Origin of the sequence: Bradyrhizobium sp. 521_C7_N1_3, assembly GCF_052075975.1 — a bacterium.
GTDB lineage: Bacteria > Pseudomonadota > Alphaproteobacteria > Rhizobiales > Xanthobacteraceae > Bradyrhizobium > Bradyrhizobium japonicum.
Genome location: NZ_CP197232.1, coordinates 850,019 through 965,361, shown reverse-complemented (window position 1 = coordinate 965,361; position 115,343 = coordinate 850,019). Strand labels below are relative to the sequence as shown.

Here is a 115,343-nt window from a genome sequence, read left to right as displayed (position 1 = left end):
GCCACGACCAGCACTCGGACAATCTCGACAATTCCGGCCGCGCGTATCTCAAACACGCAAAGCGCGTGCTGACGACCGAGGCCGGCGCAAAACGACTGGGCGGCCATGTCGAGGGCCTCGCGCCCTGGGCGACCTCGCATCTGAAGGACCGTGATGGCAACACGCTGACGATCACCGCGACGCCCGCGCGCCACGGCCCGGCCGGCATCGAGCCGCTGTCGGGCGACGTGATCGGCTTCGTGGTGTCGTCGAGCCGGACGGACACGAGCGACGTCTACGTCAGCGGCGACACCACCTGGTTCGACGGCGTCGCCGAGGTCGCGCGCCGTTTCAAATGCGGCGTGGTGCTGCCGTTCGCGGGCGCGGCGCAAACGCGCGGGCCGTTCCACCTCACCATGGATACCAACGACACCATCGAGACGGCGCGCGCCTTTCCACATGCGATGATCGTGCCGGTGCATACCGAGGGCTGGGCGCATTTCCGCCAGAATAGCGAGGATCTGCGCAAGACCTTTGATGTGCTCGGCTTCGGGACCCGGTTGCGATTGCTGGTGCCGGGCGTGCCGACGGTGGTTGAGGCGCCGTGAGATAAGCCGTCGCGCACTCCATTCTCCTCGTCATGGCCGGGCTTGTCCCGGCCATGACGGTGGGGTGGCAATTTGCCCGCCTCAATCCTTCCGAAACACGATCGACGCCATCCACCCCGTCATCAGCGCCATCGCGGCCGTAGCGAGACCGTAGATCAGCCCGTGCTGCCGCGCGCTGGTGGCGACGAACTGCTCGAAACCCACCTTGACGATCTCGAACGCGGTCTCGGTCTTGGTGACCAACGCGCCGTTGGCGAACAGCTTGATTTCCACCTCATAGGTGCCGATCGGCACCTCCTCCGGCAGTGGAATGCCGGTACGGAATAGCGTCGGTGTCAGGAACGTCACCGCGCTCGGGTCCTCGCGATAGAGACCTTTCTGGGTTCGCAGGCGGATGAAGGCCGAGCGGAACGCATCGTTCGGCACCACGTCGGCATAGTCGCCGCTGACCCGTTGGGTCAGCAGCACGTTGTTGAGCCCGATCTGCTGCCGCCGCGCGATCTCGGGCGAGGTGATGATATCGAAGGGGCGGTTGGCGAACAGCGCGAGATAGCTCGGCACCGCCAGGAACTGCCGGTAGTCAGTGTTGATCCAGATGCCGAAGGTGCGCTCCTTGCGCCGCGTCACCATGTCGGCGCGCGGGCCCATCACGGTGACGACGAGGTCGTAGCTCTTGCGGTCCGCGGGCGTTGAGGCGTCCTTCTCGACCGAGCCGAACAGCACCAGTTCCTCGCCGGAATAGTTCGGCGTCACCGTGACGCGATGGTTGGAGACCGACACGATCAGTCGCTCGGCACGCGCGGCTGAGCCGAGCAGCAGGACGAGAAGGACTGCGAGAGCTGCGCGCATCATCCGCTCACTCCCAATTCGCGGATGGTAAAGAGATCCTCGGGCCGGATCACCAGCTCGATGGCGAAGCGGACGCCGACCGAAAGGATCAGCAGGCCCAGCAACAGCCGCAGCTGTTCACCGCGGATCTTCTGGCCGGCGCGGGCGCCAAACTGCGCGCCGGTGACGCCGCCGACCATCAGGATCAGCGCCAGCACCGCGTCGACGAGGTGATTGGTCACCGCGTGCAGCAGGGTCGCGATCAGCATCGTGACCAGCGTCAGAACCATCGAGGTCCCGATCACCGTCGAGGTCGGCACCCGCAGCAGGTAGATCATGATCGGCACCAGGATGAAGCCGCCGCCGATGCCCATGATGGCGCCGATGAAGCCGATCACGATGCCGACGATCACGACCGGAATGACCGAGAGGTAGATCTTCGAGCGCTTGAACCGCATTTTCAGCGGCAGGCCGTGGATCCAGCTGTGCGTGCGCCGTGGCGGCACCGCGCCGCGACGGGTCCGCATCAGGGCGCGCAGGCCCTCGGAGAACATCAGGCTGCCGACCGTGGTGAGCAGCACCACGTAGGACAACGCGATCATCAGATCGAGCTGGCCGAGCGCGCGAAGCTGCGTGAAGGTCCACACCCCGAGCGCCGTGCCGGTGACGCCGCCGCATAACAGCACACTCGCCAGTGCCGGGTCGATCGCACGCCGCCGCCAATAAGAGAGCGCGCCGGAAAAGGAGGAAGCCGCGATGTGGCTCGCAACAGAGGCGACCGCGACCGCCGGCGTGATTCCGATGAAGATCAGAAGCGGCGTCATGAGGAAGCCGCCGCCGATCCCGAACATGCCGGAGACGAAGCCGACCGCCGCACCCATCGCCAGCACCAGGAAGATGTTGACCGGCAGATCGGCGATCGGGAGATAGAGCTGCATCGAAGGACCACACTCCGGCGAAATGGATCGATTGCGCGGGAATGCTCGCCGGACGGTCGGAACGATTGCCGCGCCCCTCAATAGCGGAATTCGCGGGGGCGCGGATCAGGAATTTTGATGCGTGGTGAACGAGCTAAGCAGGATCAGATGGTTGTTTCACTGCGAGCCTGGGATTTCGCCACTTGCTCCGCTGTCATGCCCCGGCTTGACCGGGGCATCCAGTACGCCGCAGCCGCTCCGCATCAAACCGGCGTCTCTGGAACACCGGGTCGCCCGGTCCCGGCTCCGCCAAGGCTACGCCGAGGCCCACACGAGCGCTCGGCACGCCGAAGCTTCAGCGAAGGCGGCAAGCCGGGCGACGACAAGAGGAAGGCGCGTACTAAAATTGTTTAATGCGCGGCCGAGGCCGAGCGCTTGGTCGCGACCGGCTTCGGCGCGGGCTTTGCGTTTGCCTGCGGCGCGCTGTCCCAGCCGCCGTTCGGGGCGGGAACGTTGACGGCGTCGTCGGGCTGCGGCTCGGCGCTGAACGTCTGGATCGCGAGCTTGGCGGCGGCGAGCGACTGCGGATCGAGCCGCTTGGCGACGTCGTCGCGCTTGCCCGCAGCGTCAGCATCGCCCTGCCCGGCCGCAAGCGTGAACCATTTGTAGGACTCGGCGAGGTTCTGCTCGACGCCGATGCCGCGGGCATAGAGGATGCCGAGATTGAACTGGCTGTCGGCGACACCGCGATCAGCGGCCTTCCTGAACCACTGCGCCGCGCTCTTGTAATTCGCGCCGCGTCCGCCGCCGTCGGCGTCGAGCACCGCGAGATTGTGCATCGCCTTGGCGTTGCCGCGCTCGGCGGCCTGCGTGTAGTAGCGGCGGGCGATGTCGGCGTCCTTCTTCACGCCGAGGCCCTTCTCATAGAGCGTGCCGAGCCGGAAGGTCGCGGGCACCACACCGGCCTGCGCCGCGCGGTCGTACCATTTGGCGGCTTCATCGTAGTTCGCAGCGACGCCCTTGCCCTCGGCAAAGCGCACGCCGATCTCGTAGGCCGCGGTCGCATCGCCCTTCATCGCGGCGGTGCGCAGCACCGGACCGCCGATGCCGTCAGGGAGCTTCTCGCTCGGCGGCACCTGGATCATGCCAAGCTTCGCGCGACTCGCGCCCGACAGCGCGCCGGTGACGTCGTTGCTCGCCGCAGGCGGCGGTGGCGTCGCGGGGACCGGCGGGATTTCGACCGAAGCCGAACTGCCCGCCCCTGCCACAGGAGCCGGCGCGGGATTATTCAGCGACTGCTTCCCGATCGGCGTCGGCGAGGTCATCGAAGGCGTGACCTGCTCGGGCGTGGCGGGCTTGGTCTCGACCGGCGGCGGAGGAGCCTGCGGCGCGGGCGCGCTCGACGAATTCTCCATCGCCTGCGGTGACGGCGGCGCGCTGCCGCCATCGAGCAGGTTCATCGCCATCTTGAAGGTGCCGAGCACGATCACGACCACGCTGGCGCCGACCAGCAGCGAGCGGATCTTCGAGGTGATGGTCGAGCCGCCTTCCTGGCCCTTGTCCTTGGTGCGGCCTGCGATGGCCGCCTTGGCGGCTGCCTTTGCACTTGCCTTGGCACCGCGAGCCGGCTTTTCCGGCTGCGCGGCGGCGGCCTGCGCGGCGCGGCGTGCGGCCGCAATGAAGCTCGACGACGACACCGGCTCTTTCGGCGCGGCGGGGATTTCGCTGATCGCGCTTTCGGACGCGGCAATGCGCTCCGACGGCGTGGCGACGCGGCCGCCCGGCCGTGTGCCCGGCTCGAGCGGATGGTCCGGCGGCAATTCCGGTGCGAGCGCGGCGCGCGTGGGCACCGTGTGCGGCTCGAGGATCTCGCTGATCGCACGCGGCGGAACGGGCGGTGCAATTGGCACCGGCGGCGGCGCGGCCGGTGCGGCGGCATGGAATTCGCGCGGCGCGGCGACGAAGGCGCCCTGTGGCAGTTGTTGCGCGGCGGCCGGGTTCTGCAGCTCCGGCTTCGGATCGTATTTCGGCTGCTGCGGCTCGCGCGCGACAGGCGCGGGCTCCGTGGGCGCGGCCATCGGCATCGACATGGACGTCGAACTGGGCATCGGCTGCGGAGCGGGAGCCGGCGGCGCCGTGCGCACCGCGCGCAGATCACCCTCGATCATCGAGAGGCGATCGACGACATGGCCGAGCGCGCTGTGCACGGCCTCGAGCGAATCCTGGGTGCTGCGGTTGGTCTCGGCCTGGCTGAAGCGGAGGTCGGAGAGCTCGCGCTTGACCAGATCGACCATGCCGGAATCGGCAGACGGTGCCGAATTGCGGCTTTCGGCGAGGGCGGAATAGGTCGCCTGCTGCCGCTCCAGATGCCGCAGGATGTCGTGCAGCCCGTCCTCGACGCGGCTTAAATTGCCGTTGCGCGGATCGGAGGCGGCTTCGATCCGCTCCAGCAGATACGAGACCCGCTGTTCGAGATGCGCAAAGGTCGACGCGGAATCGTTGCCGACCTGCATGCGGTCGAAACGATCCGACAGCGCGCGGATCGCAGCTTCCAGATGCTCGCTGCTCTCGGAAGGCTGCGGCCGCTCGCGCGTTTCCAGCGCGGCGGTGAGCGCCGCGATGCGCTGCTCCAGCACGGCAAAGCTGTCGCTGGGACCGGACGAGCGGGTGACCTGGTCGACCTTGGACGACAGCAGCTGCACGTCTTCGGAAAGACGCGCCAGGGCTTCGTTGGAGGCGACGTTGGAGACGATGCCGCGCAGCGCCGAGATCGCGCCTTCGAGCTGGCGGACCGTCGACGGGTCGTCATTGGCGCGCAGGATCAGATCGAGCTTGGCGCCGAGATTGCGGATTGCCTCGTCATAGCCGGTGAGTTGCTCGGCCGGCGTCAGCGTGCGCAGCACCTGCTTGATCTCGGACAGCGCGTGCTCGATGCCCGACAGGACCTGGCCATCCGTCCCCGACGAGCGGGTCTCGTCGATGCGACGGTGCAGCGAGCGAATCTCGTTCTCGATCGATTCGATCGCGCGGCGCGGCATCGCCTCGGTGATGGCGTGGCGGATCTCGGTAAGCTCGCTGCGGAAAGCGTTGATCGCCTGCTCGGTGTTGTCAGGGCGCTGGAGCGACTCGATCTGGCTCGTGATCTTGAGCAAATGGCGCTCGAGCGACGAGAAATCAGGCCCCGGCTGCGGGGGCGGCGGTGCATAGGCAGGCGCGGGCGGCGCCACCGGGGGCGCGAAAGGCGCTGCCGTCGGTGCAATCGACGGCGCGGCGCGCGGCGGCATCTGCCGCGGCGCAAAGCCGTCGAGCTCGCTCTGCCGTGCCGTGATCTCGGCGACGGCAACGTCGAACGACGCGGGGCTCAAGGGCGGTGAGTTGCGATAGACCTGGGCTGCGGCACGCTCGACCGCATCGGCCTGGCGCTGGCGCGTTTCGACGGGTGCCGGCCGCGGCGGCTGAGGCTGCTGCGGCTTTGAGATTTGCGACAGCCGCGCATCAAGCCGCGAGATCGCGTCGTTGAGCTGGCGCGCGACGCCCTGCTCGCGCGAGACGTCCGGCCGCGGCGCGGGCTTTGAAATCCGTTCGATCTGCTGGGTGATCGCGTCGAGCCGCTGGTGGATGTCGGCGACGTCGCGGCTCTCCTGGCTCGGCATCTGCGGCGGGCGCTGATCGTGACGCTGCTCTTGACGCTGCTCTTGGCGTTGATCTTGGCGTTGATCTTGGCGTTGATCGTAAGGTCCGCGAAAGTTCGGCGGGGCCGTCTCGCCGAGCGTGGAGTTCAGCCAATCGTTGAGTGACATGCCGGCGCGACGCGCAGCAGCTTCGGCCCGCTCCCTGACGGATGGATCGATGCCGTCAACACTCCACGATACGCGCGAATTCATGACTCTGTCCGGTTCCGACTCCGGCGCCCCACCCGGCGCCTCCAGCCTCCCCACGCGTGCCGGTTGCAAAGACAATCGGATTTGGCGCGGGTCGTCTGCCTCGAAAACCGACTTTTTCCTGTTACGGTAAATAACGGGTTAAGGAACGCGTTGCCGGTGTCTTAAAGTTGGGCGTCGAGAACCAACTTGCCTCCGTTGGCCCCGCCCCGAAGCCGCGCCCCGACAAAGATTTCGCCGCGCGCCCGATCCGCACGTCTCAAGGGATAGAGAGCGGCCCGATCCACGGGCAGGCTCTTGCCTGACTGGATTGTTGGCTGACATGAAAAGGTTGCTCGTGGCCGCGATGGCGGCCGGACTGGCATCGCATGCCGTTGCCGCCGATGCCCCGGCGGCAGCGCCTGCGGTGAAGGCACCGGCGCCCGCGGGATACAATTGGACCAGCTGCTATGTCGGCATTCAGGGCGGCGGAAACTGGGGCAAGAGCGAGCATGTCCGGCGCGCCGGCGACGTCTCCGGGCCGACGATCACAGGGACTTTCAATCTCAGCGGCGCGGCCGTCGCGGGCGGAGTCTTCGGCTGCGATTTCCAGATCGAAAAGACCGTGCTCGGCTTCGAGAACGACGCGTCATGGACCAACCAGCACGGCAAGGTGCAGGATCTGCCGCCCTTCAACGTCGGGGTGACGAGCGGCACGCGGGAAAAATGGATCGATATGTTCCGCGGCCGTGTCGGTTACGCGCTCGATCAGTTCCTGATCTACGGCACGGCCGGTATCGCCTTCGCCGGCACCGAGGTCACCGTGTCCAACCAGGCGGTGCAGGTCACCAGCTCCCAGACCCGCACCGGCCTGGCGGCCGGGCTCGGTGGCGAATGGGCGGCCTATGTCGATACCTGGGGCGCCGTGACCCTCAAGCTCGAATATGTGCACGTCGATTTTGGCAGCAAACGATATGTCGATCCGCCGATCAGCGGCGCCGTCACGCGCGACGTCAGGCTGACGGACGACATCGTCCGCGCCGGCGTCAATGTCCGGCTCAACTGGGATAGGCCGGTCGTCACGAAGTACTAGGGCTGCGCAGGCTCAGCCCTTCCCCTCCCGCTTGCCGTCCTCCAGCGGCACGACCGTGCCCTTGCCGCTCATCGCCGATAGCGCCTGGAGTGCCTCCTCGCAGAAATCGGCCACCATCTGCTCGTGGCGGGCACCGAGCTGAAGCAGCAGCAGATTGCCGAGGTCGAGCACGCCCGACGCCGAGCCCTCCGGAAATCGCTTCTTGAGGATCCGCTCGTAATTCTCGTGCCGGTCGCGGTGGTGCTCCAGCCGGGCCATCAGATCGGTGCGCATGGGCTCGATGTCGATGCTGTCGAGCGCGTGCAGCCGCACCAGCAGGTCGTCCTTGATCGAGGGCGGCGTGCTCGGCCGCGCGGCCCAGTGCCGCAGCGCTGTTCGGCCCTCGGGAGTCAGCGTATAAATCAGTTTGTTGGGCTTGCCCGATTGAACGACCTCGCGGCCCTGGATGAAGCCGCGGTCGCGCAGCTTGGAGAGCTCGCGGTAGATCTGCTGGTGGTCGGCTTTCCAGAAGAAGCCGATCGAGGAATCGAATGTCTTGGCGAGCTCGTAGCCCGTCATCGGACGTTCCGTCAGGCATGCGAGGATTGCGTCGCCCAGCGCCATGGCACCAGCTCCCTTTCGAGGTCTCGACCAATTGACTTGACTTTATGCGCATCGGTGCATATGCGTCAATGTGCATATGAGGCAAGCTTCAGACCCGCCCTTATCGGCCATCGCGCTACTGTGCATGGGGTTGTTTTCGCGTTTTTGCCAAGGCCTTTGACCAAGAAGGCCTTTGATCAAGGGAGGCACCTGAGAATGACCGGCCTCGATTCCTGGTACGCCTTTATGAAGTCCCACGACCGCGCCGCGCTCTGGGACCTGCTCCACCCCGACGCCGTGTTCGAAAGCCCCGTGGTGCATTCGCCCCAGCGCGGACGCGACATCACCTTCAAATATCTCGCCAGTGCCGAGAAGGTGCTCGGCGGTCCCGGCTTCTCCTATGTCGGCGAGTGGAAAAGCGCCAACGGCGCCGTGCTCGAATTCAAGAATGTCATCGACGGCATCGAGATCAACGGTGTCGACATCATCACCTTCGATGCCGAGGGACGCATCACCCATTTCAAGGTGATGGTGCGTCCGCTCAAGGCGATCAACATGCTGCACCGCCTGATGGCGGAGCAGTTGGCCGCCGTTCAATCATAAGCCAACATCATCACTTCAGACCGCCTGCCGGGAGACCACCATGCCGATCTATAAAGCCCCCGTCGAAGACGTGAACTTCCTGCTCAACGACGTCTTCCAGATCGATCGCTACGACAACCTCGCCGGCTTCTCCGATGCGTCGAGCGACGTGCGCGAAGCCATTCTCGGCGAAGCCGCGAAGCTCGCGGAAGAAGTGCTGCAGCCGCTCAACCGCGTCGGCGATCTCGAAGGCTGCAAGCGCGCCGATGACGGCAGCGTCACCACGCCGAAGGGCTTCAAGGACGCTTTCAAGCAAGTGGCGGAGGGCGGCTGGCTTGGCCTGTCGGCGCCGACCGAGTTCGGCGGCCAGGGCCTGCCGGTGACGCTGAGCCAGGCGGTCAACGAATTCCAGATCTCCGCCAACATGGCGTTCTCGATGTATGGCGGCCTGACCATGGGCGCGACCGCGGCGCTGATCGTGCACGGCTCGCCCGAGCAGAAGCAGACCTACGTGCCGAAGATGGTGGCGGGTGAGTGGACCGGCACCATGAACCTGACCGAGCCGCATTGCGGCACCGATCTCGGCATGCTCCGCACCAAGGCGGTCCGCCAGCCCGACGGCAGCTTCAAGATCACCGGCACGAAGATCTTCATCTCGGCCGGTGAGCATGACCTCGCCCCCAACATCATCCATCTCGTGCTCGCCCGCATCGAGGGTGCACCGGCCGGCATCAAGGGCGTGTCGCTGTTCGTGGTGCCGAAATTCCTGGTCAATGCCGATGGTTCGGTCGGCGCACGCAACGGCGTGGTGTGCGGCTCGATCGAGCACAAGATGGGCATTCACGGCAATTCCACTTGCGTGATGAACTACGACGGCGCCACCGGCTGGCTGATCGGCGAAGAGAACAAGGGCATGCAGGGCATGTTCGTGATGATGAACGAGGCCCGCCTCGGCGTCGCCGTTCAAGGTCTCGCGCAGTCCGAGGTCGCCTATCAGAACGCGGTCGCCTATGCCCGCGAGCGCATCCAGGGCCGCTCGCTGACCGGCGCCAAGGCGCCGGACAAGCAGGCCGACCCGATCATCGTGCATCCCGACGTGCGCCGCACGCTGCTCTCGATCCGCGCCTTCAACGAGGCCGCGCGCGCCTTCGTGATGTGGACCGCGCTGAAGAGCGACGTCGCCCATCGCTCTGAAGATCCCAAGGACCGTCAGGCCGCCGACGACCACATGGGCCTGATGACGCCCGTGCTGAAGGGCTTCCTCACCGATTACGGCTTTGCCAACGCGGTGCAGGCGCAGCAGATGTATGGCGGCCACGGCTATATCGCGGAGCAGGGCATGGAGCAGTTCGTCCGCGATGCCCGCATCGCCATGATCTATGAAGGCGCCAACGGCATCCAGGCGCTCGACCTCGTCGGCCGCAAGCTGCCGCGCGACGGCGGCCGCGCCATCATGGCCTTCTTCGGTGAGGTCATGGCCTTCGCCAAGGAGAACGGCGGCGACGAGGCGCTAAAACCCTTCATCGCGCCGCTCTCGGCCTCGCTCGGCCATCTCCAGCAGGCCACGACCTGGCTGATGCAGAACGCCATGGCGAAGCCGGACAATGCGGGTGCTGCTGCAACCGATTACCTGCATCTCTTCGGCTTCGTCGCGCTCGGCTACATGTGGGCGAAGATGGCCAAGGTGACGCAGGCGAAGATTGCCGCGAGCGGAGCGACGCCCTATCTCTCGACCAAGCTCGTCACCGGCCGCTTCTTCATGGAGCGCATGCTGCCGGAGACCGCCGCCAATCTCGCGCGCATCCAGGCCGGCTGCGCCACCATCATGGAACTGCCGGCGGAAGCTTTCTGAGGCTTCCCGCTTCGCCAATGATCCGACCGCGCCGCGGTCGTAACCAATAACTGCAATCAGGAGGCTCCCATGGCAGATGCCTATATCTACGACCACGTCCGAACCCCGCGCGGCCGCGGCAAGGCTGACGGCGCGCTGCACGAGGTGACGGCGCTCGCGCTCGCCACCGTGCCGCTGAAGGCGCTGAAGGACCGCAACAACCTGCCCGAAGATTCGGTCGACGACGTCGTGCTCGGCGTGGTCGACCCCGTCGGCGAAGCCGGCTCCGACATCGCGCGCTTCGCCGCGCTCAAGGCCGGCCTCGGTGAAGCCGTGCCCGGCGTGCAGATCAGCCGCTTCTGTGCTTCCGGCCTCGACGCCGTGAATTTTGCCGCAGCCCAGGTGATGAGCGGCCAGCATGGGCTGGTGATCGGCGGCGGCGCCGAATCCATGAGCCGCGTCGGCATCGGCGCCTCCGGTGGCGCCTGGCCGATGGACCCCTCGATGGCGGTGCCGGCCTACTTCATGCCGCAGGGCGTCTCGGCCGATCTGATCGCCACGAAGTACGGCTTCTCGCGCGACGACGTCGACGCCTATGCGGTGCAGAGCCAGCAGCGCGCCGGCAAGGCCTGGGATGAGGGCCGGTTCAACAAGTCCATCGTGCCCGTGAAGGACATCAACGGCCTCACCATCCTCGCCAAGGACGAGCACATGCGTCCCTCGACGACGATGCAGTCGCTGGCACAGCTCCAGCCGTCGTTCACGATGATGGCGCAGATGGGCGGCTTTGACGGCGTCGCGGTGCAGTCGCATCCGGAAATCGAGCGCGTCAACTACGTGCACCACGCCGGCAACTCGTCGGGCATCGTCGACGGCGCCGGCGCCGTGCTGCTCGGCAGCAAGGAAGCAGGCAGCAAGTACGGCCTGAAGCCGCGCGCCAAGATCCGCGCCTTCGCGAACGTCGGCTCTGAGCCCGCGATGATGCTGACCGGTCCGGTCGACGTCACCGAGAAGCTGTTCGCGCGTTCGGGCATGAAGAAGTCGGACATCGACCTGTTCGAGCTCAACGAAGCGTTTGCCTCGGTCGTGCTGCGCTACATCCAGGCCTTCGACATCGACAACGCCAAGATCAACGTCAATGGCGGCGCGATCGCGCTCGGCCATCCGCTTGGCGCGACCGGCGCGATGATCCTCGGCACCGTGCTCGACGAGCTCGAGCGCACCAACAAGTCCACCGCCCTTGTGACGCTGTGCATCGGCGGCGGCATGGGCACCGCGACCATCATCGAGCGGGTGTAACGAGCTGCCGTAGGGTGGGCAAAGCGAAGCGTGCCCACCATTGCTGTCTCCGCGAAGAATGGTGGGCACGGCGCAAGAGCGCCTTTGCCCACCCTACGAGATCACAGTCAACCGCCGCGCCTGAGATCGGCTGCGGCACCGAGGAGCAACCAACATGGCTTACAAGAATTTCAAGGTTGAGACCGATTCCGACGGCATCGCGCTCGTCACCTGGGACATCCCTGGCCGTTCGATGAACGTGCTCGACGAGACCTCGACCAGCGAGCTCGATGCGATCGTCAAGGAAACCACGGCCGACGCCGCGGTGAAGGGCGTCGTCATCACCTCCGCCAAGGAGGCGTTCTGCGCCGGTGCCGACCTGTCGATGCTCGAGGGCATGAACCAGGCCTACGCCAAGGTCTTGAAGGAGCAGGACGAGACCGCCGCGAACCAGATGCTGTTCGACCAGAGCCGGCGCTTCTCGCAGGTGCTGCGCTCGATCGAGACCTCCGGCAAGCCGTGGGCGGCCGCGATCAACGGCCTCGCGCTCGGCGGCGGGTTCGAGATCACGCTGTGCTGCCACTATCGCGTGGCGGCGGAAAATCCCAAGACGCGCCTCGGCCTGCCCGAGGTCAAGGTCGGCCTGTTCCCCGGCGCCGGCGGCACGCAGCGCGTGCCACGCCTGGTGCCGCCGCAGGACGCGATGACGATCCTGCTCAAGGGCGATCCGGTCACGGTCGAGAAGGCCAAGGCGCTGAACCTCATTCACGCCATCGTCCCTGCGGCAGATCTCGTCAAGGCAGCGAAGGACTGGATCAAGGGCGGCGGCAAGGCCGTCGCGCCCTGGGACGAGAAGGGCTTCAAGCTGCCGGGCGGTCCGGTGTTCTCCAAGGCCGGCATGATGATGTTCCCGGCCGGCAACGCGATCTATCGCCGCGAGACCTACGACAATTATCCGGCCGCGCGCGCGATCATGAGCTGCGTCTATGAAGGCCTGCAGCTGCCGATCGACGCGGCGCTGCGCGTCGAGTCGCGCTACTTCACCTCGGTGCTGCGTTCGAAGGAAGCAGCCGCGATGATCCGCAGCCTGTTCCTGTCGATGCAGGAGCTCAACAAGGGTGCGCGCCGTCCGAAGGACGTAGCCCCGACCAAGGTGAAGAAGATCGCCGTGATCGGCGCCGGCTTCATGGGTGCGAGCGTCGGCTACGTCTCGGCCCGTGCCGGCCTCGACGTCGTTCTGATCGACCGCGACCAGGAGAGCGCCGACAAGGGCAAGGCGCATGCGCAGAAAGTGATCGAGGAGCAGATCAAGAAGGGCCGTGCCAAGCCCGGTGACGCCGATGCGCTGCTCGCGCGCATCACGCCGACCGCGGACTATGCCGCATTGAAGGACGTCGACCTCGTCATCGAGGCCGTGTTCGAGGATCGCAAGGTCAAGGCTGAGACGTTTGCCAAGGCGCAGGAATATCTGAAGCCGGACGTGATCTTCGCGTCGAACACCTCGACGCTGCCGATCACCTCGCTGGCCGAGGGCTTCAAGGACCAAGGCAAGTTCGTCGGCATCCACTTCTTCTCGCCGGTCGAGAAGATGATGCTTGTCGAGATCATCAAAGGCAAAAACACCGGCGACGTCGCGCTCGCGACCGCGCTCGACTACGTCCGGCAGATCGGCAAGACGCCAATCGTCGTCAACGACAGCCGCGGCTTCTTCGCCAATCGCTGCGTTGGCCGTTACGTCGCCGAAGGCAACGAGATGTTCCTGGAGGGCGTGCCGCCGGCGATGATCGAGAACTGCGCCAAGATGGCCGGCATGCCGGTCGGTCCGCTCTCGCTCTCGGACGAAGTCGCACTCGACCTCGGCCTCAAGATCATGAAGGCGACGGAAGCCGATCTTGGCCCGAACGCCATCAACCCCGACCAGAAGAAGCTGATGGTGGAGATGGTCGAGAACCAGGGCCGTCTCGGCCGCAAGAACAGCAAGGGCTTCTACGACTATCCCGAGAAGGGCAAGGGCCAGAAGAGCCTGTGGCCGGGGCTGTCAGCGCTGCAGCCGAAGCAGCTCGACCCCGACACGCTCGACATCGAGGAGCTGAAGCAGCGCTTCCTGGTGGTGCAGGCGGTGGAAGCCGCGCGCACGGTCGAAGACCACGTCATCACCGACCCGCGCGAGGCGGATGTCGGCTCGATCCTCGGCTTCGGCTTCGCGCCGTTCACCGGCGGCACGCTGTCCTACATCGACTTCATGGGCACGAAGAAATTCGTCGAGCTCTGCCACAAGCTGGAGGCGAAGTACGGCTCGCGCTTCACCCCGCCGAAGCTTCTCGAGGAGATGGCCGCGAAGGGAGAAACTTTCTACGGCCGATTCGCGCCGAAGAAGGCGGCGGCCTGACCGCTTTCTTCGTAGCCCGGATGGAGCGCAGCGAAATCCGGGACGATCTCACCAGATGCAAAGACCCCGGATTGCGCTTCGCTCCATCCGGGCTACGCACCCAGGAACCGAAAGGCCGGATCGTCGATCCGGCCTTTTTGTTTGGGAGACGTCATCACGGTTGCGTCAGATTTGTTCCCGGCTTGTGGAACCAGTCACAGAATTCGCGTAGGAACCGTGTCAGAGTCCCCGCTGCCGCGGTGTCGCGCTATTGTCATAGGCACGTCAAAGCGGCGCCGTTCTTTTGCTCGGCCCTGGCACTAGTCTTGCTCAGGGTCAGGGCCACGAACCCGGTCGGGACACTTGCCGAGCCATCGGCAAGTTGAAGACGAAATAAGAAAGTATCCTTGATGAACTCTTTGGTGCTGCGGAAGACCGCGCTCGGTCGCGATCTCACCGCGAAATATGCTGTTGGACCCGCCGCTCGCCGCCTCTCGCCGCAACAGAAGCCGGCGCGCCTGCGCCGCAAGGGGCCGATGCTTTGGGGCGCTTTGGCGTTACTTGTGCTGGCGGCGGATCTTATGCTGGCTTCCCTCGCCTGGCTCGCCGTCGACTTCGTCATGGGCTGAGACCGCCCGCGCGTGCAGCAGGTAGGCCGCCGCGAAGTAGGCGAGTTGGCAGACGGCAAGACAGATGGCGATGACGGTCACACCGGCCATCATGCCGAATTCGTAAGCGCGAAGAATGATCGCCGAGAAAACTGCGATTGCCGGCGCAATCAATACCAGCGCCCAGATCCTGAAAACATAACCGGTCGCTATTCCCACCAATGCACTTGCGACGATCAGGACCAAGGCAATCGTCAAGTTCAACTCCGATGAACGCACAAATAATCCTCTAGCAATTCCGCCAAGCTCGCGCGCTTTACGGGTGCTGACAAGACAGCACTACTTACATTCGGCGAACAGTAGTTCATAAGTCTAATGATAGGTACGATGATCCGGTGAGATGGGTTCGCCCCCACCCTGCCCAGGACAGAATAAGAAGGGGCCGGATCGACGATCCGGCCCGTTTTATTTGCGGTCCCCGAACGGCGAGAACGCCCGGCCCGAGATCGCATCGTCGGCAAGACTCGCTCTCCAGCTGCCTTCATCGCCGCGGCCGATGCAAACCTCGAAACGCCAACCATTCTGGTTGGTGAAGGCGATGTCCGCTCTGCCCTTCTTCCTGGCGTAGCTGCACGGATATTCGGTCGGACGATCGGGAAAGACGATTCTTCCTTCCTTGCTCTCGAACACCGCCGAGGTGACCTGCGGATGGATCATGAAGATGCAATTGCGCTGCGGCAGGTCCGGCGTCGACAAGCCAAGCATCGCGAGCGGCGCGCCCGCGGCAGTCATAAGGACGATCATGTTCATGGCGGCGGCTGTCTCGTGGAGGTGCTCCGCGATTTCGACGTGGCCGCCGATCGAATGGTTCACAATGAAAAAGGCCGGATCGTCGATCCGGCCTTTCGCGTGTTGCGATGCGCTTACTTCGCCTGCGCAAGGCCTTCCTTCTTCAGCGCCTCCTGCACCTGCGGCCGCGCTGCGACGCGAGCCTTGTAGGCGGTCAGGTTCGGCATGGCCGAGAGGTCGAACTTCATCCGGTCGCCCCAGGTCAGCATCGTGAAGAGATAGCCGTCGGCAACCGTGAACTGCTTTCCCATGAGGTAGTCGCGGCCGGCGAGCTGGCTGTCGATGTATGCCAGCTTGCCCATGACGCGGTCCTTGAAGAAGGCCTTGGCCTCGTCGTTCAGCGCCGGCGCGAAGAGGGGTCCGAAGCTCTTGTGCACCTCCGAGGTGAGGAAGTTCAGCCATTCGAGCAGCTTGTAGCGCTCGGAGCTGCCGTGAGCCGGCGCCAGCGCCTTGGCCGAAGCCTGGTCGGCGATCATCTGGACAATGACCGGGCCTTCGGTCACGATCTCGCCGCTGTCGAGGCCCAGCGCAGGGACCTGGCCCTTCGGGTTCAGCTTCAGATAATCCTCACCATTTTCGAGCTTCTTGGCCCGGATATCGACCTTGACCAGCTCATAGGGCAGGCCGGCTTCCAGGAGCGCGATGTGGGGGGACAGGGAGCAGGCGCCGGGCGAGTAATAGAGTTTCATGGAATTTCCTTCTCTTGACGCTTGGTTGGGCCGAAGGAACGCCTACATGCATCTGCATCCAATAGTCAAGATTGATGCAGGTGCATCGAGTGGGGTAAGAGACGGGACGACGAGCTTGAGCGGGACCATGAAACGCAAACCATCGACCGAGGCAACTTCGGCCTGGATCCGCCTGATGCGGGTGCAGAGCCGCGTGCTCGGTTGCGTCGAGCAGGACTTGAAGAAGGCGGGGTTCCCGCCGCTGGCCTGGTACGACGCGCTGCTCGAATTGTCGCGGGCGCCCTCGGGTGAGCTGCGCCCGGTGGAACTCGAGCGGCAGATGCTGATCCCGCAATACTCCACCTCGCGCCTGATCGACCGCCTCGTCGACGAGGGGCTCGCCTCCCGGCGCGAATGCAAGATCGACAAGCGCGGCCAGTTCGTGGAGATCACGGAAGCCGGCCGCGAGTTGCAGAAGCGGATGTGGGGCGCCTATTCGGCCGCAATCGAAAAGTATGTCGGCTCGAAACTGTCCGATGCGGATGCCGTCAAGCTCAGCGGTCTGCTCGACCGTCTCGGCTGCTCGTGCGGCGAGATGAAACTGCCGCCCGTCCACGTCAACGAAACCACGCCGTCGCGATGATCGTGCGGCAAACCAGCTCGTCCGTGCACCCCCTGGGCTCACGGACCACCCCGTCACCCGCGCGCCTTCGATCGAAGCGCCCTTTTTGATTAGAGTTTGATATGGCGCGAGACCAGATCGATATGACGCCGCTGCAGTCGCGCGACGAGCTCGTCGCGTGGTTCGAGGCCGGCTGCAAGGACCCGTCCGAATTCCGCATGGGCACCGAGCACGAGAAGACGCCGTTCACGCTCGAAGGCCACCGTCCGGTGCCTTACGAGGGCGCGCGGGGCATCGGCGCGCTGCTCGAAGGCATGAAGCTCCTGCTCGGCTGGGAGCCGATCATGGAGAAGGGCAACATCATCGGCCTCTACGACGTCACCGGCGGCGGCGCGATCTCGCTCGAGCCCGGCGGACAGTTCGAGCTCTCCGGCGCGCCGGTCGAGAACGTGCATCAGACCCAGAGCGAGCTGATGGCGCATCTGGCGCAGGTGCGCGAGATCGCGACCCCGCTCGGCATCGGCTTCCTCGGGCTCGGCATGACGCCGTCCTGGTCGCGCGCCGACATCCCGGTGATGCCCAAGGGCCGCTACAAGATCATGACCAATTACATGCCGAAGGTCGGTCAATACGGCCTCGACATGATGTACCGGACCTGCACGGTGCAGACCAATCTCGACTTCTCCTCCGAAGCCGACATGGTCAAGAAGCTGCGCGTCTCGCTCGCGCTCCAGCCGGTCGCGACCGCGCTGTTTGCCAATTCGCCGTTCACCGAGGGCAAGCCGAACGGCTTCCTGTCGTTCCGCTCCGAGATCTGGCGCGACACCGACAATGCGCGCTCGGGCATGATGCCGTGGGCATTCGAGGACGGCATGGGTTTCGAGCGCTATGTCGACTACGCGCTCGACGTGCCCATGTACTTCGTCAAGCGCGACGAGGATTACATCGACGTCTCGGGCTCCTCGTTCCGCGCCTTCTTCGACGGCCGCAACAACAATCTGCCCGGCGAACGTCCGACGCTGTCGGACTGGGCCAATCATCTTTCGACGATCTTCCCGGAGGTGCGCCTCAAGCGCTATCTCGAGATGCGCGGCTCCGATGGCGGCCCGTGGGGCCGCCTGCCGGCGCTATCGGCGTTCTGGGCCGGGCTGCTCTACGACGATGTGTCGCTCGATGCCGCCTGGGATCTCGTGAAGCACTGGACCGCGCATGAGCGCCAGGCCCTGCGCGACGACGTGCCGCGGTTCGGCTTCAAGGCGCGGATCAAGGACCGCTATCTGTTCGAGATCGCCAAGGAATGCCTCGTTCTGGCCCATGCCGGCCTGCGCCGGCGCGGCCGGATCGACCAGCTCGGCCGCGACGAAACCCGGCATCTGGAGCCGCTCGATCGCATCATCGATTCCGGCCGGACCCCGGCCGAGGAGATGCTGGAGAAGTTCAACGGCGCCTGGAACGGCTCCGTGGAACCGGCCTACGCGGAATACGCGTTCTAGGCCAGAGGCCGACGACCAGGACCTGAGCCGTTCATCGCCCGTACAGGTTTGCGGCGATCAAATGACCGGCTGAAAAAACCTGAGCGCCGTCAATAACTCGAAAGCTGTTCCGATGGGGAAGGGCCGCCTGCGCGGGGCCGTCATGGCAAATGTCGTGGCCTGCGCCACGTTGCTTTTGCTCGTGTTTGCGAGCGTGCCTGCGCGCGCCCAGACCGCGTTCGACCGGCCCGGCGGCGACTATTTCAGCTCGCCGGTGACGTCAGGCGACCCTGAGGATTGTGCGCTGCTCTGCGAGCGCGATCGCCGCTGCCGCTCCTGGAGCTTCAGCTATCCCGACGTCGAAGGCGGCTCGGCAGTGTGCTGGCTCAAGAACACGGTGCCGCCGCGCGTCCCGGGCAGCTGCTGCATCTCCGGCGTGCGTGGCGCCGGCGTGATCGAGCCGCGGATCGAAGGCGTTGAAACATCGATCGACCGCCCCGGCGGCGACTTGCGCAATTTCGAGATCAAGGACGGCGAAGGCGAAGAGGCCTGCAAGGCCGCCTGCATCGCCGACAACAAGTGCCGCGCCTTCACCTACTCCCGTCCCGGCTACACCGGGCGTGAAGCGCGCTGCTTCCTGAAAAAGGAAATCAAGCCGCCGCGCCGCAAGGCGGGCTTCACGTCGGGCGTGGTGCGATAGCGTGCGGTGAATCCAGCAACCCGCTCCTCAATTCGCTGCCGACACCAGCCTGTCCCCGCACACATTCGCGTAGAACTTGCCGCCGCATTGGCGCTTGATGGCAGCGCAGCGCACTGCGGGAGACGCATTTTCCGGAACGCTGAAGCCGCAGCTCAGGCCGTCGGCACCGCGGCCCGTCTTGCCGGCGGCAAAGGCGGCGCTGGAGGCGGTGATGCAGACGACGAGGAAGGCCGCGGCGGCGATTTCGATCAGCAATCTCATGGGCGTTTCCTCCACACTGATGGCCGAATCTGCCCTCAATCTAGCACCGAATCCGCAGCTCTCCGTACGCTTCCGGGTTCCCAAATCGGCCCGTTCCTTGCATAAATTTACGCCAGCGCAGTGCACGGCCGCGCCAGCGATGGTTCCGGTGCAGGGGCAAGACGCGTAGAGTTAGTGGTGTTCTCGCGACCAGGAAGTGACGGCCTTGCAAGATCAATCGTTCCAGCCAAGTTTGCCGGCCTCCGGCCAGCCCATCGACGAACTCGCGCTGGCTGACGTCAAGGGCGCGATCCTGGCGAAGCTGCGCCTTGCCATCGGCAAGGATGCGGGCATGGCGACCAAGCACGACTGGTACCAGGCCGCAGCGCTCGCGCTGCGCGACCGCATTGTGCATCGCTGGCTCACGGCCGAGAAGCACAGCTACGATGCGGGACGCAAGCGCGTCTATTATCTCTCGCTCGAATTCCTGATCGGCCGTCTCTTCACCGACGCGCTGAACAACATGGGGCTGCTCAAGATCTTCGAGGTCGCGCTCGGCGATCTCGGCGTATCGCTGCCTGAGCTCCGCAAATGCGAGCCGGATGCCGCGCTCGGCAATGGCGGCCTGGGGCGGCTCGCCGCCTGCTTCATGGAGAGCATGGCCACGCTCTCGATCCCCGCGATCGGCTACGGCATCCGCTACGATTACGGCCTGTTCCGCCAGATCATCAATCAGGGCTGGCAGCAGGAATATCCGGACGAATGGCTGAGCTTCGGCAATCCCTGGGAATTGCAGCGGCCCGAGGTGATCTATCACGTCCATTTCGGCGGTGGCATCGAGCATGTCGACGACAAGGGCCGGGACCGCGCGATCTGGCATCCGGCCGAGACCGTGCAGGCGATCGCCTATGACACGCCGATCGTCGGCTGGCGCGGCCAGCACGTCAACGCGCTCCGCCTGTGGTCGGCACGCTCGCCCGATCCGTTGAAGCTCGACGCCTTCAACAAGGGCGACTACGTCAGCGCCAGCGCCGAACAGTCGCGCGCGGAAGCGATCTGCAAATTCCTCTATCCGAACGACGAGAGCCCGGCGGGCCGCGAGCTGCGGCTGCGCCAGGAGTATTTCTTTGTCTCCGCCTCGCTGCAGGACCTGGTCAATCGTCACCTGACCTCCGACGGCCAGCTTCGCAGCCTCGCGATGAAGGTCGCGGTCCAGCTCAACGACACGCATCCGAGCCTCGCCGTCACCGAGCTGATGCGCATCCTGGTCGACCTGCACAATTTCCGCTGGGACGAGGCCTGGAAGATCACGGTCGCGACGCTGTCCTACACCAACCACACGCTGTTGCCCGAGGCGCTGGAGACCTGGCCGGTCGAACTGTTCGAGCGGCTGTTGCCGCGCCATCTCGAGATCATCTACCGCATCAACGTGCAGCATCTCGCGCTGGCCGAAGCGCGCGCCCCCGGCGACATCGATTTCCGTGCCTCGGTTTCGCTGATCGACGAGAGGAGCGGACGCCGTGTGCGCATGGGCCAGCTCGCCTTCGTCGGCTCGCACCGCATCAACGGCGTCTCGGCGATGCATTCGGACCTGATGCGCGAGACCGTGTTCCACGATCTCAACCATCTCTATCCCGGCCGTATCACCAACAAGACCAACGGCATCACCTTCCGCCGCTGGCTGATGCTGGCGAATCCGAAGCTGACCGACCTCTTGCGCGAGACCTGCGGCGAAGCCGTGCTCGACGATCCGACCCAGCTCTCGCTGATCGAAGCCCGCGCCAGCGACGTCGAATTCCAGAAGAAGTTCCGCAGCGTCAAGCTGCACAACAAGACCGCGCTGGCGCGCCTGATCGGCGAGCGGCTCGGCATCAAGGTCGATCCGACCGCGCTGTTCGACGTGCAGATCAAGCGCATTCACGAATACAAGCGCCAGCTCCTCAACATCATCGAGACGGTGGCGCTGTACCAGGCGATGAAGGACGATCCCAACGGCAACTGGGTGCCGCGGGTGAAGATCTTCGCCGGCAAGGCGGCGGCGAGCTACCGCTACGCAAAACTGATCATCAAGCTGGTCAACGACGTCGCGGAGGTCGTCAACAACGATCCCGCGATCGGCGGCAAGCTCAAGGTCGTCTTCTTGCCCGACTACAATGTCAGCCTTGCGGAGGTGATCATTCCCGCCGCCGACCTGTCCGAGCAGATCTCGACCGCCGGCATGGAGGCCTCCGGCACCGGCAACATGAAGCTGTCACTGAACGGTGCCCTCACCATCGGCACGCTCGACGGCGCCAACATCGAGATCCGCGACCATGTCGGCGCGGAGAACATCGCGATCTTCGGCATGGAAGCCGGCGACGTGATGATCCGCCGCAAGCAGGGGCTGGATGCCTCCGACGTGATCCGCAATTCGCCAAAGCTCCAGCGCGCCATCAATGCGATCGGCACCGGCGAGTTCTCGCCCGGCGATCCGGGCCGCTTCGAATCCATCGCGCACGCGCTGCGCTATCTCGACCACTACATGGTCAGCGCCGATTTCGATTCCTATTACGAAGCGCAGCGCAGCGTCGACGCACGCTGGCAGGTGGCGCCGGCCTGGACGCGCGCCTCCATCCTCAACGTCGCGCGCATGGCCTGGTTCTCCTCGGACCGCACCATCCGCGAATATGCCGAGGAGATCTGGAACGTGCCGGTCAATCCGACCACGCCGCTGCTGCCGGATCTGCGCGACGTTGCAGGTTGATTTTCCACGACGCGAAATCGACTATCCCAGAGGTAATTGCACAAGCCGGCGGCGGACGTGGTATGACGTCCGTCATTGAAAGCCGGATTAGACAATGCACGCCAAGCTCCCGCATCCCTTCGACGACGCCACACGCATCAGCGCCGGCGACTCCAGCTGGCAGGGACACACCAGCGACGATTACTGGGCCTTTGTCGGCCCGTTCGGCGGCGCCACGGCCGCGACCATCCTGCGTGCGCTGATCGACCATCCGCAGCGCGCCGGCGATCCTCTGGCGCTGACCGTCAATTACTGCGCGCCGATCGCGAAGGGGCCGTTCGATCTCGACGTGCGGCTGGTGAAGGCCAATCGCTCCAGCCAACATTGGAGCGTCGAACTGTCGCAGGGCGGCGGCGAGGTCGCGACGCTCGCCACCGCCGTGTTCGCCGAGCGCCGGCCGTCCTGGGAGCACAGGGTGGCGCAATATCCGGACGCAAAGCCGTTCGAGCAGACGCTGCCCTTCCCGAAAATCGCGGCGTCCTGGGCCAACCAGTATGAATTCCGCTTCGTCGAGGGCGAGATGCGGATCGGCCCACCGCAGACCGAGCTCGCTGGCACCTATTCCAAGCTCTGGATCGGCGACCGCACGCCGCGCAAACTCGACATGCTGTCGCTGATGTCGATGTCGGACGCCTTCTTCGGCCGCATCTTCCACGCGCGGCGCGAGCTGGTGCCGTTCGGGACGGTGTCGTTGACGACCTACTTCCACACCGACGCGGAAGAGCTCGCGGCCGAAGACATCACCCGCGTGCTCGCAACCGCCGATTCGAAGATCATGCACAAGAGCTACGCCGATCAGAACGCGGAGCTGTGGTCTCCGAACGGCAGGCTGCTCGCGACCACCACGCAGATCGCGTATTTCAAGGCCTGAGGCGCTCTTCCCCTCTCCCCTTGTGGGAGAGGGTGGCTCGTCGCGAAGCGACGAGCCGGGTGAGGGGTCTCTCGCCGCGAGCGCGTCTCTTCCAGCTGAACGCGCGGATACAACCCCTCATCCGGCGCTTCGCGCCACCTTCTCCCACAAGGGGAGAAGGAAAAAACAAAAAGGGCGGCCTCGCGGCCGCCCTTTTGCGTTTCAAACGATACGACGTTACTCCGCCGCAAGCTTCACGTCCGGCGCGGCCGCGCGCACTTCGGCGTCGACCTGGGCTTCGAACTTGGCAAAGTTCTTCTGGAACATGCCGACCAACGCGCGGGCGGTCTTGTCGAACTCGTCCTTGTCCTTCCAGGTGTTTACCGGGTTCAGGATCTCGGCCGGCACGCCCGGCAGCGCGGTCGGGACCGCAAAGCCGAAATATTTGTCAGTGCGGAATTCGACGTTGCGAAGCGAGCCGTCGAGCGCAGCGGTGAGCAGCGCGCGCGTCACCTTGATCGGCATGCGCGAGCCGGTGCCATACTTGCCGCCGGTCCAGCCGGTGTTGACCAGCCAGCAATCGACATTGTGCTGGGCGATGAGGTCGCGCAGCATGTTGCCATAGACGCTGGGGTCGAGCGGCAGGAAGGGCGAACCGAAGCAGGTGGAGAATTCCGGCTGCGGCTCGTTGCCGAGACCGCGCTCGGTGCCGGCGACCTTGGCGGTGTAGCCGGACAGGAAGTGATACATCGCCTGCGCCGGCGAGAGCTTTGCGATCGGCGGCAGCACGCCGAAGGCGTCGGCGGCGAGCATCACCACGTTCTTCGGCTGCGGCGCGCGGCCGGTGCGCGAAGCGTTCGGGATGAAGTCGAGCGGGTACGCGGAGCGCGTGTTCTCGGTCTTGGAGCCGTCGTCGAAATCGACGACGCGGGTGTCCTCGTCGAGCACGCAGTTCTCGAGCACCGCGCCGAAGCGCGTCGACGCCGCGTAGATCTCGGGCTCGGCTTCCTGCGAGAGCTTGATGCACTTGGCGTAGCAGCCGCCCTCGAAGTTGAAGACGCCGTTCGGACCCCAGCCATGCTCGTCGTCGCCGATCAGCGTGCGGTTCGGATCGGCCGACAGCGTGGTCTTGCCGGTGCCTGACAGCCCGAAGAAGATCGCGGTGTCGCCATTGGCGCCGACATTGGCCGAGCAGTGCATCGGCATCACGCCGCGCTCGGGCAGATAGTAGTTCAGCGTGGTGAAGACGGACTTCTTCATCTCACCGGCATAATAAGACCCGCCGATCAGGACGATCTTGCGGGCGAAATCGATCGCGACGACGTTCTCCGACTTGCAGCCGTGGCGCTTGGGATCGGCGCGGAAGCTCGGCATGTCGATGATGGTGAGCTCCGGCGTGAAGCTCGACAGCTCGACCGCCTCGGGGCGGATCAGCAGCGTGCGGATGAACAGCGAGTGCCAGGCGAGCTCGGTGAACACGCGGGTCTTGATCCGGTAGGCCGGATCGGCGCCGCCATAGAGGTCCTGCGCGAACAGGCTCTTGCCTTCAGCGTGCTTGAGGAAGTCCTGGTAGAGCGTCTCGAACTGTTCGGCGGTGATCGACTGATTGCCCGCCCACCACATCTTCTTGTCGGTGGTGGCGTCACGCACCGTGAACTTGTCCTTCGGGCTGCGGCCGGTGAACTCACCGGTGTCGGCGCAAAGCGAACCGTCAGCCGACAGCACCGCCTCGCCCGCGGAAAGCGAGTACTGGTAGAGTTGTGGCGCGCCGAGGTTCCAGTGAACCCGTTTGAGATTCTTTAAGCCGAATTTGTCGGCACCGAAGGCACCGTTGCGCACGCCCGTCTCTTGCACGAAAAATCCTCCTAGAACCCGCGACACTCAGCGCGACCAAGCTTTGGCGCCATCGCGGTCACCGTGAATTACAGGCCGTCCGGCCTCGGTTGAACGACGTAATAATGGTGAACGCTGGCGTTGCCAAGCCGATCCCGCAGGATTTGGTTTATTCAAGGACCGCGCCAAACGTCGCGCATGTCAGCCCTGTGCGGGTGCATCAAAAAATCACGAATGATCGCGCAACCAAATGCGCAATTCCGCGTTTCCTGTGGTTATTGCGACGCACAATCGCAGGACCGTCCTATCGTACCTCGCCTTCGCCGATGAGCGCGAACGGGCCCCACATCGCGGGATAGGCGTTGCGCGGTGACGAGGTGTCATCGACGTACGTTAACATCGCGCGGCGCAAGGCTTCGGCGCGGCCGATTTTTGGTTCGTTCTTGAGCAGTTCGAAAGTCGACGTGGTCAAGCGGGTGGCAGCTTCCGAATCCACGGCCCAATGCGAGACCAGCAGCGCGCGTGCACCCGCGTAGAAGAACGAGCGCGCCAGTCCCGACAGCGCCTCGGCGCCGGGCTTGTCGCCGGCGATGGTGTTGCAGGCCGACAGCACGACCCAATCCGCGTTGAGCTTGAGCTGAGCGACTTCACTTGCCGTGAGCAAGCCGTCATCCAGCTCCGTCGGCCGATCGGGAATGGAGAGCGCAAGCGAGGGCTCGCCCAATCCCTTGATATCGCCGGCGACGAGACCGTGGGTGGCAAAGTAGATGATGCTGTATTGAGCAAGCGCTGCACGCTTCAGCGTCGTTTCGCTGGCATCGCGGCCGAGATGGATGTCGGTCTCGGCCGCGCCGACATCCTTTGCCACCGCGTTCAACTCGTCCGCGGTATCCGGCAGTTGCGGCAGCGCCTGCGCAAGCCGCGCGCGATCGACGCCGGCACCGCGCCAAAAATCGCTATAGGCAATTGTTGCAATGTTGCGTGCAGCGACCTTGCCGCTTGCGGCGCGACGATCGGCCGGCCCTTCCAGCGCAGGATTGAACACGGGATCGCCAAAGCCAGTCATCGGCTTCACGCCCTGCTCCCGACGCGCGACGGCACGCAACGATTTGAGGCTGACCACCGAGGGCAGCACCGACACCGCCTGACGCCGCAACAGCCAGGCGGCGCTGCGATAGCCTTCGAGCGTGTCCGGGATCGCAGCTTGCGGCGTCTCTGTGACGAGCAGATGAAACGGCAACGCCGTCAGCGCAGCCGACGGCACCACCAGCAGGTTGCGCTTGTCCTTCGTCAGCGCTTCGACCGGGCCGAGCAACGCGACATAGAGCTCGTTGGCGAGCCCGAGATCGAACAAGCCTGATTTACCGGAGGCGTCGCGCGCCTTGCCGACATCGAGCCCCTTGCGGAAGGCAGTCACCTTCCGCGTCAGCGCGTCCGCGCCGAGCGGAATCTCCTTCCAGTCGACGCCTTCGCGCGTGATCGCGACGACATAGCTTTGCCTGTCGACGACGGAGTACAGCACCATCGCTTCGTCGGGTGACAGCAAGGGCTGGATATCCTTGACCGCCAGCGGCAGGGGATTGGAGAGCGACGCGTAGTCGGGGAACTCGACCGCGAGCGTCTTCTGCAAGCCCGTGCGCTCGTTCGCTATCGCCGCGATCCGCACCCGGCTGCGCTGCTCGGCCGCGACGTCGCGCTGGGCGGATTGCTTCGACACTGCGGCGATGATCGCCTTGTCGAGCGCCTCGGACTCAGCTGCAAGATCCTGGTCCCGGCGCACGAGTTCGGCCAGCCGGTCGCTGCCGGCAGCAAGGCGCACGGCCAGCTTGTTCACGGCGGATGCGGCGGAGGATTGCGTGCCGCGCTGGATCGCGGCGAGCGCCTCGTCCAGCGCCTTGTCGTCAGCCAGCAGATGCTGCTGTCGCGCGGCGAACAGAACCGGCAGCACGACGCACAGCTGCGCTCGATTGGTCGCAAGCGTCTTTTCCGCGAGCGGCAGCGCGTCGGCGTTCCGCCCGGAGACGTAGAGGAAATAGGCCAGATTGCTGGTCGAGGTCGCAACGTCCGGATGATCGGGACCGAGCGCACGTTCGCGGATCGACAGCGCACGGCGATAGAGCGGCTCCGCATCGGCATAGCGCCGCTGGTGCTCGTAGAGACCGGCGAGATTGTTCAGCGAGCGCGCGACGTCAGGATGGTCCGGTCCCAGCACCTTTTCGCGGATCGTGAGCGAACGCCTGATCGGCGCCTCGGCATCCGCATCCCGGTTGAGGTCGCGGTCGAGCTGGCCGAGATTGTTCAGGAGCGTCGCGACCGCCGGATGCTCGGGACCACCGGCCTTCTGGTAGATCGCGAGCGCGCGTTGAAACAACGGCTCGGCTTCGGCCTGACGCTGCTGCTTGACATAGTATGTGGCGAGATTGTTGAGGGACTGACCGACGTCGGGATGCTCGCGCGACAGCGCCTTCTCACGAACGGCGAGCGCACGCTTGAACAGCGGCTCGGCCTCTGCAAAGCGGCTCTGCCTCTGATAGAGCGCGGCGAGGTTGTTCAGCACCGGTGCGATCTCGACGCTGTCGAGACCGGTCCCCTTCTCCATCAGTGCGATGGCGCGCTTGTAGAGCGGCTCGGCCTGGTCGTCGTGGCCCTGGTCGGCGTAGATCTGCGCGAGGTTGTTGAGCGCGCCCGCGAGATCACGATTGTTGGTGGTCTTCTCGAGAGACGCCACCATGGCCTGCGCCAGCGGCAGCGCCTCCGAATATTTGCCGGCGCTTCGGAGTGCGTTGATCCGCGCGCTCTCCGCGGCGAGACCTTTCTGGGCAAAACAGGGCGTGGCAAGCGATGCGGTGATCGCGAGCGCCAAACCCGCAACCAGCGTCAAACGACGGCGTATCATGAACCCTCTCGCTGCCGACTTCGAACCATTACGGTCTTGGGTCGCAGCGATGGGGGGCAGCGTTCAAATCGTTGCGCGCTAGTCCACCTTCGCGCGCGCTTCGCCAGCAAGGCGGACCAGCATCTTGCGCAGCGCCGTGCCGTCAGTCACCCGCTCCGGGAAGTCCAGCCGCAGCGCAGTCTGGCCATCCTGCATGTCGAGGCCCTCGGGGTCGCAGCCGGTGCAGCGCCAGTCGCCCTCCGCCGCGCCGAGGAGTTTTGTTGCATAGAGGCCCATGGCGTCGCGGTGGTCGGCATTCATGTGCGCGACCGCCCCCTCCTCCGCCGCCAGCAGATCCTCGGCACCGGCAAGGCCCGTCAGGAACTGCTCGGGCTTGAGATCGACGATGCGGCCGAAGCCGGCGACCAGATGGGTTCCCGTGGGCCGGATTCTGAAGAACGAGAAATCCTTAAACGAAACAAACGCTTCGGCGGATGGATGGGCATTGAGATACCGCCGCTGGAGCAGATCCTTGTCGGCATCGGCCTGTTCCGCCCGGCCGGACAGCATGATTCGGGCGCCCTCCAGCGGATCGCCGGCCGCGCGCTCGTCCAGCATCAGGGAGACCCGGTGATCCGCCAGGATGTTCCTGGTGTGCACGGCCAGGCCCGAGATCAGCAGGATCGGCGAGCCGTCGGGGTGGCTCGCCAGATTGACCAGGGAGCAATAGGGATCTCCGCTGCCGGCCATCAGCGTTGCCAGCGCCCCCTGGCGCGAGCGCCTGAGCAGGGATTTGGCGAGCTTTCCGGGGTCGAAATCAGGGGTCGGGTGCATCGGCTTTCTCGGGTCAGGTGGTTGCAAGAGAGGTCTTTTTTCGGGTAAACGGGGGTCAGGTTATGGGTCGAAACGCGGCGAATCTGCCGCGCTTCGTGGAACTTGGTCACACTTCAGCCCAGCTTGCATTGCTCGGTGACAAGGTTCGACCGCCGACTTCGGCACCCATGTATGCGGCGCATCAGTGGATTGCTCGCCGTTTTAAGCCACGACCCAAACGGAAAGCAGAAAGCAGAGGCTCATGCCCACAATCGCTTTGGTCGACGATGACCGCAACATTCTCACATCCGTCTCGATCGCGCTGGAGGCCGAAGGCTACCGCATCATGACGTACACCGACGGCGCCTCCGCGCTCGACGGTTTCCGCACCACCCAGCCCGATCTTGCCATCCTCGACATCAAGATGCCGCGCATGGACGGCATGGAGACGCTGCGCCGCCTCAGGCAGAAATCCGACCTGCCGGTGATCTTCCTGACCTCCAAGGACGAAGAGATCGACGAACTGTTCGGCCTCAAGATGGGCGCCGACGACTTCATCCGCAAACCGTTCTCGCAGCGCCTGCTGGTCGAGCGCGTCAAGGCCGTGCTGCGCCGCTCGGCGCCGAAGGACCCGACCGTCGCGCCGAAGGAGAACGATGCCAAGGCGCTCGACCGCGGCCTGCTGCGCATGGATCCCGAACGGCACACCTGCACCTGGAAGAACGAGCCGGTGACGCTGACCGTCACCGAATTCCTGATCCTCCAGGCGCTGGCGACCCGGCCCGGCGTGGTGAAGAGCCGCAACGCGCTGATGGACGCCGCCTATGACGACCAGGTCTATGTCGACGACCGCACCATCGACAGCCACATCAAGCGGCTGCGCAAGAAGTTCAAGGTGGTCGACAACGAGTTCGAGATGATCGAGACGCTCTACGGCGTCGGCTACCGCTTCAAGGAAGCCTGAGGGTCGCGCGCCTTCACGAAAGACTGAGAGCATCGCCTGTTCTCGTTCCATCGGGACCGGGATGGCTCTAGGATGCGGGGACCCTTCGCACGAGATGTCCTAACGCGGGCGTAAGCATTGCTTGACCGAACGCAGCCTGACGAGAACCAGAACGCCGGGGATGTCGCGCCCGACGGCGTTCTTGAGCACGTCGCCGACGACAAGCCGGCCGCGCAAGGCTGGCGTCCGCTGTCCTGGCTGACCCGCGCCGGTCAGTATTTCTTCGCGCTCTCCTTCTCGAGCCTGACCCGCCGCATCGTCTCGCTCAACCTCGCCGGCCTCGTCGCGCTGGTCGCGAGCATTCTCTATCTCTCGCAGTTCCGCGCCGGCCTGATCGACGCGCGTGCGCAGAGCCTGCTGGTGCAGGCCGAGATCATCGCCGGTGCCATCGGAGCGTCGGCGACCGTGCAGACCAACGCGATCACGGTCGATCCTGACCGCCTGCTCGATCTGAAGCTCGGCGACAGCTATGGCGAGTCCGACGATTATTCGGCGCTGAATTTCCCGATCAGCCCGGAGCGCGTCGCACCCGTGCTGCGCACGCTGATCTCGCCGACCAAGACCAGGGCGCGGATATTCGATCCCAACGGGACGGTGCTGCTGGACAGCCGCGACCTCGAGAACGTGCTGATCTTCCCGTTGCCGCCGCCATCGCAGAAGCCCGGCGTGATCGAGCGCGGCCTGACCTCGATACGGCTCTGGATCAACCGCGGTGACCTGCCGCTGTATCGCGAGCTCGGGCGCGAGAACGGCAATGGCTACTCGGAAGTGAGCGATGCGCTCCAGGGCCAGAAGCGTTCGATGGTGCGGGTCAATTCGCGCGGCGAGGTGATCGTCTCGGTCGCAGTCCCCGTGCTGCGCTCGCGCGCCATCCACGGCGCCCTGATGCTGTCGACGCAGGGTGACGACATCGACCAGATGGTCACCGCCGAGCGCCTGGCGATCCTGAAGGTCGGCGGCGTCGCTGCCGCGGTCATGATCATGCTGTCGCTGCTGCTCGCCAGCACGATCGCAGGCCCGGTGCGCCGGCTCGCCGACAGCGCCGAGCGCGTCCGCCGCCGCATCAAGGCCCGCATCGAGATTCCCGACTTCACCCGGCGTCGCGACGAAATCGGTCACCTGTCCGGCGCGCTGCGCGACATGACCAGCGCGCTCTACAGCCGCATCGAGGCGATCGAGATGTTCGCCGCCGATGTCGCGCATGAACTGAAGAACCCGCTGACCTCGCTGCGCTCCGCGGTCGAGACGCTGCCGCTGGCCCGCAACGAGACCAGCCGCGCGCGCCTGCTCGAGGTGATCGAGCATGACGTCAAGCGGCTCGACCGCCTCATCTCCGACATCTCCGACGCCAGCCGCCTCGACGCCGAATTGCAGCGCCAGGATGCGGTCCGGGTCGATCTCCGCCGCCTGCTGACGACGCTGGTATCCGTCGCCAATGAGACCAAGCTCGGCCATGACGTCGCGGTCGAAACGCGCTTCGAGGGCCGCGGCGCGAACGACACGTTCTCCGTGACCGGCCACGACTCACGGCTCGGGCAGGTGGTCTCCAACCTGCTCTCCAACGCGCAATCGTTCTCCGAGCCCGGCAGCAAGGTGCGCCTCACCTGCCGCCGCGTTCGCTCCGAGATCGAGATCGTGGTCGACGACGACGGGCCCGGCATCCGCGACGACGCGCTGGAGCGCATCTTCGAGCGCTTCTACACCGACCGTCCGCACCAGGGCTTTGGCCAGAACTCCGGCCTCGGCCTGTCGATCTCCAAGCAGATCGTCGATGCCCATGGCGGACGCATCTGGGCCGAGAACCGCCCGGGCCCTGTGGACGAGGACGGAGCGCCTACGGTTGCGGGCGCGCGTTTCGTGGTGAGGCTGCCGGCGCTATGAGCGACGGCGGCCCCAGTGTTCACGCCTCCGCAGTCAAGGTCGGGACTCTGGCGGTGCTGATCCGTGGCCCCTCAGGCTCCGGCAAGTCGCGCCTTGCCTTCGATTTGATCATGGCGGGACGCGCCGGCGTGGTCGAAAGGGCCATTCTGGTCGGCGATGACCGTGTCCATCTGGCGACAGTCGGCGAGGAAATTGAAGTCCGCCCCGCCCCGCTGCTGGCCGGCCTGATCGAGATCCGGGGACTGGGAATCCGCCGCTGCGACTTCGTGGAGCATGCGACCGTCGGCCTCGTGGTCGATCTAGACGCTGCCGACGCGGAACGCTTGCCAGCGGCGGAATCGCTGAAAACAAGCATTTTCGGTGTCGAAATACCGCGAATCCCCGTCGGGCGCGACTATTCGCCCCTCCCTTTGGTTGTTGCGGCCTTGACCACTACCAAGAGTTCATCTTCCGTTAACCCTTCAGGCGATTGTTTGAAGGGAAATGGTAACCATATGAACCCCACTATCGCGACCGAATAGACCGGCGCACCTCCCCTCATCCATCCGTCTAGATTCAGGGAGATACGCAACATCCCCTCTTGCGCGGGGGCTCTGGATGGTCAAAGTGGCGCGTTCGTGCGGTGCACCAAAAGCGCCCGCGAGGAGTTTTCCGATGATTGGTCTAGTACTTGTGACCCACGGGCGCCTTGCCGACGAATTCAAGGCAGCGCTTGAGCATGTCATGGGCCCACAAAAGCAAATCGAAGCGATCACGATCGGTGCAGAAGATGATTCCGATCTCTGCCGAAGCGACATCATCGAGGCGGTCAACCGCGTCGATTCCGGCGACGGCGTCGCGATCCTCACCGACATGTTCGGCGGCACGCCGTCCAACCTTGCAATATCCTGCATGAGCCGGCCGAAGGTCGAAGTGCTCGCTGGCATCAATCTTCCCATGCTGGTGAAGCTTGCCAAGGTGCGCGAGGAGCGTCCGCTGCCCGACGCGATCGCGATGGCCCAGGAAGCGGGCCGCAAATACGTCACCATTGCCAGCCGCGTGCTCGCCGGCAAATGAGTGACGACGCGCCGCAAGCCGGGACCGGCGTGCCCGCGGGCGCGATCTCCAAGGAGCTCCTGATCATCAACAAGCGCGGCCTGCATGCGCGGGCCTCCGCGAAGTTCGTCCAGGCGGTCGAGCGCTTCGACGCGCAGGTGTGGGTGACGCGCGGCGGCGAGACCGTCGGCGGCACCTCGATCATGGGCCTGATGATGCTGGCCGCAGGACCAGGCACGACGATCACGGTCGCCGCCGCCGGCACCGAAGCGGAAGCCGCGCTCGCGGCGATCACCGAGCTCGTTGAAAGCAAGTTCAACGAGGAAGGGATTTAATCCTCGGTCACTTCGCCGGCGGGGCGATGTAGATATTCCAGCTCATCGCCGGGCCGGCCTTGCCGTGGGTGAAGCGGCGCGTCGTCATCACGATGCGCTCGGCGTTGGGCGCGATCTCCGAGACCCATTTCTCGAACGCCGGCAGGCGGCCATCGGTCGGATCGAATACGCCGATGAAGCCATACTTCCTGGCATCCTCGCGCGACGTCAGCCCGGAATCCCAGGCCTCTAACGGCAGCAGCGCGGACGGATGATCCGGGCTGTAGAACACCAGCGGCTGGATCTGTTCCATCGTGCCGGCAACAACGGCCCAGCGCGAGCCGAAGCGGGTGTGCCAGGCCTGGGTCAATTCGCGCGCGAGCTCCGAGCGCGCGCCGTAGATCTGTGCGTTGCCGGCATTGGCCGCCATCTCGCGCGCGGCGATCCAGGGCGAGGCGGCGAGCGTCGCGACGCTGAGCACGAGCCAGATCGCGGCGATGTTGAACAGGGCCGCGCTCTGCACCCGCAGCGCCGGGATCGCGACCAGCGCCAAGGGCACCAGGAAGAACAGCGAGATGCCCCAATCGGTCTTCATGTAGATGCTGAAGGCCAGCGCGCCGAGCGGCGGGCCGACCGCGACGATGATCTGGATGATCCAGACATTCAGCGCCTGCGCAACATTGACGCCGGGATTGGCGCCGCGCCCCCAGGCGCGCGTGACGATGCGTAACGGTGCGCGCAGCAGCAGCGTGAACCAATGCGGCACCAGCGCCATTGCGAGCGCGGCCAGCGCCACCGGCAGCGCCAGCAGCGCCAAATTATGCAGGGCGTAGCCCGCCACGAGCTGATGGACCTGGCGGCTGTCATCGAGGCTGTAGGTATCGCCGGCATAGGTCAGCGGCACGAAATGCACGCCCGCAAGCCAGACGAAATGCGGGATCATCGCCACGACCATCGTCGCGATCGCCACCCACGGCGCCGGCGACAGCAGGAATCGCAGCCGGTCGGGATGGATCAGCGCGGCAAGGCCGATGGCGCCGATCATGGTCAGCACCCAGTATTTGGTCATCAGCGCCAGCGCGCCGGCGAGCCCGAACCAGATGCCGGACTGCCAGGTCCGCTTCTCGAAGGCGTTGAGATAGGCGAGCACGAGCAGCGGCAGCGTGACGAGCTGGAGCAGGTCGGCGTTGTACTTGAAGCCCTTGAAATTGAAGATCGGGTAGAGCGCGACCATCACCACGACCAGGAACGCACGCCGTGCATCCACGACGCGCAAGGCGACCAGCCAGCAGATCACCATGCCGATGCCGACCGTCGCCATCGCCAGTGCATAGGTCGCCCAGTCCGCCGCCGGGAACACCCTGAACCAGAGGCCCGCGACCCAGCCCGACAGCGGCGGGTGCTTGCCATAGCCCCAGAGGAATTTCTGGCCCCAGCCCCAGGCTTCTGCGACGTCCATGTGAACGTCCTGCGCTGCCTTGAGATTGATCAGGATGAAGGTCCAGAGCACCGCATGCAGGATGGCGAGCTGGATCACCAGCCAGAGCCGCGCTTCGGGCCGGATCGCGCAGGCGACCAGCCAGGCCCGGAAGCGGTTGAAGCTCACCCGGGCTTTTGCGCGTGTTCGGGCGGAGGGGATCGAGGTCGTGGACATGAGCCTGGACATGGGCCGTTGCGTAGCGCGTTTTGGGGCCTCGTGGAATCAGCTTGGCGTGAAGAAAGGCCCTGAAAATACAGCAATATGGTTGCCGCACGGGGATGTGAGTGGTATCCCGCGCCCATGACGACCGTCCCCATTTCCAACATCCGCAATTTCTCCATCGTCGCCCATATCGACCATGGCAAGTCGACGCTGGCCGACCGCCTGATCCAGATGACCGGCGGCCTCACCGACCGCGAAATGGCGGGCAAGGAGCAGGTGCTCGATTCCATGGACATCGAGCGCGAGCGCGGCATCACCATCAAGGCGCAGACGGTGCGCCTCGCCTACCGCGCCAAGGACGGCAAGGACTACATCTTCAACCTGATGGACACGCCCGGCCATGTCGACTTCGCCTACGAAGTCTCGCGGTCGCTGGCGGCCTGCGAGGGTTCCCTGCTGGTGGTCGACGCCAGCCAGGGCGTCGAAGCGCAGACGCTCGCCAACGTCTACCAGGCGCTCGACAACAATCACGAGATCGTCCCGGTCCTGAACAAGGTCGACCTTCCCGCGGCCGAACCCGAGAAGATCAAGCAGCAGATCGAGGACGTCATCGGCATCGATGCCTCCGACGCCGTGATGATCTCGGCCAAGACCGGCCTCGGCGTCCCTGACGTGCTGGAGGCCATCGTCACCCGCCTGCCGCCGCCGAAGGGCGACCGCGACGCGACCTTGAAGGCGCTGCTGGTCGACAGCTGGTACGACGTCTATCTCGGCGTGGTCGTGCTGATCCGCGTGGTCGACGGCGTCATGAAGAAGAACCAGCGCATCCGCATGATGGGCACAGGCGCGGCGTATGACGTCGAGCGCGTCGGCTTCTTCACCCCGAAGATGGAGCAGGTCGACGAGCTCGGCCCCGGCGAGATCGGCTTCATCACCGCGGCGATCAAGGAAGTCGCCGATACCCGCGTCGGCGACACCATCACCGACGACAGGAAGCCGGTCACCGAAATGCTGCCGGGCTTCAAGCCGGCGATCCCGGTGGTGTTCTGCGGCCTGTTCCCGGCCGACGCCAATGACTTCGAAACACTGCGCGGGGCGATGGGCAAGTTGCGCCTCAACGACGCGAGCTTCTCCTACGAGATGGAAACCTCGGCTGCGCTGGGCTTCGGCTTCCGCTGCGGCTTCCTCGGGCTGCTGCACCTCGAGATCATCCAGGAGCGGCTGTCGCGCGAGTTCGACCTCAACCTGATCGCGACCGCGCCAAGCGTGATCTACAAGATGCACCTGACCGACGGCCAGGAGATCTCGATCCACAATCCCGTCGACATGCCCGACGTGGTCAAGATCGCCGATATCGAGGAGCCCTGGATCGAGGCCACCATCCTCACGCCCGACGAATATCTCGGCAGCGTGTTGAAGCTGTGCCAGGACCGCCGCGGCGCGCAGAAGGAGCTGACCTATGTCGGCTCCCGCGCCATGGTGAAGTACGACCTCCCGCTCAACGAAGTCGTGTTCGACTTCTACGACCGCCTGAAATCGGTCTCGAAAGGCTACGCCTCGTTCGACTATCACCTGACCGACTACAAGGTGGCCGATCTCGTCAAGATGCAGATCCTGGTCAACAACGAGCCGGTCGACGCGCTGTCGATGCTGGTGCATCGCACCCGCGCGGAGGGGCGCGGCCGCGCCATGGTCGAGAAGATGAAGGAGCTGATCCCGCCGCACATGTTCCAGATCCCGATCCAGGCGGCGATCGGCGGCAAGGTGATCGCGCGTGAGACGGTGCGCGCCCTGCGCAAGGACGTCACCGCCAAGTGCTACGGCGGCGACATCACGCGCAAGCGGAAACTTCTGGAGAAGCAGAAGGAAGGCAAGAAGAAGATGCGGCAGTTCGGCAAGGTCGACATCCCGCAGGAAGCCTTCATTGCCGCGTTGAAGGTCGACAGCTGAGGCGAATGCTCAGGCCGCTCCGGGCCTGACGGGATCGGGGCCCGGCCCGACATATCGGAGGCCGGCAAAACAAAATTCGCGAAAACAACCCCATGCACGGTAGCCGGGCCCTTGTCGGCATTGGGATTTTTCGATTTTACGAAATCGATTTGACCCGTCGGGCAAAACACCGGCAGAATGTCATCATGGCAGCGGGTGTAAGGCAGACGAGCATCAGCACGCACCATCTCGACCGCTGGTCGATCGGCGGCCTCTGATTTCGATATCCAGGCGCCACATCGGTGACGGCGCGCGTCGGACCCGTAAACCGACCAAGCGCTTCTCGTCGAAGACCGCTTCTAACCCAAGTCGGACATCAGCCCTCGGGCACCCCTGCCAACCGCATGCCCTCATAGACGCGCTCACGCCTGGCGAGGTAACTCGGATTGTCGCTGTATAGGTTAGCGCGGAAGCGACGAATGGTGAAATTTGGTTGGAGCGTCAATCCGGCCTGCGCAACAGCGCGCGCCTCATCCAGCTGCCCGACAAGCGCCAGTGCCGCAGCGAGAAAAAAATGCGTGAAGGGAAAATTCCGGTTGGCCTGAATGCTGCGCCGCAGCCATGCGACTGCATCGGCATCGGCACCGAGCCAGAACTTGGCGAGGCCCATGACCATCATCCACCGGTAGGCAAAGGTGTCGCGAGGTGAGAGGCGGAGCGCGTTATGGATGTGGGCCTCGGTTTCCTCAGCGCGACCAAGATGAAACTTGCCACGACCGATCCAGCCATGAGCGTTAGCCAAATTTCGATCCAACGCCAACGCCCGCTCGCATTCGGCAATCCCTTGGACTGCGCGGAATGTGAAAATATACACCACGCCCAGATACATGTGAGCCTGCGCGTGCTGTGGAGCCATTGACAGAGCCTTGTTTAGCGCCGTCTCGGCCGCCGCGAGGGACGCGGCTCGGTCTTCGGTAAAGAAGTTAACGCCCATAGAGTAGTCAACTATGGCCGTTCCAACCAGTGCTTCGATACTGCCAGGATCAAGCGCCAAGACGCGTTCGAAAAAGCCACGCGCTTGCGTCAGGTGCTCGAGGGTCACTCCCTTGTTTAAGTGAGCGATGCCCTGGAAATACAAATCCATCGCGTCGGGACGTACAGAGTGTTCTGCCCGTCGGGCCTCAATTTCAACAAGCTGGGCATCCAGCGTGTTGGCTAACCGCGACACGATTTCGTCCTGCATGTCGAACAGATCAGCGATGGGGTTGTCGAAACGCTCGGCCCATAGGTGGTTGCCACTTTCGGCATCGACAAGCTGCACGTTCACCCGAAGCCAGTTCCCACTGCGCTGCACGGAGCCTTCGAGCACGTACCGGACGTTCAACTCGCGCCCGATCTTCCTGAGGTCGACTGCTTTATCCTTGTACGTGAAGGCGGTGTGTCGGCCGATCACGAATGAACCGGAGATGCGCGACAAATCCGTGGTCAAACTCTCGGTGACGCCGTCGACGAAATAGCCTTGCTCGGGATCTCCGCTGAGATTAGCAAACGGCAGCACAACAATGGAAAGGCGATGTGCTGAAGATGACGTCTCTGCAGTCACGCCACCACACGTCGCCGAACCAGTCTGCTCGGCCGGGCTCCCCTGTGTTTCTTCCTGCACGGCTCCAACGAAACGGAAACCTTTGCGCGGCAGCGTCTTGATCAGAAGCTGCTTCTCACCGGTGTCGCCGATCGCGCCTCGGACTGCATTGAGACGCGTCGTCAATGCAGCATCAGAGACGGAGCGGTTGTCCCAGATGGCGCGGATCAGATCGTCCTTGCTGACGACGCGCTCCCTGTTGCGGATCAGGTAGTCGAGCAGATCGAAGACCTGTGGCGCGAGAGGGATCATCTCGGCGCCGCGACACAGCTCACGCCGGTCTGTGTCAAATGTGTAGTTCTCGAAGAGATAGCGCACAGCCATTCCCCTCGTGGCGTTGCTCGCTGAGGGACGTCAACCACGCATAAGCTATGCCGCCGACAGGCAAAATGTAAGCCGCTCAAGGTGGTGATTGTCTGCTTCTGGCCCGTCAGCGAAGTGGCGACACCTTTCATTGAGGTCCGCTTGGTGGGGTAGAGCGGACTGATTTTGCTCACGCTGGGTTCTTCGCATTTTGCCCCATCGCCGACATCACTCCTCCGGTACTCCGGCGATGTACAATCCTTTGACCATTCGTTTGGCTCCTGCAACGAAATTGGCACCGCAGCCGCGCACTGGAACGTTTCTGAGGCGACGGATCGTAAATGTTGGATCAAGGGCAAGTCCAGTTTGGCGGCCACGTGCGCCGCGCGTAAGGGTGCGAAGCGGCACTTCCGACCCGCCAGCGACGTGGCGCGATTGCCCCAAAGGAAACTCCTCAACTGGCCGCGAACCCGCAAAGAGAGCTATGGGCGATTTCGTCGTCGCCTCGGATGAAAGCGTCTTACGTAACAGGTTCGATACTGTTGGTCGCCGGCCAGTTCACGAGGTGAGACCATGGCCGCCGCGTCAAAGCTAGCACTTGATTTCCTGCTGCGACGGGCGACAATGACGTCGCGCCAGCTTCCGGTACCGAACTCCATATAAGACGGGGAAAACCCGCACGGCTGCGGCTATACCGTTGCTGCGCGGGAGGGATCGTTATGACGGTAGGGTTCAAGCGCTGGCTGCGGCGCCGACATGATCCAGGCCGCCGGTCGTATCGCCGTTACGATTGGGAGCGGTGCAATCGTGCCGCTGCACCGCGAAGAACCCACCCTGGTTGGCGGCGAACTCGCCACCCCGGCGCTGCAAGTGGAACACCACCAAATGATCATCGAGCCAATGCATTGAGCAGGCATCAACGCGCGCAAGCGTTGAAGCACGGAGGCGCAATAGACTGAAAGGGACTCCAAGCCGGCGCAAGACTGGCCGTAGGGCATCAACTCGGACACATCGAGGGAGGGATGCATGACGACAGTAACCCGACGTAACGTCCTCAAGGGCGGTACCGCGCTTGCAGGCGGCATGGCCGGCATCCTGGCGGTTGGTAGGGCACCCGCCTATGCGCAAGCCGCCACGGTGCACTGGCTGCGCTGGACCGACTTCGTCCCGGCGTCAGATCAGCTGCTGCGCAACGAAATCGCCAAGGAGTGCGAGAAAGCGCTCGGCATAAAGCTCAATATCGAGACCATCAACGCCAACGACATCCAGGCCCGCGTCACCTCGGCGATCCAGTCCGGGTCCGGCCCCGACATCGTCTGCGTCCTCAATAATTGGGGGCAACTTTACGGCGAAAGCGTCGTAGACGTCAGCGACATCGCGGAAGCACTCGGCAAGAGCCAGGGCGGCTTCTACGAAACATCCCGCGCTGTCGCCAATGACGGCAAGAAGTGGATCGCAGTGCCGTGGTCGATCGTCGGCTTGCAGATCGCGTACCGAAAGTCCTGGTTTGCCGAGATCGGATACACGGACGGAAAATTCCCCCAGACGTGGGAGGAGTATCGCGAGGCCGGCAAGAAGCTGAAGGCAAAGGGACGGCCAATCGGCCAAACGCTGGGTCACACCTTCGGCGATGCGCCCGCCTTCGCCTACCCCTACCTGTGGTCCTGGGGCGGCAAGGAGGTCGAGGCAGACGGCAAGACGATTGCGCTGAATAGCCCGGCTACCGTCGAGTCGGTTAAATTCATGGTGGCCTTCTGGAAGGACGCCCACGATGAAGGCGGGCTCGCCTGGGACGATTCCAACAACAACCGCGCTTTTCTGTCCGGGACATGCAGCGCCACGCTCAATGGCGCCTCGATCTACATCGAGACCCTGCGCAAGCCGGATACCTACAAGACGGAGGCCGGCGAGCCGCTGAAGGACGACATCCTGCATGCCGCGCTGCCCAAGGGCCCCGGCGGGCAATTCAGCTATCACGTCCCGTTCTCGAACCTCCTGATGGGTTATTCGAAGAACCAGGATGCGGCGAAGAAATTCCTTGGCTGGATTCACTCCAAGGACGTCTACGACAAATGGTTCGTCTCCCAGAAGGGCTTCTCGGTCGGCCCGACCACGGATTGGGAAAAGCACAAGCTGTGGGGCGACGACCCGATCATGCTGCCCTACAAGCAAGCCGCGCGCACAGGGCGCTTCGCCGGCTACGAGGGACCCTCTACGCGCAGGGCAGCCGAAGTCGTGACCAAGTACGTCATCGTCGATATGTACGCAAAGGCTGTCCAAGGCATGCCCCCCGAGGATGCCGTGAAATGGGCAGAGGCTGAGCTCAGGAAGGTCTACGTCTGAGGATAAGCCGCCCCCCTCCCATGTTTCGAGGGGCGGCGGAATCTTCCGGCCGACGAGGATCGAACATGGCGATAAGCGCGGTTTCCGACACCACGCTCCGCGAGGCGCCCCCTCCCCGGCGGCACCGTTTGCTTGAGGACGAGCGCTGGCTGGCGTTCGTGCTGCTGGTGCCGACCATCGTGCTGCTCGGCCTGTTCATCGCCTATCCCTTCATGCGAGGGATATTGCTGTCGGTCACCAGCTCGCGCGTCGGTATTCCCGGCGACTTCGTCGGCCTCGCCAATTTCTACAAGATCTTCAACGACGGGATCTTTCGCACCGCCGTCTACAATACCTTCCTCTATACGGGCGTGACCACCGTCTTCAAGCTGGCGCTAGGGCTGTGGCTGGCGATGCTGCTCAACCGTAATTTCCGCGGCAAGGCTTTTACCCGTGCTTTCATCCTGCTGCCGTTCATTATTCCGACCGTACTCTCGACTTTCGCCTGGAAGTGGATGTTCGACCCGACGTTCAGCGTTCTCAATTGGCTCCTCTACCATCTCGGCTTGATCACCGGTCGGATCAATTGGCTGGGCGATCCCGACCTCGCCATGATCTCGATTATCATCGTCAACATCTGGCGCGGGGTGCCGTTCTTCGCCATCAGCCTGCTCGCCGGCCTGCAGACCATCAGTCCCGAACTCAACGAGGCCGCCGCCATCGACGGCGCCAAGCCGTGGCAGCGGTTCTGGCACATCACCTGGCCGCTGCTGTTGCCCGTGACCATGGTCGTGATGCTGTTCTCTGTGATCCAGACGTTCGCCGACTTCCAGATTGTCTATGTGATGACGGGCGGCGGGCCGGCCAACGCAACGCACCTGTTCGCCACCTACGCCTATCAGATCGGCGTCGGCACAGGCCTCCTGAGCGAGGGCGCCGCCATCTCGCTCGCAATGTTTCCGGTCCTGTTTCTGATCGTCGTCCTCCAGCTTCTCTACATCCGCCGCGTGGAGGTCCGCTGAGCCATGATCGAAGGCGCAAGGTGGCGAAAGTGGGTGTTCTTCTACGTCCCTATGACGTTGTTCCTGCTTTTCCTGCTGTTCCCGTTTTACTGGATGGTGATCACTTCGGTGCGGCCGGACGGCGAGCTTTACCGCCCCTGGAATTCGAGCAACTACAATCCGTTTTGGACCTGGAAACCGACCTGGGACCATGTCAGGTACCTGTTCGAGGAGACGCTGTTCGCATCGTGGCTGTGGAACACGACGTTCATCGCGCTCGCATCAACCGCCATCTCGCTCGTCTGCGGCGTGTTCGCCGGCTATGCTCTGTCGCGGCTGAACTTTCCATTTGCCGGCAGCCTGGGCACCGCCATCTTCATTACCTATCTGGTGCCTCAGACGCTGCTGTTCATTCCGCTGGCAGAGATCATACGGAACTATCGGCTGGGCGACACGCCTTGGTCACTGATCCTGACCTATCCGACCTTTCTGATTCCATTCTGCACCTGGATCATGATGGGCTACTTCAAGGCGGTACCGAAGGAGCTCGAGGAATGCGCACGCATTGACGGCGCCTCGCGCTGGCAAGCGATGCTCTACATCGTCATCCCAGTGGCGATCCCGGGCATCCTCTCGGCCGGCATCTTCGCTTTCACGCTGTCGTGGAATGAGTTCATCTACGCGCTCGTCTTCCTGTCCTCGCCTGAGCAGAAGACCGTGCCGGTCGGCGTCACGTCGGAGCTGATCCGCGGCGATGTATTCTACTGGGGGCCGCTGATGGCTGGGGCCCTGCTTGGATCGATACCGGTTGCTATCGCCTATTCGTTCTTCGTCGAGCACTACGTCGCGGGATTGACCGGATCAGTGAAGGGCTGACAGCACCGCGGATCGCAGGGATTCGAAAGCGCGCATAGCGACAGCGCATAATCCGCTGGAGGCAGGTGGAAGCGAATGGGCCAGGTCGTCCTCAAGGGGATCAACAAGTTCTTTGACAACGTGCACGCTGTCAAAGACGTCAATCTGCAGATCCGCGACAAGGAATTCATGGTGTTCGTCGGCCCCTCCGGCTGTGGCAAGACGACGACGCTCAGGATGATCGCCGGGCTCGAAGCGATCAGTTCCGGCGATATCTCCATCGACGGCAACGTGGTCAATGAATTGGCACCGATGGACCGTGACATCGCCATGGTGTTCCAGAATTACGCGCTGTACCCGCACATGACCGTGTACGACAACATGGCGTTCGGCCTGAAGATGCGCAAATTCGAGAAACCCGAGATTGACAAGCGCGTACTGGAGGCGGCCGACATCCTCGGCATCGGCGAATTGCTCACGCGCAGGCCACGCCAGCTCTCAGGCGGCCAGCGCCAGCGCGTGGCGTTAGGCCGTGCTATCGTGCGCCACCCCCGCGTGTTCCTGTTCGACGAGCCGCTGTCGAATCTCGATGCCAAGCTGCGGGTGCAGATGCGCGTTGAGCTGAAGAAGCTGCATCTGCGTCTCGGGACCACAGCCATTTACGTTACTCACGATCAGGTCGAGGCTATGACGCTGGGCGACCGGGTCGTCGTCATGAAAGACGGCGTGGTGCAGCAAGTGGGGGAGCCGCTCGAACTCTACAATCATCCCTCCAACAAGTTCGTCGCCGGCTTCATCGGCTCCCCAGCCATGAATTTCGCGGCCGTTACGGTGACCGAGGCGAACGGATCGCTGATTGCCGAGAACTCCGGCCTCCGCATCAAGCTGCCGGACGAGACCGCGCAGCGGCTGCGCGGTTGTGCCGGACGCAAGGTCATGCTCGGCGTGCGGCCGGAGGACCTCACCGTGGCGGGTAGCTTTGATCTCGGCCACCCATGCTTTGACGCTGTGATTGAGGTGGTCGAGCAACTCGGCTCGGAAATCCTGCTCGATATGAAGGTCGGCGAGAGTATCATGGTGGCGAGCGTCGAGCCGACCGCGAGGGTGAGGGTGGGCGACAAGCTGCGCGTTGCCATGCGGCCTTCCAGGCTTCATGTTTTCGACGCGCAGACCGAGGCGGCCATCTAACGCCGGCGGCTGGCCAATTCCACTGGCGAGGGGAATTCGATCGAGGCCCGGAAATAGCATGGGGCTCGCAATCCGCGAGCCCCGCTGCGCACTCGGCGATTTCAGGCCTTGTGATGGACAGTCTGCAGGCCGTAGACCGGCGTCGGGATGCTCTCGTAGCGCGCCTTCAACTGCAGGGAAAGGAATTGCGAGTAATGTCGCGACTGATGCAGGTTGCCGCCGTGGAACCATAGGCCTTCCTGCTGCGTCGGCTTCCACATGTTGCGCTGCTCACCTTCCCATGGGCCGGGGTCCTTTGTCGTATTCGAGCCGAGGCCCCAGACCTTGCCGACTTTGTCGGCCATTTCCGAACTCACGAGATCGGCGACAAAACCGTTCATCGAGTTGTAGCCGGTGGCATAGACGATCACGTCCGCTGGCAATTCCTTGCCGTTGTCGAGCTTGACGCCGTTGGGCGTGATTTCCTCGACCTGTCCAGCGAACAGTTTGATTTTTCCATCAATGATAAGCTGTGAGGCGCCGACGTCGATGTAATAGCCCGAGCCGCGGCGCAGATATTTCATGAATAGCCCGGAATCGTCGTCACCGAAGTCGAGCCTGAACCCGGCCTTCTCCAGTCCGGCATAGAAAGCGGCGTCATCCTGGCGGATCTTGTCGTAGACCGGCTTCTGAAACTGATTCAATATCCGGTAGGGCAGTGAAGCGAAGATCAGATCGGCCTTTGCCGTCGTCATTCCGCCGCGGACGGCGCGCTCGGAATAGAGATCGCCGATACTCTCCATCAGCGAATCCGAGCGCACAATGTGGGTCGTTGAGCGCTGCACCATCGTTACGTCGACGCCGGCCTCGTACAGCGCAGCGCAGATGTCATGGGCCGAATTGTTCGAGCCGATCACCACCACCTTCTTGCCTTTGTAGCCGCCGGAGCCGGGATGGCGTGAGGAATGGTGTTGCTCGCCCTTAAACGAGTCCATGCCTTTGATTTTCGGCATGTTGGGCTTGGCCGACATGCCGGTCGCGAACACAAGCTGCCTGGGCCGCAGAGTAATCTCCTTGCCATCGCGTTCGACGATGACGGCCCATTCCTTCCTGGTGTCGTCCCAACTTGCGCGTTTGGCCACGGTGTTCGTCCAATAGTTCAGCTCCATGACCTTGGTGTACATTTCCAACCAATCGCCGATCTTGTCCTTGGGCGAGAACACAGGCCAGTTCTTGGGGAAATCGATGTAGGGCAAGTGATCGTACCAGACGGGGTCGTGCAGGCAGAGCGACTTGTAGCGGTTGCGCCAGGAATCGCCGGCGCGTGCGTTCTTTTCGACGATGATCGTCGGCACGCCGAGTTGGCGCAGCCGCGCCCCGAGCGCAATGCCGCCCTGTCCGCCGCCGATGACAAGCGCGTAGGGCTGGGTCTTGAAGCCGAGTTGCTCGGCTTCCTCGTCACGCAGTTCCTTCCAGGTCTTGGCGCCGGGATTGACGCCGTGCCTGGCGCCGAGCGGTCGGCTGAAGCCAGCCTTTTCCTCATGGGCCTTCAGTTCGGCCATGGTCGTCAAGAGCGTCCAGATCTGACCATTCTGCAGGCGGATGAGTCCATATCCGCGCGCGACCTCGGTCTCGAACGTGATCCAGGATTCGGTCACGCCGCCGGCCTCGGTTGGCGTTTCACCCTCGGCGATTTTCCAGTTGCGCGGCTTCACATGCGCGAGGCAGTGCGCGAGCATGTCGCGGACCTGATCGCGGCCTTCCATGGTCTTGATGTTCCAGGTGAAGGCAACAAGGTCGCGCCAGTAGCATTCCGGAGCGAACATTCCTACGGCGGCGTCGAGATCGCCGGCCGCAAGCGCAGCTTCAAACTCGTCGAGGAAAACCTGGACGCGCGCACTAAGCGTGGTGTCGAGCATCACTTCCTCCCGGATGTTGTTGCAATTTTTCTACGCAGGCAGTGTAACCTTACCCCAATTATCGCGGGAATCCAGACTCGCTCGCCAGGGTTCCCGGTCGGCTTCAGCGCCTCTGAGCGCTCGCCTGCAACAACGCCGCGCGCTCATCGCGGAACGACACCAAGAATAGCCGGAGACGAGCAAAAAGTAAGCTGTTCGTTCAGAGATGACCGACGGCGGCCGATATGGAGCGGCTAGGCACTTCCACTCGTGCCCCATCGCTTCCGTTGACGCGGTGCAGCTATGTCGGGTGATGGCGGCAGAGCGGAAGTTTGCCCCTGAGCGCCAAACCGACGCTCTTGACCCAACCCGGACATCGCAGAGCCACCTTTGATTTTCAGTATGGCCTTTTAGACGTTAAGATGCGTTGACCTAGACTCTAGCTAGGGGGCGAACATGAGGCGGCGTGCTTTTTTCGGTGCCGTTTGTGGTGCGCTAGCATTGCCGCGGCTGGCTGCGGCGGCGGAGAGCGCCAAGAAGAAGCGTCTTGCTATCTTCGTCCCGTCAGAGCCGAGCGCGGACTGGCACGAGCTTAGCGGGAAAAGGTATCCTCGAGCCCTCTTCGCCGAGTTGCGACGGTTGGGACAGATCGAGGGACAAAACCTCAAAGTCGAAAGTTATGGACGAGAGCAAAACACGTCCGGCCTCGAGGCCTTGGCGACGGAAATCGTTAGCAGCAACCCGGACGTCATTCTCCTCGGTGGTCCTGGCGCACTCATCTTCAAAAAACTGACGTCGCGTATTCCGATCGTAACGATAACTGCCGACCCCGTTCGACTGGGGATTGCTGAAAGTCTAGCTCGCCCGGGCGGAAATTTTACGGGAGCCAGCATCGACGCCGGTCCATCAATTCATGGAAAGCGGATTGCACTGCTGCGCGAAATCTTTCCTTCAATATCAAAACTTGGCTTGCTCGCGCTTCACATCCAATACAGCGGGCTCGTCAAGGGTTCGCCTATCCCCGCAGCGGCCCAGGAGGCTGGCCTACCTATCGCGGTGTCGCTACTGGATGTTGGTGCTCAAGAAAATGACTGGCGGGCAGCGGTAGAGAGCCTTTCCGGCGAAGGCGCAAATGCAGTCATGGTGGTCGACTCCCCTGAAACTTTTCAAAACAGCGCTTTGATCGCCAAGTTGCTGACCGACGCGAGACTTCCGGCGATTTTCGCGTTCACCGAATCCGTCGAAGCCGGGGGCCTAATGGCCTACTCCTTTGATCTAGTCGAATTGTATAAGCGCGCTGCCAACAACATCGACGCAATTTTCCGCGGAGCAAAAGCTGGCGATATTCCATTCTACCAAGTGACCAAATTCGATCTGTCCATCAACTTGAAGACGGCCAGGCAGCTGGGCCTTTCCGTCTCTCCTGCACTCTCGGCCAGTGCCGACAAGGTCATCGAGTGAACAGCTCCGGTTATGGCCCGCGGGTGACATGCCCGCGCAGTCTGGCGATTTCCGTTCACAGGGGCAGACCGGAAGGGAGCGGCACGCGGCCATAGTGACGCGATTGACCCGAAGGCGACGCGCGGCGAGCTTCAACTTCGGGACGCCGGCCCCATTGGCCAATGGTAGTTCGACCGCGAAGATTACTGAACCTGCTTCAAGTAGGCTTCAACCTCGCGCAGGTCGTTCTGCGGAGGAAATGACAGGAGAGCCTGAGACGGGCTGCACCACGGATAGGGAAGCGAAGATAGCCAGCGCATCACGCCATCGAGTTCGGCGCCCGACAAGACTTTCATGACTTCAATGGTGATCACGAGCCTCACCACTTTTCCGTGGTCATTGAAATGCCAGTCGTAACGCCCGCATCCAACTCGCAGCGATTGCCCGCTGGCCTTAGCGGACATCCCCACCAACCAATGGCACTGAAAGCCCGCTCGGTCGGTCTCGGAAGGCTGGGATAGGCAGAACGTGTAGATGTTCTCGTATTCGACACCAAAACGACGCACCAGAATTGCTTCCACGGCGTTCAAGCCGGAAGCCGTTTTGGGGAACGAAATGGCGTCGGTCTTGACCACCATTTCGAGTGCAACGTCTTCAGCGAACGCCTGCCTCATCAAGAACGGTCGGTTGCCGTCCTTGGCCAGGATGTAGGTTCTTACTGCTTCGGCAGGTGTGGGCATGGCGCCTCAGGCTAGCACACTCAGGCCACGAACGGGAATGTCCGCTTCTGGCCCCATGGCAGTCATGGGACCTTCTTGCCCGCCTGCATCCGGGATGCTCGCAACGATGCTATTCCCCGCATGGGCGATGCTGTCAACGTGCACGCCGTCTCCAATTGCTCGGGGTCTCGCCGGTCAGTTTCCTGAAGGCAGCGGCGAACGCGGTCTGGGAAGAATAGCCAAGCGCGACTGCGACCGAGATGACCGACGCATCGGTGTCGCGCAGCATGTTTTTGGCCTCATCGAGCCGGCGCTGACGCAGCCAGGCATGCGGCGACAGCCCGGTGCTTTTCTTGAAAGCGCGGCAGAAATGGAAGCGCGACAGACCGGCATCCGAGGCGAGCGCGGCGAGGGAGACGTCCGCATCGTTGTCCGGACGCAGGCGTTCGATGGCGCGGCTCAGCACCTTCGGCGAAAGACCACCCATGGTCGGCCGGATCATGGTTGGCGAGCCGGTGTGTGCCGCCAGGAGACGCGTGGCAGTGACTTGGCACGCCTCAGGCGCAACTGACGCGTCCTTCAGAGAATCGCGCAAGACATGGTTGTTCATGAACGTATCCTCGCATTGGAGAGGCGATGCAGGTGGCGGGAGAAATGCCGTGGTCCGGAGCGGCCAGATTTGTTGCTTTGATTGCGAAGCTCAGTGCGCGTCGCGTGCGGGTCGGGCCAACCGTTTCTCGAACCGGGCTTGTTCCCGAAAGGTGAAAAAACGTGTTACTGTTTCGAGCGGAAAAAACCTTGCAGTCGGCCTGAATTGCGATTGAGTTTTCCTTGGCTTCTTGTCCAAGAAGGATCAGAAGTGCCGTTTCTGTTCGAAGATTATTGCCTCGATGCTAACCGGCGCGAGCTCAGGCGAGGCTCCGAACTCATCCCCATTGGACCGAAGGTGTTCGATCTGCTGCTCTTCCTGGTACAGAACCGGGAACAGGTCATGACAAGGGACGATCTTCTGAAGGCGGTGTGGGAGGGACGGATCGTGTCCGAATCCACGCTGACCAGCCACGTCAATGCCGTGCGCAAGGCAATCGGGGATACCGGCAAAGAGCAACGCCTGATCCGAACGGTTTCACGCAGAGGCCTCCGATTTGTTGGCGAGATCATCGAGGAAGAAATGCCCGCGCGAGCCTTGGTCACAGACCCAGGTACGGATCTTGGCGTTCAACATGTAAAGAACATTCAGGAGCCAGTCAGGGCCTTTGAGGTCGATGCGCCGACTGAAACGCGAGAGGCTGCGCCAGTTTTTGCTGCCGAGGCCGGGAGTCCGCCTCCGCTGCCGGACAGGCCTTCCATTGCAGTGCTTCCATTCCAGAATATGTCTGGCGATGTCGAACAGGAATACTTCGCCGATGGCATGGCCGAGGACATCATCACGGCGCTGTCCCGTTTCAAGGCGCCATTTGTCATCGCCCGAAATTCCAGCTTCACATACAAGGCGCGGGCCGTCGACGTGAAGCAGGTGGGGCGCGAGCTTGGGGTGCGCTACGTGTTGGAAGGCAGCGTTCGCAAGGCGGCAAACCGAGTGCGCATTACGGGACAACTCGTCGATGCCGCTACTGGAGCACATATTTGGGCCGATCGGTTCGATGGCGAGCTCGGCGACATCTTCGATTTGCAGGACCAGGTGACCGAGAGCGTTGTCGGGGCGATCGCACCTGCGGTGGAAAAAGCTGAGATCGAGCGCGCCAAGCGCAAGCCGACGGCGAGTCTCGACGCCTATGCCCTCTATTTGCGCGGTCTGGCCCGGCTTCATCAGTTTGGTAACCGGCAGGCAAACGACGAGGCGTTGCGCCTCTTCAATCGCGCGATCGAGCTCGACCCGGAATTTGCCACTGCCTACGGTCGTGCGGCCTCTTGCTACCTCTCCGCCAGGATCAATGGCTGGATTCCAGACACGGCGAACGCGATTGCCGAAGTGAAGAAGCTCACCCAACGGGCAGTTGAGTTGGGCAAGGATGACGCGATCGCGCTCTGCGCTGGCGGAAACGCCTTAGCGTTCGTTGTTGGGGATGTCGGGGTGGGCGCCGGCTTGGTCGATCGCGCGCTCGCGCTCAATTCCAATTTGGCTGAGGCATGGCATTTCGGCGGCTGGGTAAAGATCTGGCTCGGCGAGCCGGAATCCGCAATCGAACGGTTTGCTCGTGCCATTCGCCTGAGCCCGCTTGACCCGTGGCTGATGGGGATGCGAGCCGGGACCGCGTACGCGCATTTCTTTTTGGACCGCTATGCCGAAGCGGCATCATGGGCGGCGATGGCATTGCAGTGCAGTCCCGACTATCGACCTGGATTACGTATCGCCGCCGCAAGCAACGCAATGGCCGGTCGCCCGGAGCAAGCACACAGGGCCGTGGCTCGGCTGCGAGAACTGAGCCCCACGCTGCGCCTTTTCTGCTGCTGGCCCGTCAGCGAAGGGGCGACACCTTTCATTGAGGTCCGCTTGGTTGGGTAGATCGGACCGACTTTGCTCACTCCGAGTTCTTCGCATTTTGACCCGAAGCGGAAAATCAATGCGCTATCACCTTAGCTCGTCAGCGTGGGGCGGGAACAATACGGGACTTTTCTCTGGCATGTCTCCTCTTCGATTTGTGGCGCAATCGAACAGCCACCGCGGTGGCAAATCCGTGAGTAGCGCCACCAAGTGACATGCAGCCTGTTCCTTTGAGACGCCCGGCGGGTAGTAGATTGAGGAGTCGCGATCGATTCCGGCATAGAACTGAGCCCGTTTGGCGATGATTTCGCGCTCCTTCTCGTCCGCGAGCTTGACGCACAAATCTATCAGCCCCCCGTCGGCCGCGCCTCGCGACAGATCGGTTGAGAACGCCTTTTGAACGGCCTCAATGGCCAAGGATCTCTTTTCCCTCTCGACCTCGTCCTTCTTACCCTTGATCCACGTCCTCGCCCACCAGGTCGCAATGACTGCGAGCCCAAAAGCAGCCAGCGTGGCCAATACCGAGTCCTCCGGAGCCAGCCAAGCCGACAACGACGCCAAGACCAGGAAAAGCCAAACAGCGATGGACGCAAGGTAAATCGTGCCGACACCTATTCGGTGGTCGACTTTCCATGGGATACCGAAAAGACGAAAACTGAGCGACGGGCGCGGGCGGTTGGCAAATGCTCCATCCGCGAGACCAAGGCTTCGTTCAATGTATGCGGCACGTCTCACGAGTTCATCATACAGCTCGTCATTTCTCGTATTGTAGGTCACGAGCCCGATCGTTGCGATCAGGCCAAACAACGAGAACACAAAGCTCCGGCCATCAATGTGGTCGACTTTGAGCGCAATGGCTATGGCGGTCGCGATCGGCAGCAGACCCAGCAACTTGAACCGGATGTCGGTCAGCGTCCGAAAGTTGCTGCAGACCTCGCCGTATTCCGTGGAAAGTGCGTTTCGACGATTTTTGTCCATGGCCTACCCCGCGAAACGTCCAGTTCTTGTCGAACCGAAGTTAGTTGGTGCGCACAGTGCAGTTTAGCACGCGCGCGGGTCTACCCAATGTGGGCTAGTTCACGCTTGCGCTCCGGCATACTGAAGTCCGCCCCCTCCAACGACGTTGGTGAAGTTGGGTTTTCGTCTCTGATCAATGTCCGCTGCTGGCCCATCAGCGAAGTGGCGACACCTTTCATTGAGGTCCGCTTGCTGGGGTAGAGCGGACTGACTTTGCTCACTCTGAGTTCTTCGCATCTTGACCCGAAGCAGATGTCGACCAGCCGTCAGCTGCGCAATCGCTCGCGAGGCGATCCTCGCGCGCGGTGTGACGTTTTGTGCACCCCCTGCGTGTGTTTGAACTGGTAGTATAAGTAGCGGCGGGCGCACCTCATTGCCCCTTGCCGATGTGGCGCCCTGCCCACCAGACCCGCCGGATCGGCCACCCTGGCCGCGTCGCGCGTATAGGCCACGGGGACTCGAACCCCGAACCACCGGATTCATAGGGCGTAATCCGTCTCCTAGAGTCCCACCTTACCGCCGAGAATCGCGGATTAGACTACAGCTTAGTAAGTGAAACCGAAGCAGAAAGGTCCCACAACACCAGGAGAGTCATATGCAACCGAGAACGCTCCTCTTGAAACACATCGTCCTCATATCGGTAGCAGCCATGTTCTTCGTCGCGAGTCCGTCGTTCGCGCAGCAGAAAGGCGCGTCCTCTTCGGAGATGAAAACAAAAGAGGTGGGAATTGATGGCCTCACACTCCATTACATTGAGCTCGGGCAAGGAACTCCAGTGGTGTTGGTGCACGGCACACTGGAGGATTACCGCACGTGGGATGGACAGCTCGAGGCATTCTCGAAGGGATATCGACTGATCTCGTACAGTCGTCGGTACCACTATCCAAATGAATGGCCCAAAGATGCAACGGATTTTTCCGTCACCCTACATGCAAGAGACCTGGCTGCATTCATCAAGGCACTTAATCTACCCCCGGTTCATCTCGTTGGTCATTCGTATGGGGCGTTCATTGCGTTCCTGGTCGCACGAGATCACCCGGAGGTCATTCGCAGTCTGACGCTGGGCGAACCGCCCGTATGGCCGTTACTGAAAACGACTCCTGAAGGAAATGCTCTTCTCAGCGCCGCTATCACGAGATCAATCGCTACGAGCGAAGCATTCAAGCAGGGGAATGACGAAGAAGGAGTGCGTCGATTTGTGAACGGCGTGTTGGGCGATGGTTCGTACGAGAAAATCCCACCTGCCGTTCTGAAGCGCGTCATGGACAATGTTCAAGAACTGAAAGGCGAAGCCGCATCGCGAGACCTCTTTCCGCCCACCACATGCGAGGACGTGCAGAAGGTGAAGGCGCCAACATTGCTCGTCGACGGGGAGCTCAGCCCTAAGGTGTTCCATCTTGTCGACGACATGCTGGAGCGCTGCCTGCCGAGCGTCGAACGTGCAACGATTCCGGCGGCATCTCATCAGATGGAGGTTGAGAACCCCCAAGCCTTCAATGATACGGTGCTTGCATTCATTGCAAAGCACTGAACTGTTGTATCTCGTTCGAGATCGTTGATACCATTTTCCGGGAGCTCGGCCGGACGATCGAGCGCTTCCGGGCGGCCGCGGCCCGGCGCGCGCCGCCTCGCACTGATAGTGCCGCAGGTTGGGCCCTTGCCGGGCCCGATTGGGTCACGATGCATCCAATGTCGCCTTTTGGCCCATCAGCGAAGTGGCGACACCTTTCATTGAGGTCCGCTTGGTGGGGTAGAGCGGACCGACTTTGCTCACTCCGAGTTCTTCGCATTTTGACCCGAAACGGAAGTCGGCCGGCAGGTTTTCTCAAGCGCGCGCCCGCGACAGCTAGGCCGAGACCACCAGAGGTCGGTTGCCTCGATGACAGCGCCCCGCGCACTCAGGCATTCCAAATCGATGATCTGGCCATCGAAGCGGAAGCAGGCCCTTCCGCCAGCGGCGCGAATCTTTTGGCCGACCTGAATCACCTCGCGGGGGAAATGGTCGGCGGGGCCGCCGGGTTAACGACGCCATAGTGGTCAGCCAGGAAATTGCTCGAGTTGGCATAATTCGCCGGCCGAGACCGTTCCGGTAGCATCGTGGCGTCCCATGCCTCCCAGTCGCTTTTCAGCCGTTCGAATACGTCTTTCTCCCGGTCCTTGAGGTTGGCCCGCTCGCGCGGGTCTCTCACAAGATCGAAGAGGAATTCATTCCCAGCTATCCGCAAATATTTCCGATCGCCGTCGCGGATAGCACGCTGCGATCCAGCCTTATAGCGCCAGCACAATTTCCGAGGATGCGCCTCCATCCGGGTCGTCAAGACTTTCCCAAGATCCTCTCCATCGGATGGATACGCCGCGTCCGGCGATGTGCCAGCGGCAGCCAGCAAGGTCGGCATCCAGTCCATCGTGATCATGACCTGCTCAGACACCGCCCCAGGCGCGATCCGTCCGGGCCAGCGCACAATCGCGGGAATGCGAATGCCGCCTTCGAGCAGCTCATGCTTCATGCCGGTAAACGGCCATACGTTAGAGAATCGTTCGCCGCCGTTGTCGCTGGTGAGGATGACAATGGTATTGCTGGCGAGACCGCTCGCATCGAGCGCTTGCAGCACGCGACCGATATTGGCGTCCAGGCTCTGCACCATCGCCGCATAAGTTTTCTGCGAGCCGCCATCGCGGTCAAAAATATCCCTGATCCGCTTCGACTCTGCCTCATCATCCGGCCCTTCCCATGGCCAATGCGGAGCGGTGAAATGCAGGCTCAGCAGAAACGGCTCTTTTGACTTGGCGTAGCCTTCAATAGTTTGCACGGCTCGGTCGCCGAGTAAGTTTGTCATGTAACCGTGACGCTCAACCGGTACCTCCTGCTCGTAAAGTTGATGCGCAAGTCCGGGGAACGGTAATACATACGTGCGGGAAGCCTCCGCTCCATGATTGAAATAGTCGGCGCAGCAGCCGAGTATCCCGAAAAACTGGTCATAGCCGCTCTTCAGCGGACTGAAATCCGGCAGATCACCAAGATGCCACTTTCCGACTAAGGTCGTGCCATACCCCGCCTTCTTCAGCAGTGATGGCAAGGTAGGGTGACTTGGCGCCAAGCCAGTCCCTTTGGGACTTAAAGAAATAAGCGGCTCTTCGAGCCCAACCGGCAACCGAGCTTGATAGCGCCCAGTGATCAACGCCGTGCGGGTCGCAGAGCAGTCAGGCGAATTGGCGTACGCCTGCGTGAATTTCAATCCCTCGGTCGCCAGCCGATCTATGTTCGGGGTCGCATAATCCCGCTGACCATAGCAGCCCACATCGGCGTAGCCGAGATCATCAGCCAGGATGAAGACGATGTTCGGCTTTGTCGATTGAGCCCGAGCCGGGCGAAAATGGCCCATCCCCGCGAGTGCCAATGAACTCGCTGCAGTCGTTTGGACAAATCGACGACGAGAAATTGCGCTCAGCTGAACCATGAGTGCCCTCCCTCTTAAGTTGATTGGTGATTGAGATCAAACCCTAACATCCTACTCGCTTTCGCGATAGCTGACAGGTTCAGTTCGAGGCGACGTAGTCGATCTCGACGCGCGTGGTACCAGTATCCATTAGGCCCCTGCACCGAGGTCGCACGAGGTAGCTCGTAACCTCTGACGTTTGCGCCAGCCCTGAAATGCAACGAGGGCCTTGAGGCTACCGCAGGGCGGGTGGAAATAATCTTCCCCATCTCCCGAGATGGCCTTCGGGGGGCCGGCAGCAGAGCGGCCTTGCTCTGACGGTCGCCGTGCCGGCTGACGAACGTCACCTGTTGCCCCCCATTGCGGCCTGCTCGTGTACAGCTCGCCAATTGTGGGTTAGGTTCCGGCGCTGTCGTGTGCCGCACGTAGCTGATCCTCCAGCAAGCCTGGGAGTTGGTCATGCAGCCGATGAACGAGGTCCCCTTCGAGACGTCCCTGGCTGAATATGCCGAAGACATGCTCGACGCCTGTACGCGATGCGGGAAATGCGTCGAGGCTTGTCCGAGCGTCGAGCCGGCCGGCATCTCGAGGACGACAAAGTCCGAAGACATCATCAGCGGCATTCTCGAACTGGTACGTACCGGCAACGGCCCGGAAGCTTCGCGCAAATGGGCGCAGTCCTGCATGCGGAGCGGGGCATGCATCAAGGCGTGCGCCTATGGGGTCAATCCGCGCTTCCTGCTGAGCATGGCGCGGCTTGGCATCGCGAAGTCGGACAACGAGCTTGCCGAACGACGCCGGCGGGGTGTCGAGAAGTACCGCGACGGCAGTCGTGGCGTGAACGTACTTTCGCGCCTGCAACTCGACGCGGACGTGCTCGAACGACTGGGTCAGAGTTCGGCGTCGGTCGCCACGCCCGTTGAGGCGCCGGATTTCGTGTTTTACACCGGCTGCAATGTGCTCAAGACGCCGCACATCGCCTTGCTTGCCCTCGATATCATGGACGTGCTCGGCGTCAGTTACCAGGTGATGGGCGGACCGAGCCATTGTTGCGGCATTCTCCAGCTCAAGTCTGGCGACGCAGAGATGGCCGGTCGTATGGGATCGAGTACGATGGAAAAGCTGTCGCACTCGAACTCGGGGCAGGTGATCTCCTGGTGCCCGTCGTGCTATGTCCAGTACACGGAAACCATCCTGCCAACGGTGGAGCGACAGCACGGGTCCCGCCCGTTCGAGATGAACCCATTCATGCGCTTCCTCGGAGAGCGGCTGGCGCAGCTCAAGCCGCACCTTCGGCGCAGGGTCGAAATGCGGGTCGCGCTGCACAAGCATCCCGGCGTGGCCGGCGTCGTGGAAGCCGCCGCCGAAATCTTGACGGCGGTACCCGGTATCGAACTCGTCGATCTGAACCAGCCGGCGGTGGGTTTGCAGAGCGTGGATGTCGGCGTGCTTCCAAACTTCAAGCGCGAATTGCAACTCATGGAGCTTGAGGCGGCGCGCGATGCAGGTGTCGATGCGCTGGTCGCGGTCTATCATTCCGATCATCGCGAACTGTGCGCGCACGAGCGCGACTGGCCATTCCGTATCGTAAATATCCTTGAAGTGGTTGGCGAAAGCATGGGCCTGCATCGGCACGATCGCTACAAGGAGCTCAAGATCTTGCAGGACGCCGACCAGATCGTCGCCGACTGTAGCGACCTGATCGCAAAGCATTCGCTTGATCCCGGCAATGCGCGTGACGTGGTGGTGAAGGTGTTGCTTGGCGACCAGCCGCTTCCCCTGAGGCGTGGCGCGCCCCCAGAGTCGCGCGCGGATGGTGTGGCGCCGTCGTAGCAGCTTGACGTCACCCGTTGGCCCACCGCGTCGGTGAGCGCAACGCAGCGGCAAGTCGGGAGCCCGGTGCGAACCGGAGGTCGCCGGCTGATGGGGGCAACCGACGCGGCGCCCCCCAAGCCGGCTATTCCTCGGCTGTTCAGTTTCCGTCAGGTGCGCCGCGCGGAAAGCCGACGACGCCCGTCAGGGACATCTCCTGCCCCCGCACGGCTTCACGACGTCTTCTGCTTCGCCTGCACGTGTCGTTTGAAATTGTCGAGGATGGCCTGCCAGCCGCCCTGCTGCTGCTCAACCGAGTGTGTCGGTTCGCTATCGAAGACGACGCGGACGACGACGCCCTTCCCCTCGGGCACGAACTCGACTTCGGCCTTGCGATCGCCGAATGAATATTCGATCAGCTTGTGTTCGACGATCGTCGTGTAGGTCCCGGCGAAGTCAAAGCCCATGCTGCCGTCCTTGGCTTCCATGCGCGACGAGAAGAGCCCGCCTTCGCGCAGGTCAACCGTCGCCTTGGTCGTATGCCAGTCGTCGGACGGGGCGTTCCACGCCACGATGTCAGCAGGCGTCGTATAAGCACGCCAGACCTGATCGATGGGGGCTGCGACGGTGGTTTCGACGGTAATCCTCATGAACATAAGCTCCTGGTTCGATTTTCGAGGTGACGGCATCACTTACGTGTGCGGGGTCCATCCAAGGACGATCGAGACTGGCCCATGCCGACAGGGGCGAGCCGTCAAAGCGTTAAAAACACAAAAAAGTCAAAACGTCTGTTGGCCGCCCACCAGCGGCCGCGAACAAATTGGGGATGAGGGTCACATTTATTCGATGCGGCTCGTGGCCATCGAACCCGACCCGGGCTCGACGACACTATCTCCCTGCGTCCTAAACGGCCCCGCCCATCCGCGGGCGATACGGGGGAATGTCTGTCATGCGAAAGCGAAACTGGCGATTGATTGCCGTCGGCTCAGTGCTGCTGGTGCTCGCCGTCCTGTTCTTCCTCTCGATGCGGGACATGACGCCGTGGTCCAATGATCCCGCCGCCCTGATGCGCACGGTCGAAGAGGTCTCGGGCGCCGTCGGCGGCATCAGCCTCGTCATGATCGTTTTCGGTCTGATCGGCAGGAAAGCGCCGGCCTGACCGACGTCGTTCCGGAAGGCCGGACCGCGGCGGCATGCCTGCGCGATGACGGGGAATAGCGGGTCTTCGATGCAAATCTGAATGTCTGAACCGCACATGCAAGGCGGGATGCATTTGGAGACACCTATGATCACCTCAAAGATGCTGATTGTGGTCACGATCGTATCGACGATGGGCGCAGCTTCGGCGCAACCTTTCCACCCGTCGCTGCCCGGAAAGGAAACGACCACCAGGCCGTGGACGGCGCCGGTCGGTCACCGCCAGCCGCACGCCTCCGACGTGCCCTCGGCAAGTCTGGGATCGCTGGATTTCCTCGACCAGGAGGATGCCAACGTCGATCGCAAGATCTCCGGCGTCTGCCGGGGCTGCTGATCGAACCTGCGCCAGGCCAGATGGGATGAGACTCGACTGGCGTCCCAACGGACCGCAGTCAGTGTCCGACCTTTCGGAATTCGACCAGGCTGAACGAGCCGACACCGCTGGTGCCGACGAAGGCGAAGCCGGCCAGGACGCCGAGCCTGCGGTACTCGGCTTCCGTCCGCTCGCGGCCGCCAGGTCCCCGCAGCATATTGAGGTCGCTCATGGCGCAGGAGCGGTCCTGGGTCCCGGTCGTCGCGGGCTCCGGCATGATCCGCTCGATCACGATCAACGTTCCGCTGGCCGGCAGCGCGTCCCGGCAGTTGCGCAGAATGACCTCGCAACGATCGTCTCTCCAATTGTGCAGGATGCTCTTCATCAGGATCGTGTCGGCGCCGCCCGGGACCTTCTCGAAGAAACTGCCCGCGACGAACCGGCCGCGATTGGCGATGCCAAGCCGGTCAAAATGCGCCCGCGCTCCCGGCTCGCAACGCGCCAGGTCGAAGGCGATGCCCTCAAGATGCGGGTTGCGCTGGAGCACGCCGCCGATCAATTCGCCGGTGCCGCCGCCGAGGTCCATGACGATTCGCGCGGTCGCGAAGTCGTGCGCCGCGACGATCCTTGGAACGATGCTCCGCGTCAGGCTGACCATCGCGGCATTGAAGCGGCGGGTGAATTCCGGGGCATTGCTCGTCGCAGCATAGCGATCGTCGCCATCACCGCGCAGCTCGCCCGCGCTCTTGCCGGAACGAACCGAATCGACCAGCCCGATCCAGGATTGCGCGAGCATCTCGCCCTCGAAGAGAACCCAGTCCTTGAAGGAGGGGTCGGCGCTCTCGTCGAGCTGCCGGCCGAGCTCGGTCATGGCAAACCGGTCGCGGTCGGCCTGCCTGCACAGGCCAAGTGTCGTCAGGCCAACGAGCAATCGGCGTAGCGCACTTTCATCGGCGGACACCAGCCGGGCGAGCTCGGCCACCGATTTCGCCTCATCGCCGATGGCCTCGGCGAGATTGAGCTTCGCCGCCGCATAGATCACCGCGGTGATGCGATGCGACTGCACGAGATCATGCACGGATGCCGGCCCGCTCATGTGTTGCCTCCTGTCAATGCGCGCTTCAATCGGTCGGGACGAACCCCGTTGCCTGCACGATCGCCTTCCACCGGTCGGATTCGGATGCGATCAGCCGGGCGAAGTCTTCCATGGCGATCGCGTCGGGCTCGACGGCCAGCTTTGCCATGCCGGCCTTGACCTCGTCGGTGCGCAAGGCCGCCTGGATCGCGGTGTTGAGCTTATCGACGATCGGCGCCGGCGTCTTGGCCGGAACGTAGAACGCAAACCAAGTGAGGTCCTCGAGCGACGGATATCCGGCCTCCCGCACGGTCGGCACCGCCGGAACAAACGGGCTGCGGCGCGGTCCGGTGGTCGCCAGCGCGCGAAGATCTCCGGACTGGACGAGCGCGAGCGCGCTGCCGATCGGCATGATGGTTGCGGCAATCACGCCCTTGACCAGATCCTGAATCGCACCGCCGCCCTGATAGGGCACGTGAAGAAAATCGAAGCCGGCGGTGCGGCCCAGCATCGCGCCGAGAAAATGCAGCGTGGTTCCGGCGCCCGGCGAGCCAAAGGTGGCCTGCTTCGGATTGGCGCGGCACCAGGCCACGAAGTCCGCCAGCGTCTTGACGTCGGCCGGTACCCTGGGACCGACCGTCAGCAATGACGGGGTCGAGGCGACGGTCGACACCGGCGTGAAATCCCGCGGATGGTATCTCAGCGTCCTGTAGACGTGCGGAAAGAACATCATGAAGCCGAGCGGCGCGAACAGCATGACCGATCCATCGGCGTCGGCGCTCTTCACCGCCTCCACCGCGATGCGACCGCCCGCGCCCGGCCGGGTCTCGATCACGATGGTTTCGGCATAGCCGCTCATCTGGCCGGCCACGAGCCGCGCCAAACCATCCTGCAGCCCGGGCGTGAAGCCCGTCAGGATATGCGCGGTTCTCGGGATCGGCTGTGCAAGAGCCCGCGGTGAAATCTGCGCAGCGGCGAACGCGGCGGCGGCCGCCGACAACACATCACGACGCGTGATCATCACCCGTTTCCCTGATCGAGCCCAGACCCAATGAGATCGCGGCATGCTACCTGGCCATCGCTGCGGCCTCGGGAGCCATGGACGGACCGGGCCGCACGAACACAAAACGGGATATCGCAGATATCTGCGCGTCCCCACGGCCATCCTGGCCGATCAGGATGAGGCCTGCTCCGCCATTCGCCACCGTCAGGACGACCGCTTCGCCCGCCCACGTCCCGATAGGCTCCATCGCGATGGTGAGAAACTCACCGATCGGCTGGTCCAAATACTGGAGCCTCAGCTGCGGCGCGATTTCCGCGGGCGCCAGAGCAAGACCGAGCTGTTGTGCACGCGCATAGATTTCCCGCAGCGAAGCCTCGCCTTGAAAGCCGAGCTCGGCAACCGACACGGCGACAAGCTCAACCTCCGCCTTCTTGCGACTGAGAGTAAAGGCCGGTCGAGCGAGTATCTCGTCGGCCGCGTTTCCGACGCCGCAGCCCATTGCACTCATCGCGCTGCGCAGGGCGAAAGTATCCGTGAATGTTCCTATCCGGATCGTCTTCCACACCAGCACATCTGCAGCGGAGCTGATCGGAATCTCCGATCTGGGAGCCGGCGGGTCGACCTTGACCGCCAGCTGCCTCCGCAAAACATCCTGCGCCGTGCATTGAGCCTCGGTGCGATCGACGGAAATCAAGCTGAACAGGTTGATGAGCGACAGAATCGCAAGCGCACTACCAATGCGCCAGGGTGCCGGACGATCGGGCCTTGCGCGGCCTTGCTGCAAGGCAATGTAGTCAATCTCGGCGCGCGTCGCGCCGATATCCAGCAACTCCCGATCGCTGAGGGCACAGAGAGCGGTTTGTACCTTCAGCCGTCTTCGGTACTTCCGCCATGCGCTCCAGACCCGCAGGAAAAGGCTGGTCACTTGCTGCACGGGTGTGGCAGTCCGTCGCACCTGCGCAACGCCGTTGAAGGCACTCATCGGCGATATCCCTTGTCGGCATCCCTTGTCGGTATCCCTTGGCGATACCTTTACCGAGGGCAGGATGTCAGGACTTCGCCGGGCACGCTTGACGTGCAGCTTACATTTTCCTGACCGGCGCCTTACTTTACGCCCCAGCAGGTGCGGAGGCGGCTTCATCCACGACGGGAGTGGCAACTTGCGCTATCTCTTCGATGAATACGTGCTCGACACGGATCGGCGCGAGCTGCATCGCGGGACCGATGCTGTTTCCGTTGCGCCACAGGTCTTCGACATTCTCGACTACTTGATCGGCAACAGGGAGCGTGTCGTCAGCAAGGACGACCTCATGAACGCCATCTGGAAGGGGCGCATCGTATCGGAGGCCGCGCTTGCGACCCGCATGAATGGCGTCCGCACGGCGGTCGGCGATTGCGGGGAAGCGCAACGCCTGATCAAGACGATCCCGCGCAAGGGCTTCCGCTTCGTCGGAACCGTACGGGAAGTACGGGAGCCGGATCCTTCAACCGTCCCTCACCTGTCAGAAGCGACAGCAGCGCCCCTCCCGCTACCGGATAAGCCCTCGATTGCCGTACTCCCTTTCGTCAGTCTCAGCTCCGATCCCGAACAGGAGTATTTCGCAGATGGCATCGTGGAGGAAATCACGATGGCCCTGGCTCATTTTCGCTGGCTGTTCGTGATCGCACGCAATTCGAGCTTTGCGTATAAGGGCCGAGTCGTCGACGTCAAGCAGGTCGGCCGCGAGCTTGGTGTCCGTTATGTGCTCGAAGGCAGCGTGCGCAAAGCCGGAAATCGCATTCGAATCGCGGGACAGCTGATCGATGCCGAAACTGGAACGCATCTCTGGGCAGACCGCTTTGAGGGCCCGATCGAGGACATGTTCGATCTGCAGGACAATCTGACCTCCAGTGTCATAGGCGCAATCGCCCCGAAGCTGCAGCGCGAGGAGATCAAGCGGGCAAGGCGCAAGCCGCCCGAAAATCTGGATGCGTATGACCATTATCTGCGCGGGCTGGCGAAATCCCGTTGGTCCAACAACGCAAACACCGAGGCGCTGCAGCTCTTTTGCAAGGCGACCGAGCTCGACCCTCGGCTGGCTTGTGGCTATGCCATGGCCGCCTGGAGCTATGCCCGCCGCAAGGCGAACGGCTGGATCAGCGATCCGGCAAAGGAAATTGCGGAAGCTACCCGGCTGGCCCGCAAGGCCGTAGAACTGGGGACAAATGATCCGGTTGCGCTGTCCGTGGGTGGATATGCACTCGCCTTCATAGCCCATGAGTTCGACGACGCGGCTGCTTTCGTGGATCGCGCTCTGGCTGAAAACCCAAACTTCGCGCAAGCCTGGGCCACCAGTGCCTGGTTGAGGGTTTGGCGGGGAGAGCCGGATCTCGCCCTGGAGCACGCCGCACATGCCGTGAGACTTAGCCCGCTCGATCCGCCCATGTACTACGACGCGCAGGGGGCCATGGCGTATGCGCATTTTCTGGCGGGCCGCTATGACACGGCAGCATCATGCGCCGAGGGTGCACTGCGTGGTCAGACGAGTTTCCTGCTCGTGACCTGCATGTCCGCAGCCAGCAACGCACTCGCCGGGCGGCATGACCAAGCGCAACGATCCCTCCTGCAAGCCCTTGAATGCAATCCGGATCTTCGTGCCAATCTCGGGAATCTGGCACCGTTTCGCCGGGCAGATGACTTCGCGATCTTCGAGAAGGCTCTCTGCGAAGCGGGCCTTCCGGAAAAGCACGGCTCCGCCACCCCCTGACGGGGTGGACCGACGTTCGCGGCTTACATTTTCGCGACCGAAGGCTTATTGTCCTCGGATAATTGCTACCGCGCCCTCGGAGGTGAGAGGGCAGGCCTGGAGAATGGTGCCATGCGCTATTTCTTCGAGGACTGTGCGTTGGACACCGAGCGGCGCGAATTGCGGCGTGGGCTCGATGTGGTGCCCACGACACCCCAGGTTCTCGATCTGCTCGAACATCTGATCCGCAGCAGGGATCGCGTCGTCAGCAAGGACGATCTCGTCAACGCGATTTGGAATGGCCGGATCGTATCCGATGCGGCGCTGACGACGCGGCTGAACGCCGTCCGGCGCGCGATCGGTGACTCCGGCCAACAACAACGTCTTATCAAGACATTTCCACGCAAGGGCTTTCGTTTCGTGGGCGCGGTGCACGATGAGGATCGGCAACCAGCAACCACGGCAGCGGTTACGGTCCCGGTTGCCTCTGCAAATGCCGTTGGCGAACGGCGATCCGCAGGCCGGCTGGAGGACCTCAGAGGCCGTTTGAAGCTCGCGGGCAGCGTGCTGGCGTCGGTCGCCGCCATCGGCGCAATTGCCGGTGGCGTTGCCGGATACTGGAATGCCTGGAAGACCGTCCGTACCGACGCACAACGGGAAGCTCAAAACATCCAGGCACAGCCGACAGTCAGGCCCGAGATCGCGCCTCGCCTCTCTCTCGTCGTGTTGCCCTTCGCCAGCCTGAACGACGGTCCGGCGCAGGACTCCTTTGCCGACTTGATCTCGACAGGCTTGACGGCCGATCTCGCGCGAACGCCCGCCACTCTCGTTGTTGGACGCGACACCGCCTTGACCTACAAGAAGAAGGTGGTCGATTTGCAGCAACTCGGGACGGATCTCCGCGTCCGCTGGGCCGTGCGGGGCGCGGTGCGACGCAACGGAGACCAGGTGCGGGTCAACGTATCTCTGACCGACCTTCAGACCGCCCGCGACATCTGGTCGGATCGGTTCGACGGCGACCTCGCAAACCTGGCCGTCTTGCAGGATACCATCGCAGCTCGGCTTCTCTGCGTCGCACACTTGCACCTGCGTCAATATGAAGAAGCCCTCCAACAGTGCAGCCGCTCCCTCAATATGACCGGCACGGATCTTGAGGCCTATATGAGCCTGATCTCGGCGTACGGGTGGCCGGGGCAAATGGACCGGGCACGCGGGGGCAGAGCAGCTGCGGCACAAGACACTTCCTAACTAAGTCGACGTTGCAGCGGCCCATGGCGCGTGCCGATGCTCGAGGCAGCTGCAAGGTAGCGAGCTCTGTATCCGCATATTGCGCGTAGCCTTGCCCTCCGCTGACAGATGGGCCACCATCCCCGCGCGCATCATCAACAAGACCAAAAGCGCAGGGGAAACGCATGAGCAAGCCGTCAGGGTTCGACTATGGCTGGGTGGTGGTCGCCGCGGGAGCGCTGATGACCTGTGTCGGCTTCGGCACGATGCTGTCGCTTGCGGTCTTCCTGCAGCCGATCTCGGAAGCGATGGGCTGGTCGCGCGCCGGCGTGTCGGCGGCGGCGACGCTGGATTTCCTCTGCATGGGCGTTGCCGCGTTCTTCTGGGGCACGCTGTCGGATCGGTTCGGCACGCGCATCGTGGTGCTTGCCGGAAGCCTGCTGCTGGGCCTCGGTCTCGTCACCGCGAGCCAGGCGACCAGCCTGTGGCAATTCCAGCTGTTCTTCGGCGTGCTGATCGGCGTCGCCGCCGGCAGCTTCTACGCGCCGATGATGGCGCTCGCGAGCGCCTGGATCGAGAAGAACCGCAGCCTGGCAGTCGCGCTGGTTTCCGCCGGCATGGGCGTGTCGCCGGTGACGATCGCGCCGACCGCAAGCTGGCTGATCACGGCCTATGACTGGCGCACCGCGATGCTGGTGATCGGCATTGCCGCATGGGCGCTGCTGATCCCGGCCTGCTTCCTGGTGCGGCCGGCGCCGCAGGCGACTGGCCCGGCAAGCACCGACGCCGCACCGGAGATCGAGCTGACCGCGGCGCAGGCGCTGCGCACGCCGCAATTCATCGCGCTCGCGGCCGCGCATTTCGCCTGCTGCGCGGCGCATTCCGGTCCGATCTTTCACATGGTGTCCTATGCGATGGTGTGCGGCATCGCCCCGCTTACGGCGGTGACGGTCTACAGCGTCGCCGGCGTCTCCGGGCTCGGCGGACGCCTGCTGCTCGGCGCGGCTGCCGATCGCATCGGCGCAAAGCCTGTGCTGGTCGGCGGCCTGTTCGTGCAGGCGATGTGCATCGCGACCTATCTCGCGGTGGCGCAGCTCGGCGAATTCTACGCGCTCTCGGTCGTGTTCGGCCTCGCCTATGGCGGGGTGATGCCGCTCTATGCGGTGCTGGTCCGCGAGTACTTCGGCGCGCGCATCATGGGCACCGTGTTCGGCGCCGTGTCGGCCTTTGCCAGCCTCGGCATGGCGCTGGGTCCGTGGGCCGGCGGGCTCGTGTTCGACAATTTCCAGCGCTACACATGGCTGCACGCCGGCTCCTTCGCGATCGGGCTTGCCGCCGTCGCGGTGGCGCTGAGCTTTCCGACCAGACGCAAGCAATCGCTCGACCTTGGCCGCGCTGCGGCCTGAGTGTGAGTTTGCGAGGTTGGCGGTGGCCGCTGCGTACGCCGGGGCTTTCGGCAATAACGGTCGCGCGCAACGACGGAATATCTCTGTCGCCTTTTCGTCTCCCAGCGCGCGTGATGGATCACGAGAATCCAACGGCCGTAGGCCGCGAACCGAACGATCGCGATAGCGAATCATTCGCTGCAACGTCATCGCAACGTCGTCGCTGATCTCTATGCAACTGGCGCGGATAGCCGGGGGCCGACACTACCGCGAAAGCGGCCGTGCACGGCGCACGTTGAGTCCCGGGCCAATGAGGAGATCAAGTTGTGAAGAACAATTACTCGGCCAACAGTGACCCGGCTGCGACGAATGACTCATCGCAAGGTTATGCGGTCGGTTCGACATGGATCAACGTCGCTTCCGGCACCATCTGGCAGTGCCTGAGCGGGGCACGCGCCGCGGCCGTGTGGATGAACGTCGGATCCGCATCCGCATCGATCCTCGTGCGCGCCCGTGCGAATCTCGCGTCCAGGGCTCCAACGATCTATGACAATTTCGATGCTCCGGACGGGACGCCCGTGCAGGGGCGTATCAGCCCGACCGGACAAACGTGGCTTTGCACGGGACCCGGTGTGTCATCGTTACAGATTGTCGGCGCCCGCATGACGGCCCAGGACAACTGCTACAACTATCTGCCAGTCCAGCCCGGCACGTTTTATCGACAGTCAGAGGTCGTTTCCTTTCTGCCCGTCCCAGGCGGACCGGGCGACCGTGCCAATGCGAACTCAGTGATGTTTGCCTCTGCAGATACCCAGTTTACAAAAACGGAGGGCAAGTTCTTTCACGCACAGGCGGCGGCTGATGGCTACACCCTGCAGCAAACCGCGACCGGGACGGATGGTTTGAACGCCGGCGTGTTCGGTTTCGGTACGTGGGAAACTCCGTGGCCGACCGACGGCACGCCGATGAATTGTTCGATCGAGTATGATTTTGTCGGTCGAACGGCCACCATTTTCGGACCGGACGGACATTCCCACACTCATGCGTTTGCTGCCGCGGCGAGTGGTGACGTCGGGATCCAGCAATCCGACATCAACTATGCCGGCTGGCAGCTCGGTCAGACATCGTTTTCCCTCTACTACTGGATGGTCGAAAGCGGTCCCTCTTTTGCCGGCGCGCTTGCGTCCAGCGGCCGTGCTGCTCCGATGGGTATCGTGTCACCGATTTACGGCTCCGGATTTCGCAGGCTCAAGCCTTTCTCGCTCAAGCTCGCGGGCGGCGGCAACGCCTGGTTTCGAGTGATGACGGGAGAGGCCAACGGCAATCCAAATTGCTCGAATTGGGCGATCGCAGGGACGATGCAGCTGGACGCAACCGACTTTAGTGGCGGTACGGGCGGCTTGGCTTCCAATGCCTGGAAGTTCGACTGTACGTCGACGCTGGGTGGAAATTTCCCCTACCCGGACCCCATCCTGACGCACCGGCAGGGCGTCGCCATGAACCAAAGCAACCTGATCACGCAGGCGCGGCTGTCCGTTTCACCGTCATACGCCCCGCCCCATGTCGCGCTGGACCTCTTCGTCGTGAACGGATCCCATGATCCGGCGACCGTCACAGGAATCTTTCAGGGATATGGAGAAATTCTTGCCGCGCCTATCCGCGATGTTTCTCCCCTCGACAGCACAAAGGTCGTGACGCTGAACTTCGCCAACGGGACCTGATATCCCAGGGCGTAGCCAAATCGCCGTCTGAGAAGGGTGGAGGTGTCACCCTTCGACGCGAAACCCATTTTCTGGCAACCGCGAACAGTTCAGTTGCAAGATTTCGAACCGCATTCTCTGCCCAAAAGCGCGATGAGATTGGGATGAATCGTCACCGCGCTTTAGGTTGTGGTTTGATCGTGATCTTTCCGGAAAACCGCTGCGCACTTTTCCGGATCATGCTTTAGGCGATTTCCCGGGAGGGGACCGTTAGCGGTGTCGGTTCAACGGGGAGCGTCTTGTCGTCCTGGTGTGCGGGCCGCCGCAAGGAAAAGCTCTTCCGCAGCTTGAGTGCGGGCTTCTCGATGAAGTGCCAAGAGAAGGCCGCGAACAGCGCCGTCAACACCAGGCTGGTGATGAAATTGAAGGCATTGCTGCGAATATCCGGCAGTAGCCAATTCACGGTTTGCTGGATCGGGCAGGAATAGAGATAGATTCCGTAGGAGTAATCACCCGTGTTGAGAATCCCCAGCCTTGGAAGCGGCGTCAATCCCAAGAAGACCGTGATGTAGGCGAGCATCGGTGTGGTTATGGCCTGGATCAGCACCGATGCAATCCAGTCCTGTGTCCCAATGAACTGGATCGCGGCAAGGCCGGCGAAGCAACCCGCTACGAGCGACCACCTGAGTGGTATCGCATACCGGAATTGATAGAAGAGCAATCCAGCCAGAAACGCTGGAATAAGGCGCGCGGAGCCACGCTGGGCAAAGATGTAAGTGAGCGAGTCGAGAATACGACCCGGATGCGGTGCTGTCAGTTGAAGGGCGATGCCGCCGGACACGACGAGAATTGTGAATGACAGCACCAAAAGAGGTCTCTTGAGCAGACCCAAGAGAATGATGGCTGACATAATGAGGTAGCAGAACATCTCATGAGGGACGGTCCACAGCGACCCGTTGACAATCCCCACCTCGTGCCCGTTGAGAAACCTCGTATAGTGAGCGTTCTCAAAGACGCCCGGAAGTTCGTATTGAATGAGACCGACAATGCTGAGGAAGTACCTGAAGAACCGTTCGTCGCTGAAATAGGAGGCGAGATCCAGGCTCGTTACGAGGGGGCCGAGAACCAGTGCCGAGAGAACGATTTCCACGACCAAGGCCGGCATGATCCGGAACCCGCGATTCAAGATGAACGAGCTGAACACGAGCCGTTGGGCGCTCCCCCCGATCAGGAATCCGCTGAGAGCAAAGAACATCGGCAGGATCGAAAACTGAAACATCCAGACCGGATCGAGCGGAGACCACGTTCCGGTAATCAGGGGAGCGTGAATCAGCACGACGCTGACGGCCAGGAATATGCGCAGGAAATCAAAGCCAGGTCCAAATCCCTGAACCTCGTCTAGTCGTTGGCCGATGGTCACGGAAGTCCTCTGAGTTGCTTGACGTCACGCCGTGAGTTTAATGAGCTCAGTCGCGGCCGTACCAAAAGCCACGTCATCTTTTGGGAGGGCGCCAAGTTGCATGAGATGGATCGTGCGCGTAATCCTTTGCAGCGCCTTTGCGAAGTTACGATGACACCGGCAAGGCGCTGCGCGTCGCGCCGGCAACCTGCTCTCACCGTCAACATCGACAAGGGCGATTTGCGCGGGCGCAATGACAGGTCCTCGACTTGCCGCCCACCAATGGAGACGAGGTCTTCGCCCTTCGAGCTTCGGCGGACACGTCACACGCCCGGAATGACGGCGGCACGGTCTTGATCCTCGCCACCAAATAAACCACCATCGTCCCTGACCGCTCACGGCAGAAGGGGCGAGGAAACGCGCATGGATGCAACTCCCGGGTTTGGCCTGGTCGAGCGGGCCCGCGCCATCGCACCGCTGATTGCGGGCGAGGCGGAAGATATCGAGCGGACGCGACGGCTGACGCCCGCGGTCGTCAGCGCGCTGATCGAGAGCGGGCTTTATCGCGCGCTTTTGCCGCAGAGTCTCGGCGGTGCCGAGGCCCCCATCGAGATCTTCATGCAGATGCTGGAGGAGGTCGCGAAGGCGGATGCCTCGACCGCATGGTGTCTCGGCCAATGCAGCGTCTGTGCCATGATCGCGGCTTCGCTCGATCACGACATTGCGCGCGAGATCTTCAACACGCCGCCCGGCATCCTCGCCTGGGGCGCGATCGCACATGAGGCGCGTGCGGTCGAGGGCGGCTATCGCGTCACGGCGCGCTGGGATTTTGCCTCGGGCTCGCGGCAGGCGAGCTGGCTGGGGGCACATGTGCGCATCGTCGGGGCCGACGGGACGCCGCGCAAAAATGCCGACGGGTCGCCGGAGGTGCGCACCATCCTGTTTCCGGCCGCGAGTGCCGTGCTGCATGACGTCTGGCAAGCGATCGGGCTCGCCGGCACCGGCACGGATTCCTATGAGGTGAGCAACCTCTTCATCCCCGAGCGCTTCACGGCGTTCCGCGACGTGCCGTCCGCACTGCGCGAGAAGGGCCCGCTCTACAGGATCGGCACCGGCTCGACCTTCAGCCTCGGCTTTGCCGCGGTGTCGCTGGGCGTCGCACGCGCGACGCTGGATGCCGCCATCGCCTTGTCGCGGGCAAAGCACCAGTCGCTGGCGGCGAGCGCGATGCGCGACAACCAGGCTGTCCAGGGCCTGATTGGCCGCACCGAGGGCGACTTACGCGCTGCGCGCGCCTATCTCTATGCGACGGCGAATGCGATGTGGCGCGACCTCTGCGTAACCGGCCAATTCAGCCCGGCGCATCGCAGCGCCGTTCGCCTCGCCGCGACCTGGACCATCCATCAATCGGCCAAGGTGGTCGACGCCGCCTATCACATGGCCGGCGCGACCGCGGTGTTCCGCAGCAATCCGTTCGAGCGGCGCTTTCGCGACATGCACGCGATCGCGCAGCAGATCCAGGCGCGGGATACGCATTATGAGGATGTCGGTAAGATGATCCTTGCCGAAAACCGCTAGTCGCTGGCTGGCGAGGCCGCGGCGCATCATCTCTGCTTGCGACGAACGGCCAACCTCATGTGCTCACTGCATTGAGTCATGCAAAAGGATGACAGCGATTCCGTTGAAACACGGAGGCCGCGCCGTCCTTGTTGTTAAGCAATTTCTGGGACCTTTCCACAAAAGCAAGATTTGGAAATGCCTGGGAATTTTTGATGTTCAAGCTCAAGTCGATTGCCGCCCGCCTGATCCTCGCCATCGCACTCACCGTCGCAGTGGCCTGCGCCATCCTCTCCGGCTTCTCGGTCACCCAGCAGCGGGCGCTGACGCGGCTCGCGCTCGATCAGCAGCTCAAGCTGCAATATGACAGCGTGATCGCGGCGATCGACTACGAGGGACGTTCGGCACTGGCGGTCTCCGCGGCGATTGCGGCGCTGCCGCCGGTCGGCGATGCCATCGCCAAGGGCGATCGTGACACGCTCGGCGTCCTGCTCGGCGACGCCAACAAGGCGCTGAAGGCGCAAGGCATCCCGCTGATCACCTTCCAGCTGCCGCCGGCGATCTCGTTCTATCGCGTCCACACGCCCAAGACTTTCGGCGACGACGTCTCGGGCCGCCGCGCCACCGTGGTCGAGGCGCTCAAGACCGGCCGGCAGATCGTCGGCGTGGAGCCCGGCCGCGAGGCGCTCGGCATCTTCGGCATGACGCCGATCGTGCGCGACGGCAAGAACCTCGCGAACGTCGACGTCGGTGCCGCCTTCGGCAAAGAATTCGTCGACCGCGCCAAGAAGCGCTTCGGCATCGACCTCGCGGTTTATTCGGTTGACGGCAAGAATTTGAACAAGCTGTCCTCGACTTTCGGCGAGAACGCGGTCGCCAAGCCGGACGAACTGAAAGCCGCGATCGACGGCGCGCCGCTGCTGCGCGAGGCCGAGCTCGACGGTCATCCGGTCGCGGTCTATGCCGGCCCGATCAAGAACTATGCGGGGCAGCCGGTTGGCGTGCTCGAGATCATCAAGGACACGACGGAATACGAAGCCGCCTTCGCCACCGCCGAGCGCAACCTGATCCTCGGCACGGTCGCGATCCTCGTCGCCGCCATCCTGCTGGCGTTGCTCCTCGGACGCGGGCTGTCGCGGCCGCTCACCGCGATCACCGCCGTGATGAATCGGCTGTCAAGCGGCGATACCAGCGTCACCATTCCCGGTAGCGAACGTCCGGACGAACTCGGCACCATGGCCAAGGCGGTCGATGTGTTCCGCCGCAACATGCTCGAATCCGTCGCGATGCGCGAGGCTCAAGAGGCCGACAAGGCCAAGGCGGAGGTCGAGAAGCAGGCCTTGCAGCGCCAGATGGCCGATCGCTTCGAAGCCGACGTCAAGGGCGTGGTGGCCGCGGTCGCCAAGGCGACCGAGGGCATGCAGAGCGTTGCCGGCGAGATCACCACCAGCGTCAACGGCACCTCGCAGCGCGCCTCCGCTGCGGCGACGGCTTCCGAGGAAGCTTCGACCAGCGTGAACGCGGTTGCGGCGGCGACCGAGGAGCTGGCCTCGTCGGTCAGCGAGATCGGCCGTCAGGTCACCCATTCCAGCCAGGTTGCGAGCGGCGCGGTGGTCAAGGCCACCGAGACGACAGAGATGGTCACCAGCCTCGCAGGCGCCGCCGAGCGCATCGGCGACGTGCTGCGCCTGATCAGCGAGATCGCGAGCCAGACCAATCTGCTGGCGCTCAATGCCACGATCGAGGCGGCGCGCGCGGGCGAAGCTGGCCGCGGCTTTGCGGTCGTTGCCTCCGAGGTGAAGGAACTGGCAAGCCAGACCGCGAAGGCGACCGATGAGATCGCAAGCCAGGTCTCTGCGATCCAGGCCGCGACCGGCAATTGCGTCACCGCGATCTCCGGGATCAGCAACACCATCCGCGAGATCAGCGGCATCGCCACCACCATCGCCGCCGCCGTCGAAGAACAGGGTTCGGCGACGCGCGAGATCGCTCGCAGCGTGCAGCAGGCCTCCGCTGGTACCACCGATGTCTCCGCCAACGTCGCCGGCGCCAGCCAGGCCGCGGACCAGTCGCGCGCACTGGCGGGGAACGTAATGGTGGCGTCGGGTGAGCTGGGGCAGCACGCGTCGGCGCTGATGAAGAGCGTAGATATTTTTTTGGCGGGGTTGCGGGCGGCTTAGTGTCGCAAGATATCAGCCCCGACGGTGCGGCGCTCCCTCGCCCCGCAGGCGGGGAGAGGTAAAGCCTCACGCCACCAGAGCGGCTTTCTCGCCGTCAATGCCCCGTTGGGCGGCCAAGAGGCTGATGATCTCGGCGTTGGGCCGGGCCTTGCTGAACAGAAAGCCCTGGCCCTCGTCGCAGCCCTCGGCGCGGAGGCAGCTTAGCTCGGCCTCGGTCTCGACGCCCTCGGCGGTGATGGTGACGCCAAGGCCTTTGCCGAGGCTGACGATGGAGCGGATGATCGCCTGGGCCTCGCGGTTGGCGCCGAGATCGCGCACGAAGGACTGGTCGATCTTGATCTTGTCGAACGGGAAGCTGCGCAGATAGCTGAGGCTGGAATAGCCGGTGCCGAAATCATCCATCGAGATGCGGACGCCGAGCGCGCGCAGTGCATGCAGCGTCGCCAGCACCTGCGCGCTTTTCTCCAACAGCAGCGTCTCGGTGATCTCGAGCTCGAGCCGCCGCGGCGGCAGGCCGGAATGCTTCAGCGCGTCGGTGACCACCGAGAGCAGGTTGCCGCTGCGGAACTGGAGCGGCGACAGGTTGACGGCGACGCGGACGTCGTCAGGCCAGGTCGCGGCGTCCAGGCACGCGCGGCGCAGCATCAGGCCGCCGAGCGGATTGATCAGGCCGGTTTCTTCCGCGACCGGAATGAACTCGGCCGGCGAGACCATGCCGCGCTCGGCATGCGGCCAGCGCACCAGCGCCTCGAAGCCGGTGATGCGGCCGCTCTGGAGGTCGATCAGCGGCTGGTAATAAGGGCGCAGCACGTCGTTCTGGATCGCGTCGCGCAGCTCGACCTCGATCTTGCGGCGGCTTTGCGCCTTGGCGTCGAGCGCGGCCTCGAAGAACGCAAAGGTGCCTCGGGCATCGGCCTTGGCGCGCGACAGTGCCATGTCGGCGCTCTTGAGCAGTTTTTCGGAATCATCGCCGTCACCGGGCGCCATCGCGATGCCGATGGAGGCGCCGATCACCACCGAATGGCCGTCGAGCAGATAGGGATCGGCGATGGCTTCGAGCAGGCGCTTGGCCAGCATCACCGCATCCTCGGGACGCGTCAGCCCGCTCTGCACGATCGCGAACTCGTCGGAGTTCAGCCGCGCCAGCGCGTCCTCCTCGCGCAAGGTCGAGCGCAGCCGCTTGGCGACGCCGCGCAGCAGCTTGTCGCCGACCGCGTGTCCCAGCGTGTCGTTGACCGCCTTGAAATTGTCCAGCCCCAGCATCAGCAGCGCGACCTTGTCGGAGCTGCGCCGCATGTGCAGCAGCATCTCGTCCACCTGCTGGCGCAGCAGATTGCGGTTCGGCAGGCCGGTCAGCCCGTCATGCTGGGCCATGAAGGCGAGCCGCGCCTCGGCGCGCTTGCGTTCGGTGATGTCCATCAGTGCGAGCAGCACCGCGGGCCGATCGGCATAGGTCAATTCGCGGGAATAGATTGCAAGGTCGATCAGCGCGCCGTTGGCCTTGACGTGCTTCCAGGTGCGCGCGGCCTGCTCCTCGCTGGAGCGATCGGTGGTCCAGGGCGGCTCGCTGTCGAAAGCCTGCAACGAGCGGATCTTCAGCTTCTCGAACTCGGCGCGGCTATAGCCGTAATGGGAAATCGCGGCATCGTTGACGCCGAGGATGCGCTCGTCGTCGAGCGCACAGACGATCATGGGGACGGGATTGCCGTCGAACAGCAGGCGGAACGAGGCCTCGCGTTGCTTCAGCTCGGTGATGTCGACGCGCAGGCCGACCACGCCGCCGTCGTCGGTCAGCCGCTCGTCGATCAGGATGACGCGGCCGTCCGCGAGCATCTGCTCGTGGCGCGCGCCGGGCTGATAGAGCTTCTGCAGCCGCTCGGCGATCCACTCGTCCTCGTGGCCGGCCGCCTCGGGATAGTCGCCACGCGCGACGCCGATGCGCAGCGTGTCCTCGAGGCGCGCGCCTTCCTCGAACAGATCGGCGGTCTTGCTGTAGATCTCGGCGTATTTCCTGTTCCAGAGCACGTAACGGCCTTCGGCATCAAGAAACACGATGCCCTGCGGCAGGAGGTCGATGGCCTGGCGCAGGCGCTCATGGGATTTGCGGGCCTCGGCAATCGCGGTTTCCGCCTCGGCGCGGCTGCGCAGGAGTTCGTCGCGTTCGGGAACGGGTTGAGGCGCGCGCGCGAAGCGCGGCTTGCGCGGCTGTCGGCCAGCCCGGGCGAGCACGCCTCCCTTTCGCTTTGTTGTTTTTCGAGACCCCAAACTCAACTCTTTACGTCCCAGTCGCGCCCAGTGGCCGCAAGTTTTGGGGCAAGTGTCTGAAAAAAAAGTAATCTTGGGCGGCTGGCCGGTCGGTCGCACGGTCTGGTGACCGCAGGAAAGCAGCCCTTGTTGCCGCTTTGCGAGGCGCGGCAGCGCCGCCGGGCGCGCCAAGCCCATCACATCGTCGTCATCGGAGAACGCGATGGCGCAAAATTGCGCGCTGCCTTGAATCATTTCCGAGATCGCACGCCAATGCATGCAGAAGGCCGTGAGCACGCCTCCCACGCACGAATTTTGGTCAATGCACGAGAGGGTTATCGCGTCGTTAAGAATCGGCCGGCCGCGCGCAGGGAACTGCGACTTTCGGACAATATTTCGGCCGAAGACTGTTTCTTAACCCTGACGCCGCGTTGGGTTATAAGGATGACAGCATGAGTCCCCGCCGCCTCGCCCCTCTCCTGCTTGTCATGACGTTCCTGTCCGCCGGCGCCGCGCTGGCCCAGGACAAGGGCAGCGTCAACCCAAGACCGCTGCCGCCGCTCGCCAACCCAAACGATCCCAGCATCGGCGCCAAGGAGCTGTTCGCGCGAAAGCTGCTGCCGTCGAAGGGAACGGCTCATGTCATCGGCTCCTACAGCAAGGGCTGTATCGGCGGCGCCATGCAGATGCCGCTCAACGGCGACAATTGGCAGGTGATGCGGCTGTCGCGTAACCGCAATTACGGTCACCCCGACATGATCGCGCTGATCAAGCGGCTCGCGGCCAGGGCGCACAAGGACGCGGGATGGCCGGGCATTCTGGTCGGCGACATCGGCCAGCCGCGCGGCGGGCCGGCATTGTCAGGCCATGCCAGCCATCAAATTGGCCTGGATGCCGACATCTGGCTGACGCCGATGCCGGACCGTCGTTTGTCACGCGAGGAGCGCGAGGACATGTCGGCGGTGATGATGGTGCGCCAGGACCGGCTCGACATCGACCCCAAGGTGTTCACGCCTGGCCACGTGCTGGTGCTGCGCGACGCGGCGCAGGAGCCGGCGGTGCAGCGCATCTTCGTCAATCCCGCGATCAAGAAGGCGCTGTGCCGCGAGGCCAAGGGCGACCGCTCATGGCTGTGGAAGATCCGGCCGTGGTGGGGCCACGACTATCACTTCCACATCCGCATGCGCTGCCCGGCGGGCTCGCGCGAATGCGAAGGCCAGTCGTCGCAATCCGAGGACGAAGGCTGCGAGCCGTCCGACCTCGCCTACTGGTTCAGCGACGCCGTGCTGCATCCGAAGCCCCCACCGGAGCCGCCGAAGCCAAAGCCGCCGATGACGCTGGCGCAGATGCCGGCGGCTTGCAAAGTCGTGCTGCACGCGGCGGATGCGAAGCAATAGCGGACGCTGCGGCCTGACTCACCGCTGTCGTCCCGGGGCGCGAAGCGAGCCCCGGGATGACGAACTAGTTGGTTGGTTCGCACGGCCCAATTGCGCTAATATCCGCTTGCCGCGCGGCCGTAAGCCCGCGGCATCCCGGGATGCGCATCCCGCCGTTCGACAAGCCTGACCGCAAGCCCCGCATCTTTCGCGTGGCCAACGATGAGATTTGACATGCGCGTCCTCACCTTCCTCGCTGCGCTTTCGCTCAGTGCGACCACCGCTCTGGCTGCCGAAGAGCCCAGCGGCTGCGACAAGTTCAAATGGCCGATCGAGCGTGAGCGCGCCGCGCTCACTGCGCCGGACCGCGCCAAGCTCGTCTCGGGGAGCGAGCAGGCCGCGCTGCCCGCATCGGCCATCACGCTGGGACTGGTCGCGCCCGCGGACGCCAAGCTGCCGACGCCGCCGGAGCGGGCGCCGAAGGACGGCACCTTCGCGGGCTTCACCAGCATCAAGGCACCGAAGGCCGGGCTCTACACGGTCAGCCTGTCCGGCGGGGCCTGGGTGGACGTGGTCCAGGACGGGCATTTCCTCAAGCCCGTGGCCTTCAGCGGCGCGACCGATTGCGACGGCATCCGCAAGACCATGAAATACGAGCTGGCGGCGCAGCCTTTCGTGGTCCAGATCAGCGGCGCCAAGGACAATTCGCTGTCGATCGCGATCCTGCCGGCGCAATAAGTCGCCTGGTTGGACAAACGGCCGCCTTTGACCTGAAGGCTTAGCCTGCTATCTTCGCAGCTGCGATATCCCCGCCGGCCGTAAGCCGTTGCGGGGACACGTGGAACAGCGCTTCCGCCCGTCGCACGCCGACCCACCCAACGCCAGATTTGCGCGTGCATTTGCGCGCGCGAACTCGCACGGAGCGCATTCCATGATTCGTATTGCTGGACTTTTCACCGCTTTCGTCCTCCTCGCGGGCGCGAGCCTCTCGCCTGCCGCCGCCGAGGACAAGACCATCACCGTGTTCGCCGCCGCTTCGATGAAGAACGCGCTGGACGAGATCGACGCCGCCTACACCGCCAAGACCGGCGTCAAGTTCAGCGTCAGCTATGCCGCGAGCTCGGTGCTCGCCAAGCAGATCGAGCAGGGCGCGCCGGCCGATGTGTTCGTCTCCGCCGACACCGACTGGATGGACTACGCCATCTCCAAGAAGACCATCAACGAGCCGACCCGCGTCAATCTGCTCGGCAACAGCATCGTTCTGATCGCGCCGAAGGACTCCAAGATCGACAACGTCACGATCGCGCAGGGTTTCGACCTCGCAAAGCTCGCGGGCGACGGCAAGATCGCGACCGGCGACGTGAAGTCGGTGCCGGTCGGCAAATACGCCAAGGCGGCGCTGGAGAAGCTGGGCGCCTGGCAGGCCGCCGAGCCCAAATTCGCCATGGCCGAGAGCGTGCGCGCCGCACTGACGCTGGTCGCCCGCGGCGAGGCCAATCTCGGCATCGTCTATTCGACCGACGCCAAGGTCGAGCCCGGCGTGAAGGTCGTCGGCACCTTCCCGGCGGACTCCCATCCGGCGATCATCTATCCGGTTGCCGCGACCACCACCGCGAAGCCCGAGACCAACGACTATCTCGCCTTCCTGCGCTCGACCGCAGCCAAGACCATTCTGGAAAAATACGGCTTCAAGTTCCTGGTTAGCCCGACGACTTGATATCTACGACTTGATGCTCGACATCTCTCCCGCCGAATGGACGGCGATCCTGCTCTCGCTCAGGGTCGCCGTCATCGCGACGCTGGTCGCAACGCCGTTCGGCATTGCGCTGGCATGGCTGCTTGCCCGCCATGACTTCTGGGGCAAATCGGTGCTCGACGCGCTCGTGCATCTGCCGCTGGTGCTGCCGCCTGTCGTTACGGGTTATCTCCTGCTCCTCACCTTTGGTCGCAAGGGACTCGTCGGCGGATTTCTGGCCGACTATCTCGGTATCGTCTTCGCGTTTCGCTGGACCGGGGCGGCGCTCGCCTGCGGCCTGATGTCGTTTCCGCTGCTGGTGCGCCCGATGCGGCTGTCGATCGAGGCGATCGATCGACGGCTCGAGCAGGCGGCTGAGACGCTAGGAGCGGCGCCCTGGAAAGTGTTCTTCACGGTGACGCTGCCGTTGGCGCTGCCCGGCGTGCTCGCCGGCATGGTGCTGGGCTTTGCCAAGGCGATCGGCGAGTTCGGCGCGACCATCACCTTCGTCTCCAACATTCCCGGCGAAACCCAGACGATTTCCTCGGCGATCTACTCGCTGATCCAGACGCCCGATGGCGACGCGGCCGCGGGGCGACTCGTGATCATCTCGATCGTGCTCGCGCTCGGCGCGCTGATCGCCGCCGAATGGTTCGCCCGCCGCGCCACCCAGCGCCTGCACGGGAACTGACCATGCTGCGCGTCGACGTCGAAAAACAGCTCGGCGATTTCTCGCTCTCCGCAACCTTCACCGGCGAAGGTCGCGTCATCGGCCTGTTCGGCGCGTCGGGCGCCGGCAAGAGCTCGCTGGTCAACATGATCGCGGGCCTGCTGCGGCCCGACCGCGGCACGATCGTGATCGATGGCGAGACCGTCGACGACACCGCGGCCGGCATCCATGTCCCGACCTGGCGCCGCCGCATCGGCTACGTATTCCAGGACGCGCGGCTGTTTCCGCATCTCAACGTCGCGCAAAATCTCGACTACGGCCGGCGGATGAGCGGCCTCGCGCCCGATCCGGCCCAGCACAAGCGCATCATCGAGCTGCTCGACATCGGTGCGCTGCTCGACCGCCGCCCAGGAAAGCTCTCCGGCGGCGAACGCCAGCGCGTGGCGCTCGGGCGCGCACTGCTGTCGAGGCCGCGCCTGCTGCTGCTCGACGAACCGCTCGGCGCGCTCGACGAGGGCCGCAAGCTTGAGATCCTGCCCTACCTGGTGCGGCTGCGCGATGAGGCCAATGTCCCCATGGTCTATGTCAGCCACGACGTTGCCGAACTGCGCCAGCTCGCGACGCAGATCGTGATGCTGAAACAGGGCCGCGTGACGTCGTTCGGCGGGGTGAAGGTGTTGACGTAGCGGTCGTAGCCCACTCCCGTCATTGCGAGCGCAGAGCGCGGCGCTAAACCCCCGCCACCGACGTCCACAAATCCGCGAGCTTGCGCCGCAGCGTCTGCCGGCGCGTCAGCGGCGCGGGCGTTTCCTCGTCCTCCGGCAGACGCAGGCCGACGACGTTGACGCGGCCGCCGGAGATGCTGCGCGCGACCAGCACGATCTCGTCCAGCGGCAGCTCGGCGCCCTCCTTCGGCGCGCGGTCGAGATGGACGTCGAAATAGTCGGCGAGGGTCAGCTTGCCGTCATCCTCGCCGACCTTGACGCCGTAGATCGCGGCAAGCTCGGCCAGCGTGTGTTCGCCCGAGACCATGAAGTCGCCGAGCAAATGCGGATCCGGCGCTGAGCTCGGCTGCATGTCGACGAAGAAGCGGTCGAGTGACTCGGCCTTTTCCGGCGGGGCCAGCAGATAGATGTAGTCGCCGGGCGCGATCGGATCGGCTTCCGTCGGGGTCAAGATGTTCTCGTTGCGGATCACCAGCGTCGGCTTGGACCAGGACGGGATCAGACCGCGGCGGAAATACAGGCTCTTGGGCCGCACCGGATAGCCGACGAGCTGCTGCTCGAGCTGGCCGGGCAGATCCAGCTCGACACGGCGCGGACCACGCTCGGCGCGCGGCAGCGCCACGTGCAGCTTGCGCGCGGCGGGCGCCAGCGTCCAGCCCTGCAGCAGGAGCGAGATGATGACGACGACGAAGGCGACGTCGAAATAGAGATAGGCCTTCGACAGGCCGACCAGCATCGGGATCGACGCCAGGAAGATCGCGACCGCGCCGCGCAGCCCGGTCCAAGCGATGAAGATCTTCTCGCGCCAGTTGAAGCGGAACGGCGCCAGGCACACGAACACCGCGACCGGCCGCGCGACCAGCATCAGGACGAATGCGACGGCGACCGCCGGCAACGCGCTCGCGCCGAGCCGGCTCGGCGAAACCAGCAGGCCCAGCAGCACGAACATCACGATCTGCGCCAACCAGGTCGCGGCATCCAGGAACGCCACCACGGAATTATGCGCGCGGGTCGGGCGGTTGCCGATGATGATGCCGGCGAGATAGACCGCGAGGAATCCGGAGGCGTGCATGATCTGCGAGCCGCCGAAGATCACGAGCGCGCCCGTGGTCACGAACGGCGCATGCAGGCCCTGCGGCAGCGCAACATGGTTGAGCGCGACGACGACGAGGCGTCCCCCGACCACGCCGACGACGGCACCCAGCACTGCCTCCTGGATGAACTCCATCGCCACATGGCCCGCGGAGCTCGATCCCAGCGAGATGTATTCGACCAGCATCAGGGTGAGGAAGATCGCGAAGGGATCGTTGGTGCCGGATTCGGCCTCCAGCGTCGCGCCGACGCGCGGGCGCAGGCGCAGGCCCTGGGTGTGCACCAGCAGGAACACTGCAGCGGCGTCGGTTGAGGCCACGACGGCACCGACCAGCAGCGATTCCGTCCAGTTGAGGTCGAGCGCGTATTTGGCGAACGGCGCCGTGATCAGCGCGGTCAGAAGCACCCCGACGGTCGCGAGCACGACGGAGGGCGCGAGCACGGTGCGGATGCTGGCAAAGCGCGTCTTCAGGCCGCCGTCGAACAGGATCAGGGCGAGCGCCACCGAGCCGACCAGATAGGTGGTGCGGACGTCGTCGAACTGAAGCTGCCCGGGGCCGGAATCGCCCGCGAGCATGCCGATGGCGAGGAAGACGAGCAGCAGGGGCGCGCCGAAGCGCAGAGCAAGCAGGCTCGACAGGATACCGGCCATGACGAGGACGGCGCCGAGCAATATGGCGAGGCTGACAGAGTCGAGGGAAGCCATCCACCTTCCGGGTACAAATCGCTGGAATTGCATCCTTATCGTCGGCAGACTCCCACGCCAACCCATTTTCTCCCGCTCGCGGCAATCTGCCCGTATTTTGCGGCCTTAACGCGCTTCACTTAGCGGTGTATCGATGGCCCGGCGGCGCCCTTTGTGGGATTCGGCGGCGCCCTCGAATCAAATCCTCCCGCCTGCTTGCCGACGAGACCGATGGACATGGACCTCAAAGACTTCATGGAGTTCGTGCAGACCACCGCGCGCAGCGTCGGGGCGGAAATCTCCTCACCCTGGTTCTACCTGCAATTCGGCCTGATCCTGGCCGCGGCCGGCATCGCCTATGCCGCGGAGGCCGGGGTTCGCAACCGCGTCGACATGACGTCGCTGGCGATGCGCTGGCCGCTGCCGCTCCGGCACTTCGCCAGGGTGATGGTCTCCAGCGCCTCGACGGCGGTGTTCACCCTGATGGTGATCATCTCCCGCGTGGTGATGTCTCACGCGACCTGGCCGAGCCGCAGCTATCTCCTGATGGTCGCCGCCAAGCTGGGGCTGGCCTGGCTTGCGATCCGGCTCGTGACCTCGGTGCTGCGCAACGCCTTCATCGTCAAGCTGGTGTCGATCACGGCGTGGTTCGTCGCGGCGCTGTCCATCATCGGACAGCTCGATGCCACGGTCGACCTGCTCGATTCCTTTGCGATCGTGCTCGGCGGCCTGCGGCTGACGCCGCTGCTGGTGATCAAGGCCGGCGCGCTGCTGCTCATCGCGCTCTGGGCCACCAACATCGCCAGCAATTTCGCCGAGAGCCGGATCAACTCGACCACCGATCTGACGCCGTCGGTGCAGGTGCTGCTGGTCAAGATCATCCGCATCGGGCTGCTGGCCATCGCAATCGTCATTGCGCTCGGCGCGGTCGGCATCGATCTCTCGGCGCTCGCGGTATTCTCCGGCGCGGTCGGCGTCGGCATCGGTATCGGCCTCCAGAAGATCGTCGCCAACTTCATCTCGGGCATCATCCTGCTCGCGGACAAGTCGGTGAAGCCGGGCGACCTCGTCACCATCGGCGACAACACCGGGCGCATCAGTGCGATGAAGACACGCTATATTTCCGTCGCCGCCGGCGACGGCCGCGAATTCCTGGTGCCGAACGAGGACCTGGTGACGCAGAAGGTCGTCAACTGGACCTATACCGACAAGAACACGCTGGTGAAGATCGCCTTCGGCACCAATTACGACGCCGATCCGCGGCTGGTCTGCAAGCTCGCCGCGGAGACCGCCGCCGCCCATCCCCGCGCGCAGAAGGGCAAGCCGCCGAACAGCATCCTGACCGAGTTCGCGGAAGCCGGGATGAAGTTCTCGCTGACCTTCTGGATCGCGGACCCCGACGGCATGGATGGCGTCAAGAGCGACGTGATGCTGGCACTGTGGGAGGCCTTCAAGCGCGAGGGCATCCGGGTTCCCTATCCCGTCCGCGAGATTCGCGTCCGGGGCGGCGCCCTGCCGGTGGAAACCACCGTAGAAGTCCCGAATTAGGCCCTGTTTCGGGTGCAAGAGGCACGCCTGACTTGCATGAGGGCCCGTGATCATTAGATTATGGCCCTGAAATCAAGCCCTTCCGCCGACACCGAGACCAGCCCCGCATGAGCTACGTCGAAGCCTCCGATACCTCCCTGCGCAAGACCGGACAGATCAAGCTGCACGGGCCGAGCGCCTTTGCCGGCATGCACAAGGCGGGCGCGCTGGTGGCGAAGTGCCTCGACGAGCTCACCGACATCGTCGGGCCCGGCGTGCCGACCGAGCGCATCGACCAGTTCGTCCGCGACTTCGCCTTCAGCCACGGCGCCTATCCGGCGACGCTGATGTATCGCGGCTACCGCTACTCGACCTGCACCTCGCTCAACCACGTGGTCTGCCACGGCATGCCGGGCGACCGTCCGTTGAAGGAAGGCGACATCGTCAACATCGACGTCACCTTCATCGTCGACGGCTGGTACGGCGATTCCAGCCGGATGTATGCGGTCGGCCCGATCGCCCGCAAGGCCGAACGGCTGATCGAGGTGACGTATGAGGCGATGATGCGCGGCATCGCCGCGGTGAAGCCGGGCGCCACGACCGGCGACATCGGCCACGCCATCCAGAGCTTCGTCGAGCCGCAGGGCATGAGCGTGGTGCGCGATTTCTGCGGCCATGGCCTGGGGCGCATGTTCCACGACGAGCCGAACATCATCCATATCGGCCGGCCCGGCGAAGGCGTTCAGCTCAAGCCCGGCATGTTCTTCACCATCGAGCCGATGATCAATCTCGGCAAGCCGCACGTGAAGATCCTCTCCGACGGCTGGACCGCGGTGACCCGCGACCGCTCGCTGTCGGCGCAGTTCGAGCACTCCGTCGGCGTGACCGCGACGGGCGTCGAGATCTTCACGCTGTCGAAGCGGCACGGCGAGAAGCAGATCGGGTGATGGCCCGGCAGGACCGCGATGCGATCCTGCCATCCCATTCGCCGGCGACGATCCGTCGTCAGAAGCGGCCTCTTACAGCACGTAGCCGCCATCGATGGTGAGACTGGCGCCGGTCATATAGCCGGATTCCGGGCCCGCCAGATATGACACCAGCGCGGCGATCTCGCCGGGCTCACCGACCCGCTTCAACGGAACGATCTCTTTCAGCCGCGACACCATCGTGGCCGTCATGTCGGTCTCGGTCGGGCCCGGCTGGACGTTGTTGACCGTGATCCGGCGAGGCGCCAGGTCGAGCGCAACGCCGCCGACCATGGAAGCAACAGCGGCCTTGGTCATGGCATAGACACTGCCTCCCGGCGTCCCTGTCCGGATCGCGGTGTTGCTCCCGATCGTGATGATGCGGCCGCCGTCACGCATCTGCCCGGCTGCCGCCTGGATGGCCAGAAAGACGCCGCGGATATTCACATCGAGAATGAGGTCGAGGTCTTCGAGGCTGAACTGCTCGACGGGGCCGAGGCGGAGAATACCCGCGTTGACGACGACCGCATCAAGCACCCCAAGCCGGTCCACGGTCTCGGCGACGGCCGCGCGGATCGCGGCGGGATCGGCGCTATCGGCCTTGATCGCGACGGCCTTGCGGCCAGCGTTTTCGATCGCGGCCACGATTTCGCCGGCACTGTCCGGTCGCGACACGTAGGTCAGCGCGATATCGAACCCGTCCCGCGCGAGACGGACCGCGATCGCGGCGCCAATGCCGCGCGCCCCGCCAAACACCAATGCGACTTTGCTGCTCATCTGCTCGCTCCTTATTTTGAACAATCGTTCCAGATTTGGCCAAAAAAAAATTACACGAGGGCGCGCAAAGCCATGGCTCCGAGCACCCGCAATTGGCGCGGCCTGGCACCACCGCGCGCGGCGATGCGAATGCCGGCAACACTCGCCAGCAGAAACTCGGCTGCGTCGTCGGCGTCGAGATCCCGCGCCACGTCGCCATCGGCCTGCGCTTCACGCAAGCGTTGCGAAACGGCGCCCTGGAGCGCGCGGCCTGACGCCGCATGGATGCTGGTGAGGTCATCCCGCGCGCGCCCGAACTCGCTGATCGAGCCGATGCCAAGGCAAGCCTCGTTCGCGTCGCGAACGACGCGGTCGATCATCGCCCTGAGGCCGTCAATGGCGCGCGGCCGCCCCCGCAGCGCCGCAAGATGGGCTTCGACCTCGCTGGCCGCGTAGCGGCGCACCGCTGCGCAATAGAGTTGCCATTTGTCGCCAAACGTATCGTAGATGCTCTGGCGGCCGATCCCCATGGCGTCGACAAGCATCGGCGTCGAGGTTCCCTCGAAACCGTGCTCGCGAAACACACCGATCGCGGCATCGAGCGCCTCGTCCTGATCGAATTCCTTGGTCCTTGCCATGACACGACAATAGTTATTCTAGAATGAATAGTCAATTATCAAATGCAGCGGCATTGCCTGCGACACCGCGGCGAGTAGATCGGCCTGGCTCGGCGTCCTAGTGGCGGCGCCGGAATGACGACGGCGGCCGCTTGTAGGTCGCGACAAAGGCATCGTTGAATCTGCGAACGCTGCCGAAGCCGGCGGCGAAGGCGATCTCCGCCAATGTCATGCTGGTCTGGTCGATCAGACGCTTGGCTTCCTGCACACGCCGGGTCGCGGCGATCTCGCTCGGGCTCGCACCGGCGTGGCGCATGAACAGGCGGAGCAGATGGCGCGGTCCGACTCCCAGGACTTCCGCAAGGTCCATCATCGACGCGCGATCCAGGAAGCCGTCATTGATCAGGCGCATCCCGCGCGCGACGGTGGTGGCCGTTCCCATCCAGGCCGGCGATCCCGGCGCGGTTTCCGGCCGGCAGCGCAGGCATGGGCGAAATCCGGCGCGCTCGGCGGCAGCGGCGGTCGCATAAAAGGTGACGTTCTCGGAGCGAGCGGGGCGAACCGGACAGACCGGCCGGCAATAGATGCGCGTCGAGCGAACGCCGGAGAAGAACAGCCCGTCGAACGCGCGTGCCCGCGCCAGCCGCGCCCGATCGCACGTCTCCCTATCGAGATGCGGCGGCAGCGTCTGCCGATGTGCCGAGCCTGTTGCCATGGCGGAAGAATAGTTTCAACGCAGCCCGCCGAGTAGCTGGAATCGGACTCGATCGGGCGATGAGGTCCGAATTCAGCCAGCCTGCATCACCGCGCCGGATCATGGTCCCGGTCCATCCCGGAGCAGATTCGCAATGCACGCGCAGGCGCAACCAACGACGTCAGGACAAACCACGCTCACGTTAGAGATCGGGCTTCTGCTCCTCCTCTCACTGATCTGGGGCAGCTCGTTCACGCTGATCAAGGTCGCAATCCCGACAATCCCGCCATTCACGATGGTCGCCGCGCGCGTGACGATCGCGGCCATTCTCCTGGTCGCGATCGCGCGCGCTCAGGGGCACACTCTTCCCGGTCGAGGACCGGTGTGGACGGCTTTCTTCGTGCAGGGGCTGCTGCAAAGCGCGCTGCCGTTTACCCTGATCAGCTGGGGCGAGATGCATATCGCAAGCGGTCTCGCCGGCGTGCTCAATGCAACCCCGCCGATGTTCGTGCTCGCGATCGCGATGATGACCGGACGCGGTCGGTGGGCGATCAGCAGCCGGAAGATCATCGGCGTCGCGCTTGGTCTTGCGGGCGTCGCGGTGACGATCGGCATCGATGCGCTGTCCGCCTTGGGCACGACGGCCCCGCTGGCGCAGGCCGCCGTGCTCGGCGCAAGCCTCTGCTACGCGCTCGCACCGATATGGGGGCAGCGGTTCTCCGGCTTTCCCGCCACCGTCACCGCGGCCGGCGCCATGAGCTGTGCCGCAATCCTCATGGTCCCTGCCGCACTCGTCCTCGAGCGACCCTGGACGCTGGCACCGACTTCGCACGCGGTCGCGGCCGTCGTCAGCCTCGCGGTGGTCTGCACGACGCTCGCGATGGTGATCTATTTCCGCTTGATCCGCACGCTCGGCCCACTCGGCACGACCAGCGGTAGCTATCTGCGCGCCGGCTTCGCGGTGGCGCTCGGCACGGCATGGCTCGGCGAACGCTTCACCTGGTCGGCCCTTGCAGGCATGACGCTCATTCTCGCCGGGGTCATCGCCATCACGATACCCCTGCCGGCGCGGCGCCGTGGTCTCGAACCGTAAGAGCGCCCGCGGGGCGATCTTTTGGACCGCCCCGCGCCGCCGTTACCGATCAAGCGTGATTGACCTCGACGACCTCGCACAGGATCGTCTCGGCCTTCGACAGCGCCGCAAGGCGCTGGATGTACGGCGCGAATCTCGGATCCTTGCGGAAATTCTCGATGTCCCCTGCGCTTGCCCATTGCGAGTAGTTGATCGCGCGCCGGCCCTCCTTGCTGGCGTGGACGCTGGACGAGATGAACCCGGGCTGCTTGCTGAAGAAGGTCTCGGTGCCTTCCTTCAGGAGTTGCACCAGCTTGTGCTGATTGTCCGGCTCGACCGTGAAAACGTTGACGAGGGTCGTGACGTCGCTGCCGGTGCGAATGGTCGCTTCCATCTTCGAGCTCCTGGTCTGGCCATGGGACGGCGCCGCCTGCGCGGCGAGCAAGGCGCCGGCTCCGAGGCCGGTGGCAACGAAGGCACGACGCGACGGCTCAGGTCTGGTCCGGGACATTGATATTCTCCTGTTGCGGAAGATCGGCTGGCCACTCGACCGGCCGACAGCGCTGAGACGAACGAGGCGGGAGAACGAAGACAGCTGGTGCGAACTTTTTTTTCCGACGGCTCATTCGCCCCGACCGTGGACGGCGCCGGGAATCCGGGTCGGCAACATCCTGACCGGCTCCCGGCGTTGCCGATGCGCGCGAACCCTGCTACCCAGAGCGCGCCGAAAAAGGCATGGCCGGATTGGTAAGCTCGGCCTGTTCCTGACTTGCCAGGAATTCTGCCACCGTCTCCACGGTAGGACCCACGGCCGGACAGAGTGACGCGATCGTCACGCTGCTCGGCGGGTCATGTCATCGTGTCACCTCGGCCGCCGCTCAGTGTGGAATCTCGTTCCGTCCGTTCCTTCACCTGAACGGAGAGCACCTATGCGACTGCAACATCTCAACCTCGTGACCTCGGACGTCACCGCGCTTGCCGCCTTCTTCGAGCGCTTCTTCGGCTTTGCACCCTATGCCTCGCGCGGCGAGGCCCTCGTCGTCCTGCGCAACAAGGAGGATTTCATCCTGACCGTGATGCGCGGCAAGACAGGCGAGCCGACCGACTACCCCGCCAATTTCCATATCGGCTTCTACTACGACGAGGCAGCCGAGGTGGAAGCCAAGCACGCCGAGCTAAAGGCCGCGGGCCTCAACCCGAGCAGGATCGCCTTCATGGACCGTGGCGGCGGTGCGCGCGTCCCGCATTTCTATGTCACCGCGCCGGGCCATGTCCTGGTCGAGGTCTGCACCCCGCCGGGAGGGCTTTCGCCGTAGGCAGACGACGAGGCCCCCGGCGGCCGCGCCAATGAGCGAGCCGCCGGGGCCAGACACTTCCCGGTTGCAAAACGCGCGCCGTACGGCATGGTTATGCCTGATGCCCGCCAAGACCGACCACGACAAGAGCAAGCCCGAGGACGCGCCGCATTATCACGGCCATCGCGAGCGGCTGCGCGAGCGCTTCTACAGCGCCGGCGCGGATGCGCTCAGCGACTACGAGCTGTTGGAGATGGCGCTGTTTCCGGCGCTGCCGCGGCGCGACACCAAGCCGCTGGCGAAGACGCTGATCAAGACGTTTGGCTCGTTCGCCGAGGTCGTCCATGCCCCGGTGGCACGCCTGCGCGAGGTCGACGGCATCGGCGAAGGCGCGATCCACCAGCTCAAGCTGATCGCGGCGGCAACGCACCGCGTCGCCAAGGGCGAGGTCAACAGCCGCAACGCGCTGTCGTCCTGGAACGAAGTGATCGACTATTGCCGCTCCAGCATGGCGTTTTCAGACAAGGAGCAATTCCGCCTGCTCTTCCTCGACAAGCGCAACCAGCTGATCGCCGACGAGGTGCAGCAGACCGGCACCGTCGATCACACCCCGGTCTATCCGCGCGAGGTGATCAAGCGCGCGCTGGAGCTGTCGGCGACCGCGCTGATCCTGGTGCACAACCACCCCTCAGGCGATCCCTCGCCCTCGCAGGCCGATATCCAGATGACCAAGGCGATCATCGACATCGCCAAGCCGCTGGGGATCGCCGTGCACGATCACATCATCGTCGGCAGAAACGGGCATGCCAGCCTGAGGGGAATGAAGCTGATCTAAACGACGTCGCCTCTTGGGCGCTAAAGCGGACCTTACCTCGAACCTCGCAAAGCGACGCGATTGACCCATCTGAGACATCGGCTGCCTGCGCGAAACAGTTCGGCCGAACTCACGAGAAATCTTCTCTCATTGGCTCTCGATGTTACGGACGAGCGGACACCGGCCTTAAAAGGCAAAGCGACGCGGATCACTCGATCCGGAACGGCATCGAAAGCCGCTTCTGCGCCGAAAAGGCCAATTTGGAATGATCGCATCAGGTTCACGCGCCTGAAGCTTTACTGGGCCATTGCCGAGGTGTTGCTCTTGCGAAGTCTGTCGAGGTCCTCATCAACCGCCAGAGCCATCGGCGTATTCCGCGGCGTCATCCGGTACGTCTGCAAAGAGGGTGCAGCCGCGACCAAAGCGGGCCACGCCGCCTCCGCGTCGGCGGCATGGCCGGTACGAATGAGCGACGATAGCCAGACCGCCTTGCAGACACCTATCGCAGGAGTTCGATCCATACATTCGCGGGCGAAACGCAGCGCATCCTCGTAATCCTGCACGGAATAGCGCAGCCTTGCCCCGTAGAGCGCGTAGTGCGCTGGGCGTACCGGGCTCCAGGAGATCGCCTTCTCGAAGGCTCCAATCGCTGCCTGGGTTCGACCGGCATAATGCAATGCACCGGCGAGGACGACCCAGTTGTCCGGATCGCCAGGGCCGAGTTCGATCGCCCGCTCGGCCGCGCTCACCGCTGACTCAGGGTCCTGACCTGCGTCGGTTACTAAGGACAGCACTCGCCACGAACTGGCACGCAGCGGATCCAGCGCAATCGCGCGCCTGACGTCGGCGATCGCCTGCGGCAAGTCCTGACGACTGAGCCCAGGATCGTGATGGCCAAAAATCAGCATCTTCTTCACCAGTCCGAGTCCCGTCCACGCGGGCGCGTAGTTCGGATCAAGGCGGACCGCTAGTTCGAGTTCCTGCCGCGCTTGGCGGAGGCTCTCGGGACTTGGTACCATGGTCAGCGCAAGCGTGCGCAGCACGCGCGCATGCACATCAAGCGAGGCCGGCGCGCGGCTCCGTAACGCCGCCCGGTCCGACTCGCGCACGGTTGCACCAAGCGAGGCGCTGATCCGAGAGATCAACGTTTCAGTAACGTCGGGGAGGTCCTGCGCGGTGGGCTCGAACCGGCCGCTCCAGACGATGCGGCTGTTGCCGGAATTGATCAATTGCACGTGGAGCTGCAGCCGGTCGCCGCGTCTCTCCGCGCTGCCATCCACAAGGTAGCGAGCGCGGGTCATCGCAGCGATCTGCGCCGGCGACAGGTTCTTGCCGCTAAGTTCGGCTGTGGCGAGGGTTGCGACGATGTGCAGGTCGGGGTTGCGCGCAAGTTCGGAGGCGATCATGTAGGCTAACCCGTTGCCGTCCGGACTGCCTTCCTGAGAGGTGTTGAGTACGCGCAGGGGTAGAACTGCAACATCGGCCACCATCCTCTTGTGTACTTTGGGGGGCCCGGAGCCGGCGCCGAGCAGTAGAAATTGCCAAACCAGCACAATCGCGACTGCCACCATCGCAAGGGCGGCGGCCAGGCGATAGAATCTTCGCACATCGCGCGGCGCCGTGTCGGCCGCGTCAACGATCAGAAGGTAACCGCGTCGTGGCATCGTCCGCACGACTTGCTGCCGGCTGTCACCGAGCGCGCGCCGGATCTCGACCACGCATTGCACGAGCGAGTCGTCGGTGACCGAAACGCCCGGCCACACTCGCGTACCGAGATCCAGTTTTGTAACCAGCTCGCCGGGACGGCGCCCCAATTCAAGCAAAACTGCCAGAGCCTGAGGCCGCAGCTCAACGGCCTGGCCGTGCCGGTCAAATAACTGCGCCTGATCCAAATTGAGCGTGTATCCGTTCAGCCGCAGGCAGGTCATGCGCACACCTCCCGCCAAAGATCTTAGCGGACCGGAAAGTGCGTCTCAAGGCAGCGGCCCAGCCCGATTTCGTCCTTTATCGTGCCTTTTCGTGCGGTTTTCCCGCAGACCTGCACTACGTTGACAACCGGAGAGCCGCTGCCCTGAGCCCGCGGTAACCGAATAACGCGATACCGAGAAAGCTGCACCGCGCTCACGGGGCGCGGAGTGTGTCCAGTGCGCAACAGCAGACGGTGGACTCATTCTTCTCGCGAGATTGCAAATGCGGAAGAGACTTTCGATAGCCATCACAGCGGGAAGGGCACATTGCGGCGGAGTCGACCGTCATTCGCGCGCGCGCCGGGGCAGCCGTTACTTCATTGTGACGATACTGTGCGCGGCCTGCATCGTTCAGTTCGCAACCAATCCGGCGCGGGCTCAATGCACGGCTCGCGATGTCTTGCAAAACCAGCTGAAGCTCAAGACGCACCCCGCCAAGGTGTCCCAGCAACTCATTCAGTCCGGCCGCGATGTGGCGACATGGAAGACCATTACCATTGGCAACTTCGCTGATCCGCTTGGACTGCGCAATAAACTAGACGGCATGGGCTGCGGTATCGGTGGGCAGGCCGCTGAAATACTTGCTCGACCGACATTCATCCTTGGCTCTCGCAAGACAGACGTGGAGCTTGTCCTCGTATCGCCAGCCCAGCTTGGATTCACGTCCGATACTGTGACCTTGGCTGATGTTTACGCACGTGCTCGACAGTTCGGCTTCGAACTCGCGGCAGCCGAAGTCGGCCCGCAATTGCGCATCCAATATCTTGACCAGCTTATCGGTGAATTTCTCATCATCGGAATGGAGCCAATCAAGACGTGGAGTGGCGAGCCGATTATTCTGAATGTAGCAAATGGCGGCGCCGGATTGATCCTCATCGGCCAGGACGGCAGAGCCAGTTCCGAAATACACGTGACATCTCGGTTCGTCTTCGCGCGCCCGCATCAATCCGCACCCGGCGCTGGACCGATCGATCAGGCAGCGGCGTTTCTGCCACCATGAAGAGGAATCAAGCAGTGAGGCCACCATGCTTCATCGTGTCTCCATCGCAGCGGCATTGATCGCCGGAGCGATCGCCGGAGGTGAAGTCGCCAACACGGCCGCCCTCAATTCGGGGTACCGAGTGGTTGCCGGCAGCGAGCAGCCATCGGTCGATGTCGAACTCGTTCTTGCTGTAGATGTCTCCTATTCAATGGATCCCGGCGAGCTTTTGCTTCAGCGCGAGGGTTACGCGGAGGCCATCGTTTCCAACGAATTTCTCCAGGCGCTCAAGGCCGGGCCGAACCGAAGGTTGGCCCTGGCCTATGTCGAATGGTCTGGGCCGAACGATCAGAAAATCATCGTGCCGTGGAGATTGATCGACAGCCACGAATCTGCAGCTGCGGTGGCGGCGGAAATCGCGAAAGCGCCGGTTCGCCTGGGCTCACGCACCTCGATTTCTGGCGCGATAAATTTCGCATTGCCGCTGTTCGATGCGGATCCGTATCGTGGACTGCGGCGCGTGATCGACGTTTCCGGCGATGGCGTGAACAACGACGGAAGCCCAGTTACCATCGCACGTGACGCGGCGCTGGCAAGGGGCATTACCATCAACGGATTGCCGATCATGCTCGAAGGAAGGCTTCCGTCGCAAATGGACATCGACGACCTCGATCTCTATTACGAGGATTGTGTGATTGGCGGGTCAGGCTCGTTTATGGTGGCGATCAGAAGCCGCGACGGGTTCAAGGAGGCGATCCGAACAAAACTCCTGCTCGAGGTTGCCGGCGGCGTGCCCAGGGACCGGATCGTTTCGGTGACCGAAAGGGAGCCGCGAATATCCTGCCTCATTGGTGAGGCAATATGGGCGAAGCGAAGCCGGTGGTGAGCGCTTCGGTACCTTTTTGGAAGGCGCACAGCTCGATCCGCGTTGAACGAGCGTAGTACGTCTGCTCATGGCCCGTTCGAGACATGCCGACCGACTTTGAGAATGTCTGCGAACCGGGGAAGACCGGAAGTGGCCAGCGCACAAGGCAGGCCGCTTCCATGCGGCCGTCTTCGCTTGGTCACGAATGACTCGGATTGCCTACAACGCGCCGATCGCCTCGGTCTCTCAGCGAGCTCGGCAGGGCGGGCCGATGATCACTTCCTTACGGCAGCGACCCTCTGAGGTCCGCGACGCCAAAATCTACCGTGGCTCCGCCACCGCTCTCGGAAGTCGTCCGGGTGCGGGCGTCGCTGTGCGCTGGCACAGCGATGACCCGGTCGCCTTTCTTCTCCGCCAGTCCGGCATTTCGAGCGAGGATCGCGCCAAGCAAAAGCATCGTGACCATCAGCCCGCTCACGGACGCAGTCACATAAACATTGGACCAATTGCGCATCACTACACCACCCATGCGCATCGCCCCGGCCCGATGCAACATGCGTCGTTGAGTCGTTGGGCGATTTGGTGGCGCGGCAGTGGCGTTCTGGCGTTCACCTCACTTGTTACGCGGTGGCGGCCACTCGTTGCAGGCTCGTGGCGAGCGGATTGCTTTGAGCAGCCTTTCCTGTGGACCGCCGCACTTCCATCACAGGAGGCAGCATGGACTCAGGCATACTCCGAAATTGCGCGGCTTGCTCTCCCGGCCGCGCGGATTTGGCCTGGAGCCCCGGCTGGTACGGTCGGGGCTCTCTTTGGAGCAGCTCTCTGAGACCATTCAGCTTGGCCTGGGCGGCGGTCTTCGTGCTGCCAGTCGCCTAAGCCACTAACCCGATCACTGGCTCCGTCAGAACTGCTGACGTTGCCATCGCCTCCGGGATTTCAGCGCTGTTCGTCTGGATCAGACATAGTTTTTTTTGCATCTCGACGAGGCGCGCGCGGCTATATTGCCACCGGATAAACTAGCTTCATCGGGTGAGTCTCCCGCACATTTCTAGCATTTCGCGAACCGACGGCATGGGATAACCTCTGTCTGTTTTCCTGACTTCATTTTCTCAATGGCAGACAATAGGAGAGGAAAATGAGCGCGAAATCATTGGTCTTCGCATTGCTTCTCCCGCTTCTGATGTGGGGCTCATCTGCAAGGGCGGATGATCTTCGTACAGCGATGGAAGTTTCCAACCAACAATGGCTGAACGCATTCAACACTCCAAATACCGCGGCATTTCCAGCCATGTACACTGACGATGCCATCTTGGTACCAGGAGGCTCCCCGGTCGCAATTGGGCCTGAGGCAATCAAGCAATTTTGGGAGGGTGCCATCAAAGCGGGCTTCAAGGATCACACCTTCGAGATAATTGAGACCCGCGCCGATGGAAATCTCGCGTACCTCCTGTCAAGTTGGACTGTGAATCAAGTCAAGAGCGGGGGCGAGGTACGGACGATGAGCGGGCACACGTTGCGCGTTCTGCTTAAACAAGCTGACGGAAACTGGAAGACCAAGGCCCACACCTTTATTCCGCAGAATCCGCCAGCCCCCAAAGAAGCAAGAAACTAGCATCGTTGTAATTGAAGGCGGCGCCCGTTTACGAAATGAGCAAGCGGGCGCCATTTCCACTTACGGCGTCGCGAACTCCTCCAACAACGCCTTTGCTCCACTCAGGTCACGGGTGTCGAAGCCCTCGGTAAACCAGCCGTAGACCGGAGCGAGAAATTCTCAGAGGTCCTCATTCCGTCTCCCTTGATCGCGCCGCAGCCGCGCCGAGCGAATTGTTGCGCGCGGCTCAAATGACGACAATTCCGGGCTGTATCGCGCTTCATCGTCGGCAAGAGCGGCCACGCCGGCCTCCGCGGATGCGGTTGATCCAGGGCTTCGAATCAAGTGACAACGGCAGAATGAGCGACTGGCTGCACAATCTGCCGGTGCCCGTGATGGCGCTGGTGATCTTCGGATTCACGTATCTGCTCGCCGCGGCCATCTTCGCAGGCATCGCGAGGGCTGCGACGGAGGAGCGCGCGAAGTCGCTGAAGGCGATCTCGCCGGGCATGCTGCCGGTGCTCGGCATCATCTTCGGCCTGTTCGTCGCCTTCACCGCCGCGCAGGTCTGGGGCGACAGCGACCGCGCCAGCGCCGCGGTGAGCCGCGAGGCCAGCGCGCTGCGCAGCGCCGTGCTGCTGGCCGCCGGCCTGCCGGCGGAGCAGGAGACGAAGCTCCGCCGCCTGGTGCGCGACTATGTCGGACAGGCCGTCGCGGTGGAATGGCCGATGATGGCGCATCAGGAAGTGTCGCTGAAGGTCACGCCGCTGGCGCTCGCCGAAGCCCTGCAGTTCGTCGTTGCGATGACGCCGCAGGGCCCGGGGCAGGCGAATGTGCAGCGCGAGCTCATCGCCGCGCTGGAGCAGGCGCTGGACGCGCGGCGGCAGCGGATCATCGTCAGCCTTGCCGCGGTGAACCCGGTCAAATGGTGGTGCCTGTATCTCCAGGCGGCCTGCGCGCTGCTGGTGATCGGCCTCGTTCATTGCGACAACCGGCTGGGATCGGCGGTCGCGATGGGCCTGTTCGCCACCGGCGTCGCCACCTCCGTCCTGCTCATCGCCGCGCATGACCGGCCGTTCGCCGGCCAGATCTCGATCCAACCGGAGCCGCTGCTGCAGATCATGCCGGCGGACCCCGGCAAGAGTTGAGCAGAGCGCCGCCCCGCGAGAGAGCATCTCACCGGACGAGTTGCCACCCCTTCGGGGTCCAGCGCAGCAGCGTGCCGGACAGCGGCTTCGGCGCGCGCGCCATCATGTTCCTGGCCAGCGTCCGCAGCGCATCGATCGCAGCACTGCTGTCTTCGCTTGCATAGAGCACGAGATCGGCCGACGGCGCCGCGACGATCAGGACACCGCCCTGGGCCTGTGCGAGCGGCGCCCAGCTGTCGATCAGCGCGAGCCGGCTGGTCTGATAATAGTCCCCCGTCAGCGTGCCGAACTGTCCTGACGGGACCGCTTTTGCGACCGTCGTGAGCGGCTTCACGCTGCTGCGCAGATTGCCAATGGCGAGGTCGAAGACCTGGTCCTGCGTCAAGCCGAGCGCGGCACGATCCTTGTCGTTGAACACCCTGACCGCCCGCGGCGAATCCAGCACCGGGACGATCACCAGCCCCTCCGCCAGGGGCCGCATCAGGGCCGGGCCGCGCGCGTCGACCTCCCGAAGCGCCTGCCGCATGTAGTCAGCCGAGCGCACGACCACGCGAAGGGCTGCTCGGGTCGGCGGATCGTTCCTGCTGCTCGCCGTTGCCTTGACGCCGCTGACATAGGCGCCGATCTCCCTGCCGCAGCCGCCCGCATTGGCCTTGCAGAAGGCGTAGATGCGGTCGAGGTTGGTTTGCAGAGGGCCGACCGACAGCGTCAGCGGTCCTTTGATCACGACCGGGGTGTCACGGATCTCGGCGCGGATGCGCTCGGCCACGAAAGCCGTAAACCCGGGTTCGTCGGCTGGAATCTGTTGCGCCCGGGCAGTCCCGGCTCCGACGAGATCGCCGGCCACGATCGCGGCGATCAGCCACCGGCATATGCGGGATCGGATGCTCATGCGAACCACCAGCCGGCGGCTGATCGATCAATAGCAATAGCGTTGGCTGACCCGGACGTAATAGCCGTCGGGACGCTGCATGTAGCAGCCGCGCTGATAGGCGTAATAACCGGAGCGGCGGCGCTCGCCCTCGGAGGCGATCGCAGCGCCCGTGCCTGCACCGACGACCGCGCCGATTGCGGCACCGCGTCCGCCGCCGAGCGCGCCGCCGAGGATCGCTCCGCCGACACCGCCGATGATCGCGCCGCCGATGGCATCCTGGGCCGCGGCCTCATGCGCCGGCATCGCCAACGCGACCGTCAGATATGCCGCGATTGCAAAACTTCCAATGCGAAGACCTCGAAGCATGCTCGCCCTCCCTGTGATGAGACAGTCATAGCGCCGGAAGCGGATTCGGACCAGACCAATAGCCGGCGGTGCGGCTCGCGACGCCTAAGCGATGGCGTCCGAGGCGGAGCGCGAAGACGGCTCGAACCATGCCGCGAGCGATGCCCGGGCCGGCCGATCGGAGGTCAGGGATCGATCCAGCGCTGCACGGCCTCGGCGGTGTCGGCCGGCGTAGAGTTGAAGCAGATGGCGGCGTCAGGCGCCAAGCGATGGACGAGGTTGAGCACCTTCTCGAACAGCAGCAGGCGCTCTTTCGGCTCGCGCAGCCCCGCGCCGATCACGATGCAGTCGAAGCGCTCGGCGCGCAGTGCGGCCGTGACGCCGACTTCGGCGGTCGCATCGAGATCGATCAGGCAGCTCGTGACCTCGTAGCCGAGATCACGCAGGCGCAGCAATTGCGCTTCGATATAGTGGCGCACGAGCTCCGGCGTGAGCTGCGGAAATGCGCTGTAGTCCGCATTGCCGGGTTCGATGCCGATCGCGAGGACGCGCTTGGCCATGCAGGGCTCCCTACCGCATCGTCTAAAATGCTAACGGACGAACGACCACGCCGGTTCCCCCACTGGCGGGTCGCGCTGCCGGCGACGGCGCGGGCCCGCTCCTGCGGCGCATTTTCGCGCCCAAGCTGTAAGCCATTTCACATGCGCCGGGCCGGCAACCTGCCACATTTGCCGGAGATCACGTTGGAGTCACACCCGATCGCGGCACCTGGTCCATATCTGACTTGCACGAAATTTCGATAATTCATCAATTTTCGGGAGCGGAAGATGGTCTCATTCGAGAGTCTCAAAAGCGAGTACGAGCGGAATTGGTCCAATCTCGAGATCCGGCCTTCGCGCCTCGGCGACGCAAATGGAGTCGCGCGCAAGGCGATCAACGGCAAGGCGACCTATCAGCAGATCGAGCGGTTGACCGGTGTCCCCTGGTATTTTGCTGCGCTCTGCCACTACCGCGAATCCAACTTCGATTTCGACACCTATCTCGGCAACGGCGAAACGCTTCATCGCGTGACGACCATCGTTCCGAAGGGGCGCGGCCCCTTTACCACGTTCGTGGACGGCGCGGTGGACGCGTTCAGAGTCGAGAACTTCATCGGCGCCCACGACTGGGGCATCGCCCGGATCCTGTTCCGGCTCGAGGCGTTCAACGGCTTCGGTTATCACTCGAAGGGCTGCAATTCGCCCTACCTCTATGGCGGCTCGACACTGTACGGCCCGCCCGAGGCGAGGGGCGGCAAATTCGTCCGCGACCACGTGTTCGACTCGAACCACGTCGATTCCCAGCTCGGCACGGCGGTGATCCTGCATGCGATGATGTCGCTCGATTCCTCGATCACCCTCGACGGCAGCCCGCAATTCGCCGGCCGCACCGAGCCCGAGGACGATGCGGCGTCGACGATTGTTCTGATGCAGCAGGCGCTCAACAAGCTCGGCGCCAATCCGCCGCTCGTCGAGGACGGCATCAGCGGACCGAAGACCGGGGCCGCGGTCTCGCAGTTTCAGCAGCAGAACGGCCTGAGGGATACCGGGCTTCTCGACGGGGCCACGGTCGCGGCGCTCACGCGTGCAACGCAGGCGGGAGGCTCCGTGCCGAGCGGCGATATTTCCAAGATCCTGAAGCGGCTGGAAGACCTCGCACACTTGCTGCGACCGTCAGCCGGCGGCATTACACCGGGAACGACGACACCGGGCAACACGCTGCCCGCCACCAACGATCCGATCAACCTGTTCGAACGGCTCTTCTCCCTCATCAACAAGACGGCACCCATGCCAGGACCGGTCAGCCCGACCAATCCGGCCCCCGTCGATCAGCTGAAGCAGGTCGTCGACCTGCTCAGCACCCTGCTCAACAAGGACGGCAAGCCCGTGCTCGGCCAGGTCAACGGCGCGCTCGGCGAGACCATCGGCAAGCTGCTCGACGGCAAGAAGACGGCAATCGGCATCGGCGGCTCGGTGCTCACCGCGCTGCTCTCTTCGGTGACCGCGAGCCCGAATGCGGGCGGTCTTGCCGGACTGCTCGGCACGATCGTGTCGGCGGTGCCGGGCCTCGGCCAGTTCGCGATGCCGATCTCGCTGGCGCTCGCCGCATGGGGCGTGCTCGGCAAGCTCGAGAAGTGGGCGCAAGGCACCGCGCCGCCGCCGAAGCCGACGACGTAAAGCCGTTTGCGTCTTCAGCCGTCGGAATCGGCAATGGCTGCCGCACGCCGCTCCATCAACACGCGCTCGCGCGCATTGTTCGCGAGACGTGCAGCGGTCTCGAACGATCTTCGCGCCTCGGCGAAGCGGCCGAGCTTCTCCAGGAGGTCGCCGCGGACAGAATGGAGATGGTGGTAGGCCCCGAGCGCCGGTTCGTCCGCGATCATGTCCACGAGATCGAGACCGGCCTGCGGCCCTTCGGCCATTCCGAGCGCGACCGCCCGGTTGAGCTCGATCACCGGCGAGCGCACCAGCGCCGCAAGCTGGCCATAGAGCTCCGCGATGCGGCGCCAGTCGGTGGCAACAGCCGTCTCCGCGGTCGCGTGACACGCGACGATCGCGGCCTGTAGCGTGTAGAACCGGCCGGCACCACCAAGCTCGCGCGCGCGGTCGAGCGCGCGAAGGCCGCCGCCAATCAGGCGCCGGTCCCAGAGCCTGCGGTCCTGGTCCATGAGCAGGATGGGCTCGCCATCGATGCCCGTGCGCGCCTGCTTCCGCGCGGCATTCAGCTCCATCAGTGCCATGAGACCGTGGACCTCGGGCTCGAGAGGCGCGAGTCCGATCAGCACCCGTCCCATGCGCAGGGCCTCGTCGCAGAGCTGCGGCCGCAGCCACTCCTCGCCGCCTGAGGCCGAATAGCCCTCGTTGAAGATGAGATAGACGACCTCGAGCACCGAGGCGAGACGCTCCGAAAGCGCCTCGCCGCTCGGGATCTCGTAGCTCAGGCCCGACCGCGACAGCGTGCGCTTGGCGCGGACGATGCGTTGCGCGACGGTTGCCTCCGTGACCAGGAAGGCGCGCGCGATTTCGTCGGTGGTCAGGCCGCAGATCATACGCAATGCCAGCGCCGCGCGGGCCTGCCGCGGCAGCAGCGGGTGACAGGCCGTGAAGATCAGCCGCAACCATTCGTCACCGATATCGTCGTCGAGGGCGGCGTCGATATCCGGCATCGCGTCCTGCTCCTGCATCAGCTCGTGCGCGAGCTGCTCCTGCTTGCGGGTGAGCATTTTTGCCCGGCGCAGATGATCGAGCCCGCGGCGCTTGGCCGTCGCAACCAGCCAGGCGCCGGGATTGTCCGGCACCCCGCTTTGCGGCCAGGCTTCCAGCGCTGCGACCAGTGCGTCCTGGGTCAATTCCTCCGCCAGCGGCACGTCGCGCAGCATGCGCGACAGCGTGGCGATCAGCCGCGGCTGCGCGACGCGCCAGGTTGCGTGAATCGCGGCACGGATCGCGTGATCGAGGTCGGCGGTCGTCATCGCCGCCGACCAGAGCCCTTTCCGTTCCGATGGAATCGGAACGGGGCTCCAAATTCTTGTTTTGACGCGTTTTCTTGACGCGAAACGGTATCCGCTTCGCTCGAAAACGCTCCAGGACGAGCGGTGCTGTCCATCAGGCGTGGGCGGCCACCCTGGACTGCGCGTCGACCTGGCAGGCTGTCTCGACGCCCGGCGTGGCGAAGGCCCGCAATTCGCAGGTACCCTCCCAGCCCGGCATGTGATCGAGGTGCAGCTGCATGAATTCCTTCGCCATGGCCACGGCTTCCGCCTTGTCGCGCAGCTCGAAAATGGCATAGCCGCCGATCACTTCCTTGGCCTCGACGAAGGGGCCGTCGATGACGCTGAGCTCGCCGTCGACGATTCGCACCTGTGCGCCGGTCGCAAGCGGCATCAGGCCGCCATTGTCGATCATTCGACCGGCCTTGATCTCCCGCTCGGATATGGTCTGCATGGCCTCCATCAGCGCCGGGCTCGGGGCAGCCATCGGCTGGCTGGAGGTGACGATGTACATGAAGCGCATGAAAAACTCCCTTGGCGAGCCGCAGCCGCTCCGGCCGCAAACCGGCTCGCTATGGATGTGACGATTGAGCCTCAGCTAAATCGACATCGACCGGAAGAATTATTGCCGCAGCATGATCAGGGGATCGGCGGTATCGGGGACGCGCCGCCATTGCGCGTTGTCGTCGGCCTCGAACTGCCAGGCCTCGCCTGATTTCGACATCAGGACGATCTGGCCGCGCTCGAGCCGCCATTGCGCCGGATTGAACTGAGCAATCGCCGGATCGCATTTCGGCTTGAGGAAGACCTGGAAATTGTCCGGGCCGGCTTCCGTGTTGGTCAGCGTCAGCCCGCACACCGGCTGGCCGTTGCCGCGCACCATCGACCAGTCGCCGATCATCTGGTCCATCGACTTGGCCATCGAGCGGGCTGCGGCGAGGTCCTGGAGGATGTAGACGCCCTCGCCCTGGCGCAGGCCTTCGAAGATGCCGGCCTCGACCTCGGTGAAGTCGATCACGGCTTCACCGGTCGCGTCCTGCAAACGAACGATGTCGAGGCCCCTGACGCTCCAGGCGACGATGTCCTTCGTGAAGGGCAGCGTGGTCTTGCAGGCCGGCTCCAGCTCCAGCTTGAAGCCCTGCCCCGCGGCGTCGCCTTTCATCGTGACGACGCAGGTCTTGCTGCGCTCGGTGGTCGAGAGCTCCCACTGCCCGGGCATCGTCTTCTTCAGGGTCGTCGCATCCTGCGCATGCGCGATGCCGATCGCGGCCAGAAAGGCCGCGACGGCGAATGCAACGACCCGAAGACCTCTCATCAGCGCCCCTTGAACGGCGTTTCCGCAACCGGCGTCAACGGCGCCTTGCCGGCGAACCAGGACTTGAGATTGTCGACCACGAGCTGATCCATCGCGTTGCGCGTCACCACCGACGCCGAGCCGATATGCGGCAGCAGCACGACGTTCTGCATGGTCTTGAGCTCGTCCGGCACGCTCGGCTCGGCCGCGAACACGTCGAGACCGGCGGCGAGGATGGTGCCTGATTTCAGCGCCTGGACCAGCGCCACCTCGTCGACCACCGAACCGCGCGCCACGTTGACCAGCACGCCGCGCGGACCGAGCGCCTTCAGCACCTCGGCATTGATCATCTTGTTGGTCGAGGCGCCGCCGGGCACGATCACCATCAGCGTGTCCACCGCCTTCGCCATCTCGATCAGATCGGGATAGTGCTTGTAGGAGACGTCCTTCGACGGATTGCGGGAGTGGTAGACCACCGGCACCAGCGAGGCATCGAGCCGGCGCGCGATGGCCTGGCCGATCCGGCCCATGCCGACGATGCCGACCTTGCGGTCGCGCAGCGAGCCGACGCTGAGCGGATAGTTCTGCGTCTGCCAGAGGCCGGAGCGGACGTAGCGGTCGGCCTTGATGAACTCACGCACGGTGGAGATCAGAAGGCCCATCGCGACGTCGGCGACCTCCTCGGTCAGCACGTCGGGCGTGTTGGTGACGATGATGTTGTGCTCGGCCGCGTATTTGGCGTCGACGTGGTCGTAGCCGACGCCGAAGCTCGCCACCATCTCCAGCTTGGGCAGCTGCGACAGCGAATCCTTGTCGGCGCGCACGGTGTGATAGGTCACCGCCACGCCGCGGATCTTTTCGCGGATCGCCGGCGTCAGCCGCTCGAGATCGCCCCGTGTCTCCGCCTTGTGCACGACGAAATGATCGGAAAAACCGTTGTCGAGAATTGGCCGCACCGGCCCATAGATCAGAAGGTCGATCTTTTCGGACGAAATCGAACCGGTAGTCATCAGTTTTCCTTTCCAAGCGCGCTCTCGTGCCAGCGCCGTAAAACGAGGTGGGAAACTAGCGCCAGCACCCCATAGATGACAATCCCGGCCAGCGACAACAGCAGCAGCGCTGCGAACATGCGGGGTATGTTCAATCGATAGCCGGATTCGGCGATCCTGTAGGCGAGCCCGGAGCCGGCGCCGGCCGTGCCGGCCGCGATTTCGGCCACAACCGCGCCGATCAGCGACAGGCCGCCGGCAATGCGCAGGCCGCCGAGGATATAGGGCAGCGCCGCCGGCAGCTTCAGGAAGCGCAGGGTTTGCGGCGGCGAAGCGCCGTAGAGCTGGAACAGGCCGGCAAGGTTGCGATCGACCGAATTCAGCCCGAGCGTGGTGTTGGACAGCACCGGGAAAAAGGCGACGATGAAGGCGCAGACGACGACCGCGGTCTGCTGCTCCAGATAGATCAGAAGCAGCGGTGCAATCGCGATGACAGGAGTCACCTGGAGGACGATTGCATAGGGGAATAGCGAATATTCCACCCATTTCGACTGGTTGAACAGCAGCGCCAGCGCGATGCCGCCGATGCTGGCGGCGACAAAACCTTCGAGCGTGGTCAGCAGCGTGGTCGCGAGCGATTGTGTCAGCACCGCCCAGTCCTTGACCAGCGTCAGGAAGATGACGGAGGGCGCCGGCAGAACGTAAGGCGGGATGTCCTTGATGCGGACGATCAGTTCCCAGGCCGCGAGTCCGGCTGCGAAGACGATGACGGGAAGCACGAAGCGCATCGCGCGTTGCGCGCCGGATGGTTTTGCGGTGACGGCAGCTTGCGCGCTCATAGCGTCGACTGCCCTGAATAGGACGGCGCCAGCGCGGCCGACACTTTCCGGCAATAATTGGAATAGGCGGCCGAGGTCCGAAACTCCTCACCGCGCGGCTCGACCGTCTCGATGCGGATATCGGCCTGGATGCGGCCGGGCCGCGCGGTCATGACCACGACCCGCTGCGACAGATAGACGGATTCGAACACCGAATGGGTGACGAAGATGACGGTCTTGCCCAGGGCTCGCCAGAGCGCAAGCAGGTCGTTGTTGAGGCGAAAGCGCGTGGTCTCGTCGAGCGCGGCGAACGGCTCATCCATCAGGAGGATATCAGGGTCGGTGACGAGCGCACGCGCCAGCGACACCCGCATCTTCATGCCACCCGAGAGCTCGCGCGGGAAAGCATCGGCGAAATCCGCAAGACCCACGCTGGCCAACGCCTCATCGGCCCGCGCGCGCGCCTCCGCCTTCGGAACGCCCGCGAGCCTCAATGGCAGCCGCACATTCTCGCGCACGCTGGTCCAGGGCATCAGCGTCGGCTCCTGGAACACGAAGCCGATGCCATGACCCGGCAGCACATCGCTCTCGTGGTGCGCCACCCGCACGATGCCGGACGATGGCGCGCTGAGCTCTGCGATCAGGCGCAGCGCAGTGGACTTGCCGCAACCGGACGGGCCCAGCAGCGAGATGAACTCGCCCTTGCGAACGGCAAGGTCGAGCGGGCCGAGCGCCATGACGCCATTGTCATACGCCTTCGTCACGCCGCGCAGGCTGACGGCGAGAGCCGTCAGGCCGGCCTCGACCCCGGACGAAGTTTTGACGGATGACATGGACCTTGCGCTACGGCTTGCTCGGGCGCAGCTCGACGCCGACGCCCTTGTTGACGAAGCGCAGCGTATAGGACTTGCGGAAGTCGAGATCCGCCTTCACGACGCCGGCCTTCACCATCTTGTTGAAGAAGGAGGTGTAACGCTCGTCGCTCATCGCGCCGATGCCGTTCTTCAACGACTCGCCGGAATCGACGATGCCGTATTCCTTCATCTTGGCAACGGAATAGGCGAGCAGCTCGTCGGTCATCTCCGGGTTGAGCTGCTTGATCATGGCATTGCCCGCGGAATTGTCGCGGTAGATGTAATTGTACCAGCCGACCATGGAGGCATCGACGAAGCGCTGCACCAGGTCCGGCTTCTTCTCGACCATGTCGCGGCGGGTCTCGATCAGGGTCGAATAGGTGTTGAAACCATAGTCGGCAAGCAGCAGCACATTCGGCTTGAAGCCGGCGGCCTTCTCGACCGCGAAGGGCTCGGAGGTGACGTAGCCCTGCATCGCGCTCTTGGGGTTGGCGATGAAGGGCTGCGGATTGAAATTGTAGGGACGGACATTTTTCTCGCTGAAACCGTATTCGGACTTCAGCCACTGGAAGTAGCTGGTCATGCCCTCCTTGGAGACGAACAAGGTCAGCGGCTTGAGATCCTCGATCTTGGCGACCTTGGCGTCCGGCTGCGTCAGCATCACCTGCGGATCCTTCTGGAAGACCGCTGCGATGGTGACGACGGGGACGTTGTTCGCCACCGCGTCGAACGACATCAGCGTGTTCGCGGCCATGAAGAAATCGATCTTGCCGGCGATCAGCAGCATCCGGTTGTTCTCGTTCGGACCGCCGGGAACGATGGTGACGTCGAGCCCGTATTTCTTGTAGGTGCCGTCGGCGACCGCCTGGAAGAAACCGCCATGCTCGGCCTCGGCGACCCAATTGGTGCCGAAGGTAACCTTGTCCAGCGTCTCGGCGCGCGCCGGAGCCAGAGAGACGAAGGCGGCCATCAAGCCCGCCGTTAACGCTCGCCGCAGATGAGAGGGGCTCATGGGTGCACTCCGTCGATCGCTTCTAGCAGATGCCAGTCCAACGCGATAAAACCGCAAGACATTCGGGGACGCGAGCCGGCCAGGCCCGCGTCCCCTGATAACCCCAAAATACGCGACAAATTCGGGCAAAGAAACCACGATGACGCCGTCTCGCGACTGGATCGACATCAACTGGGCCGATGGGAGCCTTGCAGAGGTGTCGCGCTGGATCGCGGTGCTGCCGCTGGCGGCGACCGAGCAGCACGGCCCGCATCTTCCGCTCGAAACCGACGTGCTGATCGCGGACGCGTATCTCGCGCGCGTGCGCGAGCTGTTGCCCGCAAATGTTCCGGCGACGTTCCTGCCCGTTGAACCGGTCGGGATTTCCACCGAGCATATCGACTTTCCGGGCACGCAGACGCTGCCGACCGAGGTGGCGCTGAAGCGATGGACCGCAATCGGCGAGGACGTCGCGCGGCGCGGCGTGAAGAAGCTCGTCATCATCACCAGCCATGGCGGCAACAGCGCGGCAATGATGCTGGTCGCGCAGGATCTTCGCGCGCATCACAGGCTCTTTGTGGTGACGACGTCGTGGTCGCGGCTGTCGGGCGCGGAGAACCTGTTCCCGGCGGATGAAGTCCGCCACGGCATCCATGGCGGCGCGGTCGAGACGTCGATCATGCTGGCGCGCTATCCCGATCAGGTGCGGGTTGATGCGATCGCGGATTTTCCCGCGAGCAGCATCGCCATGGAAAAGCAGTATCGCTGGCTGTCGACGCAGCGGCCCGCACCGTTCGCCTGGCAGGCGCAGGATCTCCACGCGAGCGGCGCGATCGGCAACGCGACATTGGCTGTGCCCGAGAAGGGTGGGCAGCTGCTCGATCAGGGCGCGCGCGCCTTTTGCGAGCTGCTGACAGAGGTCGATAACTTCGACGTGAACAGGCTCGCCAAAGGGCCTCTCGGCTAGCTCGCATCCGACTGGAATCGTTCAGGAAACAGCCGGGCTGCGCGCCCGCTTTTGCGGGATTCGAACCGGACGCGGCAAGCCTCCGTCCAATTGGGCACGCGGGCCACAACGGACCGCCTCAACCCGGATGGAGTTTCACATGTCGATCAAGACCAGAATTGCCGCCGTCGCACTCGCTGCCCTCGCCGTCACCGGCAGCATCGTGTCCACCACCTCTTCGGCCGAAGCCAAGCAGCCCGGCTGGGTCTGGGGTGTGGGTGCCGGCATCGCCACCGCCGCCGTCGTCGGCTCCGCGATCGCCGCCAGCAACGACCCCTATTACTACGGCTATCACCGCTGCGGCTGGGTCGCCCAGTACAACGCCTTCGGCCAGTACGTTGGCCGCGTTCGTTCTTGCTACTGATTTGAGTACCTGAGGCCGATCTCACGTGGATCCTGCGTCCGACACGGGCGCCTCATCCACCCCGTGTCGTGTCCCCGACCCCGCCCGGCTGTCCCCCCGGGCGGGGTCATCCATTTTTGCCGCCGGGAACAGTTGCTATTGCGAATTAATAGCAATAAGGTTCGCAGCAGGCACAGGGGCTTGGGAAGAAATCGCGTCGAATCGGGATCGTCTGGTCCGATCGCGTGAACAACCAAGACTTCGTGACAGGGCCGCCGCGAATCTGCAGGGATATCGCGGCGAATGGGACACATTCGCGTTTGGGGGCGTGCGTTTTGACGTTGAGAGGTCACCGTTACAGGTATTTGCGAACGGCCGCGGCGCTTGCCTCGGGCGTGCTGGCTTTTCCCGCCGCCGGCCACGCGGCCGATCTGCCGCTGAAGGCACCGGCGCTGAAAGCGGTCTATGACTGGACCGGCCTCTATATCGGCGCGCATGCCGGCTACAGCCGTGGCTCGTCCGGCTTCGCGCTGAACGACGGCGCCGCGATCAATGGCAACGGCGTCTTCAGCGGCATGATCGGCGGCGTGCAGGCCGGCTACAACTACCGGCTCAATTCCGGATGGCTCGTCGGCGTCGAAGGCGATTTTTCGTTTCCCAACTACATCACCTCCAACTCGATCGTTTCCTTCCTCGGGACGCCCGCCAACACGGTCATCCAGCAATGGGACTACACCGCGAGCCTGCGCGGCCGCGTCGGCTACACCAGCGGACCGTGGCTCGTCTATGCCACCGGCGGCTTTGCGTGGATGGGCGAGCGCTATTTCGACACGCCGGTCTCCGGCGACCAAATCCCGAAAATCCTGAACACGCGGCCCGGCTGGATTGCGGGTGCAGGTATCGAATACGGCTTTGCGCCGCACTGGAGCGCGCGGCTCGAATATTTCTACAGCCGCTTCGACGGCGCCAACGTCGCCTTCTCCACGGGCGCCCAATACACGTCATCATCGCTCGACTTCCAGTCGGTCAGGGTCGGCCTCAACCGCAAGGTCGATTGGCCGGGCATGCCGAGCTACGACCCGAAGAGCTCGTTGATCGACACGGAATCGGATCGCTGGGAGATTCACGGCCAGAGCACCTATCTGCCGCAAGGCTATCCGTCGTTCCCTGCGCTCTACAGCGGACCGAACTCTCTGTCGCCGTCGACGCAGGCCAAGGCGACGTGGAGCAACAGCCTGTTCCTGAACGCGCGGCTGTGGGACGGCGGCGAGGTCTACTACAATCCCGAACTGCTCCAGGGATTTGGACTGAACGACACTGTTGGCGCGGCAGGCTTCCCCAACGGCGAAGCGCAGAAATCGAACTTCCCCTATCCGCATTACAACACCTCGCGGCTGTTCGTGCGCCAGACGTTCGGTTTTGGCGGCGAGCAGGAAGAGCTCGCGAGCGGCCAGTTGCAGCTTGCGCAGAAGGTCGACGTGTCCAGGCTCACGGTGCAGGCCGGCAAGTTCGCGGTGATCGACGTGTTCGACGGCAATGCCTATGCCAAGGACACCCGCAAGGACTTCATGAACTGGTCGCTGTGGGCGCCGGGCGCCTTCGACTATTCCGCCGACAAGGTCGGTCTCACCTATGGCGTCACCGCCGAGCTCAACCAGAAGCAATGGGCGCTGCGCGGCGGCTATTTCTTGATGGTCGCGGAGTCCAATTCGAATCATTTCGACACCAGGGTCGGGGAGCGCGGTCAGTACGCGATCGAGCTGGAGACCCGGTTCTCGCTGCTCGGCCAACCCGGCAAGCTGAGGACCATGGGCTGGGTCGACAGCGCCAACATGGGCAGCTTCCGCGAGACGCTGGACAATCCCGCGCTCAATCTCGACATCGCGCTGACCCGGCGCGGCCGCCTCAAGGTCGGCTACGTCATCAACCTCGAGCAGGCGATCACAGAGGATATCGGGCTGTTCGGCCGCTGGAGCTGGAACGACGGCAAGACCGAAACGCTCGCCTTCACCGACATCAACCGCAGCCTGGCCACCGGACTGTCGATCAAAGGCACGAAATGGGGCCGGCCTGACGACGTGATCGGCATCGGCGGCGCCATCAATGCCATCTCACAGGATTATCGTGACTTCCTGGCCGCCGGCGGCCTCGGTGTTCTCATCGGCGACGGCGCTCTCAACTACCGCAAGGAGCGGATCCTCGAGGCCTACTATGCCTATTCGGTGAACAAGAACGTCACGCTGACCGCGGACTATCAATTGATCACAAACCCGGCCTATAACGCCGACCGCGGGCCGGTCTCGATCTTCTCGGGCCGCCTGCACGCAGAGTTCTAGCCCAAAATTCCAGCCCAAGGGCGGGCCGATGAAGCCGAGAGATATCCGCACGGCCGCGATCGGCCGGGCGCTACTCCCCAATGTCTGGGACGTCGCGGCGCTGATCCTCGTCATCGGCGCCATGGTGCTGATCGTCTATGGCGGCAAGCAGACCGTCGCGCCGCTGTCCGAGCTGGAGCGCACGCCGGTCTCGCTCGATCCGGCAAACCTGCCGCTCTACGCCTTGCGCACCACGTTGCGGATGCTGCTTGCGATGGTGTGCTCGACGGTCTTCACCTTCGTCTACGCTGCAATCGCCGCCAAGAGCCGGCGCGCGGAGCTGGTCATGATCCCGCTGCTGGATATCCTCCAGTCGGTGCCGATCCTCGGCTTCCTCACCTTCACTGTCGTCTTCTTCATGAATTTGTTTCCGGGCCAGGTGCTGGGCGCCGAGCTCGCCTCGGTGTTCGCGATCTTCACCAGCCAGGCCTGGAACATGACCTTCAGCATGTACCAGTCGATGCGCAACGTGCCGAAGGACCTCGAGGAGGCCACGCAAAGCTTCCATTTGTCCGGCTGGCAGCGCTTCTGGCGCCTCGACGTGCCGTTCGCGATGCCGGGACTGATCTGGAACGCGATGATGTCGATGTCGGGTGGCTGGTTCTTCGTGGTCGCCTCGGAAGCGATCACCGTCGGCACGACCACGGTGACCTTGCCGGGGATCGGCTCCTATGTCGCGCTGGCGATTCAGCAGCAGGATTTGCCGGCGATCCTCTACGCCATGCTGGCGATGCTGTTCGTGATCATCGCCTATGATCAGCTGCTGTTCCGCCCCATCGTCGCCTGGGCCGACAAATTCCGCTTCGAGCAGACCGCCTCAGGCGAGGCGCCGACCTCCTGGATGCTCGACCTGTTCCGCCGGACCCGCGCGCTGCGTGCGCTGACCCTTCCTTTCGCGGCGCTGAGCCGCGCGATCTCGAACTTGCGTATTCCGCTGCCGAAACTGCCGCCCGCGGCAGCAGGCAAGGGCGAGACTTCCCGCCTCGTCGATACGGTCTGGATCGCATTGATCCTCGCCGGCACAGCCTATGCCGCCTGGCTGACCTATCGCTATCTCTCGGCCAGTCTCGGAATGTCTGACGTTCTCGTCGTCATCAGGGACGGGCTCATCACGTTGTTGCGCGTCGCCGTCCTGATCAGCCTCGCCACGCTGGTCTGGGTGCCGATCGGGGTCTGGATCGGCCTTCGCCCGAAACTGGCCGAACGGATTCAGCCGCTGGCGCAGTTTCTGGCGGCCTTCCCGGCGAACCTCGCCTTTCCCGTCTTCGTCCTCGGCATCGTCCACTTCAAGCTTGCCGCCGACATCTGGCTGAGCCCGCTGATGATCCTGGGCACACAATGGTACATCCTGTTCAATGTCATCGCGGGCGCCAGCGCCTTCCCGAGCGACCTGCGCGAGGCCGCGAGCAGCTTCCACCTCGGCGGATGGCGTTGGTGGTTCAAGGCGATCCTGCCCGGCATCTTCCCCTATTACGTCACCGGCGCGATCACCGCGTCCGGCGGCTCCTGGAATGCGTCGATCGTCGCAGAGGTCGCAAGCTGGGGCGACACGCATCTGAAGGCCACCGGGCTCGGCTCCTATATCGCTTCCGCCACGGAAGCCGGCGACTTCCCGCGCGTCGTGCTCGGAATTGCCACGATGTGCATTCTGGTGACGTTGTTCAATCGTCTGGTCTGGCGGCCGCTCTATGCCTTCGGCGAGCGTCGCCTGCGGCTCGGCTGACGAGGAGACCATCATGCTCGACCAACCCTCTGCGCTCATCGACATCCGCGGTGTCTGCCGGTCCTTCCCGAAAGGCAGCGGCGAACAGCTCCTGGTGCTGGACAAGGTCGACCTGACGATCCGCTCGGGCGAGATCGTCGGCCTGCTCGGCCGCTCCGGCTCCGGCAAGTCCACCTTGCTGCGGATCATCGCCGGCTTGGTCAGCCCGTCTGCGGGACAGGCGAGCTGTCGCGGCGAGACCATCGTCGGGCCGCCGAACGGCGTCGCCATGGTATTCCAGTCATTCGCGTTGTTTCCCTGGCTGACCGTGCTCCAGAACGTCGAGCTCGGACTCGAAGCGCTGGGCGTCGACGCCACCGAGCGCCACAAGCGCGCCCTTGCTGCGATCGACCTGATCGGCCTTGACGGGTTTGAGTCCGCCTTCCCGAAGGAACTGTCGGGTGGCATGCGCCAGCGCGTCGGCTTCGCCCGGGCGCTGGTGGTGCATCCCGACCTCCTGCTGATGGACGAACCGTTCTCGGCACTCGACGTCCTCACGGCCGAGACGCTGCGCACGGACCTGATCGATCTCTGGATCGAGGGCCGGCTGCCGATCAAATCGATCCTGATGGTGACGCACAATATCGAGGAGGCGGTCCTGATGTGCGATCGCATCCTGGTGTTCTCATCCAATCCAGGGCGTGTCGCCGCCGAGATCAAGGTCGACATGCCGCATCCGCGCAACCGGCTCGACCCTCATTTCCGGCAGCTTGTCGACAACATCTACGCGCGCATGACCCAACGCGCCGAACCGAAGGCGCCCCCCGTCGAAAGCATTCTGGGCTCCGGGGTCGGCATGACCCTGCACCACGTCTCGTCCAACGTGCTGTCGGGCCTGATCGAGACGCTGGCGGGGCCGCCCTATCACGGACACGCCGACCTGCCCGTGCTCGCAAGCCAGCTCCAGCTCGAGGCCGACGAGATCCTTCACCTCGGTGAGTCCCTGCAACTGCTGCGCTTCGCCCAGCTGAGCGAAGGCGACCTGATGCTCACCGACACGGGCAAGCGTTTTGCCCATCTCGAAACCGACGCACGCAAGAAGCTGTTCGCCGAACATCTCGTCACTTACGTGCCGGTGATGGGATTGATTCGCCGCGTGCTCGACGAACGTCCCTCCCATACCGCCCCCGCGGCACGGTTCCGCAACGAGCTCGAAGACTACATGTCCGAGGACTATGCGGACGAGACGCTCAGGACCGTCGTGTCCTGGGGACGCTATGGCGAGCTGTTCGCGTATGATGAGCAGTCGGAGACGTTCAGCCTCGAAAACCCGGGCGAGAGCGCTTGATCCTGCCTGCGGCAATTTGGCTGGAACCGGACAAATTAGGCATCGAGTTCATATATAATGGGCTTGGTCCGGCGTTCGCCGGGTCAGGTATCCCATTTCCTTGCGCGCAATGTTGTCCGTCGAACTCATCATCGTCGTCGTCCTGATCGTCATTAACGGCCTGTTGTCCATGTCCGAGCTGGCCGTGGTCTCGTCCCGTCCGGCCCGGCTGTCGCTGCTCGCGGCCAAGGGGGTGCGCGGCGCCGAGCGAGCACTGACGCTGGCGGCCGATCCCGGAAAGTTCCTCTCGACGGTGCAGATCGGCATCACGCTGGTCGGCGTGCTCTCGGGCGCATTCTCGGGCGCGACGCTCGGACAGCGGCTGACGCAATGGCTGGTCGAGCTCGGCCTGTCCTCAGGGATCGCCGACATCGTCGGCGTCGGCATCGTGGTCACGCTCATCACCTACGCCACCCTGATCGTCGGCGAGCTGGTGCCGAAGCAGGTGGCGCTGCGCGACCCCGAGAGCATCGCGGTCAAGGTCGCGCCCGCGATGCACGTTCTGGCGCGGATCTCGCTGCCGCTCGTCTTCCTGCTCGATCTCTCCGGCAAGCTGATCCTCACGCTGCTCGGCCGCGGCGGCAAGGCCGAGGAGAAGGTCTCGGAGGACGAGATCCATCACCTCGTCAGCGAAGCCGAGAACGCGGGCGTGCTGGAGTCGGGCGAAAAGGAGATGATCGCGGGCGTCATGCGGCTCGGCGACCGGCCGGTCGGCGCGATCATGACGCCGCGCACGGAGGTCAACGAGATCGATCTGAACGATGCGCCGGAGGCCATTCAAGCGATCATCGCGAAGAGCCCGCATTCGCGCTTTCCCGTCTCGGACGGCGATCGCGACAAGCCGATCGGCGTGCTCCAGGCCAAGGACCTGCTGGTCGCGTACATGAACGAGCGCACGCCGGATCTGCGAGCGCTGGTGCGCGAGGCGCCCGGCATTCCGGCATCAGCCGACGCCCGCGACGTGCTGGCGATCCTGAAAGCCGCTCCGGTTCATGTCGGCCTGGTCTACGACGAATACGGCGCCTTCGAGGGTATCGTGACGACGGCTGACATTCTGGAATCGATCGTCGGCGCCTTCCATTCCGAGGAGGGACCGCCGGAGCCGGCCTATGTCAGGCGCGATGACGGCTCGCTGCTGGTTTCCGGCTGGATGCCGGTCGACGAGTTCGGCGAGTTGCTCGGCGTCGAGTTGCCGCCGCACCGTTACAACACGGTGGCGGGCCTGGTGCTGCAACAGTTCAGCGTGCTGCCCAATGTCGGCGATGCCTTCGACTTCGCCGGCTGGCATATCGAGGTCGTCGATCTCGACGGTCGCAGGATCGACAAGATTCTGGCGGGCCGGTTGAGTGAGGTCGAGACGGGGTGATTGCGCACCCAACCCTCCACCCGTCGTCGCGGACAAGCGCGCCCTAAGCGCGCGCCGATCAAACGCAGACCGCTCACCCGAACCGCACCCCGATCCGCTTCTCCTTGCGCCAGACCACCGTGCAGGCGAGATGCGTTCCGTCGGCCTGGATGACCAGGGTGAACCGCTCGGGGATACCGACCGGACTGGTGACATCGAGCGCGGCGCCGGTGTCGGAGAAATTACGGACGGTGCAGTCGATCGCGCCGCCGCCGAACTCGATGGTTCCGGCTTTCAGCACACGGTGCCTGGCTTTGTCGCGTCGCTCGTCCATGGGGCCAATCTACACCCCAAGCTGACACAGACGTTAAAACACAACCACAATCCCCGATGAATTTTCACCGCCGCAGGATGCGGCGGATCACGCGGTGGCCCTACGGCGCCGGCTGGAACGACTCCGCCCGCGCCATCTGCCAGGCATCACGGAAGCGCGGATCTTCGGTGCCTTCGAGCAGCTCGCCCGGACGTAGCGACGGGTAGAGCTGCGCAAAGGATCGCACCTGGGTGGTCGATGTCCGCTGGCTGAAGTGGATCGGGCGCAGTTGCCGCGGATGTTCGAGACCGGCCGCGGCGATCAGCTCGGTGAGCGAGTGCAGCGTGGCGTGATGATAATTATGCACGCGGTCGATCTTGAGCGGCACGTAGAGCGCGCGGGCACGCGTCGGGTCCTGGGTCGCAACCCCGGTCGGGCAGCGGTCGGTGTGGCAGCTCAGCGACTGGATGCAGCCCAGCGAGAACATGAAGCCGCGCGCCGAGTTGCAATAATCGGCGCCGATCGCCATCGCCCGCGCCATGTCGAAGGCGGTCGCGATCTTGCCGGACGCGCCGATCCTGATGCGGTCGCGCGCATTGATGCCGACCAGCGCGTTGTGGACGAAATTGACGCCCTCGCGCATCGGCATGCCGAGATGGTCCATGAACTCCAGCGGCGCCGCGCCGGTGCCGCCTTCATTGCCGTCGACGACGATGAAATCTGGATAGATGCCGGTCTCCAGCATCGCCTTGCAGATCGCGAGGAATTCCCAGGGATGACCGATGCACAGCTTGAAGCCGGCCGGCTTGCCGCCGGACAAGCGCCGCATCTCGGCGAGGAACTGCATCATGCCGACGGGCGTGGAGAAGGCGCGGTGCGAGGCCGGCGAGATGCAGTCCTCGCCCATCGTGACGCCGCGGATTTTCGAGATCTCCTCCGACACCTTCGCAGCCGGCAGCACGCCGCCATGGCCGGGCTTGGCGCCCTGGCTGATCTTGAGCTCGACCATCTTGATCTGGTCCTGGCTCGCGACCCGCGCGAACGCCTCCGGATCGAACGTGCCGTCGAGATGACGGCAACCGAAATAGCCGGAGCCGATCTCCCAGATGATGTCGCCGCCCATCTCGCGATGGTAGGGGCTGAAGCCGCCCTCGCCGGTGTCATGCGCGAAGCCGCCCTTCCTGGCGCCGGCATTGAGCGCGCGCACGGCGTTCGGGCTGAGCGCGCCGAAGCTCATCGCGGAGATGTTGAACACCGATGCCGAATATGGCTTTGCGCAATCGGGGCCGCCGATGGTGACGCGAAACTTCTCCTCGGCATGCGTCTTCGGCGAGACCGAGTGATGCATCCACTCGTAACCCTCGCGGTAGACGTCCTCCTGGGTGCCAAACGGACGCTTGTCGAGCTCCATCTTGGCGCGCTGATAGACCACCGCGCGGATATCGCGCGAGAACGGCATGCCGTCCTTCTCGCTTTCGAAGAAGTACTGCCGCATCTCCGGGCGGATTTCTTCGAGCAGGAAGCGGATGTGCGCCGAGATCGGGTAGTTGCGCAGAACCGCATGGCCCTTCTGCATGAGGTCGCGGACGCCGAGCAGCGTCAGCGCGCCAAAGATCAGGATCGGGATCAGCAGGATGTCGAAGATCTTGCCGTCGGCGAGGCCGATGCCGATCAGCAGCGCGGTGACGACCGCGCAGATGGTCAGCACGATGAAGCGCGGCGAGAACGGCAGCAGCAGGGTTTCCATCAGCCCTTCGGCCGAAGCTTGCGTCTTGTTATCGTTGGCCACGACCACATCCCTCTCGTCAGTCTGACGGGGCATGATACGCCCGCGCCACGTCCACAGATATGACGTGGACCCCGCCTTGAGGCTACCGAATCCGGATGCCGCAAATCAATCCATCCCGCGGCGGGCTTCGCAGTGCAATAGATTCAAATGGAATGACAAATCAGTGACCATGAGGCTGCGCCTCGTGCGGAATGACGCCGTGCTGCTCGAGGCCGCCTCGCGCCAGCCAGGCATCGGTGCTCGCGACCGCGCGCTCGATATGGTCGTCAGTCCGCGAAAAATCGTAGGGCGATCCCACCAGCGGACAGAGCGGCGGCACCACGACATATTCGATGTCGGACGCCAGCCCCTCGAGCTCCGCCACCAATTGCCGGGCGATCAGCAACGTCAGCGCATGCAGGGCATTGGCAACCGCGCCCACCGGCGGATCCTTCACCGCGCAGGCGTGCCCGGTCGGCAGCACGACCAGCCGTTTTGCGCCTTTCCTGATCGCGACCCGGACCGGGGTGTTCGAGGAGAGCGCGCCGTCGGCGAGGAACCGATTGCGGTAGTAGACCGGCGAGAACGCGCCGGGGATCGCAGTTGACGCCAGGATCGCGTCCACCGTCGCCCCCTCCGACAACACCACGCTCTCCCCGGAGACGAAATCGGTGGTGACGATGTGCACCGG

General features: G+C 63.8%; 98 protein-coding genes and 1 pseudogene (2 of these 99 running past the window's edge). 55 read left to right on the top strand and 44 right to left on the bottom strand.

The annotated features are described in order from the left end of the window. A protein-coding gene (locus tag AB7008_RS04445) for an MBL fold metallo-hydrolase (protein WP_304492605.1) crosses the window boundary here: on the top strand, positions 1 to 587 show its 3' portion. Its footprint begins 187 nt before the window's first position; the window shows 587 of its 774 coding nt (coding positions 188-774); the start codon falls outside the window, past its left edge; the stop codon is at positions 585 to 587. Positions 588 to 668: 81 nt separating this feature from the next. Here the strand turns inward: AB7008_RS04445 and AB7008_RS04440 are convergent, their stop codons facing one another. From AB7008_RS04440 to AB7008_RS04430, 3 genes are all read right to left on the bottom strand, one after another. After that, positions 669 to 1,439, bottom strand: a complete 771-nt coding sequence (locus tag AB7008_RS04440; protein WP_441258509.1) for a TIGR02186 family protein — start codon at positions 1,437 to 1,439, stop codon at positions 669 to 671. Then, positions 1,436 to 2,353: a sulfite exporter TauE/SafE family protein gene (locus AB7008_RS04435; RefSeq protein WP_014498523.1), complete on the bottom strand. Its 918-nt coding sequence runs from the start codon at positions 2,351 to 2,353 to the stop codon at positions 1,436 to 1,438. Before AB7008_RS04435 ends, AB7008_RS04440 begins: the two co-directional genes overlap by 4 nt. A 389-nt stretch (positions 2,354 to 2,742) precedes the next feature. Next, positions 2,743 to 6,216 carry a hypothetical protein gene (locus AB7008_RS04430; protein WP_441258508.1) on the bottom strand — a complete coding sequence of 1,158 codons (3,474 nt, stop codon included), beginning with the start codon at positions 6,214 to 6,216 and terminating at the stop codon, positions 2,743 to 2,745. 319 nt (positions 6,217 to 6,535) lie between these two features. On the opposite strand from AB7008_RS04430, the gene AB7008_RS04425 reads away from it, so the two are divergent. Then, positions 6,536 to 7,285 carry an outer membrane protein gene (locus AB7008_RS04425; RefSeq protein WP_441258507.1) on the top strand — a complete coding sequence of 250 codons (750 nt, stop codon included), beginning with the start codon at positions 6,536 to 6,538 and terminating at the stop codon, positions 7,283 to 7,285. Between the two features lie 12 nt (positions 7,286 to 7,297). Here AB7008_RS04425 and AB7008_RS04420 read toward each other — a convergent pair whose 3' ends face one another. Beyond that, positions 7,298 to 7,888, bottom strand: coding sequence for a PadR family transcriptional regulator (locus AB7008_RS04420; RefSeq protein ID WP_028151641.1), 591 nt, complete (start codon positions 7,886 to 7,888; stop codon positions 7,298 to 7,300). Between the two features lie 195 nt (positions 7,889 to 8,083). On the opposite strand from AB7008_RS04420, the gene AB7008_RS04415 reads away from it, so the two are divergent. From AB7008_RS04415 to AB7008_RS04400, 4 genes are all read left to right on the top strand, one after another. After that, entirely contained in the window at positions 8,084 to 8,470 is a 387-nt protein-coding gene (locus tag AB7008_RS04415) for a nuclear transport factor 2 family protein (protein WP_441258506.1), read from the top strand. 40 nt (positions 8,471 to 8,510) lie between these two features. Next, positions 8,511 to 10,301 carry an acyl-CoA dehydrogenase C-terminal domain-containing protein gene (locus tag AB7008_RS04410; protein WP_441258505.1) on the top strand — a complete coding sequence of 597 codons (1,791 nt, stop codon included), beginning with the start codon at positions 8,511 to 8,513 and terminating at the stop codon, positions 10,299 to 10,301. Positions 10,302 to 10,370: 69 nt separating this feature from the next. Beyond that, the gene (locus AB7008_RS04405) at positions 10,371 to 11,579 is read left to right on the top strand and encodes an acetyl-CoA C-acetyltransferase (RefSeq protein WP_441258504.1); all 1,209 of its coding nucleotides are present in this window, start codon (positions 10,371 to 10,373) and stop codon (positions 11,577 to 11,579) included. A gap of 154 nt (positions 11,580 to 11,733) precedes the next feature. Next, a complete protein-coding gene (locus tag AB7008_RS04400; protein WP_375791024.1) occupies positions 11,734 to 13,947 on the top strand; it encodes an FAD-dependent oxidoreductase in 2,214 nt (737 codons plus the stop codon). A 536-nt stretch (positions 13,948 to 14,483) separates the two neighbouring features. Here the strand turns inward: AB7008_RS04400 and AB7008_RS04395 are convergent. The 3 genes from AB7008_RS04395 to gstA form a co-directional block, all read right to left on the bottom strand. After that, entirely contained in the window at positions 14,484 to 14,792 is a 309-nt protein-coding gene (locus AB7008_RS04395) for a hypothetical protein (RefSeq protein WP_441258503.1), read from the bottom strand. Between the two features lie 207 nt (positions 14,793 to 14,999). Continuing rightward, entirely contained in the window at positions 15,000 to 15,344 is a 345-nt protein-coding gene (locus AB7008_RS04390; protein WP_441258502.1) for a hypothetical protein, read from the bottom strand. Between the two features lie 113 nt (positions 15,345 to 15,457). Then, positions 15,458 to 16,072: a glutathione transferase GstA gene (gene gstA, locus AB7008_RS04385; protein WP_248881244.1), complete on the bottom strand. Its 615-nt coding sequence runs from the start codon at positions 16,070 to 16,072 to the stop codon at positions 15,458 to 15,460. 127 nt (positions 16,073 to 16,199) lie between these two features. On the opposite strand from gstA, the gene AB7008_RS04380 reads away from it, so the two are divergent. The 3 genes from AB7008_RS04380 to AB7008_RS04370 all read left to right on the top strand — a co-directional run bounded on the left by AB7008_RS04380 (position 16,200) and on the right by AB7008_RS04370 (position 18,845). Next, positions 16,200 to 16,694 (top strand): MarR family winged helix-turn-helix transcriptional regulator, encoded by a 495-nt coding sequence (locus AB7008_RS04380; RefSeq protein WP_441258501.1) that lies wholly within the window; start codon positions 16,200 to 16,202, stop codon positions 16,692 to 16,694. Between the two features lie 101 nt (positions 16,695 to 16,795). Next, positions 16,796 to 18,166 (top strand): glutamate--cysteine ligase, encoded by a 1,371-nt coding sequence (locus AB7008_RS04375; protein WP_038933719.1) that lies wholly within the window; start codon positions 16,796 to 16,798, stop codon positions 18,164 to 18,166. Positions 18,167 to 18,278: 112 nt separating this feature from the next. Further along, positions 18,279 to 18,845, top strand: a complete 567-nt coding sequence (locus AB7008_RS04370) for a PAN domain-containing protein (protein WP_014498537.1) — start codon at positions 18,279 to 18,281, stop codon at positions 18,843 to 18,845. A 27-nt stretch (positions 18,846 to 18,872) separates the two neighbouring features. On the opposite strand, the gene AB7008_RS04365 is transcribed toward AB7008_RS04370, so the two are convergent. Continuing rightward, a complete protein-coding gene (locus AB7008_RS04365) occupies positions 18,873 to 19,106 on the bottom strand; it encodes a hypothetical protein (RefSeq protein WP_304492597.1) in 234 nt (77 codons plus the stop codon). 205 nt (positions 19,107 to 19,311) lie between these two features. Between AB7008_RS04365 and AB7008_RS04360 the strand changes: the two genes are divergently transcribed. Together AB7008_RS04360 and AB7008_RS04355 are read left to right on the top strand one after the other, a co-directional pair. Next, positions 19,312 to 21,828, top strand: coding sequence for a glycogen/starch/alpha-glucan phosphorylase (locus AB7008_RS04360; protein ID WP_039158310.1), 2,517 nt, complete (start codon positions 19,312 to 19,314; stop codon positions 21,826 to 21,828). A gap of 94 nt (positions 21,829 to 21,922) precedes the next feature. Next, positions 21,923 to 22,738, top strand: a complete 816-nt coding sequence (locus AB7008_RS04355) for an acyl-CoA thioesterase (protein WP_028159986.1) — start codon at positions 21,923 to 21,925, stop codon at positions 22,736 to 22,738. A gap of 216 nt (positions 22,739 to 22,954) precedes the next feature. On the opposite strand, the gene AB7008_RS04350 is transcribed toward AB7008_RS04355, so the two are convergent. The 3 genes from AB7008_RS04350 to AB7008_RS04340 form a co-directional block, all read right to left on the bottom strand. Next, positions 22,955 to 24,571 (bottom strand): phosphoenolpyruvate carboxykinase, encoded by a 1,617-nt coding sequence (locus tag AB7008_RS04350; RefSeq protein ID WP_028160583.1) that lies wholly within the window; start codon positions 24,569 to 24,571, stop codon positions 22,955 to 22,957. 283 nt (positions 24,572 to 24,854) lie between these two features. Further along, positions 24,855 to 27,446 carry a CHAT domain-containing protein gene (locus tag AB7008_RS04345; RefSeq protein WP_304492580.1) on the bottom strand — a complete coding sequence of 864 codons (2,592 nt, stop codon included), beginning with the start codon at positions 27,444 to 27,446 and terminating at the stop codon, positions 24,855 to 24,857. A 78-nt stretch (positions 27,447 to 27,524) separates the two neighbouring features. Further along, complete coding sequence (locus AB7008_RS04340; RefSeq protein WP_441258500.1) at positions 27,525 to 28,259, bottom strand: HugZ family protein; 735 nt, start codon at positions 28,257 to 28,259, stop codon at positions 27,525 to 27,527. A gap of 241 nt (positions 28,260 to 28,500) precedes the next feature. Here AB7008_RS04340 and AB7008_RS04335 point away from each other — a divergent pair, with 241 nt between their 5' ends. From AB7008_RS04335 to AB7008_RS04315, 5 genes are all read left to right on the top strand, one after another. Next, positions 28,501 to 29,202: a response regulator transcription factor gene (locus AB7008_RS04335; RefSeq protein ID WP_008542552.1), complete on the top strand. Its 702-nt coding sequence runs from the start codon at positions 28,501 to 28,503 to the stop codon at positions 29,200 to 29,202. 117 nt (positions 29,203 to 29,319) lie between these two features. Next, positions 29,320 to 31,122 carry a sensor histidine kinase gene (locus AB7008_RS04330; RefSeq protein ID WP_028160585.1) on the top strand — a complete coding sequence of 601 codons (1,803 nt, stop codon included), beginning with the start codon at positions 29,320 to 29,322 and terminating at the stop codon, positions 31,120 to 31,122. Further along, positions 31,119 to 31,643 (top strand): HPr kinase/phosphorylase, encoded by a 525-nt coding sequence (locus AB7008_RS04325; protein WP_441258499.1) that lies wholly within the window; start codon positions 31,119 to 31,121, stop codon positions 31,641 to 31,643. The genes AB7008_RS04330 and AB7008_RS04325 overlap by 4 nt, the downstream gene beginning before the upstream one ends. Positions 31,644 to 31,776: 133 nt before the next feature. Further along, positions 31,777 to 32,178 (top strand): PTS sugar transporter subunit IIA, encoded by a 402-nt coding sequence (locus AB7008_RS04320; protein WP_007597752.1) that lies wholly within the window; start codon positions 31,777 to 31,779, stop codon positions 32,176 to 32,178. After that, a complete protein-coding gene (locus tag AB7008_RS04315) occupies positions 32,175 to 32,492 on the top strand; it encodes an HPr family phosphocarrier protein (protein WP_014498546.1) in 318 nt (105 codons plus the stop codon). Before AB7008_RS04320 ends, AB7008_RS04315 begins: the two co-directional genes overlap by 4 nt. A 7-nt stretch (positions 32,493 to 32,499) precedes the next feature. Here AB7008_RS04315 and AB7008_RS04310 read toward each other — a convergent pair whose 3' ends face one another. Further along, positions 32,500 to 34,125 (bottom strand): glycosyltransferase family 39 protein, encoded by a 1,626-nt coding sequence (locus AB7008_RS04310; protein WP_441261183.1) that lies wholly within the window; start codon positions 34,123 to 34,125, stop codon positions 32,500 to 32,502. A 126-nt stretch (positions 34,126 to 34,251) separates the two neighbouring features. Here AB7008_RS04310 and lepA point away from each other — a divergent pair, with 126 nt between their 5' ends. Further along, positions 34,252 to 36,063, top strand: coding sequence for a translation elongation factor 4 (lepA, locus tag AB7008_RS04305; RefSeq protein WP_028160588.1), 1,812 nt, complete (start codon positions 34,252 to 34,254; stop codon positions 36,061 to 36,063). Between the two features lie 355 nt (positions 36,064 to 36,418). On the opposite strand, the gene AB7008_RS04300 is transcribed toward lepA, so the two are convergent. Next, the gene (locus tag AB7008_RS04300; protein ID WP_441258498.1) at positions 36,419 to 38,008 is read right to left on the bottom strand and encodes a winged helix-turn-helix domain-containing protein; all 1,590 of its coding nucleotides are present in this window, start codon (positions 38,006 to 38,008) and stop codon (positions 36,419 to 36,421) included. Positions 38,009 to 38,743: 735 nt separating this feature from the next. Between AB7008_RS04300 and AB7008_RS04295 the strand changes: the two genes are divergently transcribed. The 5 genes from AB7008_RS04295 to AB7008_RS04275 all read left to right on the top strand — a co-directional run bounded on the left by AB7008_RS04295 (position 38,744) and on the right by AB7008_RS04275 (position 43,353). Then, positions 38,744 to 38,896, top strand: coding sequence for a hypothetical protein (locus AB7008_RS04295; protein WP_304492574.1), 153 nt, complete (start codon positions 38,744 to 38,746; stop codon positions 38,894 to 38,896). A 117-nt stretch (positions 38,897 to 39,013) separates the two neighbouring features. Next, positions 39,014 to 40,330: an ABC transporter substrate-binding protein gene (locus AB7008_RS04290; RefSeq protein ID WP_248881236.1), complete on the top strand. Its 1,317-nt coding sequence runs from the start codon at positions 39,014 to 39,016 to the stop codon at positions 40,328 to 40,330. A 65-nt stretch (positions 40,331 to 40,395) separates the two neighbouring features. Further along, positions 40,396 to 41,331 carry a carbohydrate ABC transporter permease gene (locus AB7008_RS04285; RefSeq protein ID WP_248881235.1) on the top strand — a complete coding sequence of 312 codons (936 nt, stop codon included), beginning with the start codon at positions 40,396 to 40,398 and terminating at the stop codon, positions 41,329 to 41,331. 3 nt (positions 41,332 to 41,334) lie between these two features. Beyond that, positions 41,335 to 42,186 carry a carbohydrate ABC transporter permease gene (locus AB7008_RS04280; protein WP_028147670.1) on the top strand — a complete coding sequence of 284 codons (852 nt, stop codon included), beginning with the start codon at positions 41,335 to 41,337 and terminating at the stop codon, positions 42,184 to 42,186. Between the two features lie 75 nt (positions 42,187 to 42,261). After that, the gene (locus AB7008_RS04275) at positions 42,262 to 43,353 is read left to right on the top strand and encodes an ABC transporter ATP-binding protein (RefSeq protein ID WP_028160598.1); all 1,092 of its coding nucleotides are present in this window, start codon (positions 42,262 to 42,264) and stop codon (positions 43,351 to 43,353) included. Between the two features lie 101 nt (positions 43,354 to 43,454). On the opposite strand, the gene AB7008_RS04270 is transcribed toward AB7008_RS04275, so the two are convergent. Next, a complete protein-coding gene (locus AB7008_RS04270; RefSeq protein WP_441258497.1) occupies positions 43,455 to 45,251 on the bottom strand; it encodes a flavin-containing monooxygenase in 1,797 nt (598 codons plus the stop codon). Positions 45,252 to 45,686: 435 nt separating this feature from the next. Between AB7008_RS04270 and AB7008_RS04265 the strand changes: the two genes are divergently transcribed. Further along, positions 45,687 to 46,691, top strand: coding sequence for an ABC transporter substrate-binding protein (locus tag AB7008_RS04265; protein ID WP_441258496.1), 1,005 nt, complete (start codon positions 45,687 to 45,689; stop codon positions 46,689 to 46,691). A gap of 182 nt (positions 46,692 to 46,873) precedes the next feature. Here the strand turns inward: AB7008_RS04265 and AB7008_RS04260 are convergent, their stop codons facing one another. Both AB7008_RS04260 and AB7008_RS04255 read right to left on the bottom strand, forming a co-directional pair. Next, positions 46,874 to 47,410, bottom strand: coding sequence for a hypothetical protein (locus AB7008_RS04260; protein ID WP_441258495.1), 537 nt, complete (start codon positions 47,408 to 47,410; stop codon positions 46,874 to 46,876). A gap of 133 nt (positions 47,411 to 47,543) precedes the next feature. Further along, positions 47,544 to 47,933: pseudogene (locus AB7008_RS04255) on the bottom strand (helix-turn-helix transcriptional regulator); the annotation flags it as partial. A gap of 315 nt (positions 47,934 to 48,248) precedes the next feature. Here AB7008_RS04255 and AB7008_RS04250 point away from each other — a divergent pair. Continuing rightward, on the top strand, positions 48,249 to 49,895 hold the full coding sequence (locus AB7008_RS04250) for a winged helix-turn-helix domain-containing tetratricopeptide repeat protein (protein ID WP_441258494.1): 1,647 nt from the start codon (positions 48,249 to 48,251) through the stop codon (positions 49,893 to 49,895). Between the two features lie 66 nt (positions 49,896 to 49,961). Here AB7008_RS04250 and AB7008_RS04245 read toward each other — a convergent pair whose 3' ends face one another. Then, positions 49,962 to 50,852, bottom strand: coding sequence for a hypothetical protein (locus tag AB7008_RS04245; protein WP_441258493.1), 891 nt, complete (start codon positions 50,850 to 50,852; stop codon positions 49,962 to 49,964). Positions 50,853 to 51,507: 655 nt separating this feature from the next. Here AB7008_RS04245 and AB7008_RS04240 point away from each other — a divergent pair. Continuing rightward, positions 51,508 to 52,422: an alpha/beta fold hydrolase gene (locus AB7008_RS04240; RefSeq protein WP_441258492.1), complete on the top strand. Its 915-nt coding sequence runs from the start codon at positions 51,508 to 51,510 to the stop codon at positions 52,420 to 52,422. Between the two features lie 451 nt (positions 52,423 to 52,873). Here the strand turns inward: AB7008_RS04240 and AB7008_RS04235 are convergent, their stop codons facing one another. After that, a complete protein-coding gene (locus AB7008_RS04235) occupies positions 52,874 to 54,349 on the bottom strand; it encodes a sulfatase family protein (protein WP_441258491.1) in 1,476 nt (491 codons plus the stop codon). Between the two features lie 438 nt (positions 54,350 to 54,787). Here AB7008_RS04235 and AB7008_RS04230 point away from each other — a divergent pair, with 438 nt between their 5' ends. Then, positions 54,788 to 56,161: a 4Fe-4S dicluster domain-containing protein gene (locus tag AB7008_RS04230; protein WP_441258490.1), complete on the top strand. Its 1,374-nt coding sequence runs from the start codon at positions 54,788 to 54,790 to the stop codon at positions 56,159 to 56,161. 212 nt (positions 56,162 to 56,373) lie between these two features. Here AB7008_RS04230 and AB7008_RS04225 read toward each other — a convergent pair whose 3' ends face one another. Further along, a complete protein-coding gene (locus tag AB7008_RS04225; protein WP_028160365.1) occupies positions 56,374 to 56,790 on the bottom strand; it encodes an SRPBCC family protein in 417 nt (138 codons plus the stop codon). Between the two features lie 299 nt (positions 56,791 to 57,089). On the opposite strand from AB7008_RS04225, the gene AB7008_RS04220 reads away from it, so the two are divergent. Continuing rightward, positions 57,090 to 57,299 carry a hypothetical protein gene (locus AB7008_RS04220; protein ID WP_441258489.1) on the top strand — a complete coding sequence of 70 codons (210 nt, stop codon included), beginning with the start codon at positions 57,090 to 57,092 and terminating at the stop codon, positions 57,297 to 57,299. Positions 57,300 to 57,425: 126 nt separating this feature from the next. After that, positions 57,426 to 57,671 (top strand): hypothetical protein, encoded by a 246-nt coding sequence (locus AB7008_RS04215; protein ID WP_354180797.1) that lies wholly within the window; start codon positions 57,426 to 57,428, stop codon positions 57,669 to 57,671. Between the two features lie 58 nt (positions 57,672 to 57,729). Here the strand turns inward: AB7008_RS04215 and AB7008_RS04210 are convergent, their stop codons facing one another. From AB7008_RS04210 to AB7008_RS04200, 3 genes are read right to left on the bottom strand one after another with little or no spacing between them, the layout of a single operon-like run. Continuing rightward, positions 57,730 to 58,746, bottom strand: coding sequence for a methyltransferase (locus AB7008_RS04210; protein ID WP_441258488.1), 1,017 nt, complete (start codon positions 58,744 to 58,746; stop codon positions 57,730 to 57,732). A gap of 25 nt (positions 58,747 to 58,771) precedes the next feature. After that, the gene (locus AB7008_RS04205) at positions 58,772 to 59,746 is read right to left on the bottom strand and encodes a Bug family tripartite tricarboxylate transporter substrate binding protein (protein WP_441258487.1); all 975 of its coding nucleotides are present in this window, start codon (positions 59,744 to 59,746) and stop codon (positions 58,772 to 58,774) included. A 46-nt stretch (positions 59,747 to 59,792) separates the two neighbouring features. Continuing rightward, positions 59,793 to 60,710, bottom strand: coding sequence for a DUF1127 domain-containing protein (locus AB7008_RS04200; protein WP_441258486.1), 918 nt, complete (start codon positions 60,708 to 60,710; stop codon positions 59,793 to 59,795). 178 nt (positions 60,711 to 60,888) lie between these two features. Between AB7008_RS04200 and AB7008_RS04195 the strand changes: the two genes are divergently transcribed. The 4 genes from AB7008_RS04195 (at position 60,889) to AB7008_RS04180 (ending at position 66,787) form a co-directional block, all read left to right on the top strand. Continuing rightward, positions 60,889 to 62,475 (top strand): winged helix-turn-helix domain-containing tetratricopeptide repeat protein, encoded by a 1,587-nt coding sequence (locus AB7008_RS04195; protein ID WP_441258485.1) that lies wholly within the window; start codon positions 60,889 to 60,891, stop codon positions 62,473 to 62,475. A gap of 111 nt (positions 62,476 to 62,586) precedes the next feature. After that, positions 62,587 to 63,702: a winged helix-turn-helix domain-containing protein gene (locus tag AB7008_RS04190; protein WP_441258484.1), complete on the top strand. Its 1,116-nt coding sequence runs from the start codon at positions 62,587 to 62,589 to the stop codon at positions 63,700 to 63,702. Between the two features lie 164 nt (positions 63,703 to 63,866). Then, the gene (locus AB7008_RS04185) at positions 63,867 to 65,087 is read left to right on the top strand and encodes an MFS transporter (protein WP_248881221.1); all 1,221 of its coding nucleotides are present in this window, start codon (positions 63,867 to 63,869) and stop codon (positions 65,085 to 65,087) included. Positions 65,088 to 65,392: 305 nt separating this feature from the next. Next, positions 65,393 to 66,787, top strand: a complete 1,395-nt coding sequence (locus AB7008_RS04180) for a hypothetical protein (protein WP_248881220.1) — start codon at positions 65,393 to 65,395, stop codon at positions 66,785 to 66,787. Between the two features lie 223 nt (positions 66,788 to 67,010). Here AB7008_RS04180 and AB7008_RS04175 read toward each other — a convergent pair whose 3' ends face one another. Then, positions 67,011 to 68,186 (bottom strand): acyltransferase family protein, encoded by a 1,176-nt coding sequence (locus AB7008_RS04175; protein WP_248881219.1) that lies wholly within the window; start codon positions 68,184 to 68,186, stop codon positions 67,011 to 67,013. Positions 68,187 to 68,588: 402 nt separating this feature from the next. Between AB7008_RS04175 and AB7008_RS04170 the strand changes: the two genes are divergently transcribed. Together AB7008_RS04170 and AB7008_RS04165 are read left to right on the top strand one after the other, a co-directional pair. Continuing rightward, entirely contained in the window at positions 68,589 to 69,743 is a 1,155-nt protein-coding gene (locus AB7008_RS04170) for an acyl-CoA dehydrogenase family protein (RefSeq protein ID WP_248881218.1), read from the top strand. 194 nt (positions 69,744 to 69,937) lie between these two features. Beyond that, the gene (locus AB7008_RS04165; protein ID WP_441258483.1) at positions 69,938 to 71,902 is read left to right on the top strand and encodes a methyl-accepting chemotaxis protein; all 1,965 of its coding nucleotides are present in this window, start codon (positions 69,938 to 69,940) and stop codon (positions 71,900 to 71,902) included. 66 nt (positions 71,903 to 71,968) lie between these two features. On the opposite strand, the gene AB7008_RS04160 is transcribed toward AB7008_RS04165, so the two are convergent. Next, on the bottom strand, positions 71,969 to 74,131 hold the full coding sequence (locus AB7008_RS04160) for a putative bifunctional diguanylate cyclase/phosphodiesterase (protein ID WP_304492558.1): 2,163 nt from the start codon (positions 74,129 to 74,131) through the stop codon (positions 71,969 to 71,971). A gap of 467 nt (positions 74,132 to 74,598) precedes the next feature. Between AB7008_RS04160 and mepA the strand changes: the two genes are divergently transcribed. From mepA to modC, 5 genes are all read left to right on the top strand, one after another. Next, complete coding sequence (gene mepA / locus AB7008_RS04155) at positions 74,599 to 75,543, top strand: penicillin-insensitive murein endopeptidase (RefSeq protein ID WP_304492557.1); 945 nt, start codon at positions 74,599 to 74,601, stop codon at positions 75,541 to 75,543. 213 nt (positions 75,544 to 75,756) lie between these two features. Continuing rightward, positions 75,757 to 76,260 carry a hypothetical protein gene (locus tag AB7008_RS04150; RefSeq protein WP_304492556.1) on the top strand — a complete coding sequence of 168 codons (504 nt, stop codon included), beginning with the start codon at positions 75,757 to 75,759 and terminating at the stop codon, positions 76,258 to 76,260. A 193-nt stretch (positions 76,261 to 76,453) separates the two neighbouring features. After that, the gene (modA, locus tag AB7008_RS04145) at positions 76,454 to 77,239 is read left to right on the top strand and encodes a molybdate ABC transporter substrate-binding protein (protein WP_304492555.1); all 786 of its coding nucleotides are present in this window, start codon (positions 76,454 to 76,456) and stop codon (positions 77,237 to 77,239) included. Positions 77,240 to 77,252: 13 nt separating this feature from the next. After that, the gene (gene modB / locus AB7008_RS04140; protein WP_028160381.1) at positions 77,253 to 77,948 is read left to right on the top strand and encodes a molybdate ABC transporter permease subunit; all 696 of its coding nucleotides are present in this window, start codon (positions 77,253 to 77,255) and stop codon (positions 77,946 to 77,948) included. 2 nt (positions 77,949 to 77,950) lie between these two features. After that, positions 77,951 to 78,613 carry a molybdenum ABC transporter ATP-binding protein gene (gene modC, locus AB7008_RS04135; RefSeq protein WP_441258482.1) on the top strand — a complete coding sequence of 221 codons (663 nt, stop codon included), beginning with the start codon at positions 77,951 to 77,953 and terminating at the stop codon, positions 78,611 to 78,613. 43 nt (positions 78,614 to 78,656) lie between these two features. On the opposite strand, the gene AB7008_RS04130 is transcribed toward modC, so the two are convergent. Further along, positions 78,657 to 80,450 carry a potassium/proton antiporter gene (locus tag AB7008_RS04130; protein ID WP_304492553.1) on the bottom strand — a complete coding sequence of 598 codons (1,794 nt, stop codon included), beginning with the start codon at positions 80,448 to 80,450 and terminating at the stop codon, positions 78,657 to 78,659. A 210-nt stretch (positions 80,451 to 80,660) separates the two neighbouring features. On the opposite strand from AB7008_RS04130, the gene AB7008_RS04125 reads away from it, so the two are divergent. Both AB7008_RS04125 and map read left to right on the top strand, forming a co-directional pair. Continuing rightward, positions 80,661 to 81,977, top strand: a complete 1,317-nt coding sequence (locus AB7008_RS04125; RefSeq protein WP_028160384.1) for a mechanosensitive ion channel family protein — start codon at positions 80,661 to 80,663, stop codon at positions 81,975 to 81,977. A 107-nt stretch (positions 81,978 to 82,084) separates the two neighbouring features. Then, positions 82,085 to 82,903: a type I methionyl aminopeptidase gene (gene map / locus AB7008_RS04120; protein ID WP_014498584.1), complete on the top strand. Its 819-nt coding sequence runs from the start codon at positions 82,085 to 82,087 to the stop codon at positions 82,901 to 82,903. Positions 82,904 to 82,975: 72 nt separating this feature from the next. On the opposite strand, the gene AB7008_RS04115 is transcribed toward map, so the two are convergent. The 3 genes from AB7008_RS04115 to AB7008_RS04105 all read right to left on the bottom strand — a co-directional run bounded on the left by AB7008_RS04115 (position 82,976) and on the right by AB7008_RS04105 (position 85,009). Continuing rightward, positions 82,976 to 83,698, bottom strand: a complete 723-nt coding sequence (locus AB7008_RS04115; RefSeq protein ID WP_441258481.1) for a 3-oxoacyl-ACP reductase family protein — start codon at positions 83,696 to 83,698, stop codon at positions 82,976 to 82,978. 50 nt (positions 83,699 to 83,748) lie between these two features. After that, a complete protein-coding gene (locus tag AB7008_RS04110; RefSeq protein ID WP_441258480.1) occupies positions 83,749 to 84,315 on the bottom strand; it encodes a TetR/AcrR family transcriptional regulator in 567 nt (188 codons plus the stop codon). Between the two features lie 97 nt (positions 84,316 to 84,412). Next, positions 84,413 to 85,009, bottom strand: coding sequence for a bifunctional transcriptional activator/DNA repair enzyme AdaA (locus AB7008_RS04105; RefSeq protein ID WP_441258479.1), 597 nt, complete (start codon positions 85,007 to 85,009; stop codon positions 84,413 to 84,415). A 133-nt stretch (positions 85,010 to 85,142) separates the two neighbouring features. Between AB7008_RS04105 and AB7008_RS04100 the strand changes: the two genes are divergently transcribed. After that, a complete protein-coding gene (locus AB7008_RS04100; RefSeq protein ID WP_441258478.1) occupies positions 85,143 to 86,081 on the top strand; it encodes a DMT family transporter in 939 nt (312 codons plus the stop codon). Between the two features lie 49 nt (positions 86,082 to 86,130). On the opposite strand, the gene AB7008_RS04095 is transcribed toward AB7008_RS04100, so the two are convergent. Further along, positions 86,131 to 86,571, bottom strand: coding sequence for an antibiotic biosynthesis monooxygenase family protein (locus AB7008_RS04095; protein WP_441258477.1), 441 nt, complete (start codon positions 86,569 to 86,571; stop codon positions 86,131 to 86,133). Positions 86,572 to 86,989: 418 nt separating this feature from the next. Between AB7008_RS04095 and AB7008_RS04090 the strand changes: the two genes are divergently transcribed. Beyond that, positions 86,990 to 87,376 (top strand): VOC family protein, encoded by a 387-nt coding sequence (locus tag AB7008_RS04090; RefSeq protein WP_441258476.1) that lies wholly within the window; start codon positions 86,990 to 86,992, stop codon positions 87,374 to 87,376. Between the two features lie 100 nt (positions 87,377 to 87,476). Beyond that, positions 87,477 to 88,190 (top strand): RadC family protein, encoded by a 714-nt coding sequence (gene radC, locus AB7008_RS04085; protein ID WP_441258475.1) that lies wholly within the window; start codon positions 87,477 to 87,479, stop codon positions 88,188 to 88,190. Between the two features lie 275 nt (positions 88,191 to 88,465). Here radC and AB7008_RS04080 read toward each other — a convergent pair whose 3' ends face one another. Then, positions 88,466 to 90,097 (bottom strand): winged helix-turn-helix domain-containing tetratricopeptide repeat protein, encoded by a 1,632-nt coding sequence (locus AB7008_RS04080; RefSeq protein ID WP_441258474.1) that lies wholly within the window; start codon positions 90,095 to 90,097, stop codon positions 88,466 to 88,468. Between the two features lie 262 nt (positions 90,098 to 90,359). On the opposite strand from AB7008_RS04080, the gene AB7008_RS04075 reads away from it, so the two are divergent. Further along, a complete protein-coding gene (locus AB7008_RS04075; protein WP_441258473.1) occupies positions 90,360 to 91,136 on the top strand; it encodes a hypothetical protein in 777 nt (258 codons plus the stop codon). 25 nt (positions 91,137 to 91,161) lie between these two features. Continuing rightward, positions 91,162 to 92,001 (top strand): DUF1194 domain-containing protein, encoded by an 840-nt coding sequence (locus AB7008_RS04070; protein ID WP_441258472.1) that lies wholly within the window; start codon positions 91,162 to 91,164, stop codon positions 91,999 to 92,001. Positions 92,002 to 92,263: 262 nt separating this feature from the next. On the opposite strand, the gene AB7008_RS04065 is transcribed toward AB7008_RS04070, so the two are convergent. Beyond that, on the bottom strand, positions 92,264 to 92,509 hold the full coding sequence (locus AB7008_RS04065) for a hypothetical protein (protein WP_441258471.1): 246 nt from the start codon (positions 92,507 to 92,509) through the stop codon (positions 92,264 to 92,266). A 606-nt stretch (positions 92,510 to 93,115) separates the two neighbouring features. Between AB7008_RS04065 and AB7008_RS04060 the strand changes: the two genes are divergently transcribed. Both AB7008_RS04060 and AB7008_RS04055 read left to right on the top strand, forming a co-directional pair. Then, a complete protein-coding gene (locus tag AB7008_RS04060) occupies positions 93,116 to 93,592 on the top strand; it encodes a YybH family protein (protein WP_441258470.1) in 477 nt (158 codons plus the stop codon). 338 nt (positions 93,593 to 93,930) lie between these two features. Continuing rightward, the gene (locus AB7008_RS04055; RefSeq protein ID WP_441258469.1) at positions 93,931 to 94,719 is read left to right on the top strand and encodes a bestrophin-like domain; all 789 of its coding nucleotides are present in this window, start codon (positions 93,931 to 93,933) and stop codon (positions 94,717 to 94,719) included. A gap of 28 nt (positions 94,720 to 94,747) precedes the next feature. Here AB7008_RS04055 and AB7008_RS04050 read toward each other — a convergent pair whose 3' ends face one another. The 3 genes from AB7008_RS04050 to AB7008_RS04040 all read right to left on the bottom strand — a co-directional run bounded on the left by AB7008_RS04050 (position 94,748) and on the right by AB7008_RS04040 (position 96,498). Next, on the bottom strand, positions 94,748 to 95,611 hold the full coding sequence (locus AB7008_RS04050; RefSeq protein WP_441258468.1) for a hypothetical protein: 864 nt from the start codon (positions 95,609 to 95,611) through the stop codon (positions 94,748 to 94,750). 27 nt (positions 95,612 to 95,638) lie between these two features. After that, positions 95,639 to 95,959 (bottom strand): hypothetical protein, encoded by a 321-nt coding sequence (locus AB7008_RS04045; protein ID WP_441258467.1) that lies wholly within the window; start codon positions 95,957 to 95,959, stop codon positions 95,639 to 95,641. Between the two features lie 164 nt (positions 95,960 to 96,123). Further along, positions 96,124 to 96,498: a hypothetical protein gene (locus tag AB7008_RS04040; RefSeq protein ID WP_248881191.1), complete on the bottom strand. Its 375-nt coding sequence runs from the start codon at positions 96,496 to 96,498 to the stop codon at positions 96,124 to 96,126. A 267-nt stretch (positions 96,499 to 96,765) separates the two neighbouring features. Here AB7008_RS04040 and AB7008_RS04035 point away from each other — a divergent pair, with 267 nt between their 5' ends. Further along, on the top strand, positions 96,766 to 98,154 hold the full coding sequence (locus AB7008_RS04035; RefSeq protein WP_441258466.1) for a peptidoglycan-binding protein: 1,389 nt from the start codon (positions 96,766 to 96,768) through the stop codon (positions 98,152 to 98,154). 14 nt (positions 98,155 to 98,168) lie between these two features. On the opposite strand, the gene AB7008_RS04030 is transcribed toward AB7008_RS04035, so the two are convergent. From AB7008_RS04030 to AB7008_RS04000, 7 genes are all read right to left on the bottom strand, one after another. Next, positions 98,169 to 99,449: an RNA polymerase sigma factor gene (locus AB7008_RS04030; protein ID WP_441258465.1), complete on the bottom strand. Its 1,281-nt coding sequence runs from the start codon at positions 99,447 to 99,449 to the stop codon at positions 98,169 to 98,171. Positions 99,450 to 99,582: 133 nt separating this feature from the next. Next, on the bottom strand, positions 99,583 to 99,990 hold the full coding sequence (locus AB7008_RS04025) for a YciI family protein (protein WP_441258464.1): 408 nt from the start codon (positions 99,988 to 99,990) through the stop codon (positions 99,583 to 99,585). A gap of 99 nt (positions 99,991 to 100,089) precedes the next feature. Further along, the gene (locus AB7008_RS04020; protein ID WP_028159973.1) at positions 100,090 to 100,782 is read right to left on the bottom strand and encodes an AprI/Inh family metalloprotease inhibitor; all 693 of its coding nucleotides are present in this window, start codon (positions 100,780 to 100,782) and stop codon (positions 100,090 to 100,092) included. Next, positions 100,782 to 101,771, bottom strand: coding sequence for a 2-hydroxyacid dehydrogenase (locus AB7008_RS04015; protein WP_441258463.1), 990 nt, complete (start codon positions 101,769 to 101,771; stop codon positions 100,782 to 100,784). The genes AB7008_RS04020 and AB7008_RS04015 overlap by 1 nt, the downstream gene beginning before the upstream one ends. After that, positions 101,771 to 102,589: an ABC transporter permease gene (locus tag AB7008_RS04010; protein ID WP_441258462.1), complete on the bottom strand. Its 819-nt coding sequence runs from the start codon at positions 102,587 to 102,589 to the stop codon at positions 101,771 to 101,773. Before AB7008_RS04010 ends, AB7008_RS04015 begins: the two co-directional genes overlap by 1 nt. Beyond that, positions 102,586 to 103,401 carry an ABC transporter ATP-binding protein gene (locus tag AB7008_RS04005; RefSeq protein WP_441258461.1) on the bottom strand — a complete coding sequence of 272 codons (816 nt, stop codon included), beginning with the start codon at positions 103,399 to 103,401 and terminating at the stop codon, positions 102,586 to 102,588. Before AB7008_RS04005 ends, AB7008_RS04010 begins: the two co-directional genes overlap by 4 nt. Before the next feature lie 10 nt (positions 103,402 to 103,411). Further along, positions 103,412 to 104,434 carry an ABC transporter substrate-binding protein gene (locus AB7008_RS04000; RefSeq protein ID WP_028159969.1) on the bottom strand — a complete coding sequence of 341 codons (1,023 nt, stop codon included), beginning with the start codon at positions 104,432 to 104,434 and terminating at the stop codon, positions 103,412 to 103,414. Between the two features lie 139 nt (positions 104,435 to 104,573). Here AB7008_RS04000 and AB7008_RS03995 point away from each other — a divergent pair, with 139 nt between their 5' ends. From AB7008_RS03995 to AB7008_RS03970, 6 genes are all read left to right on the top strand, one after another. Continuing rightward, positions 104,574 to 105,380, top strand: coding sequence for a creatininase family protein (locus AB7008_RS03995; protein WP_304492521.1), 807 nt, complete (start codon positions 104,574 to 104,576; stop codon positions 105,378 to 105,380). A gap of 139 nt (positions 105,381 to 105,519) precedes the next feature. Then, positions 105,520 to 105,783, top strand: coding sequence for a hypothetical protein (locus tag AB7008_RS03990; RefSeq protein WP_028170409.1), 264 nt, complete (start codon positions 105,520 to 105,522; stop codon positions 105,781 to 105,783). 344 nt (positions 105,784 to 106,127) lie between these two features. Continuing rightward, complete coding sequence (locus AB7008_RS03985) at positions 106,128 to 108,098, top strand: carbohydrate porin (RefSeq protein ID WP_441261182.1); 1,971 nt, start codon at positions 106,128 to 106,130, stop codon at positions 108,096 to 108,098. Between the two features lie 28 nt (positions 108,099 to 108,126). Further along, complete coding sequence (locus AB7008_RS03980; RefSeq protein ID WP_304492519.1) at positions 108,127 to 109,860, top strand: ABC transporter permease; 1,734 nt, start codon at positions 108,127 to 108,129, stop codon at positions 109,858 to 109,860. A 13-nt stretch (positions 109,861 to 109,873) separates the two neighbouring features. After that, the gene (locus tag AB7008_RS03975; RefSeq protein WP_304492518.1) at positions 109,874 to 111,187 is read left to right on the top strand and encodes an ABC transporter ATP-binding protein; all 1,314 of its coding nucleotides are present in this window, start codon (positions 109,874 to 109,876) and stop codon (positions 111,185 to 111,187) included. 109 nt (positions 111,188 to 111,296) lie between these two features. After that, entirely contained in the window at positions 111,297 to 112,592 is a 1,296-nt protein-coding gene (locus tag AB7008_RS03970; protein ID WP_248883539.1) for a hemolysin family protein, read from the top strand. A 73-nt stretch (positions 112,593 to 112,665) separates the two neighbouring features. Here AB7008_RS03970 and AB7008_RS03965 read toward each other — a convergent pair whose 3' ends face one another. From AB7008_RS03965 to AB7008_RS03955, 3 genes are all read right to left on the bottom strand, one after another. Then, entirely contained in the window at positions 112,666 to 112,905 is a 240-nt protein-coding gene (locus AB7008_RS03965) for a PilZ domain-containing protein (protein ID WP_028159962.1), read from the bottom strand. Positions 112,906 to 113,005: 100 nt separating this feature from the next. Then, positions 113,006 to 114,631 (bottom strand): FMN-binding glutamate synthase family protein, encoded by a 1,626-nt coding sequence (locus tag AB7008_RS03960; protein WP_304494314.1) that lies wholly within the window; start codon positions 114,629 to 114,631, stop codon positions 113,006 to 113,008. 202 nt (positions 114,632 to 114,833) lie between these two features. Next, a protein-coding gene (locus AB7008_RS03955) for a patatin-like phospholipase family protein (protein WP_244464249.1) crosses the window boundary here: on the bottom strand, positions 114,834 to 115,343 show its 3' portion. It continues 360 nt past the right edge of the window; only the last 510 of its 870 coding nucleotides appear in the window; the start codon falls outside the window, past its right edge — the gene reads right to left on this strand; the stop codon is at positions 114,834 to 114,836.

Coding starts and splice junctions, on each gene's coding strand:
- AB7008_RS04440 (WP_441258509.1), bottom strand. CDS start 1,439: ATGATGCGCGCAGCTCTCGCAGTCCTTCTCGTCCTGCTGCTCGGCTCA.
- AB7008_RS04435 (WP_014498523.1), bottom strand. CDS start 2,353: ATGCAGCTCTATCTCCCGATCGCCGATCTGCCGGTCAACATCTTCCTG.
- AB7008_RS04430 (WP_441258508.1), bottom strand. CDS start 6,216: ATGAATTCGCGCGTATCGTGGAGTGTTGACGGCATCGATCCATCCGTC.
- AB7008_RS04425 (WP_441258507.1), top strand. CDS start 6,536: ATGAAAAGGTTGCTCGTGGCCGCGATGGCGGCCGGACTGGCATCGCAT.
- AB7008_RS04420 (WP_028151641.1), bottom strand. CDS start 7,888: ATGGCGCTGGGCGACGCAATCCTCGCATGCCTGACGGAACGTCCGATG.
- AB7008_RS04415 (WP_441258506.1), top strand. CDS start 8,084: ATGACCGGCCTCGATTCCTGGTACGCCTTTATGAAGTCCCACGACCGC.
- AB7008_RS04410 (WP_441258505.1), top strand. CDS start 8,511: ATGCCGATCTATAAAGCCCCCGTCGAAGACGTGAACTTCCTGCTCAAC.
- AB7008_RS04405 (WP_441258504.1), top strand. CDS start 10,371: ATGGCAGATGCCTATATCTACGACCACGTCCGAACCCCGCGCGGCCGC.
- AB7008_RS04400 (WP_375791024.1), top strand. CDS start 11,734: ATGGCTTACAAGAATTTCAAGGTTGAGACCGATTCCGACGGCATCGCG.
- AB7008_RS04390 (WP_441258502.1), bottom strand. CDS start 15,344: ATGAACATGATCGTCCTTATGACTGCCGCGGGCGCGCCGCTCGCGATG.
- gstA (WP_248881244.1), bottom strand. CDS start 16,072: ATGAAACTCTATTACTCGCCCGGCGCCTGCTCCCTGTCCCCCCACATC.
- AB7008_RS04380 (WP_441258501.1), top strand. CDS start 16,200: ATGAAACGCAAACCATCGACCGAGGCAACTTCGGCCTGGATCCGCCTG.
- AB7008_RS04375 (WP_038933719.1), top strand. CDS start 16,796: ATGGCGCGAGACCAGATCGATATGACGCCGCTGCAGTCGCGCGACGAG.
- AB7008_RS04370 (WP_014498537.1), top strand. CDS start 18,279: ATGGGGAAGGGCCGCCTGCGCGGGGCCGTCATGGCAAATGTCGTGGCC.
- AB7008_RS04365 (WP_304492597.1), bottom strand. CDS start 19,106: ATGAGATTGCTGATCGAAATCGCCGCCGCGGCCTTCCTCGTCGTCTGC.
- AB7008_RS04355 (WP_028159986.1), top strand. CDS start 21,923: ATGCACGCCAAGCTCCCGCATCCCTTCGACGACGCCACACGCATCAGC.
- AB7008_RS04345 (WP_304492580.1), bottom strand. CDS start 27,446: ATGATACGCCGTCGTTTGACGCTGGTTGCGGGTTTGGCGCTCGCGATC.
- AB7008_RS04340 (WP_441258500.1), bottom strand. CDS start 28,259: ATGCACCCGACCCCTGATTTCGACCCCGGAAAGCTCGCCAAATCCCTG.
- AB7008_RS04335 (WP_008542552.1), top strand. CDS start 28,501: ATGCCCACAATCGCTTTGGTCGACGATGACCGCAACATTCTCACATCC.
- AB7008_RS04325 (WP_441258499.1), top strand. CDS start 31,119: ATGAGCGACGGCGGCCCCAGTGTTCACGCCTCCGCAGTCAAGGTCGGG.
- AB7008_RS04320 (WP_007597752.1), top strand. CDS start 31,777: ATGATTGGTCTAGTACTTGTGACCCACGGGCGCCTTGCCGACGAATTC.
- AB7008_RS04315 (WP_014498546.1), top strand. CDS start 32,175: ATGAGTGACGACGCGCCGCAAGCCGGGACCGGCGTGCCCGCGGGCGCG.
- AB7008_RS04310 (WP_441261183.1), bottom strand. CDS start 34,125: ATGTCCACGACCTCGATCCCCTCCGCCCGAACACGCGCAAAAGCCCGG.
- lepA (WP_028160588.1), top strand. CDS start 34,252: ATGACGACCGTCCCCATTTCCAACATCCGCAATTTCTCCATCGTCGCC.
- AB7008_RS04300 (WP_441258498.1), bottom strand. CDS start 38,008: ATGGCTGTGCGCTATCTCTTCGAGAACTACACATTTGACACAGACCGG.
- AB7008_RS04295 (WP_304492574.1), top strand. CDS start 38,744: ATGATCCAGGCCGCCGGTCGTATCGCCGTTACGATTGGGAGCGGTGCA.
- AB7008_RS04290 (WP_248881236.1), top strand. CDS start 39,014: ATGACGACAGTAACCCGACGTAACGTCCTCAAGGGCGGTACCGCGCTT.
- AB7008_RS04285 (WP_248881235.1), top strand. CDS start 40,396: ATGGCGATAAGCGCGGTTTCCGACACCACGCTCCGCGAGGCGCCCCCT.
- AB7008_RS04280 (WP_028147670.1), top strand. CDS start 41,335: ATGATCGAAGGCGCAAGGTGGCGAAAGTGGGTGTTCTTCTACGTCCCT.
- AB7008_RS04275 (WP_028160598.1), top strand. CDS start 42,262: ATGGGCCAGGTCGTCCTCAAGGGGATCAACAAGTTCTTTGACAACGTG.
- AB7008_RS04270 (WP_441258497.1), bottom strand. CDS start 45,251: ATGCTCGACACCACGCTTAGTGCGCGCGTCCAGGTTTTCCTCGACGAG.
- AB7008_RS04265 (WP_441258496.1), top strand. CDS start 45,687: ATGAGGCGGCGTGCTTTTTTCGGTGCCGTTTGTGGTGCGCTAGCATTG.
- AB7008_RS04260 (WP_441258495.1), bottom strand. CDS start 47,410: ATGCCCACACCTGCCGAAGCAGTAAGAACCTACATCCTGGCCAAGGAC.
- AB7008_RS04245 (WP_441258493.1), bottom strand. CDS start 50,852: ATGGACAAAAATCGTCGAAACGCACTTTCCACGGAATACGGCGAGGTC.
- AB7008_RS04235 (WP_441258491.1), bottom strand. CDS start 54,349: ATGGTTCAGCTGAGCGCAATTTCTCGTCGTCGATTTGTCCAAACGACT.
- AB7008_RS04230 (WP_441258490.1), top strand. CDS start 54,788: ATGCAGCCGATGAACGAGGTCCCCTTCGAGACGTCCCTGGCTGAATAT.
- AB7008_RS04225 (WP_028160365.1), bottom strand. CDS start 56,790: ATGAGGATTACCGTCGAAACCACCGTCGCAGCCCCCATCGATCAGGTC.
- AB7008_RS04220 (WP_441258489.1), top strand. CDS start 57,090: ATGCGAAAGCGAAACTGGCGATTGATTGCCGTCGGCTCAGTGCTGCTG.
- AB7008_RS04215 (WP_354180797.1), top strand. CDS start 57,426: ATGATCACCTCAAAGATGCTGATTGTGGTCACGATCGTATCGACGATG.
- AB7008_RS04210 (WP_441258488.1), bottom strand. CDS start 58,746: ATGAGCGGGCCGGCATCCGTGCATGATCTCGTGCAGTCGCATCGCATC.
- AB7008_RS04205 (WP_441258487.1), bottom strand. CDS start 59,746: ATGATCACGCGTCGTGATGTGTTGTCGGCGGCCGCCGCCGCGTTCGCC.
- AB7008_RS04200 (WP_441258486.1), bottom strand. CDS start 60,710: ATGAGTGCCTTCAACGGCGTTGCGCAGGTGCGACGGACTGCCACACCC.
- AB7008_RS04190 (WP_441258484.1), top strand. CDS start 62,587: ATGCGCTATTTCTTCGAGGACTGTGCGTTGGACACCGAGCGGCGCGAA.
- AB7008_RS04185 (WP_248881221.1), top strand. CDS start 63,867: ATGAGCAAGCCGTCAGGGTTCGACTATGGCTGGGTGGTGGTCGCCGCG.
- AB7008_RS04170 (WP_248881218.1), top strand. CDS start 68,589: ATGGATGCAACTCCCGGGTTTGGCCTGGTCGAGCGGGCCCGCGCCATC.
- AB7008_RS04165 (WP_441258483.1), top strand. CDS start 69,938: ATGTTCAAGCTCAAGTCGATTGCCGCCCGCCTGATCCTCGCCATCGCA.
- mepA (WP_304492557.1), top strand. CDS start 74,599: ATGAGTCCCCGCCGCCTCGCCCCTCTCCTGCTTGTCATGACGTTCCTG.
- AB7008_RS04150 (WP_304492556.1), top strand. CDS start 75,757: ATGCGCGTCCTCACCTTCCTCGCTGCGCTTTCGCTCAGTGCGACCACC.
- modA (WP_304492555.1), top strand. CDS start 76,454: ATGATTCGTATTGCTGGACTTTTCACCGCTTTCGTCCTCCTCGCGGGC.
- modB (WP_028160381.1), top strand. CDS start 77,253: ATGCTCGACATCTCTCCCGCCGAATGGACGGCGATCCTGCTCTCGCTC.
- modC (WP_441258482.1), top strand. CDS start 77,951: ATGCTGCGCGTCGACGTCGAAAAACAGCTCGGCGATTTCTCGCTCTCC.
- AB7008_RS04130 (WP_304492553.1), bottom strand. CDS start 80,450: ATGGCTTCCCTCGACTCTGTCAGCCTCGCCATATTGCTCGGCGCCGTC.
- AB7008_RS04125 (WP_028160384.1), top strand. CDS start 80,661: ATGGACATGGACCTCAAAGACTTCATGGAGTTCGTGCAGACCACCGCG.
- map (WP_014498584.1), top strand. CDS start 82,085: ATGAGCTACGTCGAAGCCTCCGATACCTCCCTGCGCAAGACCGGACAG.
- AB7008_RS04115 (WP_441258481.1), bottom strand. CDS start 83,698: ATGAGCAGCAAAGTCGCATTGGTGTTTGGCGGGGCGCGCGGCATTGGC.
- AB7008_RS04110 (WP_441258480.1), bottom strand. CDS start 84,315: ATGGCAAGGACCAAGGAATTCGATCAGGACGAGGCGCTCGATGCCGCG.
- AB7008_RS04105 (WP_441258479.1), bottom strand. CDS start 85,009: ATGGCAACAGGCTCGGCACATCGGCAGACGCTGCCGCCGCATCTCGAT.
- AB7008_RS04100 (WP_441258478.1), top strand. CDS start 85,143: ATGCACGCGCAGGCGCAACCAACGACGTCAGGACAAACCACGCTCACG.
- AB7008_RS04095 (WP_441258477.1), bottom strand. CDS start 86,571: ATGTCCCGGACCAGACCTGAGCCGTCGCGTCGTGCCTTCGTTGCCACC.
- AB7008_RS04090 (WP_441258476.1), top strand. CDS start 86,990: ATGCGACTGCAACATCTCAACCTCGTGACCTCGGACGTCACCGCGCTT.
- radC (WP_441258475.1), top strand. CDS start 87,477: ATGCCCGCCAAGACCGACCACGACAAGAGCAAGCCCGAGGACGCGCCG.
- AB7008_RS04080 (WP_441258474.1), bottom strand. CDS start 90,097: ATGACCTGCCTGCGGCTGAACGGATACACGCTCAATTTGGATCAGGCG.
- AB7008_RS04075 (WP_441258473.1), top strand. CDS start 90,360: ATGCGGAAGAGACTTTCGATAGCCATCACAGCGGGAAGGGCACATTGC.
- AB7008_RS04070 (WP_441258472.1), top strand. CDS start 91,162: ATGCTTCATCGTGTCTCCATCGCAGCGGCATTGATCGCCGGAGCGATC.
- AB7008_RS04065 (WP_441258471.1), bottom strand. CDS start 92,509: ATGGGTGGTGTAGTGATGCGCAATTGGTCCAATGTTTATGTGACTGCG.
- AB7008_RS04060 (WP_441258470.1), top strand. CDS start 93,116: ATGAGCGCGAAATCATTGGTCTTCGCATTGCTTCTCCCGCTTCTGATG.
- AB7008_RS04055 (WP_441258469.1), top strand. CDS start 93,931: ATGAGCGACTGGCTGCACAATCTGCCGGTGCCCGTGATGGCGCTGGTG.
- AB7008_RS04050 (WP_441258468.1), bottom strand. CDS start 95,611: ATGAGCATCCGATCCCGCATATGCCGGTGGCTGATCGCCGCGATCGTG.
- AB7008_RS04045 (WP_441258467.1), bottom strand. CDS start 95,959: ATGCTTCGAGGTCTTCGCATTGGAAGTTTTGCAATCGCGGCATATCTG.
- AB7008_RS04040 (WP_248881191.1), bottom strand. CDS start 96,498: ATGGCCAAGCGCGTCCTCGCGATCGGCATCGAACCCGGCAATGCGGAC.
- AB7008_RS04035 (WP_441258466.1), top strand. CDS start 96,766: ATGGTCTCATTCGAGAGTCTCAAAAGCGAGTACGAGCGGAATTGGTCC.
- AB7008_RS04030 (WP_441258465.1), bottom strand. CDS start 99,449: ATGACGACCGCCGACCTCGATCACGCGATCCGTGCCGCGATTCACGCA.
- AB7008_RS04025 (WP_441258464.1), bottom strand. CDS start 99,990: ATGCGCTTCATGTACATCGTCACCTCCAGCCAGCCGATGGCTGCCCCG.
- AB7008_RS04020 (WP_028159973.1), bottom strand. CDS start 100,782: ATGAGAGGTCTTCGGGTCGTTGCATTCGCCGTCGCGGCCTTTCTGGCC.
- AB7008_RS04015 (WP_441258463.1), bottom strand. CDS start 101,771: ATGACTACCGGTTCGATTTCGTCCGAAAAGATCGACCTTCTGATCTAT.
- AB7008_RS04010 (WP_441258462.1), bottom strand. CDS start 102,589: ATGAGCGCGCAAGCTGCCGTCACCGCAAAACCATCCGGCGCGCAACGC.
- AB7008_RS04005 (WP_441258461.1), bottom strand. CDS start 103,401: ATGTCATCCGTCAAAACTTCGTCCGGGGTCGAGGCCGGCCTGACGGCT.
- AB7008_RS04000 (WP_028159969.1), bottom strand. CDS start 104,434: ATGAGCCCCTCTCATCTGCGGCGAGCGTTAACGGCGGGCTTGATGGCC.
- AB7008_RS03995 (WP_304492521.1), top strand. CDS start 104,574: ATGACGCCGTCTCGCGACTGGATCGACATCAACTGGGCCGATGGGAGC.
- AB7008_RS03990 (WP_028170409.1), top strand. CDS start 105,520: ATGTCGATCAAGACCAGAATTGCCGCCGTCGCACTCGCTGCCCTCGCC.
- AB7008_RS03980 (WP_304492519.1), top strand. CDS start 108,127: ATGAAGCCGAGAGATATCCGCACGGCCGCGATCGGCCGGGCGCTACTC.
- AB7008_RS03975 (WP_304492518.1), top strand. CDS start 109,874: ATGCTCGACCAACCCTCTGCGCTCATCGACATCCGCGGTGTCTGCCGG.
- AB7008_RS03970 (WP_248883539.1), top strand. CDS start 111,297: ATGTTGTCCGTCGAACTCATCATCGTCGTCGTCCTGATCGTCATTAAC.
- AB7008_RS03965 (WP_028159962.1), bottom strand. CDS start 112,905: ATGGACGAGCGACGCGACAAAGCCAGGCACCGTGTGCTGAAAGCCGGA.
- AB7008_RS03960 (WP_304494314.1), bottom strand. CDS start 114,631: ATGGAAACCCTGCTGCTGCCGTTCTCGCCGCGCTTCATCGTGCTGACC.